Raw genomic sequence first — 115,343 nt, 5'->3', positions numbered from 1 at the left:
CGGTTTTTGAAAGAAGGAATGAATGTGATCATTGCGTTTGAAAGCGATGAGCCGATTATGGCGCAGACACCTTCTCATGTTGAATTAGAGATTACGTACTCGGAGCCTGCTGTTAAGGGCGATACATCTACAAATGCATTGAAATATGCAACTGTAGAGACCGGGGTAGAAATAAAAGTGCCGATGTTTATCAATCAGGGCGATAAAGTTAAGATTGATACGCGTACAGGCGATTACGTTGAAAGAGTAAAATAAGAATTTTCATAGTTTAGTTTTAGGTTTAGGTTGATTGAGGCTTCGGAGTGGTTCCCGAAGCCTTCTTTTTTTATGCGGTTTTTTTTGGGGGAAAATTAATTTGCTCTCGGAGACTAACGCTTCTTTGCGGCGCTGCGCGGCCTGCTTCGAAGCTGAGGTCTCCTCTGAGCAGAATTAATTTTTTGGGTGCAGAGGGTAACCGCAAAAAGAGGGAGGTTCGGGAATCGATGGGGGGACCGGGTATGGTGCAGAGATTGAGTTGATGCAGCGAGGGAGTTATGCTTGGTGCATATATTGTGTTGATTAGTTGTTAGTTATCGTTTGGTGCAGAGATTTGGTGCAGTGAGGGAGTTATGGTTGGTGCCATAGGTTTAGGGTGAGTTTAGAGTGCAGGGTTGTTGTTGGCTGGCTTAATAATTATCTTTGTTTTGATGACGAAATCTGAGATTAGAAAGATGGCGCTTCAGGAAAGGAAGATGTTGTCGAAGGAGGCCCTAAGGGTGCTGAGTATGGGTTTGCTGGAGCAGTTTGCTTTGATGGATTTTTCCAGTGTAGAGGTGGTGCATATTTTTTTGCCGATGGAGCGCAAAGCGGAGCCGGACACTTTTCTTTTTATAGATTGGCTGGCGGAAAATCATCCTGCTGTGCGCGTTATTGTGCCGCGGGCGGACTTTGGGTCGTCTTTGATGACGAACTATGTTTATAGAGATGCTGAGGGGCTTGTAGAGAATTTTTATGGGATATTGGAACCAGTTGATGGGGAGATTTATGTGGGGAAGGTGGATATGGTGCTGATTCCGCTCCTGGCTTTTGATCTCCGGGGTTATCGCGTAGGTTATGGGAAGGGCTTTTATGACCGTTTTCTGGAGGGTTTGGAGACAAAAAAAGTCGGCATCTCTCTTTTTGGACCTGTTGAGGAGATTGCCGACGTGAATGCGTTTGATGTTGGTATGGATATTTGTATAACTCCGGAGCGGATTTACAGGTTTAGCTGAGCCTTTATAAAGTCGGTGATCAGATAAACGATCGTTTTAGCGGTGTTGGGGTCTTTTCTTCCGTCACTGAGCTCTACTGCACCTTCGCAGAGGTGGAGATAATGGAATTTTTTCTTGCCGCTGAGGACCAGTCTTCTCATGTCGTTCAGGGTAAAACCTGAGGGGGTGGAGGCACTGGAAAGCACGTTCTCTATACTGTCCAGGTCTATTTCCAGGCCGAGGTTGTAATCCAGGGGTTGAACAAAATTATGGAGCAGCTGGGTCCGGTCTTTGGTTTTGATCAGTTCATCGAAATAAATGCAGTTGATGTGTGGATTTTCTTTAATTTGCTGGAGGACATGATGGTTGTTGTAGTTTTCATGGAGCCCAAAAATACTATAGTTCTTTAGGTAATTGTCTTTGATGGCGTAACTGAAGCCGTTTCCGCTGTGCCGGCCATTCGTTTCACGCAGGTCGGCGTGGGCGTCGATATTTACGGCGTCTATTTCTTTTCCTTTGGCCAGGGAAACGCCCTTAATGATGGGGTAGGCATTGTTGTGGCCGCCGCCAATGATGATCGGTGTTTTTCCGGCTTCAATGATCTTTTGGATCACGGGGAAGACCAGATCGTCTATCGATTCTACTTTTTTGCTGAGGGTTGCCGGATCGGTTTCTTTTGGGTCCTTGAACTCGAAATGACCCAGGACGAGAAGCTCTGCTCCGTTTAAAAAAGAATTGCTTTGGACATTAAGCAGAGACCTCAGACTGGCGTCCCAGGCGCTTGCAGTTCCGGCTATACCGTAGTTGGCACGCACCCCGATATCTTCGGGAATACCCAGCAGGACAAATGGGGCATTGGATTGCCCCAGGTCGTTCAGACTGGAGATGGCTTGCACTTTTTCTCCTAATTTGATTTCTCCTTCGCGCTGGCGGGTGAGTGCCAGTATATCGGCAGGGGAATACAGTTTTAGTCCTTCCATGTGCTATGATTTAGGGTTTTTATTGGTTTAAGCATTCAGTTCCAGCAAGACCGGACAATGATCAGAATGGACGGCGTCGGGCAGAATCCTGACCTGTTTCAGACGGTCCAGCATTGGTTTTGTGGCCAGGTGGTAATCGATACGCCAGCCCAGGTTCTTTGCTCTGGAGTTGGCGCGGAAACTCCACCAGGTATAATGGTGAGGATCTTTATTGAAATGCCGGAAGGTATCAATAAAGCCGTTGTTGAGGAACAGGTCCATCCACTCGCGTTCTTCTGGAAGGAAGCCGGAGGAATTGGCATTGGTTTTTGGATTGTGGATATCTATTGCGGTGTGACAGATGTTGTAATCACCAGATATGATCAGGTTGGGATAAGTGATGCGAAGGGTTTCTGTATAGGTATCGAAAAACTTCATGAATTCATACTTTTTAACTTGCCTGTCTTCTCCGCTGGATCCGGATGGCAGATAGACGCTCATCAATGAAAAAGCATCAAAATCGGCCCTTAAAATGCGCCCTTCTTTATCAATCCACTCTTCTCCACATCCGTATTCTACATGATTGGGTTTAATTTTACTGAAGATGGCTACGCCGCTGTATCCTTTTTTTTCTGCGGGGAACCAGTAGTTGTGGTAACCCAGTTGTTCCAGAACGACGATAATGTCGGGGATTTGTGCCGGCAGCGCTTTCACTTCCTGCAGGCAGACCATGTCTGGGTCTTCATTTTTTAACCAGTCCAGAAAGTTCTTGGTGGCTGCAGCGCGGATGCCGTTGATGTTGTAGGATATGATCTTCATAATGGGGCTGTATTTATGCGTTTTCCTGTGTTTTTTGCTGTTTGGCCAGCATTTTTTCCAATTTTTTTGCTGCCCGTTTTTTAAGCAGGGTCACGGTCATTTTGATATCTTTTAATGGACGGTTGTTCGAATCGGTTGGAGTGGCAGCAATCAGATCGACCAGTTCTATGCCTTGTACGACTTCGCCAAAGGCGGTATAATTACGGTCAAGATGAGGGGTGCCGCCTGTAGTTTTGTAGATTTCGCGTTGCCATTGAGGTAATTTGAAATGAAGGCGGTTCGTTTCCAGGGTATTGAGCTGTTCATCCGTGAATTTTTTGCCTTGTACGATATAAAACTGGCATCCACTGGAAGCTTTCTGCGGGTTATCGTCTCTGGCGGCAGCCAGAACACCCTTTTTATGAAACAGACTGTCCTTGAATTCCGCAGGTACGGTATAACCCACATCGCCTTCACCAAGCAATTTACCCGCCTCTGCTTTTTTAGAGTCCGGGTCACCACCCTGGATCATGAAGTCTTTGATGACCCGGTGAAACAGGGTATTGTTGTAAAAACCAGCCTTAGTGAGTTTGGTGAAATTGTCACGGTGCAACGGGGTTTCATTGTAAAGCTGTATGATGCATTCGCCCATTTCCGTGGACACCCTGATGTATTGGTGCTTAGGCTTCTTGGCCTGGGCAGAAAGGATAAAAAGGGAGAGGAAGATGGAAAACAGGTATTTCATACGAAAGTTAATTTTGTGCTAATTTAGCTAAATCCCCTTAATTTCTTACCATACATCAACTGCGCCGGAAACATAAAGGGGTAAATTTGTGTACAACAAGGAGGACGACATGTCAAACTTATCAGATTTAAAAACACTTACAGCAAGCCTTCCGGAGCAGGGGTATACGATGCCGGTTCTTTTTATTGGACATGGTTCTCCGATGAATGGAATAGAAGACAATGAGTTCAGTCGCAAATGGGTGGATGTTGCAAAGGATATACCGCAGCCTAATGCTGTTCTGGTGGTTTCTGCGCATTGGTTTACCCGGGGAACTTTTGTAACGGCGATGGATTTTCCACCGACCATACATGATTTTGGCGGCTTTCCGAAGGCCTTGTTTGATGTGGAGTACCCGGTACCCCTGAACTGGCCGCAGAAACAGCGGCAATGGTGAAAGGGACAGAGGTTCATCTGGACCATGAATGGGGATTGGATCATGGAGCATGGACCGTAGTGAAGCATATGTATCCGCAGGCACAGATTCCTGTTTTGCAGTTGAGCATAGACTATACCCGGGATGCCAGGTTCCATTATGAACTGGCAGCGGAATTATTCAAGTTAAGAAAGAAAGGGGTTTTGATTTTGGGCAGCGGGAATATGGTGCACAACCTTCGTATGATGAGCTGGGAGATGATCCATGGAGGTGGTTACGACTGGGCGCTGGAAATCAACGAGCGGTTTAAGGAGCTGATCCTGACCAATGAGCACCGGCCTTTGATGAATTATCAAAGTTTGGGAAAAGATGCCATGCTGGCCATTCCAACACCTGAACATTATCTTCCGCTGATGTATACACTGGGTTTAAAGCAAGATGATGAACCTGTACTTTTGTTCAACGATAAAGCTGTTGGAGGTTCTTTGACGATGACCTCGGTTCGGGTTGGTTAAGGTTTATATGAGTTTTTTGAGCAGCTGCAGTATCCATTGCTTTTTTTTGTAAGGTGGGTAAACCAAACTTGCTGCATTCATGTCTGATTGAAAAACAACAGCTCTTTCGTGGGAAAAGGTTTTAAAACCAAAGAAACCATGTGAGCTGCCCATTCCGCTTTGATTTACACCTCCAAAAGGGAGATTTGGGTTGGAGAGGTGAATAAGGACGTCGTTGATACAGGCGCCGCCCGAACTGGTGTTTCTCAGGATTTGACGGATATGCGATTGATCTTCGCTGAAAATATACAGTGCCAGGGGTTTATTCTTTCGGTTGATCAGTCCAATCGCTTCTTCCAGGCTGTTGTAGGGGATGATAGGGAGTATAGGGCCAAAGATCTCTTCTTCCATGATCGCACAGTTTTCAGGTAAATGTCCGATCAAGGTCGGGTGAATGGTTTGGTGCAGAAGATTGGAGGGGCCACCCCAGAGGATTTTTGCTCCCCGGTCTGTCGCTTCTTTGACCAGGTTCTGGATCCGGTCGTAATGTTTCTGGTTGATGATTTTTGCGAAAGATTTGAAATCAAGTCGTTTGTCTGTTTTATCAAAGAACATTTCCATTACTGCCGTTTTATAGGCCTCTACAAATTCCTCCATTTTGGAGGTATGGATCAGGGCATAATCCGGCGCTATACAGGTTTGTCCGGCGTTGATCAGTTTTCCCCAGGCAATTTTTTCTGCTGCTTTTGGTATGCTGGTGGTTTCATCGATAATAACCGGTGATTTGCCGCCAAGTTCCAGGGTAACGGAACTGAGGTGCCTGGATGCAGCTTCCATAATAATTTTTCCAATGGCTGTACTGCCTGTGAAGAAAATATGATCGAAGGGAAGTTTTAACAGGCTGGTAGAAACGGTTACATCTCCTTCAATACAGGCGATTTCTTGTTCTTCGAATGTTTTTTCCAGTAAGCGGAACAGGAGGCCGCTGGTGGCAGAACTGTATTCGGATGGCTTGACCATAGCACAATTTCCTGCAGCTATGGCGGAAATGAGTGGGCTCATGACAAGCTGAAAGGGATAATTCCAGGGAGCAATGATGAGGCAAACGCCTTTGGGTTCAAAGTAGATCCTGTTTTTTGCCAGCAGGTTGCTGATGTTCCTGGCCGCATGCTGTGGCTTCATCCATCCATAGAGATTCTTAATGGCAAAGTCTATTTCACTATAGATGAAAAGGACTTCAGTAACAGCAGATTCGAATTTGTTTTTTCGAAGATCCGTATGCAGGGCTTCATAGATGTCACTTTCATGTGCTTCTATGCAATTTTTAAGGGCGTTTAATTTTTGTATCCGTTCTGCGGCCGTGCTTAGGCGGACTGCATATTGGTTTTTTTGCTGAGCGTCAAAAATGGCGTTGAACCTGTGTGTCATGACTCGTATGCTAAGCGTGATGGATTTTAAATATACAAAATGGAAAGTTTATTCTGAAGAATCCCGGTGCTAAAGCAGAAGAGAAAATGAAATGAATGAATTTTCGGTCTTACAATGGCATTTGATATAGTTTTTGTCTATGGGTGTATCGAGATTTAGTATGTATAATTACATAGGGATGGTTGGTAATTCTCTGGGATAGCCGTACCTTTGCACCAAGAAAAAAAACATAAAATTATGATAAACATAGGTCAACAATTTCCATCATTTTCCAAAACAGCCGTTGTAAGTTTAGAGAAAGGTAAAGAGTTTGAAACAATCACTTCTGATTCTTTAATTAACGATAACAACGAATGGACTTGCCTGTTCTGGTGGCCAAAAGATTTTACTTTTGTTTGCCCTACAGAGATCGCTGAATTTAACAACAACTACAGCGAATTCCGCGACCGTGATACTAAACTGATCGGCGCATCAACAGATTCTGAATTTGTTCACCTGGCCTGGAGAAATAACCATGATGATTTACGTGGCTTAAAATTCCCTATGCTGGCGGATACTTCTAAATCTTTAGCTGAAGCTTTGGACATTTTAGAACCGAATGAGAAAATTGCTTACCGTGCAACTTTTATTATCGATCCTCAGGGTATCGTACGTTGGGTAAGTGTAAACGACTTAAGCGTTGGGCGTAACGTAAAAGAAGTGATCAGAGTACTGGATGCTTTGCAAACTGACGAACTTTGCCCTTGTAACTGGGAAAAAGGTCAGGAAACTTTAAGTGCATAAGCTTCCTTTTTAATCTAATTATCCCTGTAAATGCATTTTTGCAGGGATTTTTTTTACCGTAATATTTGAATGACCATGAGTGAAATCACAGAAACTATCCAGGAAATACTGGCTGTTGTAGGCCTTGAAGCAGATTACAGAAATGAGAGCCTGTATCTTTTAGAAAAAGGGAACTCCAGGTATGCCCGCGATCTTAAATTAAACTTTACAAGTACGTTTACTTCTAATCATTTAACGGAAAAAGAATGTGCTTTAGTGGCTTTAAGTATTGCTATCAATAACAATAATAAGGTTTTAACAGAATTTTATGAAAAACTGGCGCTTTCCAAAGAAGCGACGGCAGAAGAAATTGCTGAAGCAGCAGGTTGTGCTTCTTTGCTGGCCCTGAACAATGTATTCTATCGTTTCCGCCATTTTACAGGAAAAGAGAAGTATACACAGATTCCGGCCAGGGTAAGGATGCAATTGATGAGCAGTCCGGTAACGGGTAAAGAATTCTTTGAGTTGATGAGCATTGCCGTTTCTGCAGTAAATGGTTGCGAAATGTGTGTGAATGCCCATGAGAAATCTATTCTTGGATTGGGTGCTACTGAAGAAAGGATTTTTGACGCGGTGAGGATTGCATCCATTGTAACCTCTACAGGAAAGATCATTTACTAAGATCTGTATATATATATAAAAAGCGAAGCTATTGCTTCGCTTTTTTTATGGCTTTATATTGCTTTATGCAAGGTTCCGTCCGGCATTAACGATACCATAAACGGTCCTGATGGCCAGTTTTTCATAAGCTTGGCGCTTCTCTTCTGCAAGGTCTTCGTTGCCGAGATGTCCCAGAGCATAATGCTGGATCAGTACCAAGGGCAAGACAATTTTCTCTCTAACGGCAATAGAACGCCGCTCAACAGGATAATTTTCCATCAGAACACTGTGGTCTGATAATTTTAAAAGCATGGCTTTAGAAAGCTCAAATTCATCGTGCAGGGTTTTCCAGAATGCACCAAATTCCTGATCATTTGCGAAATGTGCGGTAATGGCAAAATCAGATTTGCTCATTGACATCATACAGTTGTCAATAATGGTTTTGAAATAACCAGACTGGTGATAGGTTTGGTGTACATTTTCCCAGTTGCCGTTTTCTTCCTGGCTTTTTAATGCGGTACCTATTCCGTAAAAACCAGGTATGTTTTGTTTGAGCTGGCTCCATGCGGTTACAAAGCTGATGGCCCGCAGGTCTTCGAGCTTTAGAGGCCCTCCGGAGTTTCTCTTTACCGGCCGGCTGCTGATGTTGATCTTGGACAACAGCGTAAGCGGAGAGAATTTTTCAAGATAGCGCAAAAACAATGGATGGTTGCGCAGGGCAACAAAAGCCTCGTAGCTTTCATTGGCCATCACATCCAGAATGTCTTTGTGTATAGGATCGAGCAGGATGTTGTGCTTTTCCCTAATCCCTGCGGAAATACCAGCATTGATCAGCTGAGCGATATTAAATTCTGCACTGTCTATAGAGCCATATTGTGAGCTAATGGTTTGCCCCTGTATGGTCAGCTGAATGTTTTTATTGGCAATTTCTTTACCCATGGAAGCATAGAAACGGTGGGTTTTACCTCCTCCTCTTGCCGGCGGACCGCCTCTGCCGTCAAAAAAGGCCAGTTTAATGTTGTGGTCATCTGAGGTTTTGGTCAGGGCTACCTTGGCGTTAAAAATGGACCAGTTGGCCATTAAATAGCCGCCATCCTTGGTGCTGTCTGAGAAGCCCAGCATGATGTCTTGTTTATTGCCTCTTTTTTCCAGGTGTTTTCTGTAGAATGGGTGGGTATACAGGGTCTCCATGATTTCTGAAGCTCCTTCCAGGTCATTTACTGTTTCAAATAACGGAACAAAATCTATAGTCAGGTTTTCTTCATTCCAGCCGTTCCAAAGGAACAGTTCGACCAGTTGAAGGATGTCGCTGGCTTGCTGGCAATTGCTGATGATGAAACGGTGACAGGCCAGTTCTCCATTGCTGTTCTGGATTTCCCGGATCTCGGAAATGGTTTGAAGGGTGTCGTTGATCAGTTCATCAGACTGCTGGGGATAAATCACCTTTGCGCTTTTAAAAGACAGAACTTTGATCTTTTCAGCTTCAGATAAGTCTTGATAATCTTCCGGGAACATGGAAATGATGGGTTTGCTTTGACGACAGAAAGCATGTACATCCCGCAGTACACGGCTGTCCTGACGGATATCAAGCGATGCAAAATGGCAGCCATAAAGATTTACCTTTCGGATTAGATCATCTACTAGGTCTACAAACAAGCCATCATGGTCTTTGATGAGGGTCATTTTGATGTTGTTCAGGTGAGACTGGAGTTCTGCAGCGATGTTTTTAGCTTCTATATTGTTGTCAAATGCATTCTCATATAAAACTTCCTGTACCACGGCGATGGTATCTTCGACACCCCTAAAGGTAATGCGGCGTTTCAGGTTCCTGAAATCTCTGTAATAGCAACGGAATAAGATCTGACGAAGCATTTTGGCTACTTGTATGGTATCCTGGGCATGTACATTTGGGTTTCCGTCGCGGTCACCGCCTGGCCAGAAGCCAAGTTCAATGATCTTTTTGGATTCCAGCTGAAATTCATTTAGACTCTGATCTACTTCCGACTGGATCTGCGCAGCGGCAAAATAAAAGACGTTTTCCATATACCAGGCAAGGCTTAAGGCCTCGTCAACCGGGGTAGGGGATTTTTTGTTGAAGAAAGGCGTCTTTCCCAGTTGCTGTAAAAGCTGATTGATGCTCAATACATCATTTATCTTAATGGCGGAGGTCAGGTCTGTAATGATCGACAAAACACTGCCAGGGTAAAATTGAGTAGGGTGTGCGGTTAATACCAGTCTCAGGGAAAATTCCTCAATCAGCTTCTCTATTTTATGGCTCAGAACCTCATTGTCTACACCCTTGGACAGATAAGAATGAAGAGAGCTTTGATCGTCCATGGTGTTGAGCTTGTTAAAGGAGGCATCCTCTACGGCGTCAAAAAGAACGACCTGACGTTCAATGTACTGGATAAACCGGAACAAAAGATCTATTACATCCTTTTCGCTGTTGTTTTGGGTGTACTTATCAAAAAAGCTCCTGATGATTTGTCCTGAATTTTCCCGGGCTTTTACGCCGTCTTCACAATGCTTAATAAAAAGCGGAAGAAGGGTGCCGGTGTCTTTTACTTTGTAAAATGGAAGGGTTAGGAATAAGCTATTGTACAGTTCGAACCTCGATACAACTTCGTTGTTAAAGATGGATTCTTTTTGTCCTGTAGCTTTTTGTTTCTGCATCATGATTAACGGCTATTTTTTTCGCGCTTAATCTAGCAAAAATGATTCACATACGGGGTATGCTGACAAAATATTATTTGGAAAAACTTAAAATAACTCGAAAAAACAATTTTGTACTGATGTAAAAATAAATTAACTTGCTTCTATTAAAGGTTAAATTAAATCTTTTAAACGTATGTGTCTGCTTTGATTGCATCAGATGTGACTGCAGGCTTTAATTGTTAATTTTTTGGGATAAAAAAGCCGTTAAGTTTTCTTAACGGCTTTTTATTTTAATGTACGTCTGCAGGAATCTCCACATTTTTCTTGAACTTCTGTAAGAAGACCAATGGAATGGAGCATAAAAGGATCAGTCCAACAACCCAGTACGCATCACTGTACGTGAGGAGCAAGGCTTGTTTGGTAACTGTACCATCAATAGCTTTTGCGGCCATGGATTTGGCATCCAGCAAATTATAGCCTTTGGCAATGAAATTATTGATATAGGCATTGAACCTGGCGGTAAAAGCCGGATTATAATCATTGATGTTGGCGAGCAAATTGCTGCGGTGAAAGCCCTGACGGGTATGAATAAGGGTTGTTAAGGCCGCAATCCCGAAAGATCCTCCCAATTGTCTCATCATATTATTTAATCCGGAACCTTGACCGACTTCTGCACCTTTCAAATCTTGTATAGCCAGTGTTGTTAAGGGAACAAACAGCAGGGCCATTCCAATTCCTCTGATGATTAAAGGAAGGAAGAAGTCGCTGGTTCCAGAGGCCAGTGTAGATTTGCTCAACATGCTGCAAAAAACGAAGAAGAGGAACATCCCCATGGAGGCCATAAATTGGGCGGGAATCCCTTTTTTTAGGAAAATCCCAATAAATGGCATCATAATGATGGTACACAAGCCGCCTGGAAAAAGTAATTCCCCCGTTTGCAGAGGAGAAAAACCCAGTAGGTTCTGGCAGAACACCGGGAACACGAACACAGACCCGTACAAGCCAAAGCCAAGGATAAAGGAGGTAAACATTCCTATAGAGAAGCTTCTGTGCCTCATGATCTTGAAATTCACAATCGGATGGTCTGTAGACATTTCTCTCCAGATGAACAATAAGAGCCCAAAAACGGAGGTTACAGCCAATACCGTGATATAAGGTGTTGAAAACCAATCTTCACTTTCTCCTTTTTCCAATACGGTTTGAAGACTACCTACTGCTATGGCCAGAAGTGCAATACCCCACCAGTCTACTGGTTGGCCCTGGCCATCTCTTGGCGTCTTCTTTATATAGGTGTAGGTACAGTAGGCTGCGAGAATCCCGACTGGAATATTTACGTAAAATATCCAGGGCCATGAACTGATATCTAAAATATAACCACCAATTGTTGGTCCTACAGTTGGTCCAACAACAGCGCCTAAACCAAATAATGCCGTTGCAATACCAATATCCTCTCGCGGCCAGGTCTCAATTAGAATGGCTTGTGCGGTAGAGATCAGACCCCCACCGGCGATCCCCTGAAGGATTCTGAACATGACCAATTCTCCCAGAGATGTTGCATTTCCGCAAAGGAAAGATGCGATGGTAAACAGGATGATGGAAGTCAGGAAATAATTTTTTCGGCCGAAGCGGCTACCGAGCCACCCCGACATAGGGAGGACGATAACGTTTGCTACGGCGTAACCAGTAGATAGCCAGGCTACATCCTCGAGGGTTGCGCCCAGGTTACCCTGTATCTGTGGCAGCGCTACGTTCACGATGGTGGTATCAATCAGCTCCAGAAGAGAAGCTGTGATCACCGTGAAGGTAATGATCCACTTTTTTAAACCTTGCTCGGCCATTTTTTAGTCTTTAATAGAAACAGAAACTTTGACACTCATACCAGGACGTAATTTTTCCATCATGGCTTTAGAGGCTTTAGTGATTTTAATTTTTACAGGAATACGCTGAACCACTTTAACGAAGTTACCAGTTGCGTTATCAGGAGGCAATAAAGAGCCTTTTGCGCCGGTGATCGGCGAGAAGTTATAAACTTCACCCTGAATATCTTCATCTGGATACGCATCAACATCGACTTTTACTTTAAGACCGGAGTGGATATTTTCAAGCTGAGTCTCTTTAAAGTTTGCGGTTACATACAGGCTGTTGTCATTTACAATAGAGAACAAAGACTGACCGGCTTGTACCAGCTGGCCTTTCTGTACATTCTTTTTGGAAACAATTCCTGTGGCAGGGGCCTTAATTTCGGTATAGGATAATTGCAGTTTTGCAAAGTCTACATCGCTTTGGTGCTGGGTAACGCCTGTATGGCTTACAGCAAGCTGTGATTGTGTCGTGCTGACTTGTTTAACGGCAGCGTTGTATTGATCGTTAGCAGCAGTAAAGGCAACTTGTGCAGACTCTTTTTGTGCCTTGGCCTGGTCGAACTGTTGCTGGGTGATGGAACCATCTTTTACCAGATTGGCGTAACGGTCGTAATCTTTCTGCGCTAAATTTAATTTTACCTTTGCGGCTTCAATGTTTGCTCTTGCTGTATTGGTATTGGCAGCAGTAGCGGCAATTTCTGACTGGGATACATTTACACCAGCACTGGCGCCTTTTTGTCCGGCTTCTGCCTGTTCCAGTTTAACTTTGAAGTCACTGTCATCGAGTTTCACCAGTACTTGTCCTTCTGTTACACGGGTATTCTCTTCAAACAGGATGTCTTTTACATAACCACCAACACGTGATACAACAGGGCTGATGTCACCGTCGATCTGCGCATCATCTGTATCTACGTGTTTGCTGTAATAGATATATTCCATGGTGCCAAAAACGGCACCTATAATTACAAGTACACCTAATATGATAGGAACTACTTTACTTTTCTTTTTTGTTTCAGTTGTCATCGCTGTTTGTCTTATTGTTGAGAAATTTTTCCTGTTGATTTTAATAAAGTGTAATAAGCAAGTCCGGCATCGGCTTTAGCCAGTTCCAGATTGATTTTACTTTGGTATAAAAGGGTCTCTGCGTCAATTCTGTCTATTGCAGAGGCCACATTGTTTTTATATTTAGAGGCCAATAATTTGTCGTTTTCTGTAGCCTGTTCAATAGAGGTTTGCAGAACTTTGATTTTGCTGATGGCCAGGGCATATTTCTGATAATTAGAGTTGATCTCTGTTTTTACCTGGTCTGAAAGGATGTCCTTCTGGATTAAAATTCCTTTTTGCTGTACTTTAGATTCACTTACTTTATGTTTATTGGTCCATAAGTTTCCAAAGTTCCAGGATACAGTTGCACCTACAGTAACAGGCATCAGATACTCATTTGTGGAGGGTATAAAGCCTCCGTTTGGATTGATGTAATATAGGTTGGCTCCAACTCCAACAGTAGGAAGGGTATTGGCCTTTACCGATTTGATGTTCACTCCGGCTACTTTGTCCTGGATTTCCAGCTGTTTAAGCTCCTGCCTGTTGGCCATCGCCATATCGATATAAGTGCTTACTGGATCTATGATTTTAAGATCGTTCGCCGGCTCTGTGATTTCGATCTCTGTATTTTCAGGTAAACCTAAAAGGATGTCCAGATCGTAATTGATAATTTTCCGGTTGCTTTCTGCTTCCAGATCAGTTAAAGAAACATTGGCTTGTTGCAGTTGAAAGCGAAGTACATCGTTTTTGGTCACAATACCTTGTTCAAAAAAGCGTTGTGCCTGTTTCAATTGACTGGCAATGGACTCCAGGTTCTGGGCAATTACTTTTTTGCTCTGCATCACTTTGAACAGGGCATAATAGGTATTAATCACGGCATAACTCACCTCGTCTTTATTCTTGTCTGCATCAAGTAAAGCTACCTGTGTCAGTAAACGGGTGGTTTCCTGTGCATATTTTAATTTTCCTCCACCATACACCAATTCTTCTACAGCCGCTGTTCCTACGAAAGCATCTGCACGCTTAGGTAAAGTAAGGGGATCTGCACCAGCAAGGGATAGTTTATTGGTTGGGATCTCTGCATGATTGTACATGAAGGAGGCTTTTGCGGTTGGGAGCGCATTATCTTTTACGATGCTCAGTTGTGCATTGGCTTCGTCAATTTTGTTTTGCGAGAGTTTCAGGTTCTTGCTGTTTTCTATACCAAGCTGTACAGCCTCCTGCAGGCCTAGCTTTTTTATGTTTTGAGCGTAGAGCAAACCTGGCAGCAGCAAAACCAGCCCGCTTAATTTGATTGTTTTGTGTATCATTTCTGGGGTGTTAAATACGTTGTTATAAGATCATTTAGGTAGACGATCAGTCTTTCTGTTAAAATTTTCCTGTCTTCGGGAATATTGATGTCCAGTTTTGAACCAGCGGTAATTTTTGAAGGAAATACAGCCACATTACTGATGGTTCCCGTAATGGTGGCGATCAGCATGCGTACATCTATTTTTTTGAAACTGCCATTGTTTATGCCTTCGTTAATAATGCCTTCGATCATATTTAAGTTTATGGCCATGGCGTCTTTCATCCTGCAAAAGATTTCAGGTCTTTGGGCCAATAGGAATTCACGGTGCATCATCCGGTGAAAAGGAATATTGTTCAATATCCTGTACACATAACGGTTAACAACCTTTTTTAATTTTTCCATACTGGAGACCTTATCCTCATTGATACTGATCAGCTGCATGTTAAATTCTTTAATGCTGTTGGTCATGATTTCAGTGAACACGCCGTCTTTGGATCCAAAATAATAATTGATCATAGCCATATTGGCTCCCGCTTCTCTGGCGATCTGTCGGGTGGATGTACCTTCGTAACCCTGTTCGGAAAATAATTTTTCTGCTGCGGTTAAGATACTGGTCCTGGTGTCTACTTTTTCCATTTTAATATTGTGGTACAAAATTAATCAATCGATTGATTAATTTTGTAGATTATTTATCTGGTGTAGGATAATTGACCAAAATCTGACAAGTTTCGTATTTTTAGGCTCATCACTTAATCTGATAAAGACATGAGAAGATTTTTGCTGCTATTGCTCGTTGTACCGTTATTTTCTTTCGCAATTCTTAAGCCAAAAGAAACAGAAACAAAAAGCTGGATCAGAATTAATCTTCTGGGCTATCAGACTCATTCTTTGAAGGTTGCTGTATGGGTAACCAAGGGAAGTATTGTTCCAAAAAGCTTTGAACTGGTGGATAAAGAAACAGGGAGAGTAGCCTATAGATCTTCTTTTGTTAAAGCTTTTGGCCGTTATGGTCCATTCCAAGCTGGGGCGAGGCTGGATTTTTCGGTATTTGAAAAGCCGGGAAGATACCTGATCAAGACAGGAGGGGTTTATTCTCCTGAAGTGATCATTGGAGAGCAGGTCTATAATCATATGGCTGATTTTGTTTTAAAATACATGCGTCAGCAAAGAAGTGGGTTTAATCCCTATTTGAAAGACAGCTGCCACGTAAACGATGGATATACCATGTATGGACCGATGCCCGATAGTACACATGTCGATGTCAGTGGGGGGTGGCATGATGCGTCCGACTATCTGCAATATTCAACAACGTCTGCAAATGCGACCTATCATTTACTGGCTGCTTACAGGGATTTTCCAGGAGTTTTTGGGGATCAATATGCAGATAATGGCCTGGAAGGTAAAAATGGCCGTGCCGATGTATTGGATGAGGCGAACTGGGGTTTAAAGTGGCTGCTTAAAATGCATCCTCAGAAAGACTGGCTATTTAATCAGATTGCAGATGACCGTGACCATAGTGGAATGCGGCTGCCGACAAAGGACGATGCAGATTACGGAAGGGGAAAAGAGCGGCCCGTTTATTTTGCTAATGGTAAGCCACAGGGGTTGGGGAAATTTCAGAATCGTGCTACTGGTGCTGCTTCTGTTGCCGGGAAATTTAGTAGCGCATTTGCACTTGGGAGCAAAATTTATAAGCAAAAAGAACCGGAGTATGCATCTTTGCTGGCCGATAAGGCTTTAAGTGCTTTTGCTTTTGGTCTGGCCCGTCCGGGAACACAACAGACGGCCCCCATGCGCGCGCCTTATTTTTACGAAGAAGACAATTGGACTGACGACATGGAGCTGGCAGCAGCAGAGTTATACGGAAACACCCTTGACCCGTCTTATTTAGCTGCTGCAGAGGCATATGCTGCGCAGGAGCCGGTTACTCCATGGATGGGAACAGATACGGCAAGGCATTATCAATGGTATCCTTTCCATAATTTTGGACATTATGAACTGGCTAAGGCTGCTGAAAAGGAAGAAAGGAGAAAGATGGCTCTTAATTACAGAACAGGACTTGAAAAAGTTTGGAATAAAGCGAGGCTGAATGTCTTTTATCGTGGAATTCCTTTCATCTGGTGTTCTAATAACTTAACAGCCTCGTTTACCATACAGGCCTTTTTATACCATACACTTACTGAAGACAAAACCTATGAGGAACTCAGTCAATCTAATTTTGACTGGCTTTTTGGTTGCAATCCCTGGGGGACAAGTTTCGTTTCCGGATTGCCGCAATGGGCAGATAGCCCTCAGGATCCTCATTCCGCTTTTACACATTTGAATCATTATCCGGTAGACGGGGGCTTAGTGGATGGACCTGTGTATGGTAGTTTATATAAGAATCTTATCGGTATTAAGTTATACGAGCCGGATGAGTATGAAGAATTTCAATCCGACCTGGTTGTTTATCATGATGATTACGGGGACTACAGCAGCAATGAACCGACCATGGATGGAACAGCTTCTATGGTTTACCTCCTGGCGGCTTTTGACAGCAGGGAGAATTCCGTTGTGAAACGAGTAATGGAGGAAGGAGCAGTGGTGTGGGGAGACAGATCGGCGAAAAAGATCGCCTTGGTTTTTACAGGAGATGAATTTGCAGATGGCGGCCAGACCATTGGTGAGACCCTGCAACAGCAAGGCATTAAGGCTTCTTTCTTTTTGACAGGACGTTTTTATAGAAATCCGAAGTATGAACGTTTGATTGTAAAGTTAAAAAAGAACGGGAATTTAATGGGCCCCCATTCTGATCAGCATCTTTTATATTGCGACTGGAAAAACAGGGACAGTTTATTGGTGAGCAAAGAGACTTTTACACGGGATCTGGGAGAGAATTACAAAGCAATGGCCGTGTTTGGGATAGAAAAACCAAAGTTTTTTCTCCCACCTTATGAATGGTACAATAAGAAGATTGCCAAATGGGCCGGAGACGAAGGATTGTCCCTTGTTAATTTTACTCCGGGGACCAGGTCTAATGCCGATTACACCTGGCCTGAAATGGGCTCCCGTTACAGAAGCAGTAAAGAAATATACGATTCTATTCTAAATTATGAGGCTTCAAATGACTTGAACGGATTCATTTTATTGCTGCATATAGGAACGGATCCGAGAAGAAAGGACAAATTTTACAACAAACTAGGCCAACTCATCACGGCATTGAAACACAAGGGATATCAATTTGTTACGATAAATAAATTACCGGGGCTTTCGGGTGTTCCAATTTTAAAATAAATCAATACCTTTGAGGCATAAGAATTTAATAAGATGACTAAAGAAGAAAATAAAGCAAATTTTGACTGGGTTTATTATGTTTTGGGCCTGTTTTTTGGAATTGTGACCGGTGCTATTATTTCCGGTAGTTTTGGCTATTCCCTTTTGGGTGGTCTGATCGGGTTCATTTTCTCTGCTATATTCCTGAATAAAATTGTAAAAGGACGTTCATACTAATTGATTATCATATGAAAAGATTAAGTCTTGTTCTCTGTTCGGCATTATTTGCGTTATCTGTGCATGCGCAGGATGTCAAATTTTCAGCGCCTGATGCCAGTCCGGCTGATATCGTGTATTATCCGTTGAATGCGGCAAAGGTGAAGGCGGGGGATAATTCTAGTCCGGTGATTAAGGTGGTTTATTCAAGACCAGCAAAAAAGGGCCGGGAGATCTTCGGTGCACTGGAGCCTTTTGGAAAAGTATACCGTCTGGGTGCAAACGAAAGTACGGAAATCCGTTTCTTTAAACCGGTGATGATTGGCAAAAAAGAAATCAAGGCAGGAGCGTATAGCTTGTTTGCTATTCCAAATAAAGACAACTGGACCATTATTTTGAATAAGCAGACCGACAGATGGGGTGCTTATACTTATGATGCTTCTAAAGATGAAGTAAGGGTTGATGTACCGGTAAAACCGCTGGAAAATGTAGTAGAGAACTTCTCTATTACTTTTGTTCCTCAGGCAGATGGCGCAAACCTGGTGATTGGATGGGATAAAACCTCTGTTCAGTTGCCAATTCAATTTAAATAACAACGATAAATTATTCAATAAAAAGGCCGGGATACTTCCCGGCCTTTTTCGATTTTATGCTTTTTTACGTCGCAGGAAACTGTCCAGGTAAATCAAAGCGAGGACGATATCTACAAAGAAAAAGATCCGGATGGAAGTTGGGGTAATGAATCCCTGGGTATTGACCGGAAGTTTTAAGTCAGGTACTTTAAACGATTCGTCACTTAAAGTGCTGTTGGCAATGGTATAAACCATAATAGCCATTATGGACAGAAGAAAGAAGGCAGCAATCGAATAGATAATTGTCTTGCTTACTTTTGTTTTTAAGGCGATTGGGGCGATTTCGAGGCTAACCTGGTCCATTACATTCCTGGTGAAGGACATAGATGGTTCTTCCAGTTCTGCACCTTTCATCAATTGGTGAACTTCCTGTAATTCGGTGTAGACCTGTTGATAAGCCGGATCCGAGTTGATCTTTGCCGCTATTTCCGCCTTCTGATCAGCGGCTAATCCGCCGTCCAGGTAATCCCAAATTTCTTCATCTATCGTTTTCATATCAGCTCCTTTACTTCATCTTTTAACAAATATTGTAATTTTTCTTTTAAACGGGTCCTGGCCCGGTGCAGTTTTACTTTAATGGTCTTGCTTTCCATGTGCATGGTTTGTGCAATCTCTTCCAGGCTTTGTTCTCCCATGTAAAACAAGGTAATGATCATGGCATCATCGGGCAAAAGCAGGTCAATGGCCTGACTCAGGTAGGCGTATCCTGACTTCTTTTCGATGCTATTGGCATTGTAGTCAGAAATATGATTTTCAATCTGAACCGTATTTTCATCATCATTCAGAGAGAGGGTAGAGAGTTTTTTCTTTCTGAGAAAGGTCATGGCCGTGGTATAAGTAATCGTATATAGCCAGGTGCTGAATTTAGAGGTGTACTGGAAGGTGCCCAGCGCTTTATAGGCTTTTACAAAACAATCCTGAGCAATTTCCTCTGCATCCTCTCTATTCTTTGCAAAACGCATGGCCATAGTAAATACAAAGCGCTGGTGACGTTTAACCAGATCGGCGTAAACCGCGGTATTTCCTTCCAGTACTGCTGTAATTAATGCGTAATCCGTTTGCTGCTCCTGCATATATCTGTTAAGACGCCTGTTTTCGGTAGCAGGTTACAGCAATTTAATAAAATATTTAGTGTGCTGCGCCAGCAAAGAATTTTAGGCCGAGTATGGAGGCAATCAGGGTTGCTATAAAAAAGATCCGCCAGAAATTGGCGGGTTCATTGAAATAGAGAATACCGACAATAACAGTGCCTACGGCCCCGATTCCTGTCCATACCGCATACGCTGTGCCCATTGGAAGGGTTTGGGTGGCCTTGTTTAAAAAAAAGAAACTCAGACTGATGCTAATAGCGAAAGCAATGGTCCATTTTAAATTGCTGAAGTTGTTGGACAGTTTTAGACATGTGGTAAAACCGACTTCGAAAAGCCCGGCTATGATGAGAATGATCCAGTTCATAATTGTAAATTTTCGACAAAAATACAATAAGACGGAGCGGGAGTTTTTTACATATGTTAAAAAAATACGGGGCCTGTATACACCTGGTCGTATAAAGGCCCCGTATAAGGGAGGATAAAATAGGAGTCTGTATTTTTATATTCCTATTTTTCAGGATGATTATCCAGCCATTTCCGCTCAATAATATAAGATATAATAAGCCCTATACCTCCAAAAATGCCCAGGCAACCAAAATATACAGCCGTGGCCTGTTCATCTTCCATGCGGGCTTGCATAGAGATAAAAAGAGCGAGAAGTAAACCTATACCAAGCCCGACCAGGAGCAAGCCAAATTTCAGGCTTAGAAAAGGCATAGGGGCTGATGGCCTTGATTTTGCGACACCAGGATCGATGCCGCGTTCTATCATGGCCATTTTTTCTCTGTTGGATAAGTATCGGATACCGAATGCCAGGGCAAAGGCTCCAAGGAAAACTAAGATTGGGAGTAAGTCGTGCATCTTTTTATGTTTTAATCGTTTGCGATCTGTTAATTATATGTTCTGTATATTAGGACAACATGTTTTTTAATTAGGTTACACCCTTTGTTAAAAAATCTGCTATGCTTATTTTATCTTTATCAAAAAACGCATTTTGGAGCAGATTCTGAACCATATTAAAGAGATATATCCATTGAAAGAGGCTGACCTGGGTCTTCTTACAAGGGAATTAAAGAGGATTGAGCTGCCCAAAAATCATTTGATCATTCACTCCGACAGAATTGAACGATCCCTTTATTTTATTGAAAGAGGGGTTGCGAGAGCTTATTGTGATGGTAAAGACAATCAAATCACTTTCTGGTTTGGAATGGAGGGAGATGCCATTTTTTCTTATCACAGTTATATTTATGGGAGTAAGGGCTATGAAAATATCGTGCTCCTGGAGAATAGCGTACTGTACGAGATAAAAACAGAGACCCTGCAAGATCTTTTCAGTAAGCATATAGAACTGGCCAATTGGGGGAGGAAATTTGCTGAACGGGAACTGATCAAAACGGAAGAACGCTTTATCGGCCGGCTTTTTACTCCTGCTGCCGAGCGTTACGCTGAGCTGATCAAAAATACGCCTTCTGTTGTTCAGCGGGTTCAATTGGGCTATATCGCTTCTTATCTTGGCGTTACTCAGGTGACCTTAAGCCGTATCCGTGCAGAGCTGAGATCGGGAGGCTTATAAGGGCTTAGGTAGAATGGCTACTGTTAGCCTGCTCACGCAACTCATTTTGTCTTTATCTGTATAGATCTTAATTTCCCAGACGTGTGTTTTTGCCCCGATATGCAATGGTGTACAAATACCTGTAACCAGTCCGTTTTTGACCGATCTTAAATGATTTGCATTGACTTCCAGGCCAACAGCAATATATTTCTCCGGATCTATACACATATAGGAGGCGATACTTCCAAGAGTTTCTGCCAGGACTACAGAGGCGCCGCCATGCAGGATACCTGCAGGCTGGTGGGTTCTTTCGTCAACAGGCATGGTTGCCTTTATGAAATTGCTGCCTATTTCGGTAAACTTAATGTCCAGCAAGGCTCCAATATGGTTTTTGGGGCGGTCATTTAATGCTTCTGGTGTAAATTCTGAAAACCACATTACAGGTATCGTTCTTTAATGATTTGAGTATGATGAATAAGATGCCCGGCAATAGTGAACAGCAATGCGTTGACGGTGAGCTGTCTTCCTGCAGCGGTTCCTTTACGTTCCAGTTCCTGCGCATTGAGGGAATTGTAGAGATAAAGATTTGCTTTTCTTAACAGGGAAAACTCCTCGGACAGGCTCAATAGGCTTCTGTCTTCAAAATGTGCCTGCTCTACATACGCATTTTCTTCAAAACCAGGTAAAGGGCTTTGTTCTCCGCGGGCTATACAAAGCAACCGATAGGTCAAAATTCTTTCTGTGTCTATGAGGTGTCCTGCCATTTCTTTAATGGTCCATTTTCCTGGGGCATAGGCATAATCTGCTTTCTCAATCAGATTGTTCAGGAAATCTGGAAAGTCTGTGCCTTGTTGTTTAAGGACTTCCAGTACATTGTTTCCTTCTACCAGGCTGATATAGCCGCTAACCATTTCATGATAGTCTTTCGGTTGTGGTCGGTTCATAAGTAATGCTGCTTTTAAGTATAATTCTAAAGGTAGTTCCTTTCCCGAGTTCTGAATCTTTGACAAAGATCTGCCCGCTGTGGTAGTTTTCTACGATGCGCCGGGTAAGAGAGAGCCCAAGTCCCCAGCCTCTTTTCCTGGTGGTAAAGCCGGGCTGGAATACGGCATCAAATTTTGACCTTGGAATACCTTTTCCGGTATCGGTCACGTCAATAAAGACTTCTTCTTTTGCCAGGTTTTCGATGATGTTTACGGTGATGCTTCCTTCGTTGGCGATGGCATTGGCTGCATTTTTCAACAGATTTTCGATCACCCAGTCAAACAGGGGAACATTTAACATGGCCCGGACCTGTTCGTCTCCAGTAATGTTAAAGATGATCTTATCTGAGGTCCGTAATTTAAAATAATCTATGAAATTATGGATCACAACGAAAACGACGTGGTCTTCCAAAATGGGTTTTGAACCAATCTTTGAAAAGCGGTCTGTAATCACTTCCAGACGTTTAATGTCATTTTCCATTTCAGCGATCAAAGGGTCATCTTCTGCATCAAAGCGGGATTTGATGAGTTCTACCCAGGCCATAAGGGAAGAAATCGGTGTACCCAGCTGGTGGGCGGTTTCTTTGGCCATACCGACCCACACCTGATCCTGCTCGGCTTTTCTGGCGGAACTGAAAGCAACATAGGCGGTGAGAAGAAACAGGGCGATGACCCCGAGTTGTATATAGGGGAAATAACGAAGTTGTGTGAGAATAAAAGAGTCTTTATAGTAGACGAGCATCTTTCTGCCCATGTAATTGATGGGTAAAGGAGCATGCTGCTTTTTCATCCGGCTCAGTTCGCGCTGAAAATAGCCCGGATCGTAAGTGGTCTTGGAAGTGGCATCTACGTAATTGGTCTTGGTACTGTCAAGGCGCAGGTAGGTTTCTATTTTTGTTCCGGTGGTGTCGGTTAGTATGACAGGTACGGTGCTGCTGGAAGTGATCATGTTGAGTACTTCTGCATACAGGGCATCTTCAAAGATCTGGGAGGATTTTTCGGTTCCTTTTACCCAAAGCTCAAATTGTATTCTTTCTTCCCGTTCCATTTTTTTAACGAAAAAATCGCTGTAAAAAACAGATGCTGCACCGATTACTGCTGCAAAGGCAAGTAAGAATAATTTCCAGCGACGTTTTTTTTCGTAAGGGTTCATAAAATGTGGAGGCAAATTACAAAATAGCATTCAATAACGCATCAATAGAACGGTAACAGTGTAAAAAATATATATTTGCAGGTAAGATTATGGAAAAGAAAGTTAGAGTAAGATTTGCTCCAAGTCCAACAGGAGGACTGCATTTAGGTGGTGTACGCACCGCATTGTTTAACTATTTATTTGCCAAACAGCATGGCGGAACCTTTGTTTTGCGTGTAGAAGATACAGACCAGACCCGTTTTGTGGCGGGGGCTGAAGAATATATTGTTTCCTGCCTGGAATGGTGCGGCATGTCTCCTGATGAGAGTCCTCAAAAAGGAGGTGCATTTGGTCCGTACCGCCAGAGTGAACGGAAAGCAAGCTATAAACAATATGCAGACCAGCTTATTGCAGATGGCCATGCATATTATGCTTTTGATACCCCGGAAGAACTGGATGCAAAACGGAAAGAATTTCCTAATTTTTTATATGGACAGTCTACCCGCATGCAGATGCGAAATTCATTGACCTTAACTGCAGACGAGGTAGAGTCTTTGCTGGAAAAGCAGACGCCATTCGTTGTCAGAATTAAAATGCCTGAAAACGAACAGGTTTCCTTTATTGATCTGATCCGTGGCCATGTGAGTTTTGACACCAATCTGGTGGATGATAAAGTGCTTTTAAAAGCCGATGGAATGCCAACGTATCACCTGGCTGTCGTTGCAGATGACAAGGCCATGGAGATTAGTCATATTTTTAGAGGCGAGGAATGGCTGCCATCAGCGCCGATTCATATTCTGCTCTGGAGATATCTGGGTTGGGAAGATGAAATGCCGCACTGGGTGCATCTTCCGCTCATTTTAAAGCCAGATGGAAACGGAAAACTAAGTAAGCGTGATGGCGACAGATTGGGATTCCCTGTGTATGCCCAAAATTGGACGGATCCTAAAACAGGAGATCTGACTGCGGGGTTTAAAGAACTTGGTTTTATGCCAGAGGCTTTTGTAAATCTGCTGGCGATGCTGGGATGGAATGATGGAACGGATCAGGAGATTTTTACTATGGAAGAGCTGATCGAAAAGTTTTCTGTAGAAAGGATCAGTAAGGCTGGAGCGAAGTTTGATTTCGAAAAGGCTAAATGGTATAATCATGAATGGATTAAGCATGCCGAAGCAAAAAAGATCGCTCCTGTTATAAAAAATGAGTTATTGAAAAGTGGTTTGGCCTCTGTTGAAGATGGTTATCTGGATAAAGTAATTGATCTGGTCAAAGACCGTTGTCATCTTTTAACAGATTTTATCACACAAAGCCGTTATTTTTTTGTTTCTCCTGAAACCTATGATCTGGCAGCGGTAAAACCGAAGTGGACTATAGAGAAGAGCACATTTTTTGAGGCTTTTATGGCTGTTTTAAAGGATGGGGTAAGTGCGGTAGAGCTGGAAGAAGAGTTTAAGGCTTTAACGGTAACACACAACCTCAAACCAGGGGAACTGATGCTTCCATTCCGGATTATGCTGGTTGGGGGAAAATTTGGTCCTGGTGTATTTGATATAGCGGTATTGCTTGGTGCTTCAGAAACTGAAGACAGAATAAGCAAGGCTTTATTGGCGTTTAACTAAATAAAATTAATATGCAATGGTTCGGTAAAGGTAGTGGTAATATCGAAGACAGGAGGGGCGGAAAGGGAGGTCCTGTTCTGGGCGGAGGGATTGGTCTTCTGGTCATCATTGTTGGTCTCTTTTTTGGAAAAGACCTTACGGGTTTGGTGAGTCAGATTCCTGCTGGAACTACGCAGCAGGAGGCTAAAAAGGGTGATCCAACGGATGCAGAGGGTAAATTTGTTGACGGGGTGCTGGAATCCACCAATCAGGTGTGGGAACAGCAGTTTGCTGCAATGAATAAAAGCTACGAAAAGCCCGCACTGGTTTTGTTTGATCATATGGTACAGTCTGCCTGTGGGAATGCAAGTTCAGCTGTAGGGCCTTTTTATTGTCCCGGAGATCATAAGGTTTATATCGACCTGAGTTTTTATCAGGAACTGAAAGACCGGTTTGGTGCTGCAGGTGATTTTGCCCAGGCCTATGTGATTGCTCACGAGGTTGGACATCATGTACAGAATCTTCTGGGGATCTCTGCGAAAATGGAGCGCTACCGGAGTCAGCTCAGCGAAAAAGAGTACAACAGGATGTCTGTTAAACTAGAGCTTCAGGCCGATTTTCTCGCCGGGATGTGGGCCAGGCACGCCCAGGACCTGAAGGATTTTCGCCTGGATCCGGGAGATATTGAGGAAGCGATGAATGCAGCTAATGCAATTGGAGATGACAAACTTCAGCAGCAGGGACAGGGACAGGTTGTTCCCGACGCTTTTACGCACGGAACATCTGCTCAAAGGGTATATTGGTTTAAAAAAGGATTTGATACTGGTGACATTAACCAGGGGGATACCTTTACGGCCAGGCAACTTTAAGGCATTAACCGATAGGTAATCCCGCTATACCCAAATTCAATAATATAGATTGAAAGCATACATTATCCTTTAAAGTTGTATATATTAGAAATATTTTAAACGGCTGATTCCAGAAAAAGCGAAGCTGGTAAGTCCTATCACCTTAAATAATGATCCTAATTGTAGACGATACACCAGAAAATCTTATTTCTTTAAAAAAAGTTCTCGAAGCACATAATTTTGAGGTAGATACGGCATCGTCCGGAGAAGAAGCTTTAAAAAAGGTTCTCCGGAATGAATATGTTTTGATTATTCTGGATGTTCAGATGCCGGGAATGGATGGCTTTGAAGTTGCAGAAGCGATTTCGGGTTATAGTAAGGCAAGGGAAACAGCGATTATTTTTCTCTCTGCAGCCAATACGGAACTTCGTTTTATTACCAAAGGTTATTCTTCGGGAGGGCTGGACTACATTACGAAACCGGTGGATATGGATGTGTTGTTGCTGAAGGTTAAGACATTTTATCGAATTTACGAGCAAAGCCGGAAATTGATTGAGATCCAGAAAGCATTGCTGGATGAAATTGAATTTAGAAAGAAAGCTGAAAATAAGAAAGATGAATTTATCAGTATTGCCAGCCATGAACTTAAAACCCCATTGACAAGTGTAAAGGGATATATGCAGTTGCTGGACAGAAGTATTGACAAGGGAGATGTGACGACGGTTAAGAGGCATTTGCAAAAAGCGCAGACTCAACTGGAGAAATTAAATGAACTGATTGCTGATTTGCTGGACATCTCTAAAATAGAGAGTGGAAAGCTCAAATTCAACAAGAAGAATTTTATGATGCATGAATTACTGGACGGAGTGATCGAGATCATTCAGCAATCTAATCCTGAGTTTAAGATCATAAAGAATGGATCTGCATCTGTACCGGTATACGGTGATGAGATGAGGATAGAGCAGGTGATCATTAACTTTATGACCAACGCGATAAAATATTCTCCCGGCACCAGTGAAATCCAGATTAATTTACGAAATGAAAATGGGCGGTTGTATCTTGGTGTACGGGATTTTGGTATTGGCATAGATGAAAAGCAACAGCAAAGTGTCTTTGATAAATTTTTTCGGGTAGAAGAAACTGCAATTCAATTTCAGGGATTAGGAATCGGTCTTTATATTTCTGCGGAGATCATTAGGAGGCATGGTGGGGAGGTGGGTGTAAAAAGTACTCCGGGTGAAGGCTCTGAATTCTATTTTTATATTCCATTAACATCCGAGACAGAATAATTTTATGAAGAAAACGATAAAAAATAACCTCAGAATTGGTCTAGGGCTATCTTTACTAGTACTTTTTGTCAGTTCCTCTGCGTCTTATTTCAGCATCAGGAACCTGATCAGAAATTCTGAACTTGTTGCACATAGCAACGATGTCATTTCTAACCTCGATAATATCATATCCACACTTAAGGATGCGGAAACAGGGCAAAGAGGATATTTGTTAACTGGGGAGAAAGTTTTTCTTGAACCTTACACAGGAGCGAAAACTGCTGCACTGGATCTGGTTAATGAGGTGATGAGCCAGACAAGGGACAATGATTTTCAGCAAAAAAACATTAAAAGATTACAGGATAATATTGAGCACAGGATGGACATCCTGGACAAGACCATATCGATAAAAAACAGGGGTGGAAGTGTAAGTATGATAGAGCTTTTAAATGGGAAGCTTTATATGGACAATGCGAGAGCACTGATCAAAACCATGCAGGTTGAGGAGAAAAGGCTGTTGGATGAACGCACGGCCGATCTGAATAAAATGGCTCGTTATACGCCGATATTAATTGTTATCGCGGCCTGCCTTGCCCTACTGATCACCTTTTTCTTTTATCGACGGGTTTCTTCGGATTTTAATACGAGAACGAGACTTCAGCAAGCTTTACAAGATAAAAAAGATGAAATGGATACCCGTATTCGGGTGATACAGGAATTGTCGAGTCAGATTTCCAAAGGAAATTACCACATCAGACTCGAACAGGATGGAGAAGATGGCTTGGGAAGTCTTGCTGCGCATTTGAATGCTATGGCAGAATCTCTTGAGTATTCTTTCGGTTTGCTGGCCGATAAAGAATGGCTTCAGGCAAGTATAGCCGGATTGAACGATAAAATGGTGGGAGAAAAAGGAGTGGCTGAGCTGGCCCATGAGATTCTGGACTTTACTGTAGAAAGGACAGGCAGTCAAATAGGGGCCTTTTATCTGCTGGAGAATAAGAGCCTTGCCCTGAGCGCGGGGTATGCCCTTAATCACCAGGAGGAAACTAAACTTATCCCTTTAGGGGAAGGGGCTGTTGGGCAGGCGGCACTTTCAGGAAAACAGATTTTGCTGAATGATATTCCTGAGGGGGAACTGACCATTAGCTATGCCTCAGGAAATACGCGGCCAAGGAATATTGTGGCTGTCCCTGTTATCAGGGATGCCTCTGTTGTGGGCGTTCTGGAATTTGGTTCACTGGCGACCTATAGCCCTCTTCAATTGGATTACCTGACCAGTATTGGGTCGAATATAGGGATCGCCATTCATGTTGCCCAAAACCGGAAGCGGTTGCAGGAATTCCTGGAAGAAACCCAGGCCCAGGCTGAAGAGCTTCAGGCCCAGCATAGTGAACTGGAGGGTTTGAATGCAGAATTGGAAGCGCAAACGCAAAAAATCCAAACTTCTGAAGAGGAGCTGAGGGTACAGCAGGAAGAGCTGCTCCAGAGCAATCAGGAACTGGAAGAAAGGACCAGTTTGCTCGAAGAACGGAATCAGCTGATACAGGAAAGAAACCTGGAGATTCAGCAAAAAGCGCAGCAGCTGGAACTCAGTACTAAGTATAAATCGGAGTTTCTGGCCAATATGTCGCATGAATTGAGAACGCCACTGAATTCTATTCTGTTGCTGTCTAAACTGATGTCTGAGAATAAAGAGCTGGATAAGGAGTATATTGAATATGCTGAAGTGATCCAAAGTTCCGGACAAGGCTTACTTGGGTTGATTGATGAAATCCTGGATCTTTCTAAGATAGAAGCGGGTAAAATGAAACTGGAATTTGCAACGGTAAGTGTAACTGAGGTTGCTACAGATATGCGTTCTTTATTTAATCCTATTGCGAAAAATAAGGGATTGGATCTCGTTGTCGAAGTGGAAGAGGGTATTGATCCGATTTATACAGATAAAATGAGACTGGAGCAGATTTTAAAGAATCTGCTGTCGAATGCGATAAAATTCACAGGTCAGGGAAAAGTAAGCCTGACAATTACCTCAGATAAAGAAAACAAGGCCTTGCTCCTCAAGGTTTCTGATACAGGAATAGGGGTGCCGTTAGAAAAACAACAATTAATTTTTGAAGCCTTCCAACAGGCCGATGGCTCTACTCGTAGAAAATTTGGAGGCACCGGATTGGGATTATCTATTAGCCGGGAACTGGCCAAGCTGCTTGGAGGTGAGATTGAACTGACCAGTAAAGAAAATGTGGGCAGCGAATTTACATTGTCCTTATTCTTAAATAGAGCCGAAAAAGGGGAAAACCTTGCGAAAAAAGAACCCGTTTTTGCTATGCCAAACTATGTGGATACGATTCCAGAGGCGCTTCCGGAAAGGTTTACTGTTACAGAGATCCCTCAGGAAGTGGAAGATGACAGGGATCATATCCTGACGGATGATAAGGTGATACTGATCATAGAAGATGATACGGCTTTTGCAAAAACACTATTATCATTTACCAGGAAACGGAATTATAAGGGAATTGTGGCTGTTAGGGGTGATGTCGGTATAGAAATGGCCAATCACTATCATCCCCTGGCCATTCTTCTGGATATTCAGCTTCCGGTTAAAGACGGTTGGCAGGTCATGGAAGAGCTTAAGGCAAATCCAAAAACCCGGCATATACCAGTGCATATTATGTCCTCGCTGGAAGTTAAAAAGGAAAGCCTTTTAAAAGGAGCTGTTGATTTTATCAATAAACCAGTGGCTCTGGAGCACATGAAGCAGATCTTTCAGAAGTTGGAACATGCACTAAGCAGGCACCCTAAAAAGGTATTGATTGTAGAAGAGAACAAACAACATGCGGAAGCTTTGAGTTATTTTCTCAGTAATTACAGCATCCAAACGGAAGTGGCAACGAATGTGACACAGAGTATAGATGCACTGAAAAAGCAAGAGGTGGATTGCGTAATCCTGGATATGGGCGTTCCAGATAGAAATGCCTATGAAACACTGGAAACAATTAAGAAAAGTGAAGGATTGGAGAACCTGCCAATTATTATTTTCACCGGAAAGAATTTGTCAAAGGGAGAAGAAAATCGGATCAAACAGTATGCGGACTCTATTGTGGTGAAAACAGCTCATTCTTATCAGCGGATATTGGATGAGGCAGGCCTTTTCCTGCATTTGGTGGAAGCCAAAGAAGAAGATAAGAAAAAGCCTGTTTCGGAAAAACTTGGGGGCCTTTATGAGGTGTTGAGCAATAAAACGGTGTTGATTGCGGATGATGACGTAAGGAATATTTTTTCACTCACCAAAGCCCTGGAACAACATAAGATGAAAGTGCTTGCCGCTACCGACGGAAAGGAAGCGTTACAAATCTTAAAGGAGAACCCATTTGTAGATATTGTGTTGATGGATATGATGATGCCGGAAATGGATGGTTATGAAAGTACCAAACAAATCCGGAAGATTCCAGCCTATAAAAATCTGCCTGTACTTGCGGTTACTGCAAAGGCAATGATGGGAGACCGGGAGAAATGTATTGCAGCGGGGGCATCTGATTATATTTCAAAACCTGTGGATATAGACCAGCTGGTTTCTTTGCTAAGGGTTTGGTTGTATAATAAAGTTTAAAAGACATAACCGTAGAGTTTATGGGGAACACTAAAAAAGTATTAATAGTAGATGATGATAACCGCAATATATTTGCTCTTAAAGCGGTTTTAAAGGCAAAGGGCTATACTTGTTTGTCGGCTACCGGTGCAGAGGAAGGGCTTCAGCTTTTAGCGGAAGATGAAGAAATTGGCGTGGTGCTGATGGACATGATGATGCCGGGAATGGATGGTTATCAGGCTATGGCAAAAATGCAGCAGATCCCGGATCTTAAAGACATTCCGGTAATTGCTGTAACCGCACAGGCTATGGTTGGCGATCGGGAGCGGTGTCTGGAGGCCGGGGCCAAAGGTTATGTCTCCAAACCAATTAACGTGGACAGTTTGACACAGTTACTCTCACAACATCTAAAATAAACAATTTGGAACTGCCTTTAATTAGCGATGAACAGGTTGAGATCTTGTTGTCAGACCTTTTGGAACATTACGGATATGACTTTACGGGCTATTCTAAAGCGTCCTTGAAGAGAAGGGTGATCCGACTGTATTCCCTGGATAAAATTCCGGGCTTTGCTGAGTTCAGATATAAGATTATTAACGACAACGTATATTTTAAGCGATTTGTAGAACAAATTACGGTAAATGTTACGGAGATGTTCCGGGATCCTGTTTTCTTTAAAACGCTGCGTGATATTGTGTTGCCCAGATTGGGAACTTATCCCTTTATCAGGATCTGGTTGGCGGGCTGTTCTACCGGAGAAGAGGCCTACTCTATTGCTATCCTGTTAAAAGAGTTGAATTTGCTGCATAAGTCGTTGATTTATGCTACAGATCTTAATCCTTCTGTCCTGGAAAAAGCGGGGCAGGGAATGTTTCAGCTGAGCTATATGAAACAATATTCAGAGAATTATATACTTTCCGGAGGGAAAAATGATTTCTCCAGCTACTATACTGCAAAGTATTCACTTGCAAAATTTGATGACGAGCTCCGGAGCAAAATGATTTTTTCGACACATAATCTGGTTTCTGATCATTCTTTTAACGAATTTCAGTTAATTTTATGTAGGAATGTGCTGATCTATTTTGACCGTGATTTACAACATAAGGTCCTGGAGCTTTTTGATGACAGTCTGGAAGATCTTGGCTATCTGGCCCTGGGGACAAAGGAAACGATAGACTTTTCCAGGATTTCCAGAAAATACAAAAGACTGCAGAGCGAGAAGATCTGGCGAAAAACGAATTAAAATGGAACCATCGTGAGCAAACACTCACAAACAGCAATAAACCGAGCTTTAGGGAGCTCTTGAACACAAAAATTAAATAACTGCTCGTGAAAAATATTGTTCATGATAGCTTCATTACCGTTAAAAAACAAACCGAGTTTACGAGCTCATTAATACAAATAAAAAAGGCATTAATAATTATATCCCAATGGAAAACTGTGAAGCCCTGATTATTGGAGGATCTGCCGGAAGCCTGGATGTTTTACTTCGGGTATTACCAGCGATTAAACCAGATATAAAATTTCCAGTCATTATTGTGATACACAGGAAGCACGGAGCTGATTCTTTACTGCCTGAGTTGCTTTCCGGACGAACGAGAATGGAGGTTAAGGAGGTGGAAGAGAAAGAAGGGATTGTTCCCGGAACAGTATATGTTGCCCCTTCAGATTATCATTTACTGGTGGAACTGAACAGGACATTTTCTTTGGATTACTCTGAAAAGGTGAACTATTCCAGGCCGGCGATTGATGTTACGTTTCAGACAGCGGCCGAAGTTTATAAAAAGAAACTGGTATGCCTCTTGCTTTCGGGTTCAAATTCGGATGGTGTTAATGGCTTGAAAACGGTTAAAGAATGGGGTGGAATGGCTATTATCCAGAATCCGGAAACGGCTCAGGTAGCCTTTATGCCGCAGCAGGCAAAACAGTATGTGAAAATAGATCGAATTTTAAACATTGAAGATATGGCAGAATTCATAAATTTGTTGTCCTAATAACCCCTATACATGGCTACACCTAAAAAAGTCTTCATTTTTGATGACAATGCGGAAATACTGGAATTATGTACGATTATCCTGGAGGATGCAGGTTACGAAATTAAGACCTCCTCAACCTCCAATGATATCATTGACCAGGTAACGGCATATACACCAGACCTGATCTTCATGGACAACTGGTTACCGGATGTAGGAGGAATAGATGCAACCAGAGAGCTTAAAAGGCACGAAAACCTAAAGCATATTCCTGTCATCTATTTCTCTGCCAATAACGATGTAAAGTCTCTGGCAGAACAAGCCGGAGCTGATGGATACCTCTCTAAACCTTTTGATATTGAAGATTTAGAGAAGATCGTAAGCAAACATTTATAAGTTTAGTTTTTCATTCGGCCTGTCTCTTCTTCTACACCTTTAGAAAAAATGCGTAGAGTATTTTTATGAATTTAGGTTTATAATGCTCATCCCCAATCCTCTGCATTTCGAATGATGCTTTTCCTTTTGTATCCGGGAAAAATGAAGGGGCAGCGTTTGCGTCCTTTTATAAAGAAGGAAAAAAAGAAAAGCTTACAGAAAAGTTAAAATTTCTGTTTATAGGCCATAAAAAAGCCGGAAAATTTAATTTTCCGGCTTTTAAAATTTAAAAGAAAAGGTTACTTAACGCCTAAGACGTCCACACCTTGTTCAAAAATGATGTCTACAGGAATGCCTTTTTTACTAAGTCTATCCAGATCAGATTGTAGCTCTGTAGGAATGACAGCTTTTTCCTTTTGTACTTTGGCAACAGCACTGTAATCTCCATTTCCCTGAAGGGTGATGATGACATTGCTCAGGTCGTTCATAGCGGTGGCGAATTTGTCAAAATCAACTTTATAGGTCCCTGCTTCTGTTCTTAAAAAAGCGCCTTTTTCTTTGAAAAAATTGAAACATTGCATGTTGGCCTTTCCGTGTGCGCTGGCCGCACCAAATCTGACAGAACGCAGAATTCCTGCCATAAAGGTGGTATAATAGTCTTTGATATCTCCTGTTAGCTCGCCTTTTTTATGTAAACCAGTTACCATATAAAGACCCAGGATATCCGCTTTGCCTTCTTCCAACCAGGAGTATTGCTCTTTTAAAGCTTCTTTAACAAATCCTTTGCCGGTGATGGTTTTTTTGATTCCAAGACCATGGGCAACTTCGTGGAACATCACATTGGCGAAGAAAGCATCAAATTTAATATATTGCTGCTGATCTTTATCGATCAGTTCCTTCGCGATAGGAATAAGGATTTTATCAAATTTTGCCTTCATGGCATTTTTCAGCTGAGAGCGGCGGGTACCTTTCTTTTGCTGGATAATCTCGTCATTTGGAAGGTTTACGGCAATGGTTTTTGATCCGGCATTGCAATCTCCCGCATAATAGACCACATCATAGGCATTCAGTTCGCTGTCGGTACCGGGGGTTTCTGTTTTGTATTTTTCTGCAACCGGCAGTCCTTTTTGCAATTCGGGCAACATACTCACATATTTTGCAAGGCGTTTACTCCAGACCCTGTCTTTCACGAGCACGTAAGACTCATAGGAGGTACGGGCATTGAACATTTTGTCTTCGTAATTCTCAATCGGCCCAATGATGATATCTAAACCATTGTTCTTCATGTCCAGCCAGGCATAATCGCTGGCCGTATAATTGTCAGTAACCAGGGCCTCTGATCTTAAATTCAGATATTTCTTTAGTCCGGGATCTTCTGCCAGCAGGGCTGCCTGTTTGAGCAGACTTGAGGCTTGCTGAAGCTCGGTTGCAAAGAGCACATGATAAGGAACGACACTTAATTTACCTGCATCATCTTTTCTGATGACAGAATAAGGATTGAACTTGTCTTTGAGGCTGGCTTTTTCAACCTCTTCTTTAGTCATGCCTTCCGGATAGAAGGTGGCACCATCTGGTTTAGAGCCAATTCCTGTAATAAAAGGTTTATCACCGTTTAACCTGTCCCAGGGGCCGTAATTGATTTTTATAAATGATCTTGAATTTTCGTCTTTAACGGTATTGAGAAGACTGTCTGCTTTTGGGTAGGTTTGTTTCCAGAACAGGTCGTCCATGATCTGGGCTGCCTGAATCAGCAGGGGTAGTATTTTTCTTTCGTTAATACTGAGGTCATTCAGGTTTGTGGTCAGTTTTACGGTTTCATAGATACCGATGCGGTGATTGACATAGTCTTGCAAACTGTCTTGTGCAGAGGTCGATTTTCCTGCTTTAGCCGTTTTTTTGTCCGGATTGCCCGTACACGATGCCATGCCTGCGACTACAGCACAGCCGATGAGGAGATGAGTTGCCTTTTTTATGTTCTTCATCTTGGATGTTTTTGTTTTATTGTGTTTACCGGGCATCTGTTACTTGCCTGGCCCACAATTGTTTTTCATGAATATTCTTTAACTACCCGGGAATGCGAGATTTAAATTTCTCTGCATTTAAGAGTGCAACTAAATTAGTAAAAAAATACAGGGCGCAAACAAAGTTTAAGGTATTCCAAACCATTTAGATAAATATTGGTTAATTTCACAGGGTGATTAAAAAAATGAAAATGTCAAACCAAGGCTTCCCGGCAAACATTTTGCTGATCTGCAGTACCGTTCTTTTTTTTGGTGCGTGTTCCTCAGGCAGGTATGCTGCAACGAATAAGGTTTACAAACAGCAGGCAAAATCTTTTGCCGAAACCATACAGGCTTTTCCTCCGGAAAATCAACATATAGATTCCTTGGGTGAAGGTTTGCAGTCCTTTGTCGGGACAGTGAATTTTGGCATCAGAAAACCCAATTTTGTGATCATTCATCATACCGCGCAAAGCTCACTGGATGAGACGATAAAGACATTTACGCTAACTAAAACACAAGTTAGTGCGCATTACGTGGTCAGCAGGGATGGTAAAGTGGTGCAAATGGTTAACGATTATTTAAGAGCAAACCACGCAGGTGTGGGGCGCTGGGGAAATGATACCGATCTGAATTCTTCATCTATTGGAATTGAGCTGGATAATAATGGAAATGAGCCATTTTCCGATGCACAGATCAATAGCTTATGTTACTTGCTGGCCACTCTTAAAAAAAAGTATAATATTCCAACTGCAAATTTTATTGGCCATGCGGATATTGCACCGAAACGGAAACCTGATCCGAATAAATTTCCCTGGAAGAAACTGGCAGAAAAGGGTTTTGGTTACTGGTATGATCCTGTATTGAAATTGCCTCCGACTGATTTTAATACGGATGTGGCGCTTCGTTTGATTGGTTATGATATCAGTAATATCGGAGCTGCTATAACGGCGTTTAAGCGACACTTTGTGCAAAATGATATTACGCCAAAGCTAACACCTGCCGATAAACTGATCTTGTATAATTTATACACAAAGTACCTGTAAGGGACTAAGGAAGGGTTTGATAACAAAAAAGCGACTGATCCAAAGGATCAGTCGCTTTTTTGTTATCGCTATTTATCTATTTATTCCCTTTAGCCCAGGCATCTTTAAGACCAACTGTCCGGTTAAAGATCAGTTTGTCTGATGTGGATTCTTTATCAAAACAATAATATCCTTTGCGGATGAACTGATATTTTGAATCTACATCTGCATTGGCAAGAAAAGGTTCTATATAGGCGTTTTTGATCACCTCAATACTGTTTGGATTCAGGTAATCTTTAAAATCGCCTTCTTCGCTGTCCGGAGACTCTACACTGAATAAGCGGTCATAAATACGTATCTCGGCTGTTTTAGCATGTGCTTTACTCACCCAGTGGATTGTTCCTTTAACATTAACACCACTGGTATCTTCGCCGCTTTTGGATTCTGGAATATAGCTGCAATGGATCTCGGTTACATTTCCATCTGAATCTTTTACAAAATCCTCACATTTTACAATATAGGCATGTTTAAGTCTTACCATCGCTCCGGGAGCAAGTCTGAACCATTTTTTTGCAGGTTCCTCCATAAAATCCTCACGTTCTATCCAAAGCTCATTGCTGAAAGGGATTTCCCTGTGACCACCTTTATCTTCGGCTTCAGGGTTATTTTCGCCAATGAGAATTTCTTCCTGGCCAGCCGGATAATTGGTGATGACCATTTTGATAGGGTCTGTAACGGCCATAACCCGATTGGCTGTTTTATTCAGGTGTTCGCGGATGCAAAACTCTAAAAGACTGAGCTCAATCAGATTTTCTCTTTTAGCGATCCCGATCCTTTCACAAAATTCACGAATGCTTTCCGGAGTGTATCCGCGGCGTCTCAGTCCACTGATGGTTGGCATGCGGGGATCGTCCCAGCCACTAACCACACCTTCATTAACCAGTTGCAGGAGTTTACGCTTACTCATGACGGTGTAGGTCAGATTTAAACGGGCGAATTCATACTGGTGCGAGGGAAAGATGTCCAGTTTTTCTATGAACCAGTCGTAGAGTTCACGGTGTGATACATATTCCAACGTGCAGATGGAATGGGTGATTTCCTCGATGCTGTCGCTTTGGCCATGGGCAAAGTCGTACATCGGATAAATGCACCATTTGTTGCCGGTTCTGTGATGTTCTGCGTGTTTGATCCGGTACACTATAGGGTCCCGCATCAGCATGTTAGGGCTGGACATATCTATTTTTGCCCTCAGTGTGCATGCCCCGTCTTCAAATTCTCCGTTTTTCATCCGGGTAAAAAGATCAAGATTCTCTTCAATGCTGCGGTTTCTGTATGGGCTGTCAACACCGGGTTCTGTAGGTGTTCCTTTTTGTGCTGCAATTTCTTCAGCAGTACTGTGGTCTACATAGGCCAGATTGTTTTGAATCAGTTTGACTGCAAAATCATACAGTGTGTCAAAATAGTCGGAGGTATAGAGTTCATTTTTCCATTGAAATCCGAGCCATTTGATGTCTTCCTGCTGGCTGTCTACATATTCGGTTTTCTCTGTAACCGGATTTGTATCGTCAAATCTTAAATTGGTATAGCCGCCATATTTTTGGGTCAGGCCAAAATTAAGGCAAATTGCCTTGGCATGACCAATGTGCAGGTAACCATTTGGCTCTGGGGGAAAACGAGTTACCAAGGTTTTGTATTTTCCGCTGTTTAAATCGTTTTCAATGATCTCTTCAATAAAGTTCAATGATCTTTCCTCACTCATAAAAACTGTAAATTTAGACTCCAAAGTTAACATAAAACCGCTAAATTAATTACTTTTACCTTTCACAATTCGTATAATTTATGAGCAGTACATTAAACAGGCCAGTACGTGTTTTAGTCGCTAAAGTTGGGCTGGACGGACATGACAGGGGAGCAAAAGTGATCGCAACCTCGTTACGTGATGCAGGAATGGAAGTGATCTATACCGGTCTCCGCCAGACTCCTGAAATGGTCGTAAATACGGCTCTGCAGGAAGATGTGGATGCGATCGGCATTTCGATCCTGTCTGGAGCACATATGACAGTCTTCCCGAAGATTATTGCTGTGATGAAAGAAAAAGGATTGTCTGATGTATTGTTAACAGGCGGTGGGATTATTCCTGAGGGAGATATGCAGAAGCTGAAAACCCTCGGAGTGGGTGAATTATTTGCACCAGGCACAACTATGGTTACAATTGTTGATTATATTAAAAACTGGGTAGCTGAAAATAGAAATTTCTAACTATGGATTATCAAAACATTATCTCAGAAATAAAAGAGCAGGTCCTGCACCTGACGATTAATCGGGAATCTAAATTAAACGCGTTGAACAAGGATACGCTGGCTGAGCTTGCAGACGCGATTTCTTTTGCAGAGCATCATGAAGGTATTAGGGCGGTATTACTCACAGGAGCTGGAGAAAAAGCTTTTGTGGCAGGTGCTGATATTTCAGAATTTGCCCATTACAATACCCAGCAGGGAGCAGAGCTGGCGGCTCATGGGCAGGCTACTGTCTTTAATGCCATTGAGAACTGCTCCAAAGTTGTTTTGGCAGCAATCAATGGTTTTGCTCTTGGCGGGGGGCTTGAACTTGCAATGGCCTGTCATATCCGTATTGCTTCGGAGAATGCAAAACTGGGCCTGCCAGAAGTCACACTGGGATTGATCCCTGGTTATGGAGGAACCCAAAGGTTGACCCGTCTGGTTGGAAAAGGCCGTGCAATTGAGCTGATTGCAACAGCAGATATGATTTCTGCTGCGAGGGCTGCAGAAATTGGGCTGGTTAACCACGTAGTTGCAGCATCAGATTTAAAAGCGAGATCGTTAGAGATTTTAGATAAAGTTAAACTGCGGGCCCCATTGGCTATCGCCAGTGCTATAAAAGCGATTAATGCTTCTTCAGATGCAAAGTTAAATGGCTTTGAAATTGAGATCAATGAATTTGGCAAGTGTTTTGGTACTGCGGATTTTAAAGAGGGCGTTGGAGCTTTCCTGGAAAAGAGAAAGCCATCTTTCAGTGGGCGATAAATTTCGTGGCATTAGAATTGCCAGTGAAAAAGTGTAGAAAATATTACACGATAAATTTATTTTTCTATATTTAAATATTAATAATATAGATCTTTTAGTACATATGAGAAGAATTCTTATTGTAGATGATGAGGTGAATATAGGCTTGCTTCTTTCTAAATTCCTAACCAGGAACGGTTTTGAGGTCAATACAGCAACCACCGGAAATACAGCGATGGACTGTCTTTCAAGAGAAGCATTTGATCTGGTACTCTGTGATTACAGGCTGGATGACACCGATGGAAGAGAAATGCTGATTAAAATTAAGGAAAGTTATCCAAAAACAGGAGTGATCATCATCACTGGATATTCTGACATCAAGCTTGCGGTAGAACTGATCAAGCTAGGGGCACATGACTACATCACCAAACCGCTTTATCCGGATGAAATTCTGACGACGATCAATAAGGCGATAGAAACCCAATATGCACTGAATGAAATTGGTGAAAAAGGGAACTCCGGAGAGCCGGTGAAAGAGAAACCAGCCAAATCCATACAGAGCACAGGCAATTTTATTACTGGGCAGAGTGCGGCTTCAAAAGAGCTGGTTAAACAAATATTGCTGGTTGCACCTACTTCGTATAGCGTTATTTTAACGGGCGAAAGTGGAACAGGCAAAGAATCTGTGGCACATGCAATTCATTTAAACAGTCCAAGAAAAGATCAGCCATTTGTGGCCATGGATTGTGGTTCCTTAACCAAAGAATTGGCAGGAAGTGAATTCTTTGGGCATGAAAAAGGATCATTTACAGGAGCACTATATACAAAGATCGGCCATTTTGAAATGGCCAATGGAGGTACGCTGTTCCTGGATGAAGTCGGAAATCTATCTTACGATATTCAGGCTGCCTTACTAAGAACGGTGCAGGAACGCAAAATTAAAAGGATAGGGAGTACAAAGGAAATCGACCTGGATGTCAGGATCATTGTAGCAACCAATGAAAATCTTGCTGTGGCTATACAGAATGGAAAATTCAGGGAAGATCTGTATCACAGGTTTAACGAATTTTCTATTGCTTTACCTCCGATCAGCAAAAGAGAAAAAGACATCCTAGTGTTTGCCAAATATTTTTTGGAGATGGCCAATGGGGAACTTAATAAAAATATCCAGGGATTTTCTACAGAGGTTGAAGAGTGTTTCTTAACCTATAACTGGCCAGGGAATGTAAGGGAACTCAAAAATGTGGTCCGAAGGGCTACTTTACTGACAGAAGGACAGGTCATTCAGTTAAAAGCCCTTCCGCTGGAAATTTCTACTTATGCAAAAGCGTCGGCACTGGAGTATACTGTACATAGGACGGAAAAGCCTAAAGACCTTAAAAATGCGGCACAGGAAGCCGAATATGATGCCATATTAAAGGTTTTAAGGGAGGTGAATTTTAATAAGACCAAGGCGGCAAAGCTATTAAACATTGACAGGAAAACTCTTTACAATAAGATGAAGGCCATTAATTTAGATACTTAAAACAGATGTCCCTATTTTCCTACAAACAGCGAAATAACATTAACCTGGTAATTATCATTGCGCTTGGTTGTTTAATCGCTTATTCTTTGCAGGGAATATTTGGTTCTATATTGAGTACACTGGTGATGTACACGATCCTGCGGCCAGGTTATCTTTATCTGATCAACAGAAAAAAATGGAATAAGCGTTTTACAGCAATTTTGCTTCTGTTTATTTCTGTAGTGGTGATTATTCTGCCATTTTATGGGCTGAGTAATATGGTTATTGCCAAAATTGCAGAACTGCAAAACGACCATCTGTACTATCAGAATATGCTGCTTAAGTTTAAAAATCTGGTCCATGTGAGCCGGGATTTGCAAAACTTACTGGAAGAGGGACTTAGAAAAGCCGGAACCTGGGCTACAGAACTCTTTCCTTCTTTGATATCAGGGGCATTTAATATTGTGTTTGGTCTTCTCCTGATGTACTTTTTGCTCTATTTTATGCTGATTGAACACGAGACTTTTGAGCAGGCTCTGGTTAAATATGCCCCTTTCAGGGCCCAAAATGCCTACCGCTTTGCGGAAGAAATGAGGAATACTACTTATGCAAATGTAGTTGGGCAGGGATTGATCTCTATTGTGCAGGGCTCCTTGCTTGGCTTGTCATTTCTTGTTTTGGGCTATAATGATCCCCTATTTTGGGGGGTAATCACCGCTTTTATCTGTTTTGTACCTGTGCTGGGACCGCCTATCATCTTTGTACCAGCAGCCTTGATGCAAATGGCCAACGGGCATAATTTTGAAGCCTGGGCTATGTTAATCTTTGGATTTGTTGTGATTATTAATATCGATAATGTACTTCGGTTCATGATTGCTAAGAAAGTTGGAAATATTCATCCCATAATTACCGTAATTGGCGTAGTTATTGGTATACCATTATTCGGAATACTAGGTCTTGTTTTCGGTCCGTTGTTGTTGTCTTATTTCATTTTGCTTCTAAAAATCTATGAAACAAGTGCTCTGGCAACGGAAAGATTGGAAAGAATTAAAACAATTCCTCCGGAAGAGGCGTTTTAATAAGGAACGGGCTAAGTATCCAGAGTTATTTAAGTGTTAAATAAAATTTAAAAGTTATGAACGATAATTCAAAAGTTTTAATTGGGCTATTAGCCGGTTTGGCTGCAGGTGCAGCTTTGGGTTTGTTATTTGCTCCTGAAAAAGGAACAGATACGCGTGACAGATTAAGCCAGTCTTTAAAAGATCTTGGTGATTCTATAAAAGATAAAGCTGCCGATGAGATCAATAATCTGGCTAATCTTAAAGATAAAGTGGTGAGTTCTGTAAAAAGCAAATTTAACCAGGAAGAAGAGTATGCAGATGAAACCGAGCATGCCTAAATTCAAAAATTAAAGTAATCGTTGTATAACCTTATAAGTAATGCAGGAAAATAAAGAGAAAAATATTGAAGATATCATTTCGGATGCGAAAGGCTATATAGATAACCGTATCGAGTATACAAAACTGTATATGGTAGAGAAAGTTTCCAGAACCTTTGCTGATCTGGTGACCACCACAACCGTTATTATCTGCTTTGTTCTGGCTTTCTTATTTGGAACGGTTACGCTGGCTTTGTTTCTTTCTGATGTGCTTGGGAGCTATACGCGGGGTTTTGGCTGCGTGTCGCTGATCTATATTCTTCTTGCGGTGATTGTTTATTTTACAAAGGATAAATATATTGAAAAGGCTATTGTCAATTTTTCTATCCGCAAATTTTTTAACAAACTAGCAGACAAGGACGATGAGGAAAAATAACATTCAGACCATAGAAGATCTGCAACGGGAGATCCTGGTTTTAAGAGCGGCTTATCAGATGCAGGGAGATGCTTTAAAAGAAGATACCCGATTGTATTTGAAGCAATTTACTTTTGGGGCATTGATTAGAAAATATGCTACACCTTCTGCTTTTGTAAAAATGGATGATAAATTGAACATCAGCAGTAAACTGATGTCTATGGTTCTGCCTGTTTTAATGAACAGCACGCTTTTCAGAGGTTCAGGCTTCCTGACAAAAGCACTGGTGGGGTTGGCAACAAGCAAAGTAGGGAAAACCCTGGATGCAGAACACTTATCGGCGATATTTAACACCGTCAAGGGCTGGTTCGGTAAAACAAAGAAAAAAGAAAAAGCAGTTGCTGCTATAGATTATGGTATTCCGCCAGACAGCGAGACCTACTAGAAAAAAGGGGAATCAAATTTTGATTCCCCTTTTTTATTGATTTACCCCTTCTTAAAGGGTCGATTTTATTTTAAGTTCTGTCAGTTGCTTTTCGTCTATAGTAGAAGGACTGTCAATCATCACGTCCCTTCCAGAGTTATTCTTAGGGAAGGCAATGACGTCACGGATGCTGTCCAGACCAGCAAAAATTGAGCATAAACGGTCAAAACCAAAGGCAATACCACCGTGAGGAGGTGCACCATATTCAAAGGCATCCATCAGAAAGCCAAACTGTTTTTGTGCTTCTTCTGCAGAAAAACCAAGGTGTTTAAACATTAAGGCTTGTAAAGTCCTGTCGTGGATTCGGATTGACCCCCCACCAATTTCAGTTCCGTTGACCACCATATCGTAAGCATTTGCCCTTACTTCTCCGGGTTTGGTATCTAATAAAGCGATGTCCTCTGGTTTAGGAGAAGTGAAAGGATGGTGCATGGCATGATAACGCTCCGTCTCTTCATCCCATTCCAATAAAGGGAAATCCAGAACCCACAGGGCACTGAATGTATTTTTATCACGAAGACCCAGTCTATTGCCCATTTCCAGCCTAAGCTCACTCAATTGTTTGCGTACCTTGTCCGTTGTGCCGGCCATAATCAGCATTAAATCTCCCGGTTCGCTTTGTAAGGCGGACGACCAGGTTTTCAGAATGTCTTCGCTGTAGAATTTATCAACGGAAGACTTTAAGGAGCCATCTTCATTATGACGGCAATAGATTAGCCCTGTTGCACCGATCTGGGGACGTTTAATAAAATCAGTCAGCTCATCCACTTGTTTCCGTGTATAACCTGCGCAGCCTTTGGCATTGATTCCAATAACCAGTTCCGCCTGATCAAAGACAGGGAAATTATGACCTTTAACAAAGTCATTCAGTTCCACAAACTGCATTTCAAAACGCGTATCCGGTTTATCTGAACCGTACAAGCGCATCGCATCTGCATATTGCATTCTGGGTACTTCCGGAAGGTCAATACCTCTAATGTCTTTAAATAAAGTCCGGATCAGCCCTTCAAAAGTATTCAAAATATCTTCCTGCTCAATAAAAGACATCTCGCAGTCAATCTGCGTAAATTCAGGTTGTCTGTCAGCGCGTAAATCCTCATCTCTAAAGCATTTTACAATCTGAAAGTACCTGTCAAAGCCAGAAACCATTAAAAGTTGTTTAAAGGTCTGCGGAGACTGTGGCAGAGCGTAGAACTCACCAGGATTCATACGGCTGGGTACTACAAAGTCTCTTGCACCTTCTGGTGTTGATTTAATCAATACCGGGGTTTCTACTTCAATAAAGTCCAGCCCGTCCAGGTAACGTCGAACGGCCTGTGCCATTTTATGACGAAGAACCATGTTGTTTCTTACCGGGTTTCTGCGCAGATCCAGGTAACGGTATTTCATTCGCAGGTCATCCCCACCGTCGGTTTCGTCATCGATCATAAACGGAGGCAGTTTGGCTGCGTTGAGTATTTCAAGGGCTGTAATTTTAATTTCTACGTCACCAGTTGGAATTTTAGCATTCTTGTTAGAACGTTCAACAACGGTACCGCTGGCTTTAATTACAAATTCACGACCCAGGTTACGGGCAGCTTCACATAACTCGCGGTTGTCGTCCATATTAAAAACCAGTTGAGTGATTCCGTACCGGTCACGAATGTCAATAAAAGTCATTCCACCAAGGTCCCTGGATTTCTGTACCCATCCACACAGGACCACATTTTCTCCTAGATTCTTAATCGTTAAAGCGCCGCAAGTTGTTGTTCTTAACATTATTGTAATAATTAGGCCGTAAAAATATTCATTTATTTTTCATATCCGTGCAACGTTTCTGAAGTTTGGTTGTCATATAGACGAATTAAGCAGCTATTGGAAACCTTATACATAGATAAACATCAGGCCTTGGTGCAAGAATGCAGACTTGGCAGCCGTAAAGCACAGTTTGAATTGTACAAACTGTATGCAAAGGCGATGTACAATACTGCCCAAAGGATATTGTGTCATGTTGCAGAGGCAGAGGATGTATTGCAGGAAGCATTTTTGGAAGCTTTCAGCAGAATTACAGACTTTAGGGGAGATACAACCTTTGGGCTGTGGTTAAAACAGATTGTGATCAACAAGTCGATCAATTATCTTCGTAAGAGAAAAATGGAATTTGTAAGTACAGATGCGATAGATGTGCCAGAAGAAGAAGAGGAAGAAGATGGCGAACTTCAACCTAGAGTAGAGGAAATAAAAAAAGCAATGGAGTTGCTCCCGGATGGATACCGGGTAGTGATCAGCTTGTATCTGCTGGAAGGCTATGACCATGAGGAAATTGCCCATATCCTGAAAATCTCGGAGAATACATCCCGCAGCCAGTATATGCGGGCAAAAATAAAATTACAACGCTTAATGGAAAAAGAAAGGAGTCAATGATGAGCAGAAAATTAGAGGAATTTATCAGGGAGAACAAGAAGGCATTCGATACAGAAAATCCCTCCGAAGAACTTTGGAGTAGAATAGAAAAAGGATTGGATAAAAAAAAACCTTCAAAACCAATCAATATGACCTTATGGATCGGAATTGCAGCCTCCGTGTTGCTGGTGGTGGGATTTGCTGCGGGGCTGTTTACCTACGGCCGAAGGAACACGATGATGGTTGCGGAAGTGAATCCTGATTATGCAAAGAAACAGGTCCGTTTTGCCAGTATGATTGAAGAAAAAAAGGACAGTCTGGAGGTCTTGTCTAAAGTTAATCCAGCACTTTATTCTAAGTTTAATAAAGATATAGAGCACATGGATGCAGATTACCAGAAACTGAAAAAGGAACTGGCAGACAGTCCGAATCAGAAATTAGTGGTGAGGGCGATGGTCAAAAATCTGGAGCTCCAGCTGCAGGTGATCACTCAGCAATTGATGATCATTAATCAGGTAAATCAGTATAAAAAGGAAAATCAAATATGAAAAGGACTTTAATGGGGCTAGCGGGCATTGTTCTGCTGGCCAGCCACATCAGCGCAAGAGCTGAGGGGGCTATTGCGAGTGTTCCACCTCTAATGCCTATCCATTTCGGGGTCAGCCTGCCTCAGGGTAATCCGGATGATGACGCGGCCAAATCGAAATCATTTAGTAAGAGCTTTCCATTAAGTAATGGAGAGAAGGTGAACCTGAGCAATCAGTACGGGACTATCCTGATCAAGAATTGGGACAAAAAAGAAGTTAAGGTCGATATTGACATCCGTGCATATAGCAATAGCGACACAGAAGCTCAAAAATTATTGGATGAGGTCAGCATTGATGCCGAAAAGCGTTCAGATGCAGTTTTCTTTCGCACAAGGATAAGCGAAGGAAGCAAAAACTGGGGCAGCTGGATCAGAAATGGAAAGCGGGGAAGAAAGGAAGTAAAGATCAGTTATGTAGTGTATATGCCCTCCAGCTCTGCGCTAACGATGTCTCAGCAATATGGGAACATAGATATGGCCGATCAGAGTGGTCCCCTGTCGGTAAAAGTACAATATGGTAATTTTACCGCCGGAAATCTGTCTAATGCCAATAATTATATCAATGTGCAGTACGGAAAGACCAATGTCGCGGAAATAAATAAGGGGATCGTGAAGCATCAGTATGGTTCGGGACTTAGTATTGGATCAGCTTCTGAGTTGAACCTGGATGCGCAGTATGTTGATGTCAATGTAGGTACGGTTAGGGAGAGTGCACTGATCAAGCAGCAGTATGGTTCCGGTTTAACCCTGGGAACTGTATCGAACCTTGTGCTGGATGCACAATATACCAAGGTTAATATCCAGGCAATTAAACCGGGAAATTCGGTCATTAAGCAGCAATATGGTAGTTTGGATATTGGAAGCAGCGGAGGTCTGACCGTTAAAACGCAATACACGGGGGTTACCATAGGGACGCTTTTCGGCGATGCAACCTTCAATATGGCCTACGATAAGCTCAGCATTCAAAAGGTGAATGAAAATGTGCGGTCACTGGTCGTAGATGCAGAGTATGTGAATATAGGGATCGGCTTTGCCGACAAATATAGCGGAGAGCTGGATGTAAAAACAAGTTATTCCTCTTTCAGATATGGTAGTGGCGTTACCGCCAGAGCGGCTAGCGAAGACGATCATTCTCAGGATAAAAATTATACCGGTAAGATCGGTGGAGGGGGTGGCAGCCGGGTAAGGATTAAATCTTCTTATGGGAATGTTACTTTTAAATAAGCACTAAAAACCAAACAAATGATAGCTTGCTGAGGAATCAGCAGGCTTTTTTTATATCTTAGCGAACCGTACTTACCCGCTTGTCTATGGAAATTTTAAACAACCCCGAAACCTGGATCTCTCTGATCACGTTAACCCTGCTGGAAATTGTATTAGGGATTGATAACATCATTTTTATCTCTATTTTGTCTTCAAAACTCCCGCAGGAGAAACAAAAAAAAGCCCGTCAGCTTGGGCTAGGGTTGGCCATGATCACCAGGGTATTGTTATTGCTGTCCTTAAGCTGGGTAATGACCCTCACCGCTACATTGTTCAATATAGGCGACTGGTTCAGTATAGACAGTAAGGAATGGTTGGAAAAGCTGGCCATATCCGGAAGAGACCTGATCCTGATTGTGGGGGGCTTATTCCTTATTTATAAGAGTACCCATGAGATCCACCTGAAACTGGAAGGTGAAGAGGAAGGGGGCGCAAACGCGAAAGTATATACTTTCAATGGTGTTATTGTACAGATCCTGCTGCTTGATATTGTATTCTCCCTGGATTCAGTGATTACGGCCGTGGGTATGGCAGATCACGTTGAAATCATGATTGCTGCGGTAGTGATCGCGGTGATCATTATGATGATCTCCTCAGGCGCCATCAGTAATTTTGTAAACAAGCACCCAACCGTGAAAATGCTGGCGCTGTCTTTTTTACTGCTGATTGGAGTGTCGTTGCTGGCAGAGGGTTTAGATCAGCATATCCCTAAAGGCTATATCTATTTTGCCATGGCTTTTTCTGTGTTGGTAGAGATGTTGAACCTGAGAATGAAACGGAATTCAAAAAAGCCGCTTGAACTCAGGGACACGCCCAAAGAATAGATGCCTAATTTCAGAACGGGAATTTATTCCCTGCAATTGAAAATTTTAAATCATAAAAGGTACTTTTGCCCTCGATTTAAAAGGCAAAATACATTATGATCTCATTTTTTGAAGCCTCACTGGCCGAACTTTCTATACACCGGATAGGTAATAAGTCTGAAGACGAATTTTATGTGCTTTCAGAGCAATCCCTTGTGATAGAAGATGAGCAGCTGAAGAACCTCTTGCTGCAATACTTTCTGGGGCCTTACGGCAAAGTAAATGAGATCTATAGGTTTTTTCATCCCAATGAAGATCTGAACCTGAACGAAGTTTATCATTTTGCAGAATCCATCTTTGAAAAGGGAGAAAGTTTTCATGACAACAGCCAGCAACTGGCCAAATATCTGTATGAGATCTCTAATCATCCCAAAATCAAATCCGGAGAATTGTATGTCGCTTATTTTGAGAATGTACAGATTGAAGGAGAACTGCACGATGCGATCGGAATCTTTAAGTCAGAAAATAAAGAGACCTATCTGAAAGTATATCCGGAAAATAGTGGTTTTAATGTGAGTTATGAGCAGGAAGCGATTAATATCAGCAAACTAGATAAAGGATGCCTCATCATCAATACGGAAAAGGATCAGGGCTATAAAGTTGCAGTAATAGACCAGACCAACCGCAGTGCGGAGGCGGTTTACTGGAAGGATGAATTCCTGAAACTCCGGATCAGAAATGACAACTATCATCAAACCAGTAATGTGCTTGGTGTCTATAAGAATTTTGTGACCCAGAAACTGGACGAAGATTTTGAGATCTCTAAAGCAGATAAAATAGATTTACTGAACAGGTCTATTAAGTATTTTAAAGAAAAGGACAGTTTTGATCTGGATGAATTTTCAACTGAGGTGATCGCCAATGCGGAGGGCATCGAATCCTTTAAGAACTACAAAAAGAACTACGAAGAAGAATTTGATACCGCTATTCCCGATAGCTTTGACATTTCAGACGCGGCAGTAAAGAAACAGGCCCGTGATTATAAAAGCGTATTGAAACTGGATAAGAACTTCCATATTTATATTCATGGAAATAAAGAGCTGATTGAGAAGGGCTTCGATGATGATAAGTCCATGAATTACTATAAAGTCTATTTTCGGGAAGAACAATAATTTATCTCATTTATTGCTAAAATATTTCGCTGTAATTCATAATAAATTGTAGCTTTATTTCTATAGCCAAATATTTTAGCAACTTATGGGTCTGAAAACCAAGGGGAATTCAATTTTCAAAGTGATTGGTGCGTCTTCACTCGGCACTCTTATCGAATGGTATGATTTTTATATTTTTGGAAGCCTGGCCACCATTATTGGTGCTAAGCTGTTTCCAGCTGATGCAGGGGCTTCTGCACTGATCAATACGTTGGCTATTTTTGCTGCCGGATTTATTGTCCGTCCTTTTGGAGCGCTTGTATTTGGTCGGCTTGGAGACCTGATCGGGCGGAAATATACCTTTCTGCTGACCCTTGTGCTCATGGGAGGGTCCACCTTTCTGATCGGACTGATCCCTTCCTATTCCACTATTGGATATGCCGCACCCATCCTGGTACTGATCCTGCGTCTGATCCAGGGCCTTGCACTGGGTGGGGAGTACGGAGGCGCAGCAACTTACGTAGCAGAACACGCCGCTCCCGGAAGAAGAGGTTTTTTTACCAGCTGGATACAGACTACCGCAACCGGAGGTCTTTTTCTTTCGCTCGGCATTATCGTTGTGACGAAAAACCTGATTGGTGCCGAAGACTTTGCAGCCTGGGGCTGGCGGGTACCTTTCCTGCTGTCTATCCTGCTGGTTGGTGTTTCGATTTATATCCGGATGAAGATGCACGAGTCACCTATGTTCAGCAAGCTTAAATCGGAAGGAAAAGTATCAAAGAATCCACTTAAAGAAAGCTTTAGCCATAAAACCAATTTCAAAATGGTTTTACTGGCCTTATTTGGTGCAACGATGGGACAGGGGGTGATCTGGTATACAGGCCAGTTTTACGCGCAGTCTTTTCTGGAGAATACCTGTAAGGTAGATTTTAATGACTCCAGGTATATTCTTTTATGGGGGATTGCTTTTGCTACACCTTTCTTTGTCGTTTTTGGTTCCTGGAGTGACCGCGTAGGCCGGAAATGGATCATGCTGTGTGGAATGTTGCTTGGTATTGTTTTCTACCGTCCCGTTTATCAAATTTTTCTGGACGATACGGACATGACCAAAACAGAACAAAAGGACATCCTGCAGGTGAGTGATCCGGTGGTGAGCCGGCTGGCAGTGGAGAACACAAAAGATAGCCTGGTGACCACAAGTGCAACGGTAACACTGCTGAACGGCGGATCCTATACCAAGGTACAATCTTATACCAAATATGATGAACCAGGTCGGGGTGTTGTTGCCGGGCCAGATGTGTATAAAGATAAAAAATTACCTGCCCCTGTCTTCTGGAAATTTGTGGGGCTGATCTTTTTCCAGATCCTGCTGGTCACAATGGTTTATGGTCCGATAGCGGCTTTCCTGGTGGAATTGTTCCCCACTAAGATCAGGTATACCTCTATGTCTTTGCCCTATCATGTTGGAAATGGTGTTTTTGGGGGGCTTGTACCTTTCATCGCAACACTTATTGTCAGTTTCCCGGGCTCTACGCCACTATCTGGCTTGTGGTATCCTATCGGAATTGCGGCACTCAGCTTCGTTATTGGAGCGGTCTATTTGTCTAATACCAAACCTGATCATGGGGAAGGTCATGAAGAATTAACTAAAGAAACTTTATCATGAACGGAATAAAAAGAGCCTTAGGCTTATTATGGATCATTATCGGGCCTTTAGCGATGGTGCTGATGTTTATGCAGGCCATAGAAAAAATCGGGCTTGCCGCTGAAGGGGCTGCAAAAACAAATACAGCCCTGCAGTGGGGAATAATCCTCTTTATATTCATACCTATAGCCATTGGACTGGTTATTTTTGGCTGGTATGCTTTAAAAGGAGAGTATGATCGTTTGCCCTCAGATGAGCTTTAATTTTGCGATTAAAGTACTCTGACCAATAATCCTTTGAGGTATTCGCCTTCCGGGAAGGAAATCCTGATGGGGTGATCTTCCGGCTGGGTGAATTGTTTGATGATCTGCACTTCCCTTCCTGCGTCTAAAGCAGCCCATGCAATGATCTGTTTAAAGGTTTCGATGTCAACTGCTCCGGAGCAGGAATATGTGGCTAGGAGGCCTCCCTTTTCCAGCAGGAGCATACCTAGCCTGTTCAGGTCTTTATAGGCCCGTGCAGCGCGATCCAGTGCGGATCTTGAAGGGGCATATTTTGGAGGGTCCAATACCACAACATCGAATTTTTTTCCTTCTTCTTTAAAAGCCCGGAGCTGTTTGTTCACATCAGACTGAATGCTGGTTTGCTGTGTTTCTTTAAAGCCGTTGAGTTCAATGTTATGTTTAAGGGTTTCTATGGCAAGGGCAGAGCTGTCTACACTGGTCACGTGTTCTGCACCTAAGGCGAGGCTGTTCAGGGTAAAGCCGCCGCTGTAACAGAAACAATCCAGTACATGTTTGCCCTGGGTATATTCGGCCAGGATCCGGCGGTTGTCTCGCTGGTCACAATAAAAGCCCGATTTTTGGCCATCTGCGATGTTGATATGATAGCGAATGTTGTTTTCTTTAACTTCTATAAATTCCGGCGGTGTTTCTCCCCAGAGCAATCCCTGGGTAATTTCAAGGTTTTCGTGGGTGCGGGCATTGGCGTCACTCTTGTCAAAGATTCCTTTGGGTTGTAGCTCTGTTCTCAGGATATCAATAATGTCGTTTTTGCTGTTTTCGATCCCGGCGCTCAGGATTTGAAGAGAAAGGAAGTCTGCATATTGGTCTACAATCAGTCCCGGAAGGAAATCGGCTTCACTGAAGACCAGCCTGCAGGTATTGGTGTTTTTGTCTTTTAAAACATGCTGACGTGCGGCAATCGCAGCCTGCAGTTTTTCCTGGTACCAGTTTTTATCAATGGTTTTGTTTTCGTCCCACTCAATTAGTCTGACGGCCACTCTTGATTGTGCGTTGTAATACCCATAAGCTAAAAACTCTTTGTCAGCGGCATATACTTTAACCACTTCGCCGTTTTCAGGACTTCCTTTGAGCCTGTCCAATGCGCCGGAGAAGATCCATGGATGGTGCTGGTATGCTGCTTTTTCTTTGCCTTTTTTTAGTATTACATCGATCATGGTGCAAAAGTAGGAAAATTTGGCATCTATTCGAAGACTGGACCTTTTAGGTCCTGAGGTCTTCGAATAGATGCCAAATTTTTTGGGAGGAGAGTCTGGTAAGCGAACCGAAGGAATAATAAATAACAAAGGGCCTGAAGGATGATTTCCTTCAGGCCCTTTGTTGATCACTCGTTGTCCTGAAATGGCTCAGGCGCAATAGGGAGTGATGTAATTAAGCAGTTGCTTTTTTGAAACGTTCTGCAACAGCATCCCAGTTTACTACATTCCAGAAAGCGGCAATGTAATCAGGGCGTCTGTTTTGATATTTCAGGTAGTAAGCATGTTCCCATACGTCCATTCCTAAAATAGGGAATCCTTTTACTTCTGCTACAGGCATTAATGGATTGTCCTGGTTTGGAGTAGAAGAAACAATTAGTTTTTTATCAGCGCCTACGCTTAACCAGGCCCATCCTGAACCAAAACGGGTTGCGCCTGCTTCAGCGAATTTAGTTTTGAAATCTGCGAAAGAACCGAATGCAGCATTGATTGCGTCTGCAAGGGCACCTTTAGGCTCTCCACCTTTGTTTGGACCGATAACTTCCCAGAACAAAGTATGGTTGTAGTGACCTCCACCGTTGTTTCTAACTGCTGCAGGGAATTTATCTATATTTTTGATGATGTCATCGATACTGTGTGTAGCCTCAGGTTTACCTTCCAAAGCTTTGTTCAGATTGGTTACATAAGCCTGGTGGTGTTTATCATGGTGGATTTCCATGGTTTGTTTATCGATATGCGGTTCTAATGCATCTGTTGCGTAATGTAACGCAGGTAATTCAAAAGCCATAACTATTATAATTTAAGTTTAAAATTTATTTCTTATTGTGTTGCCCGGCTTGATCTTTCGTTCATTTAGAAGTCCTGAAAGGAAGGGCTGAGCAAATATAACATTCAAAGGTTAAGTTTTGTTCAATACTTTGTCAAGTTATCCCCTTTTGGAGGCAAAAAAACTGGTCATAAGCTGTCCGCATTCTTCTGCAAGGACTCCTCCTTTTAAAATCGTTTTTGGGTGAAGGAGGTTAGCACCTTTTGTTGTAAAGCCTCTTTTTTCTTCTTTTGCCCCGAAAACGATCCTGCTGATCTGCATCCAGTAACTCGCGCCTGCGCACATTACGCAAGGTTCAATCGTAACGTATAGCGTGCAGTCTTTCAGGTACTTTCCACCCAGCGTTTGACTGGCTGCGGTAAAAGCCTGCATTTCGGCATGTGCGGTTACATCATTCAATTGTTCTGTTAAATTGTGTCCTCTGCCTATGATCTTGCCCTGGCATACGACAATTGCTCCGATAGGGACTTCTTGTAGGTCGTAAGCTCTTTGCGCTTCCTGCAAGGCCAGACGCATGTAATGTTCATCTTCCTGTACAGGGTCTTTTTCGTCGGTGAAATTGTAATAGCTCATTTAAATTAATTTACTGCCGTTGGGTACTTTTCCTCTTAAAGCGGTGAGTACAATATCTCCATTCTCATCAGCAAAGCCCGTAACCAAAAATTCTGACATGAATTTACCAATTTGTTTTTTAGGAAAATTGACTACAGCTACAATTTGCTGGCCAACCAATTCTTCTTTTATATAATGTTTTGTAATCTGGGCAGAACTCATCTTTATACCCAGTTCGCCAAAGTCAACCCGTACTTTATAGGCGGGTTTCCGGGCTTCCGGAAAATCGAAAACTTCTAGTATGGTACCGGCTCTAAGTTCTACTTTTTCAAAATCGCTCCAGTTAATCTCTTCCATTTTGTGTAAAAAATAAATAACGTTAATGGGTAAAAATACATTTTCTGGGAGAGAGGGGGTGAATTTTTTGGAAAATTCTGTACAGCTGCTTCAAGACTAACGATATCAGGCGGGCTGAAGAAGCCCGCAGATCTCTGAGGTCTTTCCGCAGCGTACGAGAATTTTCCTTAGCAAATTGCAGAGGAGGGTGGTGACCGCGTAGGGGTGCGGAAAATTTAGACCAACCTGCTGCCTGGCTATGTATGACTGTGCAAGAAATAGGCGAAAAATCTGTATCTAGTCCGCATTTTTACGGGAAAATGCGGACTATACGCGGATCCATCTGCTCCGAATCTCCTTTTTGGAATAAGTTTACTATAGACGGTAATGCGTTTGCGGTTATAATCCGATGACGTCTTTTTTCTTTTTTTGCTTCATCGATTTAGGGATTACAGCCAGGATTTCTTCTTTAAAGGCATTCAGCATTCTTTTTTTGATGAAGTTTTTATGGGTGGCCAGACTAATCTCTCTAACCGGCTCAGGTGATTTGAAAGACCTTACCTTAGTGAGTTGTTTGTTGGTCAGTTCAGCTAAGGCCAGTTCAGGTAATAAAGTAGCACCATTGTTCATGTCTACCATTCTGATCAGTGTTTCTACACTTCCGGTATTATAGGTGAGGCCTTGCAGGCGGTTCTCTTTGGTAGAACGGCAAATATTTAAAACCTGAGAACGCATGCAATGACCTTCGTTCAGCAGCCAGATGTTTTCAGACTCCAGGTCTTCTGCTTCTATGGCTTTCTTTTTGAATAATTTGCTGTTTTTGCTGATATAGGTTACAAAGTTTTCGTAATACAGTGGGTCTTCCAGGATGGCTTCATCCGCAAGAGGTGTAGCCAGTAGTCCGCAGTCTAAAACCCCTGTTTTTAAATGATGGATAATGTCTTCTGTGGTGTATTCCCAGATCAGTAGCTTTAAGCCGGGATATTTTTCCATCATCGCTGCAATCACTTGCGGGAGCAGATATGGAGCGACGGTAGGGATAATTCCAACTTTCAGTTCACCAACAACGTCCTGTTGCTGGCTGTTGATGATTTCCCGTATTTTGTGGCTTTCCTGAAGAACCACCCGGGCTTGTTCTATAATCTGAGCGCCTATTTCAGTAGGGATGACTGGTTGTTTACTTCTGTCAAATATTTTAACATTCAGCATCTCTTCCAGTTTTTGTACCTGCATGCTCAATGTAGGCTGGGTAACAAAACATTTTTCGGCTGCACCCACGAAGCTTCGGTAAGTATCTACGGCAACAATATATTCAAGCTGTACTAAGGTCATATAGTTAGAATTGATCTATTGTAACAAATATATCAATTCTAACTATAGAACAGGGAAGCCTGAAGGTTTTTGTTTTGAAATTGACTTCAGGATGTTGAGAATCAGGTTAAAGAAATTAAACGTGCTTATTTAAGAAATCCTTATAGGCAAGATGAATGCCTTCTTCCAATTCCACCTGGTGTTTCCAGCCTAAGCTGTGCAACTTGGACACATCCATTAATTTGCGGGGTGTGCCGTCCGGTTTGCTGCTGTCAAAGGTTAAAGTTCCCTCAAATCCAACCACTTTTTTGATCAGTAAAGCCAGATCTTTTATGGTCAGGTCTTTGCCTGTACCGATGTTGATCAGGTGGTTTTCATTATAGGTTTGCATCAGGAAATAACAGGCGTCAGCCAGGTCATCAGCAAAAAGGAATTCCCGCATAGGAGAGCCCGAACCCCAAACCAGAACCTCGGCAGTCCCATTTATTTTTGCTTCATGGAATTTGCGGATCAGTGCAGGAAGTACATGTGAATTTTGTGGATGGTAATTGTCGTTGTAGCCATATAAATTGGTGGGCATTACAGAGATGAAATTGCAACCATATTGTGCGCGGTAAGCATCACACATTTTAATACCTGCAATTTTGGCAATTGCATAAGGCTCATTGGTTTCTTCGAGCAAGCCGGTCAGCAGATATTCTTCTTTTAGGGGCTGAGGTGCAAGTTTAGGATAGATACAACTGGAACCCAGGAACATCAGTTTTTTGACACCTGTTTTGTAAGCCTGATGAATGACATTGTTCTGAATGCACAAGTTTTCATATAAAAAGTCGGCCCGGTAGGTATTGTTGGCTACAATGCCGCCTACTTTAGCTGCGGCAAGAAATACATATTCCGGCATTTCTTTTTCAAAAAAAGCGGTTACTGCTTGCTGGTCGCGAAGATCCAGTTCGGAAGAAGTTCTGGTGAGGAGGTTGCTGTAACCTTCTTTTTCTAATTTCCTGAGGATCGCGGAGCCCACCATTCCGCGGTGACCGGCAACATATATTTTTGAGTGCTTTTCCAATTGTACTAAATTAAGGATACAAAAGTACGAATTTGAAAGCATGCTGCACAGGGCGTGGAATTAATTGTATTTTATCTAAGTTTGTATAAAATAATTTAAGTAGTGGGTAAAGATAAATTAAGAAAGTTTGCTGAGATAGACACGTTTGATAATGTGTATCAGTTGGAAGCCGGAAAAGAGTTGAAGGGAAGATGGGCCCGTCAGCACTTTAAAAATGAAAATCCTTTGGTATTGGAGCTGGCCTGTGGTAAAGGCGAGTATTCCGTAGGTCTGGCCAGGCTTTTCCCGGAGAAAAACTTCATCGGAATTGACCTGAAAGGAAACAGGATTTGGCGTGGTGCAAGAACCGGAGTGGATGAAGGAATTAAGAATCTGGCTTTTTTAAGGATACAGATTGAGGATATCATGGAATATTTTGGTGAAAACGAAGTGGATGAGATCTGGATTACTTTCCCCGATCCGCAACCGCAGGAAAGCAGGGAAAAGAAACGACTGACCTTTCCTGGTTTTCTGAACAAATACAAGGCTTTTCTTAAACCTGGCGGTAAAGTGAACCTGAAAACAGATAACGATGGTCTATATCAATATACAGTAGAAAAGGTGGAAGAACTGGGCTTACCTTGCTTTAAAAAGACAGATCAGCTGTATCAGTCGGAGTTTTATGATGAGGTTTTATCGATCAAGACCCATTATGAACGCATTTATTTGAAACGCGATAAAAACATCAATTATATACAATTTGCATTAGTCTGATGGATCAGAATTTCTATGAACAGGTTTTTGAAGTGGTGCGGCTGATTCCTAAGGGAAGAGTAACATCTTACGGAGCGATAGCCAAAAGTCTTGGTGCAGGCGGTTCTTCTCGTATGGTAGGATATGCCATGAGGCATGCGGACCAGGCACAGCCTTCTATACCTGCGCATAGGGTGGTGAACAGTAGCGGCTTGTTGACCGGAAAATTCCATTTTAATCCGCCTGAACGTATGGTGGAGCTGCTCGAAAGAGAGGGCGTTGTTGTTAAAAAGGATAAAGTCCAGAATTTCAAAACTGTGTTCTGGAACCCGCTGACAGAAATAGATATTTTATAATTCAGAAACCCTTAAAAATGGGAAAACTAGTAGAAGAATTTAACGATTATCGTTCTAAGATGAACGATAGGATCATGGAAACCGCAAACACAAACATTAAGCGTTTCTTTGCCCTGGATACCACCACTTATGCGGAAGGTGCTCTAGATGTAAAAACGAAAGAAATGCTGGGTTTGGTGGCTTCGATGGTTTTACGTTGTGATGACTGTATTAAATATCACCTGGAGAAGTGTTACGATGAGGGTGTTTCCAATGCAGAGATCAACGAGGTTTTTATGATTGCCAATCTGGTGGGGGGATCTATTGTCATCCCTCATTACCGCAGGGCAGTAGAATATTGGGATGAACTTAGTCTTTAACAGAGGATGAAAGAAATAATCAGGTGTGGTTGGTGTGGAACCGACCCTTTATATCAAAAATATCACGATGAAGAATGGGGCAAGCCGGTATACGATGACCGGGTCTTATTTGAATTTCTGATTCTTGAAGGTGCACAGGCAGGCCTGAGCTGGATTACCATTTTGAGGCGTAGAGAAGGTTATAGGAAAGCCTTTGCCGGATTTGACGTGGTTAAGGTTGCTGCTTTTAATGAAACGGATGTGGAGCGGCTGATGCAGGATGAAGGGATCATCCGCAATCGCTTAAAGGTGAATGCTGCCATTACCAATGCGCGCTTGTTTATGGAAATCCAGAAAGAATTTGGGTCATTTTCTGATTATATATGGGGATTTTTACCCAATAGAAAACCTATCCTAAATGATGTGAAATCACTTAGTGATGTGCCAGCACGCACGGAGATCTCAGATGCCATTAGCAAAGACATGAAAAAAAGAGGGTTTAAGTTCTTTGGAACAACGATTTGCTATGCACATATGCAGGCTACGGGAATGGTCAACGACCATATTGCAGACTGTATCAGTCGTTAAGGTTATTTATGCGCTGTATTATAGGCGTTGACATATGCTTTTACGCCTTGAATGTCAAAATCCTCTGTCTGATTGATCCGTCCGGCGAGATCCTGGTCATCGCCTAGTTTCTGGATTAGAGCAGCTCTGATCTGATCGGTTTTATCGTCAGCGTTACTATTTATTGGAATGACGACCATTGGCCCGGTACCTGGTTTTTCCAGATAATAAAAATCACGGCCTACAGGTTGAACATAATCATCCTGACGGTGTTTGCTGAGGTCAATAGAGATTCCGCCTCCAAAGCCTACGCCACTTCCATAAGTGCCTGTACCCACACCAACACCCACAGAAGGTGTTATACGAGACCGTTTTCTAGGAGGCGCTGTCATCGTATTACTGCTGCTGATGGAATACAGGTTCACCGCACCAAGTTCTTCCACTTTAAAGAAACGGATTTCCATATTGTTTCGGATGAGGATTGGCCTGCTCACGTAGGTGTTTCCATTCCATAAAAATTCCTGTACGTCTTTGGCTTTGTATTCCGCTATCGATTCGTCATCCAGTTTGATCCTAACTACGGCATTGTTGGTGCCCTGGACAGTTCCTCTTACAAAATTGCCCTCTGATATGATCACAGCATCCTGCGCAGATACACTTACTGTGATCCCAAGCAGCAGGAAAAATAGTATGGATAATTTGATTGATTTCATGACTTTATTCAGCTAACGTAATTTGTGTTGTGTTTGTTATATAAACAAAAATAAATAATATAAGCTCAGTTTGCATCCCTATTGTTAACTTTGATTGACTAGATTGGAATTAAGGCAAATTTACGGTCATTATACAGCGATAAGCTCTTGATCGCTTAATCTTCATTAAACCGCTGAAAGCAGCTTGAAGACAATTAAGAGAAACAAAAACGACTGAAAAAACACTTATATAATGATGAAACCTGCAAAGCTTATATCTTTCAAAATAGAATACACAAGCTTTGCAAGCTTCATTACCGATAAAAAACAAACCGAGTTTACGAGCTCATTAATACAAAAAAGAGAACGATAAACAAAGCATTAATAATGATATAATGATGAAAAAACTTTTTCTTCTTGACGGTATGGCGCTCATCTACCGGGCACACTTCGCATTGAGTAAAAACCCAAGATTTACGTCCACTGGTGTGAACACCTCTGCAGTAATGGGCTTTGCAAATACTTTAATGGAGGTTCTAAAAAAAGAAAAACCAAGCCATATAGCTGTTGTTTTTGATACGGAGGCCCCAACGGAACGACATACGGATTTTGAGGCCTATAAAGCACACCGTCAGGCTATGCCCGAAGATCTTTCTGCCGCTTTACCCTATGTCTTTAAGCTAATTGAAGGGTTTAATATCCCTGTAATCACCAAAGATGGTTTTGAAGCAGATGACATCATCGGAACGCTGGCCAAAGAAGGAGAGAGAAGAGGATATACGGTATATTGTATGACGCCTGATAAAGACTTTGCACAACTTGTATCCGATAATATCTTCATTTATAAGCCCGCACGAATGGGAAATGAAATGGAGATCCTGGGCGTTCCGGAAGTGCTGGCCAAATGGGAGATCGAAGATGTAAAACAGGTCATTGATATCCTGGGACTATGGGGTGACGCAGTGGATAATATTCCAGGTATCCCGGGAATTGGGGAGAAAACAGCGAAATCATTGATCAGGCAATATGGCTCTATGGAGAATATTATTGCCCATTCTCATGAACTGAAAGGTAAACAGCGTGAAAATGTAGAGAACTTTGCTGAACAGGGGTTGATCTCTAAAAAGCTGGCGACGATTATCCTCGATGTTCCTGTCGAATTTGATGACCATGCACTGGAGATGGGAGAGCCAAGCAGAGAGCTGCTGGAACCTTTGTTTGCTGAACTGGAATTCAGAACCATTGGAAGACGGGTGTTCGGAGAAGATTTTACGGTTGGAAGTACAACCACAACGGTGTCGCAACAAACGGATCTGTTTGGAAATGTAGTGGAAACGGTTCGAAGGGTAGAAGTTGTGGTGTCGCCACCACCACCGGTTTTTGAACAGCCGGAAATTAAGACGATAGAAGATGTGGAACACCAATATTTGCTTGTAGAAACGGCAGAGCAGCGGAAAGAGCTGATTGAATTGCTGATGAAACAGGAAAATATTTCTTTTGATACAGAAACTACAGGGACTGATGCAAATATGGCCGATCTTGTTGGATTGTCCTTTTGTATAAAACCAGGTGTAGCTTATTATATTCCATTGTCTGAAGACAGAACGGAAGCGCAGCGGATTATTGATGAATTTAGACCAGTGCTGGAGAATGAGCAGATTGCCAAGACCGGGCAAAACTTAAAATACGATATCCTGGTGATGAAATGGTATGAGGTGCAGGTAAAAGGCCGGTTATTTGATACCATGCTGGCGCATTATCTGATTGATCCGGATACCAGACACAATATGGATATTCTTTCTGAAAATTATCTGAACTACAGGCCGGTGTCCATAACCACGCTCATTGGGGCTAAGGGGAAAAACCAGGGCAATATGAGAGATGTTCCTGTCGAAAAAGTAGTAGATTATGCTGCGGAAGATGCGGATGTGACTTTGCAGCTGGCTAACGTTTTTGAGCCCATGCTGAAAGAGCTGAATGCATCAACGCTCGCTACAGAAGTAGAAAATCCTTTGGTGTATGTATTGGCTGATATAGAGAAAGAAGGCGTCAGGATTGATATAGATACTTTACTGAATTATTCCAAAGAACTGGAAACAGACATCCGGAGGTTTGAGCAGAACGTTTATGATAAATGCGGTGTACAGTTTAACCTGGCCTCTCCAAAGCAATTGGGAGAAGTATTGTTTGATAAACTTCAGCTAGACCCTAAGGCAAAAAAAACAAAAACGGGGCAATATCAGACTGGGGAAGATGTATTGCTTGCCCTGGCACATAAAAGCGATATTGTACAGGATATCCTGGATTTTCGCCAGTTGCAGAAACTTAAATCGACCTATGTGGATGCCTTGCCTTTAATGGTAAACCCTAAAACGGGTAGGGTACATACGAGTTATAACCAGGCTGTGGCTGCCACAGGCAGGCTGAGCTCTAATAACCCCAATTTACAGAACATCCCGATTCGTACGGAGCGGGGAAGGGAAGTGCGAAAGGCTTTTATTGCCAGAGATGAAGATCACATCCTCTTATCTGCGGATTATTCTCAGATCGAACTTCGCATTATTGCGGAGATCAGCAAGGAAGAAAATATGCTGGATGCGTTTAGCAAAGGAATTGACATCCATACGGCAACAGCAGCGAAAGTATATGGTGTGCCTATTGAAGAAGTGGATTCTACGCAAAGAAGAAATGCTAAAGCCGTGAATTTCGGAATCATATATGGGCAATCTGCATTTGGTTTGTCGCAGAATCTGGGTATTCCCCGTAAAGAAGCGGCACAAATCATTGAGCAATATTTTGAGCAGTATCCTGGTATTAAAAGATATATGAGCGATACCATGAACTTTGCCAGGGAAAATGGCTTTGTAGAGACCATCCTGGGTAGGAGAAGATACCTGAGAGACATTAACTCTGCAAATCAGACGGTGCGTGGATTTGCGGAACGAAATGCGATCAATGCGCCGATACAAGGTTCTGCGGCAGATATGATCAAGGTGGCTATGATCCATATTCATAAGGATATTCAGGAGAAAGGATTAAAGTCAAAAATGACGATGCAGGTGCATGATGAGCTTGTGTTTGATGTGCTCCGTTCTGAAGTAGCGGAAATGAAAGAAATCATTGCGTACCGAATGAAAACAGCCATCAAAACAGCAGTGCCGATAGAGGTGGAAATCGGAGAAGGAAATAATTGGCTTGAAGCACACTAAAATTGAAATATTTTTATTTAACTTTCGTTAACCAATATTGGATTAAAGAAAATACTAGAAAAACATGAAAAAATTATTAAGTTTTGTTGCCGTGGCCTTACTGGGTTTAAGTACTACCTTTGCTCAGACTGCTGCGCCTGCGCAGACCGTAAAAAAGACAGCTAAAAAAGTAGAAACTAAGGCTACAACTACGGTTGCTGGTGCTAAAAAAGAAACGAAAGCAGCAGCTACGAAAACGGTGACCTCTACTAAAACTACAGCAGCTGCGGTAAAGAAAGACGGTACACCGGATATGCGCTTTAAAGAAAACAAAGCTAAAGCTGCAGCAGTAGCCGGTCCGGTGAAGAAAGACGGAACTGCTGATATGCGTTATAAAGCAAACAAGAAAACAACAGTTGTGGTGAAAAAGAACTAAGCCATAAGTGTAAATAAAAAAGGCTCGTTTCTGTTTGAAACGGGCCTTTTTTATGGCTTTTTATAATTCTATGGTCTCGCCGATTGCGGGTAAGAATAGCTTTTTGTTCTCCCGGGTAAATTTAGACAGGGCCTCTTCTGTGTCAATTTCAATGAGCGAAAAAGTATTGTAATGAACGCCGATCACCTGATCGCAATTGATGTATTTAGTGGCCACCAGAGCATCATCTACATCCATTGTGAAATTGCCCCCAATAGGCAGGATGGCATAATCGATCTTATAGAGATCCGCAAGGATCTTCATGTCTGCATTTAAAGAGGTATCTCCAGCAAAATAAATGGTCTTACCAGCAGTTTCTAATACAAAACCAGCCGGATTACCTCCATAACTACCATCTGGCATAGAGCTGGAATGTGTAGCCCAGACCATTCTCAGGTTTCCGAAGTCAAATTTCTGCTTTCCGAAATTCATGGGATGAACGTTTGTAATGCCTTGTTTCGCTACCCAATCCATTACTTCAACCATTCCAATTACCTTTGCATTGGTTTGTTTTGCCAGCTCCACCAGGTCTGCAATGTGATCTCCATGGCCATGGCTCACCAGAATGTAATCTGCCTGTATAGCTGTGGTGTCAATATGACTGGCCAAAGGATTAGGCTTAATAAAAGGATCGAAAAGAAACTTTTTTCCTTCTGCTTCCAGCAAAAAGCAGGATTGTCCGTAATAGGTATATTTCATGATTTTAGATTAACTTCCAAACATTCCGCCAAGACCGCCCAACATGCCTTGGGTTGCACTCTGCATTTCTGCTGCGCTTACCTGATCTGCCTGTGTTAAAGCTTTGTTAATAGCTGTCAGCAGAAGTTCCTCTAATTCCTCTTTGTCAGCCTCTTTAAAGAATTCTTCTTTAATCTCTACAGCTGTGATTGCTTTATTGCCTGTAGCGGTAACCTTAATTGCTCCTCCCTCTACTTCGCCATATACAGAGATGGTATCTAGTTTTTTCTTGATCTCACCCGCCATCTGCTGTGCGGCCATTAGTTTATCGAACATAGTATTTGTGTTTTATATTTTAAACGAAATTAAGGGAATTTAGTTTAAAGTTTCTGTTGTTATTTAACATTGGTCAATGTGCTTTTCTTGGTTTTGCTCTTTCATATTGCTCTGGCCACTTGATTTCGTCATCAAATTCAAAAGCGGCCTGTAATGGAAAATAAGGATTTCTAAGCAGCTCCCTGGCCATAATGATCAGGTCGGCCTGGTCATTGCCCAGAATATCTTCGGCTTGTTGTCTGTCTGTTATTAAGCCAACTGCACCGGTCAATATGCCGGTTTCTTTTTTGATCTGCCCGGCAAAACCAACCTGGTAGCCTGGGCCAACCGGAATTTGCTGATGCTCTGAAAGGCCGCCACTGGAGCAGTCAATAAGATCTACATCTTTACTTTTCAAAATACCGGATAACCTGACAGATTCTTCGGGAGTCCATCCGCCCTCTGTCCAGTCTGTTGCAGAGATCCTGACGAAAATTGGGTTTGTTTTTGGCCATACTTCACGAATGCTGTCCAGGACCTCGATGAGGAAACGGATCCGGTTCTCAAAGCTTCCTCCGTACTGGTCTGTCCTGACATTGCTTAAGGGCGAAAGGAATTGATGGATCAGGTAGCCATGGGCAGCATGTATTTCTACCACTTTATAGCCGGCTTCAATGGCGTAAATAGCTGCGGCTTTAAAATCGGACTTTATTTTTTTGATGCCTTCCAGATCCAGGGCTTCAGGCACCTCATCACCTTCGTGAAAGGGAATTGCGCTCGGGGCAAAAGACTTCCAGCCGCCTTCGCTCAATTTGATTTGTTTGCCCCCTTTCCATGGAACTTCAAAACTGGATTTACGTCCGGCATGGGCAAGCTGTATGCCTGCAACGGCGCCGTTTGAATGGATGAATCCGGTTATTCTTTTGAGCATGGGCAGGTGTTCCTCTTTCCATATGCCCAGGTCTCCGGCGGTGATGCGGCCTTCGGAAGACACTGCCGTGGCTTCCTGAAGGATCAAAGAAGAACCACCTACGGCACGGCTTCCAAGATGGACCAGGTGCCAGTCGTTTGCAAAGCCGTCTTTTGCAGAATACTGGCACATAGGTGAAGTGACGATCCTGTTTTTGAGACGGATGTTTTTGAGCTGCAGAGGAGAAAATAATAAAGACATAACTTGTTTTTTATGTAAATCTAACAACTCGTCATTACATTTGTTCAGGGGCTATTGTAAGCAGAAATTCATTTTTAAGTATTGCGGAAGTTTTGGCTTATAAATTGAGTAGTATCCGATGAAGAAGAGGAAATCTCCCTGAGCATGGGCTCTTTGGATAAATGACTGAAAATAGCAGGGGAAAAGAGGTTTTTTAAAACTTTGGGGGAGAAAGTTTTTTTTGAGCTTAAAATGATAGATAAAATGTAAAAAAATGAAAAACTTATTGCACAACTCAATATTTATTTAAACCTTTGCGCCTCAAGTAATTTAAAGCGGGAATATATACAGAAAATGATCAAGACGAATCTCCATAAACTTTCCATCTTAGAAGCAAAAAATATTGCTTCCAGAAGCTTGTTTATTGAACGTCTGCGACCCATATTTTCTGTCACAACAAACCGGCAAAATTATACACCCCGTATTTGAGTGATATCTTTACTCAATCATAGAGGATTGCCTCTCAAAAAACAATTAATCAAAATTTTTATCTTTTTTCGTTATCCTATTAATGAATATAAACGATTTTATAGTGCAGGTTGCACTTCCTGAACATCGTGTCTTTGCAGAAGAAATCTGCGAGGAAATGGCGGAGTCTGCTAAAGCCCGTGGTACGGGTATTGCAAAACGTTCGCCGGAGTATGTTGCAGGGAAAATGTCCGACGGGAAGGCTGTAATTGCATTTCATAAGGACGGCTCCTGGGCTGGCTTCTGTTACATTGAAACCTGGAGCCATGGACAGTTTGTAGCCAATTCTGGTCTCATTGTAAGTCCAAAATATAGAAAAGCCGGTTTGGCCAACGCCATTAAACACAAGATTTTTGAATTGTCCCGACAGAAATATCCTAAAGCAAAGATCTTTGGGTTGACGACAGGTCTTGCTGTAATGAAGATCAATTCAGATCTGGGTTATGAACCTGTTACCTATTCTGAGCTTACTCAGGATGAGGAGTTCTGGAAAGGTTGTCAGAGTTGTGTGAATTTTGAAATCCTGACCATGAAAGAGCGCAAGAACTGTATGTGTACGGCGATGCTTTATGATCCGGAAACAAAGAAACACGACGTGGCTAAGAAGTTTGCAGAAGAACTGCAAAAGAAACCAAAGTTGTATGAGCGTTTTATGCGTATTAAACAACGACTGGTGCTGAAACCCAAAGAATCAAATAAGGGATTTAAATCCCTGTTAATGTTAATCCCAGTTTTATTTAAATAATTGTTGCCGACGGATTTGCGTATGCAGGTCCATTACCCTTAAAACACAATAAAGACTCATGAAGAAGAAAGTAGTTTTAGCTTTTAGCGGAGGTTTAGATACTTCATTTTGCTGTATTTATTTAGCACAGGACCGTGGTTTGGAAGTACATTCTGTAATTGTAAATACAGGTGGTTTTTCTGAAAACGAATTACAGGAAATTGAGAAACGGGCTTATGCACTTGGTGTGGCCTCTCATGCTGTTGTTGATGAAACGGCTAATTATTATGAGGGATGTATTAAATATCTTGTTTTTGGAAATGTATTGAAAAATGCAACTTACCCGCTTTCTGTGAGTGCAGAACGTGTAAGCCAGGCAACTGCTATTGCAAATTACGTAAAAAAGATCGGTGCGGATTATGTGGCACACGGAAGTACTGGTGCCGGAAATGATCAGGTTCGTTTTGATATGATTTTTAACATCATTATACCTAATGTGGAGATCATCACACCGATCAGAGATTTGAAGTTATCCCGCGAAGCGGAAATTGAATATTTACAGAAACACGGTGTAGAATATAGTGCAGAAAAAGCTAGATATTCTATCAATAAAGGCCTTTGGGGTACCTCAGTTGGTGGTAAAGAGACTTTAACGTCTCATGAGACCCTGCCTGAAGAAGCATGGCCAACACAGGTTTCAGAAACTGCACCGCGCAAAGTGGAGCTGCGTTTTGAAAAAGGAGAGTTGGTTGGAATCGATGGAGAGAATTTGCCACCGGTAACAGCCATACAGAAACTACAGGCCATGGCCCAGCCTTATGGAATTGGAAGGGACATCCATGTTGGAGATACCATTATCGGAATAAAAGGTCGTGTTGGTTTTGAGGCTGCGGCCCCGTTGGTGATCATTAAAGCACACCATACTTTAGAGAAGCATACTTTGACCAAATGGCAGCTTTCCTGGAAAGACCAGTTGGGTTCATTTTATGGAAACTGGTTGCATGAAGGTCAGTTCCATGATCCAATCATGAGAAATATCGAAGCTTTTTTAGCAGATACACAGGAAACGGTAAGCGGAAAAGTATTTGTTGAACTTTTACCATATCGCTTCCAGATCATTGGAATTGAGTCTGAGCATGACTTGATGAGCAATAAATTTGGTTCTTACGGAGAAATGAACAATGCCTGGTCTGGTGAGGACGTGAAAGGCTTTTCTAAAATTTTTGGTAACCAGGTCATGATCTGGCATAAAGTGAATAAACATGAAGATTAAAGCAGGTATCATTGGTGGTGCGGGGTATACAGGTGGCGAAATGCTGCGTATCCTGGTCAACCATCCTTCGGTAGAGATTGCCTTTGTACATAGCAATAGTAATGAAGGCAACCTGATCTCAGACGTACACACCGATCTTTTTGGTGATACGGACCTTCGTTTTACAGGCACACTTTCAGCGGATATTGATGTTTTGTTCTTGTGCGTTGGCCATGGTGATGCAAAGAAATTTCTCGCGGCCAATCCTATAGCGCCTTCTATTAAGGTCATTGACCTGAGTCAGGACTTCAGGCTGAAAGCGAATGCCTCAAACCAATGGGTGTATGGTTTACCGGAACTTAACCGGGAGGCCATCAGAACAGCGAATTATGTGGCTAATCCTGGATGTTTTGCGACCTGTATACAACTGGCATTAATCCCCTTGGCTGCGAAAGGCTTGTTAAAAGGAGAGGTGCAGATCAATGCAACAACCGGTTCTACCGGGGCTGGTCAAAGTTTGGCGGCTACTTCTCATTTTAGCTGGAGAAATAATAACCTTTCGGTTTATAAGGCTTTTGAGCACCAGCATTTAAATGAGATCGGAGAAAGCCTGGTGCAGCTGGATGCTGGCTTTGACAGCGTTTTGAATTTTATTCCACAGCGTGGTGACTTTACAAGAGGGATTCTGGCTTCGGTTTATACGGAATCTCATCTTTCTGCTGAAGAACTACAGGAATTATATACTTCTTACTACGAAGGGCATGCCTTTACGCATGTAAGTGCAAGGAATATTGATCTGAAACAAGTGGTCAATACCAATAAGGGGCTGGTGCATGTAGAAAAGCATGGCAATAAGGTTTTTGTGGTCAGTATAATTGATAATCTGCTGAAAGGCGCAAGCGGACAGGCGGTTCAAAACATGAATTTAATGTTTGGACTGGAAGAACGGCAAGGCCTGGCACTTAAAGCAGCAGCATTCTAAAATCAATTTGTACACCAGTTAAAAATATTAAAATGAACTTATTTGACGTTTATCCACTAAATGATATAGAAATTGTAAAAGCTTCCGGCAGTACTGTCTGGGATGCAAGCGGACAGGAATACCTGGATTTATACGGAGGGCATGCGGTAATTTCTATTGGACATACCCATCCGCATTACGTAAAAAGAGTTACAGATCAGCTCAATAAAGTTGGTTTCTACTCCAATTCTGTTAAAATACCGTTGCAAGCGGCCCTTGCAGATAAACTGGGCCAGGTGTCGGGAAAGACAGACTTCCAGTTGTTTTTGTGCAATTCGGGAGCAGAAGCGAACGAAAATGCTTTAAAACTGGCTTCCTTTTATAATGGAAGAAAAAAGGTCATCGCTTTTAAAGGTGCCTTTCATGGAAGAACTTCGCTGGCGGTATCTGCTACAGATAACCCGAAGATCATTGCCCCGGTCAATGAAACAGATCATATTGTATTCCTGCCATATAATGATGTGGAAGCCCTGGAAGAAGCATTCAACAGCTATGGCAATGAAATCACTGCCGTAATTATAGAAGGTATACAGGGTGTTGGAGGAATTAAAGAAGCTTCGGTACCTTTTCTTCAAAAAATCCGTAGCCTTTGTGATGCCTATAATGCGGTCTATATTGCTGATAGTGTGCAATGTGGTTATGGCAGAACAGGCTTGTTTTATTCTCATGATGTAGCTGGCGTAAATGCCGATGTATATACCATGGCTAAAGGCATGGGCAATGGCTTCCCTGTTGCGGGAATTTCTATTGCGCCGAAATTCAAACCTTGGCATGGTATGCTGGGTACTACTTTTGGCGGAAATCACCTGGCTTGCGCGGCTGCTTTGGCTGTTCTTGAGGTGATGGAGCAGGATGGATTGATGAAAAATGCAGAGGAAGTAGGGGACTATCTGATCTCGGAACTTAAAAAAATTGAAGAGATCAAAGAAGTGCGCGGAAGAGGTCTGATGATCGGTATCGATTTACCGGAAGAACTGGCGCATGTGAAGAAAGAACTGTTATTCAAACACCATATTTTTACAGGAGAAGCCAAGCCAAATGTGATCAGATTATTGCCTGCATTGAATTTGACAAAAGAACAGGCTGATCAGTTTTTAGATAAATTTAAAACTATTTTAAGAGGATAGAAATGAACCAATTCACTTCAGTAAAAGACGTTGAGGATATCGGGCAGCTGGTGAAGGCCGCCCTGGATCTAAAGAGCAATCCCTATGCGGATCAGCATTTGGGAAAGAATAAAACCCTTGGACTGGTGTTTCTTAACCCAAGTTTGCGTACCCGTTTGAGTACACAAAAAGCAGCGATCAATTTAGGGATGAGTGTGATGGTGATGAATATGGATAAAGAGGGCTGGGCACTGGAAACACAGGATGGCGTCGTGATGAATGGCACTACGGTAGAGCATATTCGCGAAGCGGCCGCAGTGATGGGGCAATATTGTGACATCCTGGGCTTGCGTTCTTTTCCAAAACTGACCAACAGAGACGAAGATTACAATGAGGATTTCTTTAACAAGTTTGTAAAATACTGTGGAGTGCCTGTGGTGAGTCTGGAAAGCGCAACGCGCCATCCATTGCAGAGTCTTGCCGATCTGGTGACCATAAAAGAGACCTGGAAAGCGACGGCTAAGCCGAAAGTTGTTCTGGCCTGGGCACCACATGTGAAAGCATTGCCTCAGGCGGTTCCAAATTCATTTTCAGAATGGATGTGTAAAGCACAGGAAGAAGGAATGCTTGATTTCACCATTGTTCATCCTGAAGGATATGAACTGTGTGAGGATTTTACGCCAGGAGCGACCATCAGCCACCATCTGGAGGAGGCTTTAGATGGTGCAGATTATATCTATGTAAAAAACTGGTCGAGTTTTAAGGAGTACGGCAAGGTCTTGACTTATCCTGACGGCTGGATGATGAACAATGAGAAACTGAAGCACACCAATAATGCCAAAGTGATGCATTGTTTACCGGTAAGAAGGGATCTGGAATTGTCTTCAGAAATCCTGGATGGACCTAACTCTCTGGTGATCCATGAGGCTGGTAACCGTTTATGGGCAGCCCAGGCAGTTTTGAAAGACCTGCTGCAAAATCTAACTTAAAAAACAGAAGAGATGGAGCAGCTCACTATTGTGAAAATTGGTGGAAATGTCATTGACAATTCGGAAAACCTGCACCGGTTCTTACAGGACTTTACAGCGCTTTCCGGAAAAAAAATATTGGTTCATGGCGGCGGTAAAATCGCCACCGAGCTGGGTACTTCACTTGGTGTAGAAGCCAAGATGGTAGAGGGCCGGAGAATTACGGATATAGAAACACTCCGGGTGGTTACTATGGTCTATGCGGGGCTCATCAACAAGAACATGGTGGCTCAGCTTCAGTCTAAAGCCTGTAATGCTATAGGTTTGACAGGCGCAGACGGAAACATCATCAAAGCGGTTAAGCGGCCGGTGAAAACTATAGATTATGGCTTTGTGGGAGATCTGGATGAGGCATCAGTTTCATCAGAGACACTGACGAGTTTACTGGAGGCGGGTCTGGTGCCTGTGCTTTGTGCCATCACCCATGATGGTGAAGGACAGTTGCTGAATACCAATGCAGATACCATAGCCTCTGCCGTTGCTGTAGCGATGTCTGTTGTTTACGACACCAGGCTGGTGTATTGCTTTGAGAAAAAAGGAGTGTTAAGGGATGTGGAGGATGAATCTTCTCTGGTAACGGAAATCAAAGCAGGAGATTTTGAAGGATTAAAGGAGCAGGGCGTCGTATCGGGAGGAATGATCCCTAAATTGCACAATGCATTTGAGGCGATAAAGAGTGGGGTAAAAATGGTGTATATTGGGAAGGCGGATGAATTGCCCCAGGTGAATACAAATGATTTTGGAACCAGGTTAATATCTTAAAACATGAAACAATATACAGGCAGGATTGCTATCCTGGGCAGCGGAAATATCGGACTGTCTCTGGCTAAGGGATTGGTGAAAGCAAACTATGTAGAGGCAGGTCAGATTTGTCTGACCAGGCGGAATACCGCAAACCTTTCCACTTTTTCTGCGCAGGGATTTGAAGTGACGAATGATAACGCGGCTGCGGTTGCAGCAGCTGATATTGTCGTGCTGGCTGTTCTTCCTCAACAGCTAAATCAATTGCTGGAGCAGATCGCCGGCGCAGTCGATACCAATAAACATTTAATCATTTCTGTCGCTTCAGGTGTAAGCTGTCACGACATCAAAGCCAAATTAACCGATGGGGTACAGGTGATCAGGGCTATGCCAAATACAGCTATAGCCATTGGCCAGTCTATGACTTGTATCGCGAGCGATAATGCCACAGACGCTAATATTGCCGAGGTAACCCGGATGCTGGAAACCGTAGGCTCTGTTGTAAAGATCAACGAAGACCTGATGACTTCTGCTACTGCTTTGTGTGCCTGTGGAATCGCTTTTTTCTTAAGAGCTATCCGCGCAGCTTCGCAGGGCGGGGTAGAAATTGGTTTTCATGCGGATGAAGCCCTTAAAATGGCGGTGCAAACAGCTAAAGGTGCTGCAGATCTGTTGCTGCAGATGGAGTCGCACCCGGAACAGGAAATTGATAAGGTAACCTCACCTAAAGGCTGTACCATTGCCGGCTTAAATGAAATGGAACATAATGGTTTCAGTTCTTCCCTGATTAAAGGGATCAAATTATCTGCTTTGAAAGCAGGAAACTTATATACAAAAGAATAGATCATATGATAGAACAACTGCAAAAAGACAGTTTAGAATTGTTGAAAAGATTGATCAGTATTTCCTCCTTCAGTAAAGAAGAAGAAGGGACTGCTGACGTGATTGAGCAGTTTTTGCAGGATAAAGGGATCAAAACCCATCGTAAATTGAATAACATCTGGGCCTACAATCAATATTTTGACGCCTCCAGGCCAACTTTGCTGCTCAATTCGCACCACGATACCGTAAAGCCAAATTCAGGTTATACCAGAGATCCTTTTTCTCCGGATGTGGTTGATGGTAAATTGTATGGTCTGGGCAGTAATGATGCTGGTGGTTGCCTGGTGTCTCTGATCGCTACATTTTTATATTTCAACGATCAGCAGGACCTGAGCTACAACATTTGCCTGGCCACCACAGCTGAAGAGGAGATCTCCGGAAATAACGGGCTGGAATGTATTCTTCCAGAGCTGGGGGAACTGGAATTTGCGATTGTAGGTGAGCCAACCCTGATGAACCTGGCGATTGCAGAGCGCGGTTTGCTGGTGCTGGATTGTGCTGTTCACGGAAAGGCGGGGCATGCGGCGAGAGAAGAAGGTGATAATGCGATATACAAAGCACTTAAAGATATTGAGTGGTTCAGGAATTACCGCTTTTCAAAAGTATCGGAAGTTTTTGGACCATTGAAAATGTCTGTGACCATTATAAATGCCGGATCACAGCATAATGTTGTACCTGAACTTTGCACTTTTACGGTAGATGTAAGGGTAACCGATGCCTATACCAATGAAGAAGTACTGAAGATCATCAGAACGAATGTAGATTGTGAGGTTAAACCACGTTCTGTTCGTTTGAAACCATCCTCTATCGATAAAGCTCATCCACTGGTACAGTCGGGTATTGCTCTGGGAAGAACAACTTATGGCTCCCCGACGACCTCAGACCAGGCTTTATTGAGCATACCTTCCGTAAAGGTTGGGCCTGGTGATTCTGCACGGTCACACATGGCAGATGAGTATGTTTTTGTGGAAGAGATCGGAGAAGGTATACAATTGTATATAGAGATGCTAAAGCCTGTTATTAAGGGCAAATAAGGAGTATTAACCACCCTGTCGGTATTTATTATTACTTTTGCGCAAGAGCAGAAGAGGAAGGACGGCAGCGGAATAACTGAATATAAATGAAGATCTGGCAAAAAAATATAGAGGTTAACAAGGATATTGAAACGTTCACCGTAGGCAGAGACAGGGAACTGGACCTGGAAATGGCAGCATTCGATGTGCTGGGTTCACTGGCACATGTAGAGATGCTGGAAAGTATAGGCTTGCTGACTGCTGAAGAGCTTGCGGCCATCCAGAAAGAACTTAAAAATATTTACAAAGATATTGAAGCAGGAAACTTTGTTATTGAGCAAAGCGTAGAAGATGTGCACTCTCAGGTAGAGTGGTTACTGACACAACGCATAGGCGAAGCAGGCAAAAAAATTCATAGCGGACGCTCCCGTAACGACCAGGTTCTTGTCGATTTGAAATTGTTTTTCAGAAACAGGATCGAAGAAATGGTACATCATACAGACGTGCTTTTTAAGCAGCTGATCGTCCTGAGCAATACGCATAAAGATAAATTGTTGCCCGGCTATACCCACTTGCAGATTGCTATGCCATCTTCTTTTGGCTTGTGGTTTGGGGCTTATGCAGAAAGCCTGGTGGATGATCTGGAACTGATGCTGGCCGCCTGGAAGGTTTGCAATAAAAATCCTCTTGGATCTGCTGCAGGCTATGGTTCTTCTTTTCCGCTGAACAGAACGATGACCACTAATCTTCTTGGCTTTGAACACCTGAATTATAATGTTGTTTATGCGCAGATGGGCAGGGGGAAAACGGAGCGGATACTGGCTCAGGCAATGTCTTCCATTGCAGCGACACTGGCAAAGATGTCTATGGACGTGTGCCTGTTTATCAACCAGAATTTTGGATTTATCGGCTTTCCTGATGAACTGACCACAGGATCGAGCATCATGCCTCATAAAAAGAATCCCGATGTATTTGAACTGATCCGTTCACGTTGCAATAAGATTCAGGCCTTGCCGAATGAGATTGCGATGATGACCACTAATTTGCCATCAGGATACCACAGAGATTTGCAGCTGTTAAAAGAAAATCTTTTTCCAGCCATCACTTCTCTGAACGAATGTCTGGAAATCGCCACCTATATGTTGCAGAACATCAGTATAAAAAGTGATATTCTGGCGGATAAAAAATATGCCTATTTATTTAGTGTGGAAGTGGTGAATGACCTTGCATTGAAAGGGGTTCCTTTCAGGGAAGCCTATAAGATTGTTGGAGAAAGTATAGAAAACGGCACTTTTGTGCCAAATACCAAGGTGAACCATACACATGAAGGCAGTATAGGTAACCTTGGTAATGAAGAAATAGAAAAAATGATGGGGACTGTACTGGCCCAGTTTAAATTTGAACAGACTAAAGAGGCCATAGAGAAATTACTGGCCTGAATTTTTAATCCTAATACATAAAATAGAATGAAAGTATCTGCACTAGCAAGTTCGCTTATTGGCTCTGAGATCATTAAAATTGGTAACGAGGTGAACGAGATGAAGCGTAAGGGCGCGTCCATTGCCAATTTAACAATTGGTGATTTTGATTCTTCCATTTATCCGATTCCGACAGAACTTAAAGCCGGTATCGTGGAAGCCTATCATCAGAACCAAACGAATTATCCGCCTGCAGATGGCGTATTGTCACTCAGGGAAACTGTTTCTGATTTGCTTAAGGACCGTTTTGATCTGGAGTATGCGTCCAACAGTATTTTAGTTTCCGGTGGCTCACGCCCGTTGATCTATGCGACCTACCTGGCACTGGTTGACCCCGGAGATACAGTTGTTTTCCCTGCTCCGTCCTGGAACAACAACCACTACGGCCACCTGACCTCTGCAAACGTTATTGCGGTAGAAACTCAGGCTGAAAATAATTTCATGCCCACTGCCGCACAACTGAAACCACATTTAAAGGGAGCAACCCTACTGGCTTTATGTTCTCCTTTAAATCCTACAGGTACAATGTTTACTGCGGAGCAACTGGAAGAGATCTGCGATGTTGTTCTGGAAGAAAATAAATCAAGAAAACCAGGTGAGAAGGCATTATACATCATGTATGATCAAATGTATTCTTTACTGACTTTTGGAAAAGCACATGTAAATCCGGTTGGCCTGCGTCCGGAAATGAGAGATTATACCATTTTTGTGGATGGCAGTTCTAAATGCCTTGCGGCAACTGGTGTACGTGTAGGCTGGGGATTCGGACCTGCGGAGATCATCGATAAAATGAAAGCTATTGTTGGCCATATGGGGGCATGGGCACCCAAAGCAGAGCAGGTAGCGATGGCGGGTTATTTTAAGGATAAGGCACAGGTAGATACTTTCCTGACGAGCTTTAAGCAGAAGATACAAGACAGTTTAAACGCGCTTTACGAAGGGTTTAATGCTTTAAAAAACGAAGGATTTCAAGTGGATGCAGTGGAACCGATGGGTGCCATTTATCTGACCATTAAGATCGATTATATTGGTAAAACAACACCAGACGGACAGTTGCTGAAAGATAGTGCCGATGTGAACTTTTATCTGATCAGAGAAGCCCAGGCTGCCCTGGTACCTTTTTCTGCTTTCGGTAATGATGACGATATGCCTTGGTTCAGAGCTTCTGTTGGTGCATGCTCTTTGCAAGACATTAAAGATATGATGCCAAGGATTAAAGCCGCTTTAAGCAAACTTAAATAAGATTTAACCTTTATTAAGAAGGCCGGTTGATATTTTCAACCGGCCTTCTTTTATTTAAATTCAGACGTTTTATGGAATTCGATATCTGGATAATCCCGCATGGTCATATTGATCATAAAGTCATTATCTGCAAGATAAACCGGATTTCCGTCTTTGTCTTCGCCAATATGCTGCTGCTTACGTTTTAAAAACTCCTCCAGCTTCTTTTTGTCTTTAGAGGTTACCCAATTTGACCTGCCATAACTTAAGGTCCTGAAATAAGCTTTTGCGCCATATTCATGTTCCAGACGGAAGGCAATTACCTCAAACTGAAGCTCACCAACGGCACCGATGATCTTACGGTTTCCTGGCTGCTGGGTAAAGAGTTGTGCTACTCCTTCTTCTGTAAGCTGCTGTATGCCTTTCTCCAGCTGTTTTGTTTTTAGAGGGTCTCTGTTCTCTACTTCCTTAAATATCTCAGGAGAGAAGCTAGGAATGCCCTTAAATTGTAATTGCTCTCCTTCTGTAAGGGTGTCTCCAATTTTAAAGTTTCCGCTATCGTATAAACCGACTACGTCGCCTGGCCAGGCTTCTTCTACAATGCTCTTTTCATTGGCCATGAAATCCATAGGATTGGAAAACTTCAGTTTCTTGTTCTGACGGGTATGGAAATAGAATTTGTTGCGTTCAAATTTGCCGGAACAGATTCTCAGGAAGGCAATGCGGTCACGGTGTTTAGGGTCCAGATTGGCATGGATTTTAAATACGAAGCCGCTGAAGTTCTTTTCATTCACCAAAACTTCCCGCTGTTCTGCTTCCCGGCTTTTCGGGCTGGGAGCAATTTTGATAAAAGTGTCCAGTAGTTCTTTAATTCCAAAGTTGTTAATGGCACTCCCAAAAAACACAGGGGCCAGTAATCCTTCGGTATACATACTTTGGTCCAGGTCTCCATATACACCATGCACCAGTTCGAGGTCACCTTTAAGATTTTCGAGCTCTGCCGGTTTCAGGAAGTTTTCCAGGTTTTTATCATTCAGGTCACTCACTTCAATCACCGGGGCGCTGATTTTTGTCTTATCCGGCTCGAAAAGGTTAAGATGCTTGTTGTAAATACTGTAAACGCCTTTGAAAGTATGTCCCTGACCGATAGGCCAGGAGAGTGGACAAAGACTGATATTGAGTTTGTTTTCTATTTCATCCAGAAGGTCGAAGGCATCTTTACCCTCCCGGTCCATTTTATTGATAAAAATAATAACGGGTGTATTACGCATACGGCATACTGCCATCAGTTTTTCTGTTTGTTCTTCGACACCTTTTACACAGTCAACCACCAGAATAACACTATCTACAGCCGATAAGGTTCTGTAAGTGTCTTCTGCAAAGTCTTTGTGTCCTGGTGTATCCAGGATATTGATCCTTTTGCCACTGTATTCAAAGCCCATAACTGAAGTCGCAACGGAGATTCCGCGTTGTTTTTCAATTTCCATAAAATCGGAAGTATTGCTTTGATTGGCTTTATTGCGTTTTACCGCACCTGCGGTATTAATAGCTCCCCCAAAAAGCAGGAACTTTTCCGTTAATGTTGTTTTACCAGCATCGGGGTGACTTATAATGGCAAATGTTTTTCGTTTTTCTATTTCCGGGTGAATCATAAAGAGTTAAGCATCTTTGCTTGATGAGGCTGCAAAGATAAAGAAAAAAATAAGGTATCTGTTTTCTAAAACAGATACCTTACAAAGCCCTTTTAAAAAGGGAGTATTAATTTCTCTCCGATCTGGATCCTCTATCTCCTCTGTTTTGTTGCTCAGGAGCCTTGTTTTCTCTTGGCGGAGCACTTTGCTGAACCCTTTGAGGTCTTGGCTGCTGTGGCTGCGCCTGCTGCGGGCGTTGAGGCTGTGCCTGAGGTTGAGGTTGCCTTTCCGGCCTTTGGTATTGTGGCTGAGGCTGACGTTGTGGCTGCTGCGGCTGCTGCTGAGGTTGTTGAGGTTGCTGCGGCTGAACAGGTCTGGTCTGCCAGCGCTGTGGCTGGTACTGCCTTGAGGTACCTTCAGGACGGGTTTGACCTTCAGGTCTTTGCCATGGTTGAGTTGAAGGTGTTCTGTCCGTTCTGGACGGCGTAGCAGGATTAGCTGTTGCATTGCCTTGTTCGTTCACAGGCTGGGTGCCCAGTCTGGATGGACGACCGTTATCTGGCCTGTTGTAATCCCTGCCTTGAGTTACCCCAGGACGAGTATTGCCATCATTAGGTACAGTAGTCATTGAACCCCTGTCTCCACGGTTTCCGTTATTACTTCTATCATTACCTACGTTACCGATGCTGGTTGGACGTCCGCCACGGTCACCTCTGCTGGTGGTATAGGTGCTTTCAGAACTTACATTCCTTGGTGCAGCAGGTCTTCCATCGTTTCCTCTGGACGGTCTTGGATTGTAAATATTTACCGTATTGTTTGTCACACCGCCGCGATCCGGTCTGCTTGTTCTGCTGACATTATAAACCCTAACATCCCGGTTGGTCGCGCGTCTGATATCATCACGTCCAGGGCCGGTAAAATAGGTGTTTCTACCACCGCGGTAAACATTGTTAATGATGGTCGTATTGTTAATAATGGTGACATTATTATAGCCTCCATATCTTGGGAAACGGTCATAATAGATGTTGCTCTGAGGTACAAAACACCACCAGGAATTTGGGATACGGTAGCCTCCCCCGAAGTTAATGTTGATATTTATGCCCGGGGCTAATGGTGCCCAGCCATAATATCCGCCACCGCTTCTCCAGCTTACCCAGGCAGGTCCCCAGGTGGTATCAGGAATCCATAACCATTCATTGTAACGGTTATAGACCCAGCGGCCATAGTGGAAAGGAGCCCAGCCCCAGTTGTAATCAGAAACCCAGGTATTGCCATATTCTGTCATGACCCATCGGCCATTGGTATAATAAGGCCTGAAATCCGACTGGTCAACATCGGGTCTCCATACATAACCATATTGTGAATCCTGTATCCAGGTTCCGTAAGGGGATAATTCATCGTAAAAAGTCTGCATGGAAACATCCTCTTCTTGTGCCGCCACTTTTTGTGCGGCCCCGGTGAGCAGGAGTACGAGTCCTAACACTAATACCGGTAGTTTAAACAATCTTTTCATTTGTGTGTGTGTTTATGTTAACCTAACTTAACTGTATCAATTTGAGTTCCAAATGCTGTAATGGTTTAATTATATATGGAATATTGCACTTAAATTATGATAAAGGGCGCAATTATATTGCTTAAGTGTGCAGTATTGCAATCATAAATTTGTATTTATTAATATACAATGACCGCCATATTGAAATAAAAATTGTCCAGTCCCATCCGAACTGAAAATCAAGTATATGAAGAATATTTTGTTCCGTTGACTCTTTACCGGTAATTATTTTATTCTTTTGCAGATCGCTTTTAGCAGACAGTGCTTTTTGCGTAAAGTTAGAATGCATTAGAAAAACGATACAATTCATGAAAACCGGTACCCTTTATCTTGTTCCAGTCCCATTAGCAGAGCAGGCTGCTTCAAAATCTTTTATGCCCTTTGTGGTGGAGACCATCAATGCGATCGACACTTATATTGTCGAGAATGAAAAGACCGCCCGTAAATTTCTTAAAGAAGCAGGCTTAAAGCGGCCGCAAAGTGAACTGATCATTCATGATTATGGAAAACATAAGAGGACTTCCTCGCTGGCGCCTTTTTTTAAAGAGCTGATGAGCGGGAAAGATGTGGGTTTAATGAGTGAAGCTGGTTGTCCGGGTGTGGCTGATCCAGGGGCGGATGTGGTGGCGGAGGCGCACCGAAGAGGGATTAAAGTAGTACCTCTGGTAGGGCCAAACTCTATTCTGCTGGCTTTGATGGCTTCTGGGTTTAATGGTCAGAGTTTTACTTTCCATGGCTATTTGCCTATTGACAAAATACAAAGAGGAAAGCGGATTAAGGAACTGGAGCAGTTGGCACAGAAATATCAGCAAACACAATTGTTTATAGAAACCCCATTTAGAAACAACCAGTTGCTGGAAGATGTGCTAAAAAACGCAATGCCCCAAACCTTGCTTTGTGTGGCCTGCAATCTGACAGGTGAAGACGAATATATTAAAACACAATCTGTGGCATTTTGGAAAAAGGAAAGGATTGATCTGCATAAGAAGCCAGCGATCTTTTTATTGTACCGTCAGTTTTAACGGTACATATTTTTACCCTCAATAAAGGCAAGAACATTGTCGGGGAGAAAATATTGTACATTTTTTCCTTCCTGGATGGCCTTGCGGATAAAAGTAGATGAAATGTCCATTTGAGGCGTTTCAGTAACCTGAATAGATGGATGGTCCTTCCAGGGAGAGAGGTCTGCACCTGGTCTGGGGTAAACATAGATCTGGTGATTTTGAAGGATCACCTCGTAGTTCTTCCATTTTTTCAAAGAGACGAGGTTATCTGCGCCCATGATTAAAGCAAAAGATCTGCCTGGATACTTTTCCTGCAGGTAGGCCAGTGTATCCACCGTATAGGAAGGCTGTGGTAAACCGAATTCAATATTGCTGACCTTCAGTTTTTCTGAATTTTCTGTGGCCAGTCTCACCATCTCCAGGCGGTCATACATGTTGGACAGACCTTTTTTATTCTTTAAAGGATTGTGCGGCGATACCACCATCCATACCTCATCCAGATCCGTAAAACCAGCCATGTAACTGGCAATAATGAGGTGTCCGGTATGAATGGGGTTAAAGGAACCGAAAAAAAGGCCTGTCTTCATCGTCGTGTTATTGGCTTAAGAAATCGCCAATCAGTTTTTCTGCTTCTGCGCAGGCGGTGTCCAGGTCGAAGTTTTTCAGGACAACGTCAAACTTATCTGCATATTTAAGCTCTTTTTCTGCCTTTATAAAGCGTTCTTTTAGTTTTTCTTCACTATCTGTCCCTCTTCCACTTAAACGCTCCTTTAAAACCTCCAATGACGGCGGTTGTACAAAAATGGCCAGTGCGTGTGATTCATACTTTCTTTTCAAGCGGAGACCGCCTTCTACATCAATGTCAAAAATTACATGCTTGTCTTCATTCCAGATCCGTTGGATCTCTGACCGCAGGGTGCCGTAGAAAGTACCGTTATAGACTTCTTCAAATTCCACAAACTCCTGGTGAGCAACTTTGTGAAGGAAAGCTTCCTTAGAGATAAAATAATAATCTTTTTCATGTTGCTCATCACCTCTGGCTTCTCGGGTGGTCGCTGAAATAGAAAAACTTAAAGAGGGGAACTTTTTAAGCAGATGTTTTACGATGGTTGTTTTGCCAGCTCCTGAAGGTGCTGAAAATATAACGAGTTTACCTTGTTTCATTGATGTATTATTCAAATACTAAAGTACGTTTAGCAATTGTTCCTTGATTTTTTCTAATTCTTCCTTCATACCCACAACCAATTGCTGGATTTGAGCGTCATTCGCTTTTGCGCCCATGGTATTGATCTCTCTGCCAATCTCCTGTGAAATAAAACCTAATTTTTTGCCATTGGCATCCTTGCTTTTTAACGTTTCAATGAAATAATCACAATGACTTTTTAAGCGGATCTTCTCTTCTGTGATGTCTAGTTTATCAATGTAATAGATCAGTTCCTGTTCCAGACGGTTTTGGTCGACATTCATTTTACCCACGTTATCTTCCAGGAACTGGTTTAGCCTTGCCCGGATCTGCGGAATTCTTAAAGGTTCAAGAACTTCAACCTGTGCAAAGAAGCTCAGGATGTTTTTGATGCGGAGCTCCAGGTCTGTTTTAAGCACGCGGCCTTCGTCTTCCCTGAAACGGTTAAATTCCTGAAGAGCCTTGTTAAACGTGCTGTAGAGAATATCCCAGTCTGCTTCATTAACCTCTTCGTCGGTATAGTTCACCACATCCGGAAAATTCAGTGCAGCCTGCAATAAATTGCTGGAATTGGCACCTAAGTCCTGGTTGATGGCCTCTAACTGTTTGTAGTATCTGCTCAGCAGGGCTGCATTGATCTGTGCACCTTTCAATTGCTCATCACTGCGTTCGATATTGACAGAAACATTTACTTTTCCCCGTTCAATATCCTTACTGCAAACATTGCGTAAAAAGAGTTCCTTTTCTGAAAAAGCTCGGGGCAACTTCAGGCTGAGCTCTAAAAACTTACTGTTCAGAGATTTGATCTCTACCGCAAATTTCACATTCTGATGATCCGTAGAGGCCAGGCCATAGCCTGTCATTGATTTTATCATGTGCAAAGATATAATTTATTGTGAAATGGTTGAAAAGTAGTCCATTTAACTTTTTTAACGTTTTTTTAACGTTATGGAAGAAAAACATTGGCTAAATTTGTGTAAATTAAACCTGCCCTATGAAATTAAAGCCCCTCTGTATACCCGCTACGCTATTGTTATTCATGGCTTTTAACGTGTCTGCCCAGCAAGGATTTATCCTTAAAGGAGTCGTTATGGAGCGGGGAACAACAAATCGCATTACTTCAGGAGAGGTGGTCAATAAAAGAACAGAGGGAAGCGTAAATACCAATGACCTTGGTTTATTCCAGATAAAGGTCAATTTAGGCGATACGCTGTTTGTTTTCAAAAATGAATTTGCGAATGCAGAAGTTGTTGTACAGTCCAACAAAGATCTGGTGATCTATCTCAACCGATCAACCGATCTTAGGGAAGTGAATATTTACGGAGAGTCAAAGAAACAGGAATTGGATGGAATGCGTCAGGAATACAGAAATAAGGGTTCCTTCTATGCGGGTAAACCACCACTGTTGTCTTATCTTTTTTCGCCGTTGACAGCAGTATATGAATTATTTGGCCGTACCCCAAGAAATGCACGTCATTTTGGGAAATTCTATTCCAATGAGATGCAACAAACCGAGATTGATGGCTTTTTTAATGAATCTATTATTAAAAAGCACACCGACCTGAAGGATAAAGATCTGGAAGATTTTATGCTGAATTACAGGCCGGATTATAGTGTGGCCAGCAAATGGACTGAATACGATGCCATAAAGTACATCCGGGATTCTTATAAAAAATACACAGATACCCTGAGAAAGAAATAATTAGATGGATAAGGCCTCGCAGGTCTTTTCTGCAGCGAGTTTCTCTGCATTCTTTTTGTTATAATCCCTTCCAACACCATAACTTTCTCCATCAATCATCGCTTGTATAGTGAAAAGTTTTGCACTTTCGCCTTCTCCATTATCAATCATATCGAAAGTGATGTCCTTGCCGTGGCGCTGGCACCATTCAATCAGTTTACTTTTGAAATTGGTTTCAGTAAGCTCCAGGGTATGAATGTCAATATAAGGTTTGACAATACGTTTAAGAAGAAAATCTTTGGTGAAATTGTAGCCTTTATCCAGATAAACAGCCCCAACAAGTGCTTCAAAAGCATCTCCAAGCATCGAGTGATGTTTGGTTTGCATATTGACCATTTTCTGGTCAAAAACAATCAGCTGATCAAAGCCCATTTTTCGGGCAAGCTGGTTTAAATTGGCGCGGTTTACAATTTTCGAACGCATCTCGGTTAGAAAACCTTCCTCTTTATAAGGGTAACTTTTAAACAGCAGTTCTGCAATGACTGAGCCAAGTATAGCGTCCCCTAAAAATTCGAGACGCTCATTACTGCTTTTACTGCCATTTTTAAGTGTTTTTGCTACAGACCGATGCCTGAATGCCATTTTGTATAAAATGGCATTACCAGGCACAAAGCCTAAAATATTTTTTAGCTTTCTTATAAACTCCCTATCTGGAGATAAATGGAGTTTATATAGGTTAAATAAAGGCATTGATGGTAGCAAATATCACTATTTGGTCTTATTCCTCGTATTTTTTAAAAATTACAGATGCGTTATGTCCTCCAAAGCCGAAAGTATTACTTAATGCAGCGCGAACTTTACGTTTTTCAGCCTTATTAAATGTGAAATTCAGTTTCGAATCGAACTGTGGATCATCCGTAAAGTGATTTATAGTTGGAGGTACAACATCATTTTTTACCGCAAGTATTGCAGCGATAGCTTCAACAGCACCGGCAGCACCCAGCAGGTGTCCCGTCATAGATTTTGTTGAGCTGATATTTAATTTATAAGCATCCTCACCAAAAAGGTCTACAATAGCCTGAGTTTCAGAAATATCTCCAAGAGGGGTAGACGTTCCATGAACATTGATATAATCAATATCGCTGGTAGACAATTTGGCATCGTTCAATGCATTTGTCATTACCATTTTAGCACCCAATCCTTGCGGATGAGGAGCCGTGATATGATTGGCATCAGCACTCATTCCGCCACCAATAATCTCAGCATAAATCTTCGCTCCGCGTTTCTTTGCATGTTCAAGCTCTTCCAGAATGATCGTCCCTGCACCTTCACCTGCAACAAAGCCATCACGGTCTTTGTCAAATGGTCTGGATGCTGTTTTAGGGTCATCATTACGTGTAGAAAGGGCATGCATTGCGTTGAACCCGCCAATACCAGCTTCATTAATAATCGCTTCAGATCCGCCGCTGATGATTACATCCGACATTCCCAGACGGATATAGTTATAAGCATCGATCATGGCATTAGTAGAAGAAGCACAGGCAGATACCGTCGCGAAGTTTGGTCCTCTCAGACCATATTTTATAGAAATGTGACCAGGCACAATGTCTATGATCATTTTTGGAATGAAGAAAGGATTGATACGTGGAGTACCATCACCAGCAAAGAAATTCCTCATTTCCTCCAGAAAGGTTTTAATACCACCGATACCAGAGCCCCAGATCACACCAATACGATTGGTATCCAGCTGGGAAAAATCAAAATTACCATCCAGCACAGCCTCTGCCGTAGAAGCAATGGCATATTGAACAAATGGATCTAACTTGCGGGCCTCTTTTCTATCCATAAAATCTTCAGGATTGAAATTTTTGACCTCGCATGCAAATTTGGTTTTGAACTTTTCTGTGTCAAATCCTGTAATAGGCGCAGCGCCGCTCACACCATTTAGCAAATTATCCCAGAAATCCGGGACATTATTGCCAATTGGAGTGAGCGCACCTAAACCTGTAACTACTACTCTTTTTAATTCCATTTATACGGATTATACGGAGACCGTATGTTTTACTTTACGTTTTTCTCTAGATAAGCAACTGCTTGACCAACTGTACCAATGGTTTCAGCTTGATCATCAGGAATTGCTACATTGAATTCTTTTTCGAATTCCATGATAAGTTCCACAGTATCCAAAGAATCCGCACCCAAGTCGTTTGTGAAAGAAGCTTCCGGGGTAACCTCGCTCTCATCCACACCTAATTTTTCAACGATAATAGCCTTAACTCTTGAAGCAATATCAGACATAATGTTATAATTTAATGGTTAAATAATTCAGTGCAAAGAAAAATAAATTCTAACACATTTCAAATGTTTTTATTTCAGTACCAATTTTAATGTTTTTATTTCAAACCGGAAAGTAAAATTACTTTTATAATTTCGTAACCTAAAATAAAGCAGCTGTTTTGAACAAAACCTACCTGAAATTATCACTGGATCTGGACTTCATTCTGATTGCAATCACCGCATCCTTAAAGGATTACGTCCTTTGTCATAAGATCAATACCCAGTTGGGTTTTGACTTTGAAAGGATAGAGGAACACGAGGTTTATTTCAACGTTGATCAGGCTCCTTTATCCTTCTCAAAATATTATTTTTATGTGGAACAAGGAGAGAATGAATATTTTATCGTAAGCAACCGGCACAGCGACGGATTTTTAATTCCGGAGATGAATAAGGTCGATTATTTTCTGATTATTCATCAGTTTTTAGATAAAGACGACCTGAATTATATTTTGTCTGGATTGAACAAACTGCCTGATATTCAGGTTGCTGCACAGATAGACCCTTATAAGCTCAAGTCGAAAGAGAATTTGATAATGTAAATTTTATATTGAAGGTGTATTAAATACACTATATTTGGTGTTACAATATTTTTTTAATAACAAAATTAACCGAATATATCCTTGGATTTTTTTCATTCCACAGCATATAAGGTTGGTTATAAATAAATGTAAAATTGATGAAACCTTTTCATTCCAGAACAAAAATAGTTGCCACGCTAGGACCGGCATCAGCCAAACCAGACGTTTTATTTAGCATGTTCAATGCCGGCTTAGATGTATGCAGGCTTAACTTTTCCCATGGTTCTCAGGCAGACCACCAGGAAGTATTGGATACCATCCGCGACCTGAACAAAAAACACAAATACAACGTGGGCATTTTAGCCGACCTGCAAGGGCCTAAAATCCGGATTGGAATGGTGAAAGATGGTGGTATTCATCTGGTTAACGGAAGCAAGACCATCATTACAACTAAAGAATGTATCGGTAACGAAGAGCGCATTTATATTACTTATGAGTCCTTTCCAAAGGACGTTAAGGCTGGCGAAATCATCCTTTTGGATGATGGAAAGCTGCAAATGCGTGTTATAGAAACCAATTATGAAGACGAGGTGATCTGTGAAGTTGTTCACGGAGGCATCCTGACTTCGAGAAAAGGAGTAAACCTTCCAAATACAAAAGTATCTATTCCTTCACTTACAGTTGAAGACCGCAATAATCTTGAATTTGTTCTTCAAAATGATGTAGAATGGATCGGACTTTCATTTGTCCGTAATGCAGCAGACATCATCGAACTTAAAGAAATCATTAAGGAAAGAGGAAAATCGGCCAGGGTAATTGCTAAAATTGAAAAACCTGAAGCCATTGCAAATATTGATGAGATCATCGCTGTTTCAGACGGTATTATGGTTGCCCGCGGAGATCTTGGAGTTGAAATGCCAATGGAAGAAGTTCCTTTGCTGCAGAAAATGATCGTTAAAAAATGCCGTGCAGCTTCTAAACCAGTAATTATCGCGACACAAATGCTGGAAAGTATGATCACCACCCCAAGGCCAACACGTGCAGAGGTGAATGATGTGGCGAATTCTGTACTGGATGGCGCTGATGCGGTAATGTTGAGCGGAGAAACCTCTGTAGGAGAGTTTCCTCTGATCGTTATCGAGACCATGCAAAAGATCGTTCAGAACATTGAGCAAAATAATTATCCTTTCCACTCAGATAAATTCATCAAACAAAATTCGGATACCTTCCTGAGTGATGCTATTTGTGAAACAGCGACTGCACTTTCTAAGCAAACCAACGCTGTAGGAATTGTTTCGATGACGGTAAGCGGGTATACTGCATTTGAGATTTCAAGCCACAGGCCAAAAGCTTTGACTTATATTTTTACCAGCAATGAGAACCTTTTAAATACACTGAGCCTGGTTTGGGGCGTTCAGGGCTTTTATTATGATAAATTTGAAAGCACAGACGAAACCATTCTGGACGTCAACAGCATCCTTAAAAAGAATAAGCTGATTAAGAAAGGTGACGTGGTGATCAACACTGCTGCGATCCCGATGGAGCGTAAAGGAAAGACGAATATGGTGAAAATCACAGTTATTGATTAATTATTCGCAGGATTCAAAAATTTTTATACTTTTGCACTCCTGAAAAGGAGAGTTGTCCGAGTGGTCGAAGGAGCACGCCTGGAAAGTGTGTATACTCCAAAAGGGTATCGAGAGTTCGAATCTCTCACTCTCCGCAAGAGGAACTTCATATGAAGTTCCTCTTTTTTTTATGCCCGAACCTCATCATAGTGCCTTTTTCCAACTTAAAAAAGCTTTACGAATTCTTATGCACAGATCCGTGAATAAATCGTAAGTTTATAGGAAAGGAAAAATGGTATCCCCTTGGACCACCTATGCAAACTAACCAAAAACCTGTTGAACGTCAAGAAGAGACCCTGTTACTCCACCTGCAGCAGGGAAAAGAAACTGCATTTACCGAAATATACAATCAATACAGTAAGCCCCTGTTCCTGAAAATACTGCGGATGACCGGCGACACAGAAGTCGCCAAAGAATTACTCCAGGATCTGTTTCTTAAGCTATGGGAACACAGGCACCTGATAGATCCCAACTTGTCCTTTAAATCTTACCTGTACACCATTGGGGTCAATCTGGTCTATGATTACTTCCGGAAGGAAGCGAAAAATAAGCAGCTGAGTGCGCACTTGCTGGCCATGGCGGTAGATGCAGATGTTCAAACCGATGAGTTGCTGATCAGCAAAGAAAATATCAATATGGTTAGAAAAGCCATAGATCAGCTTTCTCCTCAACGCAAAAAAGTATATATGCTTTGTAAACTGGAGGGTAAAAGTTACCAGGAGGTCAGTGCAGAGCTTCAGATTTCTACATCGACCATTCATGACCATATTGTCAAAGCCAATTCCTCCATTAAAAAATATTTATTGAACCATCCTGATTTTGCTGTATATGCACTTATTGCCGGGGTTTTAATGAAAGGCATGTAAATTATTCGTCTTGTTTTCAGTCTGTTGTGTTTTTGTGAGTGCTTCAGTGCAATTATTTTGAAAAGCGAGCCGACCATAATTTTTTATTTCGCGTATTAGCAGAAAAACAATGTATTTTGGAAAAGAAGGAATACCTGGAAATACTGCTGAACAAATACCTGGATAAACAGTGCACCGCTGAAGAAATCCGCTATTTGCTTTCTCATTTTAATCTTCCCGATCATAAGGAGGAATTGCAGGACATGTTGCATCAGTACTTCGAGCAGGAAGTTGAGGCTGGAAATGTAGATAAGCAACTCGCTGAACAAGTAGCAGAGGAGTTAAAACCCGTACTGCTGTCAAAAATAAAGGAGAAGCAATCCCGCTATCTTCTTGGCAGGTGGATTAAGTTCGCTGCTGCTGCAGTTGTTTTCCTTTGTATTTCGGTTGCTTTGTATGTATTTATTCCGCCCACTTCCGAAACCGGTAAAGAAGTTGTCCAATCTGGAACAACGCAAAAGGACATCCAGCCGGGAAGTAACAAAGCGGTATTGTTGCTGGCCAATGGTTCTAAAATTATATTAAATGAAGTGAACGATGGAGAGCTTGCGAGACAAAACGGAGTGGCAATTGTAAAGACTAAAAACGGACAGCTGATCAACACCAGTCTTTCTTCTGCCTCTGCAAGCACAGAGATGGCGTATAACACCATTTCTACCCCGAGGGGAGGTCAATACCAGGTCATCCTTCCTGATGGCAGTAAGGTGTGGCTAAATGCGGCTTCCTCCCTCAGATACCCGGCGGCCTTTACAACACAGTCAAGATTGGTCGAATTAACGGGAGAAGCCTATTTCGAAGTCGCTAAAGATGCTTCGAAACCATTTAAAGTAAGTGCGAGGGGCCAAATGGTAGAAGTATTGGGTACCCATTTCAACATGAATACTTATGAAGACGAGCAGAGTATGAAAACGACTTTGCTGGAAGGCAGCATACAAATCGCGTATCAGCAAATGAAATCGCTTCTGAAACCGGGAGACCAGGCAAAGATTACGGCCGGACAGGCTGTTCCGCTGAAAATCAGCAGGGGGGTAGATACGGAGGAAGCGGTAGCCTGGAAAGAGGGCTATTTTCAATTTAATCATGCCAATATCCAGGAAGTGATGCGGCAATTGTCCCGTTGGTATGATATTGAAGTAAAATATGAAGGTAAACAGCCTTTAAAAGAATTTGGGGGCGCTATACAAAAAGATCTGCCCCTGTCTAAAGTGCTGAATATTTTAGAAAAAAGTAATATACATTTTAAAGTGAGCGGAAAGGAGGTGGTGGTTATGCCCTGATCTTTACATTTCGCCTCATCCTGAAAAATAAAAACCGGAAGCGTTGGCCCGCTCCCGGCAATAGCATTCAGGGTTCTAAGGAACCAATCTATTTTGCAATCAACTCATTCTTCAAACCCTAAACAAATCAAATGTAATGAATTTTATTACTTATGGTACTCGCCGGCGACCATTCCCGCTTCTTTTGAAAAGCACCAGGACGTCCCGGAACAGATACGAACAAACCTGGCGAATCATGAAATTGATTTTTATATTAACCACCCTTGCCTTCGTTCATGTGTTTGCAAGCGGATATTCACAGCAAGTGACTTATTCCGGGAAGAACGAGGCATTGGAAAAAGTACTCCAGTCCATCAAAAAACAAACCGGGTATGTCTTTTTCTACAGTTACGATCTTATGCATAAAGCAAAACCCGTTAGCGTCCAGCTGCATGAGGTTCCTCTGGAGCAGGCCCTGAAAGCTTGTTTTACAGATCAGCCCCTGGATTTTACGATAGAAAACAAAACCATTATTATTTCTGACCGGAAGGAAGCCTTTGTCAATCCGATCAAGGTCAAAGGTAAAGTAACAGATACTACAGGCCTTCCTTTGCCGGGGGCGAGTATTACTATAAAAGGCCGTCCATTCGGGGTCCAGAGTAATGTAGACGGCTCTTTTTCCATTGATGCCCAGACAGGAGATGTTTTAGTTGTTTCCTTTATCGGTTATCTGTCCAAACAAATCACCTTAAACAGCAATAGCAATGATCTTCATGTGGTTTTAAGCCAGAATGCCAGCAATTTAAATGAAGTTGAGATCCGTATAGGTTATGGTACGCAGCAGAAAAGAGAGCTCAGTACGGCCGTGGCAACAGTAGGAAGTAAAGCACTGGGCCGGCAGATTGTGAGCAGTTTCGAAAATGCCTTACAGGGACAAGCTCCAGGCGTAGAAGTAAGTAACCCTACAGGTCAGCCAGGTTCGGCCATCAACATCAGCATCAGGGGAAAAAATTCCCTGAGTTTGAGCACTTCTCCTCTGTATGTTATTGATGGGGTTCCGGTACAACCCGGATATGATGAAGAGATTGGCATTGGAAACCAGCGGCCCAACCCCCTAAGTACCATCAATACCAGTGATATTGAGTCTATTGATGTGCTTAAAGATGGTGCAGCAGCCGCCATTTATGGATCCAGGGCTTCTAATGGTGTGGTCGTGGTAACCACAAAAAGAGGTAAATCAGGTAAACCACAGGTCAACTTTAACATGTATTATGGTGTCCAGCAACTGGCCAAAAAAATCAAGCTGCTCGATGGAAAACAGTTTGCCAGTATCTATAATCAGGCCTTGATCAATGCAGATATGGATCCCGCCTATAATGTCGATACCGTAACCACCAATACCAATTGGCAGGATCTGTTGTACCATACTGCACCCATATCCAATTACCAGGTGAGTGTGCAGGGGGGAAGTGATAAAACCAAGTATTATCTTTCCGGGGCATATTTTAACCAGGACGGTATTATCCGGAACTCCGGATTTGAAAGGTATTCTGTAAAGCTTAACCTCGATCAGCAAGTCAGTGATCAGTTTAAAATAGGAACCAGCCTGAACCTGGCCAATACCAACAACAACCGCAGTACAAGGACAGAAATGGAACTGAACAATTCGGGTGTTGTACTGGGCGCATTGGAGCAGATTCCCACCATTCCTATTTACAACCCGGATGGTACTTATGCGTTGAATCCCTTTTCCAGATCAGACAATCCGTTTGGAGACAACGAAACGACGCACAACACCATCACCCTTAACCAGCTTTTTGGTAATATTTATGGAGAATATACCATCCTGCCCAATCTGGTCCTGCGTTCTTCGGCCGGGATAGACTACCGGGCACAGATCGAAAACCAGTTTATCGCCAGAGAAAACCCAGGATTTGAGAATGCTCCCTCTGCCAGCCGGGGAAGTGCAGCAACAGGAACCAATACCGGCACCATCTGGCTTTGGGAAAATACGCTGACCTACAAAACAACACTGAATAAAGACCACTACCTAACCCTGCTGGCCGGTCAATCTGTACAGAATTCCAGTTTGTTTACCTCAAGTTCTTCCGGATACGGATTCCCTTCCAACGCTGTTCCCTATCTTTTTGCAGCCAGTATTAAGCAAACAATGTCCAGTTATGAAGAACAATGGGGTCTGATGAGTTATTTCTTCAGGGCCAACTATAACTACAAAGACCTTTATTATGCTTCGGCCAGTATGCGTGCCGATGGTTCCAGCCGTTTTGCTGCCAACCATAGGTTTGGTTATTTTCCGGCAGCTTCAGTAGCCTGGAGGATGTCTAACGAGTCTTTTTTTCATAAAAGCGATTTCCTTTCGGAATTGAAAGTCCGCGCCAGTTTTGGTGCCAATGGTAATCAGAATGTTGGTGTCAATGACCGCTTCAGCACCTTTGGAACAGGATACAATTACAGCAATTACAATGGCGATGGCAGTGTGGCAGGAGGAATTGCACCTGAAAAGATTGGGAATGACCAGTTGAAATGGGAAACCACTTATCAGTATGATGCCGGTGTGGATATGGAATTATTTAATAACCGGGTAACTTTGACCGCTGATGTGTATTTAAAAAAGACAAAAGACCTGCTGACCAATGTGCCTTTGTCGCCTAGTTCTGGTTCGGAGAATCTTGTCATCGTACAGAATCTCGGACAAGTCCAGAATAAAGGATTTGAACTGGGGATCAATACCATTAATCTTCGCTCTGCAGAAGGCTTGAACTGGAATACCCAGTTCAATTTCAGCTTAAACCGGAATAAAATTCTGGATTTGGGCACCCTGATTGACGATTCGGGCAAGCAGGTAGACCGCCAGATCATTGGAGACTACTCTATAAATGAAAAAGGACAGCCTTTAGGAGCCTTTTACGGATATGTAGTTAAGGGGATCTTTCAAACCCCGGCAGAGGTGGCTGCTGCACCCGTACAGCCTAATGCTGCCCCGGGAGACCTTCGTTTCGAAGACCTGAACGGTGATGGCGTTATTGATGCCAAAGACCGTAAGATCATTGGTAATCCCAATCCAAAGTTCATTGCCGGGATCACCAATACCTTGACCTATAAAGGCTTTGACCTGAGTTTCTTTTTCCAGGGCAGTTTTGGAAACAAGATCTTTAATCAGAACCGGACACTGTTGGAAAACATGATCAATCCTTTTAACCAGTCGGTCGTTGTACTTAACAGCTGGACACATGCCGGACAAGACACCAATATCCCAAGAGAAGTTTATGGTGATCCGAATGGTAACGCCAGTTTCTCTACCCAATACCTGGAAAGTGGCACCTATGTACGCCTGAAGAACCTCAGCTTAGGATATACCTTCCCGTCGGCTTTCCTGAAAAAAATGCGGATGAGCTCTTTGAGAATCTATGTGACAGGCCAGAACCTGCTCACCTTCACCAAGTACAAAGGTTATGATCCTGAAGTCAATGCAGACCCATTGTCCAATACGGGCTTTGGGAGGGATTACGGCGTATATCCACCTGCCAGAACCTATACCGCGGGCCTAAGTGTTCAGTTCTAATTGATTATATAAAGCGAACGAGATGAAAACATATATCAACCAAATTCTTCTGGCAGCCCTTCTGATCACAGGAACCGTTTCCTGTAAGAAGGTGCTGGACAAAACACCGCTCACCAGCATTACAGCCACAAATTTCTTTAAGAACGGAGATGATGCAGAATCGGCCATCACAGGCTGTTATGATGCCTTGCAGGACGACAGTTATTATGGTTCAGTGTTAAACGTGATGGGCGAAATGCCCTCCGATAATGCCACTTCGGATAATGCCGATGTATTTGCACTGGATAAGATCCAATGGACGGCAACCACCAGCCAGCCAGGAAGGCTATATCAGCAGGCCTTTAAAGCCATCAACCGGGCCAATTCAGTCCTTAAATATGTGCCGGGCATCAGCACCAGGCTCAGCGCTCAGCGCAGGGATCAGATCCTGGGAGAAGCCTGTTTTTTAAGAGCACTGCACTATTTTAACCTGGTCAAATGCTTTGGGGGTGTTCCAATACACCTGTTGCCAACAGAAGCAGAAAGCCAGTCGGCTATGACCCGTTCAACAGCTGATCAGGTCTATGCCCAGATAGAAAGCGATCTCGGGCAGGCGGAAAACCTATTGCCCCAGACTTATGGAGGCCTCAGTATAGACCGCACAAGAGCCACTAAAGGCTCTGCCAACGCGCTGCAGGCCAGAGTTTACCTGTATGAAAGAAAATGGTCTATGTCTGCTATAGCTGCGGCTAAGGTGATCAGCAACAGCAATTACGGTACAGGCTTAACCACACCTTTTCCCGATCTTTTTCCGTTTAAAAACAAGCAGGAGTCGATTTTTGAAGTACAGTTTGCTGGTGCAGATGACGGAGGTTTTACCTTGCCAGACCTGGTGCTGCCTTCCCCACCGGCTTCTTATTCTTTTCCAAAGTACGACATCCCCACCAATGAGCTGATCAGTTATGCCGATACCCTGAACGACATCCGCTGGAAACGGATAGGTCCGGTAGAAGGTGGCATCAGCTATGCGAGCGTTGTCTATGGCGGTGCAGGTACAGGTAACGACAACGGCTGGTTTGTTTACAAATGGAGAAGTACCAATTTCTTTGCCAGTAAGGACAACTATCCGGTATTGACCCTGGATGATATCTACCTGGTCTATGCCGAAGCCTCCAATGAGCAAAGCGGCCCTACATCTGATGCCTTAGGAAAACTAAATGCCATTCGCCAGAGGGCGGGCCTTCCTGCTCTGCAACTCAGCGATCTGCCTACTAAAAATGCATTCAGAGATGAGGTAGACCGGCAAAGAAGGCTGGAACTTGCTTTTCAGGGAGACCGCTGGTTTGATCTGCTCAGGTACAGTAATCAAACCGCAGCAGACCCTTCGGCTGTTCATAAGATTTCAGCGCTTGACCTCATCAAACAGCAAAGGGGAACAGTAAATACAAACTACCTGCTCTATCCACTTCCATTACAGGAACTGAATTCTAATCCTCTGGCTAAACAGAACCCTGGATTTTAAATATTATCCATTTATGCGGAGAAGAATGGTTATTTTTCTCCGTATCATTTTAAGAACCATGAATAAAAAGACAATGAAACCTGTTAAAATTGTTTCTGCCCTGCTCTTGCTGGGGATTTTTGGCAATCGTGCTTCTGCACAAGACTGGCCGGCACTTAAATTCTATCAGGAAGCGAATCAAAGGGCAGATCAGGAACATCCTAAAGAGAAGAGAGTTGTTTTTATGGGCAATTCAATTACCCAGGTCTGGGGGGATATTGATCCTGGATTTTTTGAACGGCACAAGAATTTTATCAACCGAGGAATCAGCGGTCAGACCACACCACAGATGGTCTTAAGGTTCAGACAGGATGTAATTAACCTCAAGCCGTCCCTTGTTGTTATTTTAGGTGGAACGAATGACATTGCCGGGAATACTGGTCCGGCTACCCTGGATGAAATTTTCGGGAACCTGGTTTCTATGATGGAACTTGCCAAAGCAAACCATATTAATGTCGTTATTTCTTCCATTCTCCCTGTTTTTGATTATCCCTGGAAAAAGGGACTAGAGCCTGCCGGGAAGATCATAGAATTGAATGAGCGCTTAAAAAAGTATGCTGTGCAGCAGCATATCGTTTATCTGGATTACCATAGCGTCATGAAAGACGAGAAGAATGGATTGAAATCCAGCCTGACCGTTGATGGGGTACACCCAACATTGGCGGGTTACAAGGTGATGGAGCCCTTGCTGGAAAAAGCAATAGCCCAGGCCCTGAGTCAAAAAAAGAAATAAAATTGGGCTGTCCGGAATAAAAATTCAGACAGCCTCTTTTTTATTTACGTTTATTCAGTTCCAGAACCTTCAGGATCTTGTGGAAGATCTCGTTGTTCGGATAAGTTCCTCTAAACTCGTCCGAGCGCGGCCCGTAGGCAAATACAGGTACGCTGATATTGGTGTGGTCGTTGGTACTGAACTCTCCACTAATTGTTCCTGTTTCTGCAGAAGCATCCAGCAAAGTCAATCCGCCGGTTTCATGGTCTGCGGTAATGACCACCAGGGTTTCTCCATCCTGATCAGCAAAGCGTAAAGCCGCCTCGATCGTCTTGTCAAAATCATGCAACTCTGTAACTACGTAAGGAAGATCATTTGCATGGCCCCCATAGTCAATCTGGGCACCTTCTGCCATAATAAAAAAGCCTTTCTTATGGGAAAGCATTTTGATGCTTTGTACCAATGACTGCTTCAGCATATCGTCCCGGCCATTTTTAACGGGTCTGGTTGCCTCATCGGGCAATAGAACCAATTGCTTGCCCTTACTTTCTTTGCTGAAATCAGCCAATGAAGTACTCAGCTTAAAACCTTTAGCGGTCAGCTGATTCATCAATGAAGTATCTTTATTCTGAAGAAAACTCTTTTGGTTGGAACCCACCAGGATCTCGGTTTTACTCTCCAGCAGATCATGTGCAATTTCCTGGCTCATGGAACGGTCCAGTTGATGTGCATAAAAAACAGCCGGTGTGGCATCTGTAATATCTCCTACGCTGATGATACCACTCTTGATTCCGTAGTTCGCAAGGGTATCGACCAGGTTGGTCCTTTTTTTATTGTCGGTACCCATGCCTATATAGCGGTTGTTGGTCTTTTCACCCATAGCGAAAGCCGAGCCGCCGGCAGCAGAATCCGTATTGCCACTGTTTGCCGCGCCAGTTTGCGAAAAGCCACTGTTGCGAATCCGGGTCATGTTCAGATCACCATGATTGGCAATTGAACCCGCATGGATCTGGGCCAGTCCCATACCATCACCAATCAGTAAAATCACATTCTTTACTGGTTTTTTTAACCCATCTGATTTATAATCCGGCGTATAGACCGGATAAGCCACAGGATTGGTATAGGTCAGTTTGTCCTTATGGAGATAGAACTCCTTTAATTTTTCCGGATGATCGGTATTGATCCAGTCTACCCCCAGTTTTTCGAGCACAATCCAGGTATTTGGACTGTCCTGGGTTGCCCAGAAGCGGAAAGGCTTGTGCATTTTGTGCGCCTGATCAATCACCGCTTTGAGTTTCGCTTCATCAGGTGGAGTTGGTGTACCTTTTCCATTCCAAACCGTATAGCTTTTCAATTCATCACTGATCATCGCTATGCGTTTCAGTTGATCTGCTGTATAGCCTTTGTTTGGCCGTCCATCAAAAGAAATATACTCCGGATACCGGTTAAACTCTGAAGGTGAAGGAATATCTCCGCTGAGTACAATCCGGATGGCCTTTGGATTGGTCGTGCTGTTGAATATGTTCTGATAAGCACTCAGATCTTTGATCAGCTGCGGGATGACATGCTGATAATCCTCTTTGATGTCGATGACCAGCTGGAGTTTTAAGGCCGGATCTTTATAGGGCTGATTCCCGTTTTTGACATAAAAGCGGGAGAGAGGCTCCAGGTAAAAGTTTTTTAAAGTGGCTTCTGCACTGATCTCTGTAGAATCATGCGCGACAAACAGCTGTCCTTTTTTTAAAAATACATCGGCCTCAATAGAGCCCATGCCAGCATAATAAGCCGTCAATAGGGGGATGTTCTGATGGTAGTCATTATGGCTGTGGCCCTGATTATAACTAAGTGAGGTTTGAGCACCCGCACCGAAGCCGAAAAATAACCCGGCGGCAAGAACCGCCGGGCATATAAAGTGTTTAATTACCATCCTGCATTTTGTTTGATGACCCCATTACTGTTGTCTATTTCTTTCTGCGGAACAGCCCATACATCATTTACCTGCGGGTTGAAATTTCTGGCTGCCCAGATCACATTTCCCTGCGAATCGTGTAATGGTTTAGCGTAAGCCGCCTGTGCGTCACCCCATCTCACCAAATCGCGGTGACGGTCTGCCCATTCTCCGGCCAGTTCATTACGACGTTCTCTTTTCAGGTCTGTAAGCGTCATTCCCGTTTTTGGTGTCAAACCTGCCCGTACCCTGATGCGGTTCAGTTCTTTATCTCCGGCGCCTGCACCGCCCAGTTGAATGGCTGCCTCTGCTTTAATCAACAGCACCTCTGCAAAGCGCATCAATGGAACGTTCAGGTCAGTTGTACCATTATCTCCATTAGGGTTAACATGCAAAGGAATTGGATTTGCATAACCGAAAGGCTCCATATACTTTCTAAACTGATAGTCGGAAGTTGCACCACCATCTTTGGTAAAGCTACGCATCGCACCAAAATACATAAACTGATCGCCGGGTTTCAAAATGGTAGCCTCTCTGCGCTGGTCGCCGGTTTCATAAGAGTCATACAGCTCTTTAGTTGGCAGGTAATAGCCCCAGCCATTATACAAGGTCCAGCCTTTATTGGTCAGCATTACACCAGGTAATTTACTGCCCCAGCCAGTCCCACCGCCATTTGGTGTGCAAACCACAGACCAGATGTATTCTTTAGACCAGTTGTTGGCTGCTTTAAACACATCTGCAAAGCCTGTATTGACCAAATCGTGTTTCCCGGAATTGATCACCATGTCGGAGTACTTAACCGCATTGGCATAATCTTTTTTAAACAGGTATACTTTAGATAAATAAGACCAGGCGGCTGTTTTGTGTGCCTTTCCATAATCAGCAGGCTGCATATCCGTAAAATAAGGCAGATTGTCTGCCGCTTTCAACAGGAGCTGGATAATATAATCGTAGTTTTCATTTACATTCGCTGCCCTTGGTGTAGCAGTTGCAGGATCTGTTTCCGGACTGACGATAGGTACTCCAGCCTTTTCATTGCCATAATTTGAGGCCAGCTGGAAATAAACCAGACCAGCATTGAAATAAGCATCACCAATGATCTGTTTTTTCAACTGCTCGTCCATCTGAATGGCCGGAACATTTTTAATAATGTCATTTGCCCGTTTGATGGTGGCATAACGCATTGACCATTGTGACTCTGTGTAACCACCACCAATATAGTTCCGGTTGAAATTTTTAATATTGTCCGCTTCGGGTTTATTCCTTCCGGTAACCATATCATCGCTGGCATTGATAAACCAGAACATACCCCTTCCATAATAATCCTCGTCATTGTATTTTTCATACATACCTGCTTCCGCCTTAACCGCATCTTCTTTAGTCTTCCAGAAGTTTCCCGCAGAAGGCGCACCCTCAGGCGTAATGTTCAGTTGTTTTGAGCAGGAACTCATCAGCGCCAGGGCGCCTATTGTCATATATTTTATACTTTGTCTCATTTCTCTTCTTTTTAAAAATTATAAATTCACACTTAATCCAAGCAGGAAGCTTCTGGCTTGCGGATAACGTCCTACATCCAATCCATTGTTGTCCATTCCGATTTCCGGATCAAATCCTGAGTATTTGGTAATGGTAAACAGGTTGTTTGAAGTCGCGTAGATACGCACAGAACCTGTTCTTAATCTGTTGCTCACCGACTTAGGTAGGGTATAGCCCAGGGTGACGTTTCTTAAGCGCAGGTAGGAACCGCTTTCCACGTAGAAATCAGAAGCATTGAAGTTGCCATTGGCATCAGAAGTAGAAATGATCGGTACTTTTCCATTTGGATTTTCAGGAGACCAGGCATCCAGAATTCCAACCAGCTTGTTATAAGAAGGACCGCTGGCGCTGTAAGTGGTGCGTTTTACGGCATTAAACAATTTATTGCCATAAACACCCTGTGCAAAAATATTCAGGTCAAAGTTTTTGTAGTTGGCATTGAAGCTCAAACCATAAGTGAAGTTTGGATAAGCACTGCCCGCAAAATACCGGTCTTTGGCATCAATTGAACCGCTGTCATCCAGATCGGCGAATTTGAAATCACCTGGTTTTGCATTGGGTTGAATTTTAACCCCCTTAGAGTTTTTGTAGTTGTCTACTTCTGCCTGTGTCTGGAAAATACCCTGCGTTTTCAATACATAATAGCTGTATAAAGGCTGTCCGTCTGTGATGTATAAAGGTGCAACTTCGTTTCTGAAATTTGTAGAAGGCGTGATGCTGTTGAGTCCGGGAGCAAGCTCGATCACTTTATTCTTCAATTTCGTTAAAGTCGCATTGATGGAATAGGTAAATTCCCTGTTTTTCTGGCTGTTGTACGTCAATCCCAACTCAATACCCTTATCCTGTACCACACCGGCATTAATGGTCTGACTGTTTAGTCCCGATGTTCCAGGTAACGGTCTGGTCAGGATCATATCCGAGGTGTTTTTAATAAAGTAGTCTGCGGTAAGGGTCAGGCTGTTTTTTAAGACACCCAGGTCAATACCAATATTGGTTTGTTTAGACTTCGCCCACTTCATGTTAGGGTTGGCCAGAACGGTAGATACGTAACCATTTTGTACAGCAGGTACCTGGCCGAAATAAGCGATGGTACTTTGTAATAAGGGGCTAACATCTTGTGGTGATAAGCTGGCCAGGTTACCCAGTAAGCCATAACTTCCCCGGATTTTGAGTTCATTTAACCAGGTGCTTTCCGCTAAGAAATTTTCCTTGGTCAATACCCATCCTGCAGAAGCTGAATAATAATACTGATACTTGTTGTCTGATTTAGGGAGCAAAGAAGAGCCATCATGGCGGCCAATTACGGAAAGGAGATATTTATCAGAGTAGGTATAATTTGCTCTTAGGAAAAGAGAAGATATCGCTTCTTTAACCACATCACTTATTGCAGGTTCAAATACAGTTGCATTAACCAAATACCGTCTGGAAGGAGACTCATCATCAAAACCATGTCCAATCACAGAAAAGCCCTTGGAGCTCTTCTTCTGGAAAGAATAACCACCTGTAAAATCCAAATGGTGTAAATTGATATCTGTTTTGTAAGACAGTACCTGTTCTGCAAGGATGTCATTCAGGGTTCTTTGTTTTTCTTCCAGAGAGTTGATCAGGACAGGTTTTCCTACTTCCGGACGTTTCGGTGTAAAAATAGTAGAGTTGTAAAAACCTTTGGTTACACTTAAATTCGATCTGAAGGTCAGGCCTTTTGCCAGGTTAACGACAGCATAAGGATTCACGACCAATGTGTTTTCCGGCTTATTCACATCCAAACGCATCAAATCAGCAACCGGATTCACGATATCTCCGTAATCACCAGCGTATTGTCCGCCAGGTAAACCAGCAAAAGATCCGGCCGGATTATAAGGTGTACCGTTGGTTGGGTAATAAATGGCAGAAAGCAGAGCGCCTGTATAGTCGCTGCTGGTATTTGCGCCTTGTCCATTGGTGCTGCTGAAAGATAAATTCTCACCTACTTTTAACCAGGAGGTCAGCTGATGGTCAGAATTGATCCGGAAATTATAACGCTTTGCATTGGTATTTAAAACGATGCCTTCTGCTTTTCTATAATTGAAGCTTAGGAAGATATTGGATTTCTCCGTTCCACCAGAAATACCTAAGTTATAATCCTGTGTATTTCCTGTTTTGAAAACCTCATCCATCCAATTGGTTCTGGTGATCTGTCCGTCAGGATATTTTGCCGGATCAAAAGCAGGAAGAATGGCAGTTCCACCGTTTTTAGCTGCGGTAGCGGCTACCGTAGCACGTTGAGCAGCATTTAATGGCTGTAACTTTTTCCAGGCGCTTTGTGTTCCGTATTTACCATCAAATGTAATCTGCAATTTACCACTTTTGCCTCTTTTAGTGGTGATCAGGATCACCCCACCGGATGCTCTTGCACCATAAATGGCAGCAGCACCATCTTTCAATACAGAAATAGATTCAATATCATTTGGGTTGATAACCGGTGCACCATATCCGATAGTTCCGTCTCCTCTTGTTATAGGAGCGCCGGTAACGATAGATCCATCTATCACATATAAAGGGCTTTCTCCGTTAATCCCACCAGAACCCCTGATGTTTATCCTTGGGCCCGATGTCGGGTCTCCACCTTCATTGGTTACAATGACACCCGGTGCTTTCCCTGCCAGAACTTCTCCAACGCTGTTTACCGAGCGGGAATTCAGCTGATCCAGGGAAACGGTACTTACCGCGCCGCTTAGAGTGGCTTTTTTCTGGGTTCCATAACCCACTACAATCACCTCACTCAGCAAGGATTTGTCTTCCTGCAAAATCACCGTTATATCATCGCTTCCCGCAAATTTCACCTGTTTGGTTTTATAACCCACCATAGAAAAAACCAGGATGGCATCGTCCGGAGCGGAAATAGAGAACTTTCCGTTCGCATCGGTTGTGGTGGCTTTTGAAGTCCCCTGTACCTTTACCGATACCCCAGGCATGGTCATTCCAGTAGAATCTTTAACCACACCTTTAAGAATCCTGTCTGCCTTTTTAGGCGGCTCAGGAAGGCTTCTAAGTAAAATATAATCGCCTTTCTCTGTATAGATCAGGCCTAGTTTTTTAAGAACAGAAGCTACTTTCTCATTTTTTGAAAAATCGCTTTCTGCTTTGTGCTCTGCAAGCAAGTCTGGATTGTACACAAAATGAAGCCCGGTTGCACTTTCAATCTCTTTGATCAGGGAAATAGCAGACCGGTCTTTGGCTGCTTTCAGGCTCACCGTACTTTTTTCCATTTTTTGTGCCATGGAAGGAGAGGCCAGAAGCGCCCCGCAGAAGGTACACAGGATAGAAAAAGTTAATAAGGAGTATTTCATGGCTTTATAAAGAGCTGGTAACCTCTTCTTTGAGGATTTTTTCATATTTTTATTTGTTTTATAACATTAAATCGTGTTTTAAAATAAGCTGGGCGGTTCAATTGGCGTTAGAAGCCCGGCTCCAAAAATTACCGGTGCTGATCTGATCAGTACCGGTTTATACATTTTCTTCTATACACTCATTTTTTATACACATTAAAGGTTTTATGATCGTCTGATTGGTTAAATTTTAAGTGATGAAGGCTACACAGGATGTCCAGGATCTCTTCCGGTTTTTGTCTGGTATTAAAGGAGGCCGTACATTTCCGGTTACCCAGTACAGGGTTGTCCAGCTCTATCTGAATACTGTAAGCATAAGCGAGCTTTTCTAATACCTTTTTTAAAGGGGTTCCTTCAAAAACAAGGTTGACATACACGGGCTGAGGTGTGTAACTGATTGCAGCAAGCTGTCTCTTCTTGTCATAGGAGATTTGCTGACCTTTTTCCAGGGTACCGAATACCTGGTGCGAATTCCCAACGGCCACTTTTCCTGTGGCCACTGAAACCTCAATTTTCGGGCTCAAATGATAAGATTTGATCCGGAAAGACGTTCCCAGAACTCTGGTGTAAATATCGTTTGAAGTTTGAACGGTAAAGGGCCGCTGTTCCTCATGTGCTATTTTGAAGAAAGCTTCTCCTTCTGTCAGTTTAACCAGGCGGCTGTTGTGTTTAAACTTTGCAGGATAAACGATCCGGGAGGAGGGGTTCAATGTAATTTGTGAACCATCCGGTAAAATCAGATCCTTTTTTTCACCAGGCAGGGTAGCCACCGTTACCAATTTTTCAGGAAGAGCTTGGTGTCTGGAAAAATGCAAAAAAGCCAGTCCGGCTCCACAAACCACAGCAAGCACCGCCGCGGTGCGGAGTACAAATTGCAGCATCGGAAACCTTTTGTGGATTGTTCTTGTTTCTCTGGTCATTTCCTCCTGAATCCGGGCGGATATCCGGGCATGGATTTTTTCTTTGGCGGCAGGATTTAACTGTACCGGATGTTTATCGTATTCCGCGTACCATTCTTCCACCTGTTTGCGCTCAGTTGGAGTTGCGGTATGGTCCGTATATTTTTGGAGCAGTAGACTAGCCCTTTCTTCTTTTGTCATCTATATACATGTCAGTTCAAAAAAAGAATGGTACTACCCAATACCGTTAAGCTTGGGTTAAGTTTGTGTTAACAGGATCAGAATGCTTAAGATGAGCAAATAAGACAATCTTTTCTTTACGACTTTTAATGCTGCGGAAATTTGATTCTTAACCGTTTGAGCAGACAGGTTCAACTCCTGGGAAATCTCTTGAATGGTTTTTTCCTGCTTCCTGCTCATGGAAAATATAAGTCGCATCTTATCAGGTAGTTCCATCAGTGCTTCATCAATTTCTTTATGGAGGTCTTTTAACAGGAGCTGGCTTTCTGCCGAAGCAGCATTTTGTTCTCCAACCAGCATCGTCAAATCGTCCTGGTGTTTTTCTTTAACAATCGCCGATTTAAAATAATTGATGACCTTATATTTTACCGCACCCTGCAGATAGGCCCCCAGGCTCCCCTCAATCACCAAACGTTCGCGGTTTTCCCAAAGGGAAATAAAAATTTCCTGTGTAATGTCTTGTGCAACCTCTTCATCACGTACCCTTTTGTACACACTGTCTAAAACAGTCTCCCAATAATTACGGTAGATGTTTTCCATAGCAAGTGTATCTCCTTGTTTTAAGGAAGTCACCAGGTCAGGGATAGAAAGGGTAGCTGTTGTTTCGATGTTAAAATTTTTAACAAATCTACATCGGCAATATTCCCTTAATGTTAAGAAATCCTTAAAGAGCGTAAGAATTACGGGGAGAAAAAAAAATCATAAAAAGTATACTTAATTAGTAGACTATTATTACCTTTGTTTTAAGAATTCGTTCTTAAACGTATTTACTTATCCAGAAAGACTGAGGGAAAGGCCCTGTGACGTCTTAGCAACCTGTTATCGTATAAGGTGCTAACTCCTTCCGCATGTTGCGGAAAGATAAGATTGATGATTCCATCTGAATTTCTGAATAAGTAGCTTTTATCAAATTTTAAATTAAAAAGATGAAAATTTACTTAGACAATGCCGCCACAACTCCATTAAGCAGAGAAGTTTTTCAAGCAATGGAACCCTATCTTTTCGAGAATTTTGGAAATCCATCTTCCGCCCATCAGCATGGCAAAGCCGCAAGAACGGCTATTGAACAATCCAGAGGTATTATTGCTGACCTGCTGGAAGCGAGCCCGGACCAGATCGTATTTACCTCGGGTGGAACGGAAGCCGATAATACTGCAATTGTTTCAGCCATCCGGTCCAATGGAATCCGGCTGGCCATCACCACACCTTTTGAACATCATGCGGTTTTGAGCACGCTGAGAAATTTACAGCACAACGGGGAAATCAGGGTGATCTATTTAAAACACGATGAAAAAGGAAACTTATCCCTTTCCCACCTGGACCAGTTCTTGTCTGCTCATGAAAAAGCTTTTGTTTCTGTAATGCACGGAAACAATGAAATTGGAAATCTGAATGATATTTATGAAATCGGAGAAGTCTGTAAAAGCTACGGCGCAATATTTCACACCGATACTGTTCAGACCATGGGGCAGTACAGGTATAATACCTCAACATTAAAAACAGATTTTTTAGTAGGCTCTGCCCATAAATTTCATGGGCCTAAGGGAACCGGCTTTCTATATAAACGTTCCTTAACACCATTACAGCCATTGATCAATGGCGGATCACAGGAAAAAGGACAGCGTAGCGGCACTGAAAATGTGACCGGTATTGTAGGCCTGGCCAAAGCCCTGGAACTGGCTTACAGGAATTCATCAGTTTATCAACCGCACATTCGTCATCTTAAAGAAAAAATGATTTACAATCTGATCCGTAAAATCCCGGGAATTAAATTTAACGGTAATTCTGCTGTAGATCAACTGAGTCTGGCTACTGTATTGAGTGTATCTCTCCCAACTCCTGCCGGAGGACAGTCTCCTTTGGTTTATCTGGACCAAAATAACATTTGTGCTTCTGGCGGAAGTGCCTGCAGTAGCCATTCTAATGCAGGATCTCATGTACTCAGTGCTCTAGGTGGTGATTTTGACCGCACAACCATTCGCTTTTCCTTTAGCCGTTACAATACTGAAGAAGAGATCGATTATGTGGTAGACAAGCTGGCAAGCTTATATGTAAAAGACGCCCTCAGAGAGTTGAGTACGGTTTGCTAGATGGATCAGTAGTCGTTCCATACGATTGCAGTTTAACTACAAAATGAGTGCGCCATGAGTGCGCCTTTTAATTGAAAAAAGGCGCACTCATGGCGCACTCATAGCGCATTCAAGGCGCAGTCATTCAGAACGATGTCTTAACAAAAAGACAAGGATTTAGAATTTATAACCAAAGCCAACAGAAAACACCTGGTTTTTATATTCCGGGGTTTGGGTACTGCCATTTTGGTTGTTCTTTTGGAAATCGAGTGCATAACGGCCATGAATGTCGACGTTGCTATTGATGTCATAACGGAAACCGATAACGCCACCAAACAGACTTTTCTTGAAACGATCTGCATCATCTTCAACAATTTTCTCTTCTGCCGAACCAAAACCATTTTTGAATTTATTTTTGGTAGAGAGCAGGAAGGAGACCTCAGGACCTACAACCAGATGTAATGGGCTTGCACCAAGCTTAATCGTTGCCAGAACAGGAATGTCAATAAAATTGGTCGTCTGTGTAAATTCTCCAACATCAGAGGTGAGTTTATAGCCTTTTTGAGAATACAAGAGTTCCGGTGTAATCGCCAGACCCTCTATCAGATTAACATCCAGTGTTAAACCGGCATTAAAGCCAGGGTTTATTTTGGTGCTGAAATTATTGTTCCCATTATCTTTGATGATGTTGGGAAGGTTAAGCCCGGCTTTGATACCGATTCTTATTGGACTTTGAGCGTGTACAGCACCTGCAACGAACAGGCTTGCTGCCAGAAAAATGAGCTTCTTCATGTTAAGGGATTTTTAGGGTTCTTAATTGTTTCATTTATTTGTCGGGTATAGAACTGAAATAAATGTGCCAGTAAATCGAAGACTTTAATGTCGAAAAGGAATAATCCACCTTGGAAGGGTTGCTATCTGTTTTTTATAGGGTAGATAAAAAAAATGAAACCTAAATAAGAACAGGTTAAAGAGCTTTGTAAAACTGTATCAATTTTGATACATAAAAATTCAGACCCGGAAAATAAATTAAACTTTTTTCCCTGTTAAGTGTCTCATAGATAGTAATCAGTTCTCAATAAAGGACAAAAGGTTAGTCATCCCGGTAGAAATGATTGCAATATGTAATTATAGAAAGGATTAAAAAATATGAAAAGACTAATTTTTATGCTGTTCACCATAAGTGTAATGGCTTCAGCATGTTCTTCTTACAGCTATTATGCAGTGAGTAACAAACCACTCAGTACCCAGCATTATAAGACCTATGCCTGGATACCTGAGGGTTATTCCAAATCATCCAGTTTTTACAACAATGACGTGGCAACAGACAGGATTGTTGATGCGGCAAGTAAAGAGATAGAGAAAAAAGGTCTGGTACTCGATAACCAGAAGCCCGATATCCTGATCAGGTATACAGCCGTGGTCAATAAAGAAACCCGGGAGTACAACGACCCTGTATATTACAATCCTCCAGCAAGGTTAAGTCCAAGGATTGCTTATTACCGGGGAAGGGCGTACAGATATTTTTCTTATTATGACCCTATGCCAGTATATGCGGGTAGTGAAGCCAGAAGGGAAAATGTAAAAGCTGGAAGTATTATGATTGACCTGATTGACAGGAAAACTAAAAAAATAATCTGGAGAGGCTGGGCAGAGGGGGATCTGGACAATCCTCAAAAAGCAGTGGATGATATTCCACAGGTAGTGACCAACATATTTAAAAAATTACCTTAATCATGAGGTGGATAAAAAATCCTGAATTGGTTGAACTGGTTCAGGATTTTTTATGGCTTTATTTTTTCGAAAGTCGGCGGTGTTCTATTTTGTGTTTATCTTTGGGCTCCTAACCATTCGTTAAAATAATGAAGTTTAAGCATTTTTCGGCTTGGGCATTTGTTGCCCTCGCTTCCATATCTACAGTTAATGCCCAAAAAAAGTCGTACATAGAAACACTTTCCGAGCCGAATCAATGGGTAGATTCTGTTTTTAATAAATTGAGCAGGCGTCAGAAGATCGCACAAATGTTCTTTGTCAGAGCTTTAACCAATTCTACAAAGGCCTATGAGGATTCAATCGGAAATGTAATTAAGAAAGAACGAATAGGAGGTCTGGTGTTTTTTCAAGGTGGCCCGGGCAGGCAGGTGATCCTCACCAATAAATACCAGGAACTGGCACGTGTACCGCTGCTGGTTACTTCTGATGGAGAATGGGGTTTGGGTATGCGCCTGGACAGTACCATTTCTTATCCGTACCAAATGGCACTGGGGGCAGTTCAAAATAAAGAGCTGATCTATAAAATGGGACTGGAGGTTGCAAAAGATTACCGGAGAGTGGGGATGCATATGAACCTGGCACCCGATGTTGACGTGAACAATAACGCAAAGAACCCGGTCATCAATTACCGTTCTTTTGGCGAAAATAAATATAACGTGGCTACCTCTGGTGCGGCCTATATGAAGGGGATGCAGGATGGCGGTCTGATGGTGAGCCTGAAACATTTCCCGGGGCATGGGGATACTGATGTGGATTCTCATTTTGACCTGCCTCAGCTGAATTTTACTAAAGCCCGCCTGGACAGCCTGGAGATCTATCCTTTCTGGGAACTGATCCGGCAAAATGCCTCGGGTGTGATGATTGCTCATATGAATATTCCGGCGCTGGACAATACCCCACATATGCCTTCAACCTTGTCAAAACCTATTGTAACAGGGATCTTAAAGGAAGAGCTTGGTTTTAAAGGCATCATTATTTCCGATGCGATGGAAATGAAGGGGGTGGTGAAATATTTTAAAGATGGTGAAGCCGATGTGATGGCGGTGATTGCCGGTAATGATATCCTGGAACTTTCGGAAAATAGTGACCGGGCCATTAAACTCGTTCGAAAAGCTGTGCGCTCGGGAAGGATCAGCATGGAACGGATTGACGAAAGTGTGAAAAAGATTCTCATGGCCAAATATTGGGCAGGTTTAAACAAGAAGGACAGCCTGGATGAACATCATGTGCATGCCGATGTGAACCGTCCGGAGAGTCTGGCGTTACGTCAGGAACTGGCCAATGCTGCGATGACTTTACTGAAAGGGCGTGAACTGCTCCCTCAGCTTGATAAAGAAAAAAGAACAGTAATTATTAGCCTTGGAACACCAGAGGTAACCGTATTCCAAAAAGAACTGGGGGCTTATTATCAGAATGCTGTTTTTTATACTTTAGATAAGAATGCAAATGCCAATCAGATTGCGGTGGTGGCGAGAGAACTCGCTGGTTTTGACCAGGTGATCATTGGTATACATGATACCCGTACCCGCCCGGGAAATGGAATGGTGCTGAGTGCAGACCTGAAGATGTTCCTGAAAGACCAGAGCCAGAAAAATGCCTGCTTTGCCGTTTTTGCAAACCCTTATAACCTGTCTCAATGGAGTGGGTTGGAGAATAGTAAATTCTTGCTGGTGGCTTATCAGAAAGAAGATTTTATGCAAAAGGCGGCAGCATCCGTATTTAAAAACGAAGTTAACCCCAGCGGAAGATTGCCGGTTACGGTCAATATGTTCTTTAAATACGGAGACGGCCGGTAGTTAATTTAGATCGTTGGCGCATGCAGCGCTTTGTAAGTCCAGTTGTTTAAAAAGCCCTGGACTTTTTTTATGCTGTGGCCTTTGCCTTCTGTTTTGCTTTCTTCTGCATCTCTTTCCAGGTATCCGGAATCCTGAATGTGAAGAACTTTTCCTTCTCCGTCGAGGACAACGAATACAGGAAAGCCAAAACGTCCGGGATTGCCTAGTTTGCTTAAAACAGCGGTGTTTTTATTTTCCGGGCTCCAGTTGACCAGTACCCATTCAAAATTGTCGCCAATCAGCTTTTTCAATTCCGGGGTTTTGTCTACCAGTTCATGAAAGCGGATGCACCAGATGCACCAGTTGCCACCTACCTGTACCAGGACATTCTTTTTTTCTTTCTTTGCTTTGGAAATCGCTGTATTTAAATCTGCCTGTGCGTTGGCGTTAGGATTATAAATGTGTACGGCTTCTTTTTTTTCGCCTTCTTTTTTATCCTGGGCCTGGCCTGCTGCGGCAACAGAGATCAATGCAAGGAATAATAATGCTTTTAGTTTCATCTGTGTTTTTATTTTAATGGTGAGGTGGAGCCTTTGATGATTATGTTATTCATGTCGGGTTCGTATGGTAAATTTACAAATAAGTTCTAGCTTTACCTGATGCCTCAACAGCCACTTAAAATATTACAAGCTTCTGCCGGCTCTGGTAAAACCTTTAGCCTGACGGCACATTATTTAACTCTTTTGCTTTCTTCAGAAACCAAATACAGGGAAATTCTGGCGGTAACCTTTACCAACAAAGCAACCGAAGAGATGAAAACCAGGATCATGGAAGTGCTGAAGGGTTTTGCGCAGGGGGATACATCTAAAAAGATTGCTGATTACCGGGATATCGTATTGAAGGCCCATCCGGATTTGGATGCCGGAGGTTTAAAACGAAAATCAGATGTCATCTACAGGAAAATCCTGCACGATTACAGCCGTTTTTCGGTGAGTACCATTGATGGTTTTGTTCAGAAAGTGATCAGGGGCTTTGCTTTTGAGCTTGGGTTGGACGCCGGTTATGGTTTGGAAATGAATTACGATAAGGTAAAGAACGAACTGGCAGAGCGTTTGGATAAGGCTTTGGACAAGAACCCGGTACTGCTGCAATGGATCATTGACCTGGCCCTGGACCGGATCAATAACAATTTGAGCTGGAACTACAGGAGGGAACTGATTGAGCTGACGAATGAGATCTTTAAGGAGCGTTATCAGCCTTTTGAACAGGCCGTGAAAGAACTGGGAGAAATTGCAGACCTGGATACCTTGTTCAAAGACTATAACAAGATCACCCGGTTGAGCATAGAAGCGTTTGAAGGTACTGTAAAGGATTTGGCAGAACAGGCTTTGCAGATCTTTCAGGTAGAAGATATTGACGTTGGCGATTTGAAAGGAAAGTCCCGCTCGCCTTTGAATAATCTTCAGAAGATTGCGGACGGAGATTTGTCTAAGATCAGCAGTTTGGCTAAACTGGTGGATCAGCCGGAAGAATGGTTTCAGAAAGCTGCGGTAAATACGGCCTATGATGAACTTAACCCGGTGATTGCTAAACTGGTCTCTGCTTACCAGGAGGGATTGTCTGCTTATCTTTTGGCCCAGGCCTTCAATAAAAATTTATATTACCTGAGGCTGATGCAGGAAATGGCAGTTTTACTGAAGGAATACCGGAATGAAAGTCCGAACCTGCTGATCAGTGACGCACAAACCCTGTTGAAAGGGATTACGGATGATGCGGACGACAATCCTTCCTTCATTTGGGAAAAAATGGGAAACCGGTACCGGAATTTTCTGTTTGATGAATTCCAGGATACCTCAGCGAATCAATGGGGAAGTTTTAAGTCTTTGCTGACCAACGCCATGGCTTCGCCCAGCGGGAAATTAATAGACCACCTGATTGTGGGGGATACCAAACAATCCATTTACCGCTGGAGGAACGGAGACTGGAATATTTTGCACCAGCAGGCTAAACAGGATGTTCAGATCCATAATGTAGTAGAAGATAGTCTGGAAGAAAATTACCGGAGTACGAAGAATATCATCCATTTTAACAATACACTTTTTAAGCAGCTGCCTCAATTGATGCAATCGGGCTTAAATGGTGCTATTGCAGAACAGGAAAGCCTTCCTGATCTGTTGAAATGGTGGCAGCAACAGGGCTTTGACCAGATTGTTACCGATGTGTATGCAGAAGCAGAGCAGAAGACAACACCTTATACCCTGGAAGGCGGGACCATCAGTTTTAATGTATTTAAAACGGATCCTGAAGGAAATGCACTCACCAAGACAACCTTCCGGGACCTGGCTTTAAGTAAAATGATTGCAGAGCTTGATGTTCTGTTTACCGTAAAAAAATATAAACCCCGCGATATTTGTATCCTGGTCCGGTCGAATTCTGAAGCGATTGCCGCGGTAGAAACCCTCATGGAGCAGGGGATAGATGTGATTTCGGGAGAGGCACTGTTGCTGAGCAATAATACCGCGGTGAAGTTGATCATCAATACTTTGCAGGTGATGGGTGGCCTGGCGGAGAACACCGCTTTGTATAAGGCCAATTGTATTAGCCTATATGCCAGGCTGCAGCAAAAATCCGTTGAACCTCATCACTTTTTCTCTCTGAAGTTTAAGAGTCTGGCCCAGCTGGGTGATTTGCTTCCGGAGAAGCTTTGTGCGGAATGGCAGACCTGGATGCAGCAGCCACTTCCTGCTTTACTGGAGAAAATTATAGAGGCTTACGGTCTGAATAAAAAAAGGAATGCGATGATGCTGCCTTATTTATTTGCATTGAGGGATCTGGCCGGAAGCTTTGCGCTGCACGGTGAAAAAGGAATCGCTGCCTTCCTGAATTATTGGGAGGAAGAAGGGGCGAGAAGAACATTGCCTTCTTCTGAAAATACAGATGCGGTACAAGTGATTACCATCCATAAATCTAAAGGTTTGGCTTTTCGTGCGGTCATGCTGCCATTTTGCAACTGGGATATTAATGGTAAAACCAATGGGATATTCTGGGTTTCTGCAGCGAATACCCCTTATCACCATTTGCACAGCATCCCGTTGAAGTATACCAAAGAACTGGGGCGGTCAACGGTGGCGAGGCCTTATTTTGAAGAATTGCTGTACAATAATATGGACGCTTTGAATATGCTTTATGTAGCTACAACAAGGTCAAAGGAATATTTGTACATCAGTGTTATGGGTAAAAAGACCGATACGGTGAGTAATATCGGCGATTTGCTTTCTAAGGTTTTTGCAGACCAGTTGTCTGAAGAAGGAAATTACCTGATCGATGATCCGGTACCTTCCCTGCCGGAAAAGGAAGTTTTAAAAATGGAGATTGAACTGGAACTTTATCCGGTATCGGACAGATTGAGCCAGGTTTTTGATGCAAGACTGAAACGCAGGGAAATTGATTTGCTTACCGGAGAAAGTGCCGGGAGGACGGGGACTATACTTCATGAGATCCTGGCTTCGGCAAGTGATCCGCAGGAAGTGGAGGAGGTGCTGCAGACCCTGCTGCTGGATGGTATTTTTAAAGCGGAGGAACTGCCTTTTCTGCGCAATCAGGCCTTATCTGTTTTGCAGCACAGCGGGCTTCAGGAGATTCTGACGGGCAGTGAGGAAAGTTTAAATGAGCGGAGTATTATTGATGCCGAAGGAAAAAGCTACCGTCCGGATAAAGTGCTGATGAAAGGTAAAGAGGTTACCATTATTGATTACAAATTTACCCAGCAGGAAAGTAATAAACACATAGAGCAGGTAGACCACTACAGAAGTTTACTGCAGGCGATGGGTTATACGACGGTGAATACGTATTTGTTCTATGCCTTAACCGGAGTTTTGAAAAAAGTATAAAAATGAAGAAGAAAAATAAAGGCTGGTTATGAAGGCGTTTTTAAAGGAAGTAGCAGAAGATTTGGTAGAGCGGCTGGGAGATGATCTGCAGTACGCAGCCATTGTCTTTAACAATAAGAGACCGGTCGCTTATTTACAGCATCATCTGGCAGCTGTGATACAGAAGCCTTTCTGGAGCCCTGCTTTTTATACCATACAGGAATTTTTTGCTTTATCCAGCCCCTTAAAAACGGCAGATGCCTTTACGCAGTTCTTTACACTCTATAAGAAGTATAATGAGCTGGCCCTGCAATATGGAGATCAGCCGATAGAACCCGCTAAATTTTATCCGGTTGCCCGGATCATTTTAAGTGATTTTGCCCAGATTGATAATGATCTGGTTGATGCAGGGAAGTTATTTGAGCAACTGGAGGATTTTGCAGAAGTGGATTACCAGTTTGATTACCTGAGTGAAGAACAGCAGGTCTTTTTAAAAGGCTTCTGGAGTTCTTATTCTGAAGGAAAACATAAAAAACAGCAGGAACAGTTTATCAAAATGTGGCAGCGGATGCCAGAACTTTACCTGGGCTTCCATGAGGCACTCCGGGAAAAGGGACTGACCACGATGGGGCATGTTTACCGGCAGCTGGCGGAAGGGAAATCTGATGATTTTGTCCGGTCTTTTGAGCAGGGGAAATTGATCTTTGTTGGGTTTAATGCGTTGAGCCGGGCAGAGGCGAAGGTTTTTAGTCGCTGGCAGGAAGCCGGTAAAGCCCTGTTCTATTTTGATACAGATACTTATTATTTAAATGACCCTATACAGGAGGCCGGACTGTTTTTAAGAAGAAATTTACAGCAGACAGGTCTGGTCAATGCATTGGGTGGCCCCCGCGACCTGATCCGTTTGCCCGCGAAAGTGGTAGACGTATACAAGACACAGGGGCAGGTTGCGCAGGCAAAGATTTTGAACACTGCGTTGCAGCGGGATTATCCTTTATTGGGAGAAACAGATGCGGGTAAGATTGCCCTGATCCTGGCCGACGAAAGTTTACTTCTGCCGGTTTTGCAGACCATTCCCACGCATTTTGAGGTGGGGGAAGTGCACAAGGCGATTGACGTGAATGTCACGATGGGTTATCCACTGGTGGCTTCTTCCATTTTTGGCCTGGCCGATCTCTGGTTGAGCGTACAGGCTCAATTGATCCAGGGTGCAAAGGATACGGTGTATTACCGGGAAGTGGAAGCTTTTTTATCGCATCCGCTCACTGGAATCACGGAGCAAATGCGGGCAAAAATACAGCAAAAGTTATTGCTGGAACAACTTGCAGAAGTCCCTTTGGTCCGCCTGCAAAGCCAGAAGGGTTTGCTGGCCTTGTTTTTTACCAGGATCAATTCTGCGGCCGAGGCTACGCTCTCGTTACAAGCTGTTTTCAAACGGATATTGGAACAGCAGCTGGCAGATAAAAGTTTGAAGCAAACGGAGGCAGATCTGTTTGTGGCAACGATTAAAGAGTTGAACCGTTTGCATGATGCGCTTGAAGAGCATTTGCCTCAATTGACGCAAATCAGGGAAGTTTCTTTTGTCTTGTCGCTGATGCAGAAGGCTATTCAGGGCATTTCCGTGCCTTTGACTGGCGAGCCGCTTCAGGGGATACAGGTCATGGGTTTACTGGAAAGCCGGAGCCTGGATTTTGAACGGATCTATATCCTCGGGGTGAACGAAGGTTTGTTGCCACAGACGAGTGTTTCTCCAAGTTTTATTCCTGATAGCATCCGAAGGGCATATGGTTTGCCGGTTCTGGAAAATCAGGATGCCATTTCTGCTTATATGTTTTACCGGTTGATGCAGCGTTCTGAAAAAGTGAGCCTGGTGTATAATGCGCAGGCTGATGATACCAATACAGGCGAACCGACGCGTTTTTTAAGGCAACTGGAATATGAAAGCGGTTATACTTTCAATTACCTGGAACATAAACAAAGCATCCGCACAGAAAAAAGATTGCATGTAGAGGTGAAGAAGGATGAAAAGGTGATGACTGTGCTGAATAAATACCTGAATGGAGAGCTTGGCCTTTCGGCTTCTGCTTTAACCTCTTATATCAATTGTCCGCTGCAGTTCTTTTACAAGTATATCGCAAGGATTGAAGAGCCAAAGGAGATTTCGGAAAATCTGGAAGCCAACTACATTGGCTCCATACTCCACTTTGTTATGGAAACCTTTTATCAGGACCTGATGGAGGAGGGTGGCCCGGTTACACAGGAGCGTATTGCTCAGAAACGGAAAGACGTACCTGCCCTGGCGGTAAGGGGATTTGCGCAGGTGATGTATGAGAACCAGCACCACCAGGTCGTGCACAACGGCATGCAGAAGGTCGTACTCGCCATAGTAGAAGAGTATGCTGCACTGATCCTGGACTATGATGAACAGCAGGCACCCTTTGAAGTGCTGGCTATGGAGAAGAAAGACCAGATTGAATTTAAATTCAGCCTTAAGGGACAGGAAAAAAAGATTATTCTGCATGGGATTATAGACCGCATAGACCGCAGAAACGGAATTACCCGTATTGTGGATTATAAAACCGGCAGCGATAACCTGAGGTTCAGCAGCCTGGAGGAGGTATTCGATACCAATGGGAATAAGCAGAATAAAGCCCTCGTGCAAACGCTTTTTTATACGTATGTTTTTGAGCGGGCCAATGGTTTGACGGGTGTAGAGCCGAATCTGTACAGTACCCGTAATATGCGAAAAGAGGGC

Annotated in this window: 107 protein-coding genes, 1 tRNA gene and 1 riboswitch (2 of these 109 only partly in view); of the genes, 64 read left to right on the top strand and 44 right to left on the bottom strand. The window is 42.8% G+C overall.

What is annotated here, in order from left to right:
- Together efp and R2S08_RS04755 are read left to right on the top strand one after the other, a co-directional pair.
- A protein-coding gene (efp, locus tag R2S08_RS04760; protein WP_316834061.1) for an elongation factor P crosses the window boundary here: on the top strand, positions 1-255 show its end. 306 nt of this gene lie to the left of the window's left edge; the window shows 255 of its 561 coding nt (coding positions 307-561); the start codon falls outside the window, past its left edge; the stop codon is at positions 253-255.
- 431 nt (positions 256-686) lie between these two features.
- On the top strand, positions 687-1,250 hold the full coding sequence (locus R2S08_RS04755) for a 5-formyltetrahydrofolate cyclo-ligase (RefSeq protein WP_316834060.1): 564 nt from the start codon (positions 687-689) through the stop codon (positions 1,248-1,250).
- Here the strand turns inward: R2S08_RS04755 and R2S08_RS04750 are convergent.
- From R2S08_RS04750 to R2S08_RS04740, 3 genes are read right to left on the bottom strand one after another with little or no spacing between them, the layout of a single operon-like run.
- Positions 1,235-2,209, bottom strand: a complete 975-nt coding sequence (locus R2S08_RS04750; RefSeq protein ID WP_316834059.1) for a formimidoylglutamase — start codon at positions 2,207-2,209, stop codon at positions 1,235-1,237. The genes R2S08_RS04755 and R2S08_RS04750 overlap by 16 nt on opposite strands.
- Positions 2,210-2,236: 27 nt before the next feature.
- Positions 2,237-3,007 (bottom strand): exodeoxyribonuclease III, encoded by a 771-nt coding sequence (locus tag R2S08_RS04745; RefSeq protein ID WP_316834058.1) that lies wholly within the window; start codon positions 3,005-3,007, stop codon positions 2,237-2,239.
- 13 nt (positions 3,008-3,020) lie between these two features.
- The gene (locus R2S08_RS04740) at positions 3,021-3,731 is read right to left on the bottom strand and encodes a peptidylprolyl isomerase (RefSeq protein ID WP_316834057.1); all 711 of its coding nucleotides are present in this window, start codon (positions 3,729-3,731) and stop codon (positions 3,021-3,023) included.
- A 109-nt stretch (positions 3,732-3,840) separates the two neighbouring features.
- On the opposite strand from R2S08_RS04740, the gene R2S08_RS04735 reads away from it, so the two are divergent.
- The gene (locus R2S08_RS04735; protein ID WP_316834056.1) at positions 3,841-4,167 is read left to right on the top strand and encodes a class III extradiol ring-cleavage dioxygenase; all 327 of its coding nucleotides are present in this window, start codon (positions 3,841-3,843) and stop codon (positions 4,165-4,167) included.
- Positions 4,161-4,661 (top strand): class III extradiol ring-cleavage dioxygenase, encoded by a 501-nt coding sequence (locus R2S08_RS04730; RefSeq protein ID WP_316834055.1) that lies wholly within the window; start codon positions 4,161-4,163, stop codon positions 4,659-4,661. Before R2S08_RS04735 ends, R2S08_RS04730 begins: the two co-directional genes overlap by 7 nt.
- Positions 4,662-4,664: 3 nt before the next feature.
- On the opposite strand, the gene R2S08_RS04725 is transcribed toward R2S08_RS04730, so the two are convergent.
- The gene (locus tag R2S08_RS04725; protein ID WP_316834054.1) at positions 4,665-6,068 is read right to left on the bottom strand and encodes an aldehyde dehydrogenase family protein; all 1,404 of its coding nucleotides are present in this window, start codon (positions 6,066-6,068) and stop codon (positions 4,665-4,667) included.
- A gap of 237 nt (positions 6,069-6,305) precedes the next feature.
- Between R2S08_RS04725 and R2S08_RS04720 the strand changes: the two genes are divergently transcribed.
- Both R2S08_RS04720 and R2S08_RS04715 read left to right on the top strand, forming a co-directional pair.
- Positions 6,306-6,851, top strand: coding sequence for a peroxiredoxin (locus tag R2S08_RS04720; RefSeq protein WP_133779089.1), 546 nt, complete (start codon positions 6,306-6,308; stop codon positions 6,849-6,851).
- 75 nt (positions 6,852-6,926) lie between these two features.
- Positions 6,927-7,511, top strand: coding sequence for a carboxymuconolactone decarboxylase family protein (locus tag R2S08_RS04715; RefSeq protein WP_133779090.1), 585 nt, complete (start codon positions 6,927-6,929; stop codon positions 7,509-7,511).
- A gap of 63 nt (positions 7,512-7,574) precedes the next feature.
- Here R2S08_RS04715 and R2S08_RS04710 read toward each other — a convergent pair whose 3' ends face one another.
- From R2S08_RS04710 to R2S08_RS04690, 5 genes are all read right to left on the bottom strand, one after another.
- Entirely contained in the window at positions 7,575-10,166 is a 2,592-nt protein-coding gene (locus tag R2S08_RS04710) for a phosphoenolpyruvate carboxylase (RefSeq protein WP_133779091.1), read from the bottom strand.
- Between the two features lie 269 nt (positions 10,167-10,435).
- Complete coding sequence (locus R2S08_RS04705) at positions 10,436-11,983, bottom strand: DHA2 family efflux MFS transporter permease subunit (RefSeq protein WP_316834053.1); 1,548 nt, start codon at positions 11,981-11,983, stop codon at positions 10,436-10,438.
- Positions 11,984-11,986: 3 nt separating this feature from the next.
- Positions 11,987-13,030 (bottom strand): HlyD family secretion protein, encoded by a 1,044-nt coding sequence (locus R2S08_RS04700; protein WP_316834052.1) that lies wholly within the window; start codon positions 13,028-13,030, stop codon positions 11,987-11,989.
- Between the two features lie 11 nt (positions 13,031-13,041).
- Positions 13,042-14,361 carry a TolC family protein gene (locus R2S08_RS04695; RefSeq protein ID WP_316834051.1) on the bottom strand — a complete coding sequence of 440 codons (1,320 nt, stop codon included), beginning with the start codon at positions 14,359-14,361 and terminating at the stop codon, positions 13,042-13,044.
- Positions 14,358-14,978: a TetR/AcrR family transcriptional regulator gene (locus R2S08_RS04690; RefSeq protein WP_316834050.1), complete on the bottom strand. Its 621-nt coding sequence runs from the start codon at positions 14,976-14,978 to the stop codon at positions 14,358-14,360. Before R2S08_RS04690 ends, R2S08_RS04695 begins: the two co-directional genes overlap by 4 nt.
- Before the next feature lie 129 nt (positions 14,979-15,107).
- On the opposite strand from R2S08_RS04690, the gene R2S08_RS04685 reads away from it, so the two are divergent.
- From R2S08_RS04685 to R2S08_RS04675, 3 genes are read left to right on the top strand one after another with little or no spacing between them, the layout of a single operon-like run.
- A complete protein-coding gene (locus tag R2S08_RS04685) occupies positions 15,108-17,615 on the top strand; it encodes a glycoside hydrolase family 9 protein (protein WP_316834049.1) in 2,508 nt (835 codons plus the stop codon).
- Positions 17,616-17,648: 33 nt separating this feature from the next.
- A complete protein-coding gene (locus R2S08_RS04680) occupies positions 17,649-17,831 on the top strand; it encodes a hypothetical protein (RefSeq protein WP_133779097.1) in 183 nt (60 codons plus the stop codon).
- 11 nt (positions 17,832-17,842) lie between these two features.
- Positions 17,843-18,403: a DUF2911 domain-containing protein gene (locus R2S08_RS04675; protein WP_316834048.1), complete on the top strand. Its 561-nt coding sequence runs from the start codon at positions 17,843-17,845 to the stop codon at positions 18,401-18,403.
- A gap of 54 nt (positions 18,404-18,457) precedes the next feature.
- On the opposite strand, the gene R2S08_RS04670 is transcribed toward R2S08_RS04675, so the two are convergent.
- The 4 genes from R2S08_RS04670 to R2S08_RS04655 all read right to left on the bottom strand — a co-directional run bounded on the left by R2S08_RS04670 (position 18,458) and on the right by R2S08_RS04655 (position 20,394).
- Complete coding sequence (locus tag R2S08_RS04670) at positions 18,458-18,937, bottom strand: anti-sigma factor family protein (RefSeq protein WP_133779099.1); 480 nt, start codon at positions 18,935-18,937, stop codon at positions 18,458-18,460.
- Positions 18,934-19,515: an RNA polymerase sigma factor gene (locus tag R2S08_RS04665; protein WP_316834047.1), complete on the bottom strand. Its 582-nt coding sequence runs from the start codon at positions 19,513-19,515 to the stop codon at positions 18,934-18,936. The genes R2S08_RS04670 and R2S08_RS04665 overlap by 4 nt, the downstream gene beginning before the upstream one ends.
- Before the next feature lie 55 nt (positions 19,516-19,570).
- Complete coding sequence (locus R2S08_RS04660) at positions 19,571-19,897, bottom strand: DMT family transporter (protein ID WP_108550090.1); 327 nt, start codon at positions 19,895-19,897, stop codon at positions 19,571-19,573.
- Between the two features lie 143 nt (positions 19,898-20,040).
- Positions 20,041-20,394, bottom strand: a complete 354-nt coding sequence (locus R2S08_RS04655; RefSeq protein ID WP_133779102.1) for a DUF6249 domain-containing protein — start codon at positions 20,392-20,394, stop codon at positions 20,041-20,043.
- Positions 20,395-20,527: 133 nt separating this feature from the next.
- Between R2S08_RS04655 and R2S08_RS04650 the strand changes: the two genes are divergently transcribed.
- On the top strand, positions 20,528-21,106 hold the full coding sequence (locus tag R2S08_RS04650; RefSeq protein WP_316834046.1) for a Crp/Fnr family transcriptional regulator: 579 nt from the start codon (positions 20,528-20,530) through the stop codon (positions 21,104-21,106).
- Here the strand turns inward: R2S08_RS04650 and R2S08_RS04645 are convergent.
- The 3 genes from R2S08_RS04645 to R2S08_RS04635 are packed head-to-tail and all read right to left on the bottom strand — an operon-like array spanning position 21,101 to position 23,221.
- The gene (locus R2S08_RS04645; RefSeq protein ID WP_316834045.1) at positions 21,101-21,523 is read right to left on the bottom strand and encodes a hotdog fold thioesterase; all 423 of its coding nucleotides are present in this window, start codon (positions 21,521-21,523) and stop codon (positions 21,101-21,103) included. The two genes, R2S08_RS04650 and R2S08_RS04645, sit on opposite strands and share 6 nt — an antisense overlap.
- Positions 21,523-22,029 (bottom strand): DinB family protein, encoded by a 507-nt coding sequence (locus R2S08_RS04640; RefSeq protein WP_316834044.1) that lies wholly within the window; start codon positions 22,027-22,029, stop codon positions 21,523-21,525. Before R2S08_RS04640 ends, R2S08_RS04645 begins: the two co-directional genes overlap by 1 nt.
- Complete coding sequence (locus tag R2S08_RS04635; RefSeq protein WP_316834043.1) at positions 21,998-23,221, bottom strand: HAMP domain-containing sensor histidine kinase; 1,224 nt, start codon at positions 23,219-23,221, stop codon at positions 21,998-22,000. Before R2S08_RS04635 ends, R2S08_RS04640 begins: the two co-directional genes overlap by 32 nt.
- Positions 23,222-23,310: 89 nt before the next feature.
- Between R2S08_RS04635 and gltX the strand changes: the two genes are divergently transcribed.
- The 8 genes from gltX to R2S08_RS04595 all read left to right on the top strand — a co-directional run bounded on the left by gltX (position 23,311) and on the right by R2S08_RS04595 (position 32,869).
- Positions 23,311-24,819 carry a glutamate--tRNA ligase gene (gene gltX, locus R2S08_RS04630; protein ID WP_316834042.1) on the top strand — a complete coding sequence of 503 codons (1,509 nt, stop codon included), beginning with the start codon at positions 23,311-23,313 and terminating at the stop codon, positions 24,817-24,819.
- A gap of 11 nt (positions 24,820-24,830) precedes the next feature.
- Complete coding sequence (locus R2S08_RS04625; RefSeq protein ID WP_316834041.1) at positions 24,831-25,667, top strand: neutral zinc metallopeptidase; 837 nt, start codon at positions 24,831-24,833, stop codon at positions 25,665-25,667.
- A gap of 149 nt (positions 25,668-25,816) precedes the next feature.
- Positions 25,817-26,935 carry an ATP-binding protein gene (locus R2S08_RS04620; RefSeq protein ID WP_133779109.1) on the top strand — a complete coding sequence of 373 codons (1,119 nt, stop codon included), beginning with the start codon at positions 25,817-25,819 and terminating at the stop codon, positions 26,933-26,935.
- 4 nt (positions 26,936-26,939) lie between these two features.
- Entirely contained in the window at positions 26,940-30,521 is a 3,582-nt protein-coding gene (locus R2S08_RS04615; RefSeq protein ID WP_316834040.1) for a response regulator, read from the top strand.
- Between the two features lie 20 nt (positions 30,522-30,541).
- Positions 30,542-30,916, top strand: a complete 375-nt coding sequence (locus tag R2S08_RS04610; protein WP_133779111.1) for a response regulator — start codon at positions 30,542-30,544, stop codon at positions 30,914-30,916.
- Between the two features lie 5 nt (positions 30,917-30,921).
- The gene (locus R2S08_RS04605; RefSeq protein WP_316834039.1) at positions 30,922-31,743 is read left to right on the top strand and encodes a protein-glutamate O-methyltransferase CheR; all 822 of its coding nucleotides are present in this window, start codon (positions 30,922-30,924) and stop codon (positions 31,741-31,743) included.
- A gap of 187 nt (positions 31,744-31,930) precedes the next feature.
- Positions 31,931-32,494, top strand: coding sequence for a chemotaxis protein CheB (locus R2S08_RS04600; protein ID WP_316834038.1), 564 nt, complete (start codon positions 31,931-31,933; stop codon positions 32,492-32,494).
- 12 nt (positions 32,495-32,506) lie between these two features.
- Positions 32,507-32,869 carry a response regulator gene (locus R2S08_RS04595; protein WP_199077389.1) on the top strand — a complete coding sequence of 121 codons (363 nt, stop codon included), beginning with the start codon at positions 32,507-32,509 and terminating at the stop codon, positions 32,867-32,869.
- 278 nt (positions 32,870-33,147) lie between these two features.
- Here the strand turns inward: R2S08_RS04595 and R2S08_RS04590 are convergent, their stop codons facing one another.
- Positions 33,148-34,830, bottom strand: coding sequence for a dipeptidyl-peptidase 3 family protein (locus R2S08_RS04590; RefSeq protein WP_316834037.1), 1,683 nt, complete (start codon positions 34,828-34,830; stop codon positions 33,148-33,150).
- A 230-nt stretch (positions 34,831-35,060) separates the two neighbouring features.
- On the opposite strand from R2S08_RS04590, the gene R2S08_RS04585 reads away from it, so the two are divergent.
- Positions 35,061-35,894, top strand: coding sequence for an N-acetylmuramoyl-L-alanine amidase (locus R2S08_RS04585; RefSeq protein ID WP_410479509.1), 834 nt, complete (start codon positions 35,061-35,063; stop codon positions 35,892-35,894).
- 76 nt (positions 35,895-35,970) lie between these two features.
- Here the strand turns inward: R2S08_RS04585 and R2S08_RS04580 are convergent, their stop codons facing one another.
- Positions 35,971-37,632, bottom strand: a complete 1,662-nt coding sequence (locus R2S08_RS04580) for a glutamine--tRNA ligase/YqeY domain fusion protein (RefSeq protein ID WP_316834035.1) — start codon at positions 37,630-37,632, stop codon at positions 35,971-35,973.
- 80 nt (positions 37,633-37,712) lie between these two features.
- On the opposite strand from R2S08_RS04580, the gene R2S08_RS04575 reads away from it, so the two are divergent.
- The 7 genes from R2S08_RS04575 to R2S08_RS04545 all read left to right on the top strand — a co-directional run bounded on the left by R2S08_RS04575 (position 37,713) and on the right by R2S08_RS04545 (position 42,638).
- Positions 37,713-38,132, top strand: coding sequence for a cobalamin B12-binding domain-containing protein (locus R2S08_RS04575; RefSeq protein WP_316834034.1), 420 nt, complete (start codon positions 37,713-37,715; stop codon positions 38,130-38,132).
- Positions 38,133-38,134: 2 nt separating this feature from the next.
- Positions 38,135-38,917, top strand: a complete 783-nt coding sequence (locus tag R2S08_RS04570; RefSeq protein ID WP_133779118.1) for an enoyl-CoA hydratase/isomerase family protein — start codon at positions 38,135-38,137, stop codon at positions 38,915-38,917.
- A gap of 103 nt (positions 38,918-39,020) precedes the next feature.
- A complete protein-coding gene (locus R2S08_RS04565) occupies positions 39,021-40,421 on the top strand; it encodes a sigma-54-dependent transcriptional regulator (RefSeq protein ID WP_133779119.1) in 1,401 nt (466 codons plus the stop codon).
- 5 nt (positions 40,422-40,426) lie between these two features.
- The gene (locus R2S08_RS04560; RefSeq protein WP_133779120.1) at positions 40,427-41,479 is read left to right on the top strand and encodes an AI-2E family transporter; all 1,053 of its coding nucleotides are present in this window, start codon (positions 40,427-40,429) and stop codon (positions 41,477-41,479) included.
- A gap of 56 nt (positions 41,480-41,535) precedes the next feature.
- Positions 41,536-41,799: a YtxH domain-containing protein gene (locus R2S08_RS04555; protein ID WP_133779121.1), complete on the top strand. Its 264-nt coding sequence runs from the start codon at positions 41,536-41,538 to the stop codon at positions 41,797-41,799.
- Between the two features lie 40 nt (positions 41,800-41,839).
- Positions 41,840-42,214: a phage holin family protein gene (locus R2S08_RS04550; RefSeq protein WP_133779122.1), complete on the top strand. Its 375-nt coding sequence runs from the start codon at positions 41,840-41,842 to the stop codon at positions 42,212-42,214.
- The gene (locus R2S08_RS04545; protein ID WP_133779123.1) at positions 42,201-42,638 is read left to right on the top strand and encodes a hypothetical protein; all 438 of its coding nucleotides are present in this window, start codon (positions 42,201-42,203) and stop codon (positions 42,636-42,638) included. The genes R2S08_RS04550 and R2S08_RS04545 overlap by 14 nt, the downstream gene beginning before the upstream one ends.
- Positions 42,639-42,689: 51 nt before the next feature.
- Here R2S08_RS04545 and aspS read toward each other — a convergent pair whose 3' ends face one another.
- Positions 42,690-44,435: an aspartate--tRNA ligase gene (gene aspS / locus R2S08_RS04540; RefSeq protein ID WP_316834033.1), complete on the bottom strand. Its 1,746-nt coding sequence runs from the start codon at positions 44,433-44,435 to the stop codon at positions 42,690-42,692.
- Positions 44,436-44,531: 96 nt separating this feature from the next.
- Here aspS and R2S08_RS04535 point away from each other — a divergent pair, with 96 nt between their 5' ends.
- The 7 genes from R2S08_RS04535 (at position 44,532) to R2S08_RS04505 (ending at position 50,770) form a co-directional block, all read left to right on the top strand.
- Positions 44,532-45,080: an RNA polymerase sigma factor gene (locus R2S08_RS04535; protein WP_316834032.1), complete on the top strand. Its 549-nt coding sequence runs from the start codon at positions 44,532-44,534 to the stop codon at positions 45,078-45,080.
- Positions 45,077-45,607, top strand: coding sequence for a hypothetical protein (locus R2S08_RS04530; protein ID WP_133779126.1), 531 nt, complete (start codon positions 45,077-45,079; stop codon positions 45,605-45,607). Before R2S08_RS04535 ends, R2S08_RS04530 begins: the two co-directional genes overlap by 4 nt.
- On the top strand, positions 45,604-46,869 hold the full coding sequence (locus tag R2S08_RS04525) for a hypothetical protein (RefSeq protein ID WP_316834031.1): 1,266 nt from the start codon (positions 45,604-45,606) through the stop codon (positions 46,867-46,869). Before R2S08_RS04530 ends, R2S08_RS04525 begins: the two co-directional genes overlap by 4 nt.
- Positions 46,870-46,955: 86 nt before the next feature.
- Complete coding sequence (locus tag R2S08_RS04520; RefSeq protein ID WP_133779128.1) at positions 46,956-47,732, top strand: TerC family protein; 777 nt, start codon at positions 46,956-46,958, stop codon at positions 47,730-47,732.
- Between the two features lie 95 nt (positions 47,733-47,827).
- Entirely contained in the window at positions 47,828-48,883 is a 1,056-nt protein-coding gene (locus R2S08_RS04515) for a nucleoid-associated protein (protein WP_316834030.1), read from the top strand.
- 85 nt (positions 48,884-48,968) lie between these two features.
- Positions 48,969-50,528, top strand: a complete 1,560-nt coding sequence (locus R2S08_RS04510; RefSeq protein ID WP_133779130.1) for an MFS transporter — start codon at positions 48,969-48,971, stop codon at positions 50,526-50,528.
- Complete coding sequence (locus R2S08_RS04505) at positions 50,525-50,770, top strand: DUF6814 family protein (RefSeq protein WP_108555357.1); 246 nt, start codon at positions 50,525-50,527, stop codon at positions 50,768-50,770. The genes R2S08_RS04510 and R2S08_RS04505 overlap by 4 nt, the downstream gene beginning before the upstream one ends.
- 8 nt (positions 50,771-50,778) lie before the next feature.
- On the opposite strand, the gene R2S08_RS04500 is transcribed toward R2S08_RS04505, so the two are convergent.
- From R2S08_RS04500 to R2S08_RS04475, 6 genes are all read right to left on the bottom strand, one after another.
- Positions 50,779-51,966 (bottom strand): class I SAM-dependent rRNA methyltransferase, encoded by a 1,188-nt coding sequence (locus tag R2S08_RS04500; protein ID WP_316834029.1) that lies wholly within the window; start codon positions 51,964-51,966, stop codon positions 50,779-50,781.
- 214 nt (positions 51,967-52,180) lie between these two features.
- Positions 52,181-52,792: a superoxide dismutase gene (locus R2S08_RS04495; protein WP_133779133.1), complete on the bottom strand. Its 612-nt coding sequence runs from the start codon at positions 52,790-52,792 to the stop codon at positions 52,181-52,183.
- 138 nt (positions 52,793-52,930) lie between these two features.
- Complete coding sequence (locus tag R2S08_RS04490; protein WP_316834028.1) at positions 52,931-53,404, bottom strand: nucleoside deaminase; 474 nt, start codon at positions 53,402-53,404, stop codon at positions 52,931-52,933.
- A complete protein-coding gene (locus R2S08_RS04485) occupies positions 53,405-53,740 on the bottom strand; it encodes a tRNA-binding protein (protein WP_316834027.1) in 336 nt (111 codons plus the stop codon).
- Positions 53,741-54,118: 378 nt separating this feature from the next.
- Positions 54,119-55,051 carry a hydrogen peroxide-inducible genes activator gene (locus R2S08_RS04480; protein ID WP_316834026.1) on the bottom strand — a complete coding sequence of 311 codons (933 nt, stop codon included), beginning with the start codon at positions 55,049-55,051 and terminating at the stop codon, positions 54,119-54,121.
- A 115-nt stretch (positions 55,052-55,166) separates the two neighbouring features.
- Positions 55,167-56,096, bottom strand: coding sequence for a GDP-L-fucose synthase (locus tag R2S08_RS04475; protein WP_316834025.1), 930 nt, complete (start codon positions 56,094-56,096; stop codon positions 55,167-55,169).
- Between the two features lie 102 nt (positions 56,097-56,198).
- On the opposite strand from R2S08_RS04475, the gene trmB reads away from it, so the two are divergent.
- The 4 genes from trmB to R2S08_RS04455 are packed head-to-tail and all read left to right on the top strand — an operon-like array spanning position 56,199 to position 58,110.
- The gene (trmB, locus tag R2S08_RS04470) at positions 56,199-56,849 is read left to right on the top strand and encodes a tRNA (guanosine(46)-N7)-methyltransferase TrmB (RefSeq protein ID WP_316834024.1); all 651 of its coding nucleotides are present in this window, start codon (positions 56,199-56,201) and stop codon (positions 56,847-56,849) included.
- Positions 56,849-57,184: an MGMT family protein gene (locus R2S08_RS04465; RefSeq protein WP_316834023.1), complete on the top strand. Its 336-nt coding sequence runs from the start codon at positions 56,849-56,851 to the stop codon at positions 57,182-57,184. The genes trmB and R2S08_RS04465 overlap by 1 nt, the downstream gene beginning before the upstream one ends.
- 17 nt (positions 57,185-57,201) lie before the next feature.
- Positions 57,202-57,543, top strand: a complete 342-nt coding sequence (locus tag R2S08_RS04460) for a carboxymuconolactone decarboxylase family protein (protein ID WP_108555602.1) — start codon at positions 57,202-57,204, stop codon at positions 57,541-57,543.
- A 6-nt stretch (positions 57,544-57,549) separates the two neighbouring features.
- Positions 57,550-58,110, top strand: a complete 561-nt coding sequence (locus R2S08_RS04455) for a DNA-3-methyladenine glycosylase I (RefSeq protein ID WP_316834022.1) — start codon at positions 57,550-57,552, stop codon at positions 58,108-58,110.
- Positions 58,111-58,112: 2 nt separating this feature from the next.
- On the opposite strand, the gene R2S08_RS04450 is transcribed toward R2S08_RS04455, so the two are convergent.
- The gene (locus tag R2S08_RS04450; RefSeq protein WP_316834021.1) at positions 58,113-58,802 is read right to left on the bottom strand and encodes a hypothetical protein; all 690 of its coding nucleotides are present in this window, start codon (positions 58,800-58,802) and stop codon (positions 58,113-58,115) included.
- A 377-nt stretch (positions 58,803-59,179) separates the two neighbouring features.
- Here R2S08_RS04450 and polA point away from each other — a divergent pair, with 377 nt between their 5' ends.
- Both polA and R2S08_RS04440 read left to right on the top strand, forming a co-directional pair.
- A complete protein-coding gene (gene polA / locus R2S08_RS04445; protein ID WP_316834154.1) occupies positions 59,180-61,990 on the top strand; it encodes a DNA polymerase I in 2,811 nt (936 codons plus the stop codon).
- 64 nt (positions 61,991-62,054) lie between these two features.
- On the top strand, positions 62,055-62,405 hold the full coding sequence (locus R2S08_RS04440; protein WP_316834020.1) for a hypothetical protein: 351 nt from the start codon (positions 62,055-62,057) through the stop codon (positions 62,403-62,405).
- Between the two features lie 60 nt (positions 62,406-62,465).
- Here the strand turns inward: R2S08_RS04440 and R2S08_RS04435 are convergent, their stop codons facing one another.
- The 3 genes from R2S08_RS04435 to R2S08_RS04425 form a co-directional block, all read right to left on the bottom strand.
- Complete coding sequence (locus tag R2S08_RS04435) at positions 62,466-63,143, bottom strand: metal-dependent hydrolase (RefSeq protein WP_316834019.1); 678 nt, start codon at positions 63,141-63,143, stop codon at positions 62,466-62,468.
- Positions 63,144-63,152: 9 nt separating this feature from the next.
- Positions 63,153-63,458, bottom strand: a complete 306-nt coding sequence (locus R2S08_RS04430; protein WP_316834018.1) for a YbaB/EbfC family nucleoid-associated protein — start codon at positions 63,456-63,458, stop codon at positions 63,153-63,155.
- Between the two features lie 73 nt (positions 63,459-63,531).
- Positions 63,532-64,608, bottom strand: coding sequence for an NADH:flavin oxidoreductase/NADH oxidase (locus tag R2S08_RS04425; protein ID WP_316834017.1), 1,077 nt, complete (start codon positions 64,606-64,608; stop codon positions 63,532-63,534).
- A 550-nt stretch (positions 64,609-65,158) separates the two neighbouring features.
- On the opposite strand from R2S08_RS04425, the gene R2S08_RS04420 reads away from it, so the two are divergent.
- The 10 genes from R2S08_RS04420 to R2S08_RS04375 all read left to right on the top strand — a co-directional run bounded on the left by R2S08_RS04420 (position 65,159) and on the right by R2S08_RS04375 (position 75,602).
- Positions 65,159-65,860 carry an N-acetyltransferase gene (locus R2S08_RS04420; RefSeq protein WP_108554755.1) on the top strand — a complete coding sequence of 234 codons (702 nt, stop codon included), beginning with the start codon at positions 65,159-65,161 and terminating at the stop codon, positions 65,858-65,860.
- A gap of 58 nt (positions 65,861-65,918) precedes the next feature.
- Positions 65,919-67,112, top strand: coding sequence for an argininosuccinate synthase (gene argG / locus R2S08_RS04415; RefSeq protein ID WP_133779150.1), 1,194 nt, complete (start codon positions 65,919-65,921; stop codon positions 67,110-67,112).
- Positions 67,102-68,073, top strand: a complete 972-nt coding sequence (gene argC / locus R2S08_RS04410; RefSeq protein WP_316834016.1) for an N-acetyl-gamma-glutamyl-phosphate reductase — start codon at positions 67,102-67,104, stop codon at positions 68,071-68,073. The genes argG and argC overlap by 11 nt, the downstream gene beginning before the upstream one ends.
- Before the next feature lie 32 nt (positions 68,074-68,105).
- The gene (locus R2S08_RS04405) at positions 68,106-69,239 is read left to right on the top strand and encodes an aspartate aminotransferase family protein (protein ID WP_316834015.1); all 1,134 of its coding nucleotides are present in this window, start codon (positions 68,106-68,108) and stop codon (positions 69,237-69,239) included.
- A gap of 2 nt (positions 69,240-69,241) precedes the next feature.
- Positions 69,242-70,207 (top strand): acetylornithine carbamoyltransferase, encoded by a 966-nt coding sequence (locus R2S08_RS04400; RefSeq protein ID WP_316834014.1) that lies wholly within the window; start codon positions 69,242-69,244, stop codon positions 70,205-70,207.
- Positions 70,208-70,219: 12 nt separating this feature from the next.
- Entirely contained in the window at positions 70,220-71,008 is a 789-nt protein-coding gene (gene argB, locus R2S08_RS04395) for an acetylglutamate kinase (RefSeq protein WP_316834013.1), read from the top strand.
- A gap of 3 nt (positions 71,009-71,011) precedes the next feature.
- Complete coding sequence (gene proC, locus R2S08_RS04390) at positions 71,012-71,830, top strand: pyrroline-5-carboxylate reductase (protein WP_316834012.1); 819 nt, start codon at positions 71,012-71,014, stop codon at positions 71,828-71,830.
- Between the two features lie 5 nt (positions 71,831-71,835).
- Positions 71,836-72,903: a M20 family metallo-hydrolase gene (locus R2S08_RS04385; RefSeq protein ID WP_316834011.1), complete on the top strand. Its 1,068-nt coding sequence runs from the start codon at positions 71,836-71,838 to the stop codon at positions 72,901-72,903.
- A gap of 86 nt (positions 72,904-72,989) precedes the next feature.
- Complete coding sequence (gene argH, locus R2S08_RS04380; RefSeq protein WP_316834010.1) at positions 72,990-74,321, top strand: argininosuccinate lyase; 1,332 nt, start codon at positions 72,990-72,992, stop codon at positions 74,319-74,321.
- Positions 74,322-74,348: 27 nt separating this feature from the next.
- Complete coding sequence (locus tag R2S08_RS04375; RefSeq protein ID WP_133779158.1) at positions 74,349-75,602, top strand: pyridoxal phosphate-dependent aminotransferase; 1,254 nt, start codon at positions 74,349-74,351, stop codon at positions 75,600-75,602.
- Between the two features lie 50 nt (positions 75,603-75,652).
- Here R2S08_RS04375 and R2S08_RS04370 read toward each other — a convergent pair whose 3' ends face one another.
- Both R2S08_RS04370 and R2S08_RS04365 read right to left on the bottom strand, forming a co-directional pair.
- Positions 75,653-77,233 carry a peptide chain release factor 3 gene (locus R2S08_RS04370; protein WP_133779159.1) on the bottom strand — a complete coding sequence of 527 codons (1,581 nt, stop codon included), beginning with the start codon at positions 77,231-77,233 and terminating at the stop codon, positions 75,653-75,655.
- 106 nt (positions 77,234-77,339) lie between these two features.
- Entirely contained in the window at positions 77,340-78,725 is a 1,386-nt protein-coding gene (locus R2S08_RS04365) for a DUF6600 domain-containing protein (protein WP_316834009.1), read from the bottom strand.
- A gap of 347 nt (positions 78,726-79,072) precedes the next feature.
- Between R2S08_RS04365 and R2S08_RS04360 the strand changes: the two genes are divergently transcribed.
- Positions 79,073-79,786, top strand: a complete 714-nt coding sequence (locus tag R2S08_RS04360; RefSeq protein WP_316834008.1) for an SAM-dependent methyltransferase — start codon at positions 79,073-79,075, stop codon at positions 79,784-79,786.
- Here R2S08_RS04360 and nadD read toward each other — a convergent pair.
- Genes nadD through R2S08_RS04345 form a run of 3 tightly spaced genes read right to left on the bottom strand, consistent with a single transcriptional unit; the run spans position 79,783 to position 81,814 of the window.
- Positions 79,783-80,355, bottom strand: a complete 573-nt coding sequence (nadD, locus tag R2S08_RS04355) for a nicotinate (nicotinamide) nucleotide adenylyltransferase (protein WP_316834007.1) — start codon at positions 80,353-80,355, stop codon at positions 79,783-79,785. The two genes, R2S08_RS04360 and nadD, sit on opposite strands and share 4 nt — an antisense overlap.
- 7 nt (positions 80,356-80,362) lie before the next feature.
- Positions 80,363-80,932, bottom strand: a complete 570-nt coding sequence (gene gmk, locus R2S08_RS04350) for a guanylate kinase (protein ID WP_316834006.1) — start codon at positions 80,930-80,932, stop codon at positions 80,363-80,365.
- A gap of 18 nt (positions 80,933-80,950) precedes the next feature.
- Positions 80,951-81,814, bottom strand: a complete 864-nt coding sequence (locus R2S08_RS04345; protein WP_316834153.1) for a YicC/YloC family endoribonuclease — start codon at positions 81,812-81,814, stop codon at positions 80,951-80,953.
- A gap of 131 nt (positions 81,815-81,945) precedes the next feature.
- On the opposite strand from R2S08_RS04345, the gene R2S08_RS04340 reads away from it, so the two are divergent.
- Complete coding sequence (locus tag R2S08_RS04340; protein WP_316834005.1) at positions 81,946-82,653, top strand: hypothetical protein; 708 nt, start codon at positions 81,946-81,948, stop codon at positions 82,651-82,653.
- Here R2S08_RS04340 and rnc read toward each other — a convergent pair whose 3' ends face one another.
- Genes rnc through R2S08_RS04325 form a run of 3 tightly spaced genes read right to left on the bottom strand, consistent with a single transcriptional unit; the run spans position 82,654 to position 84,930 of the window.
- Positions 82,654-83,382 carry a ribonuclease III gene (gene rnc / locus R2S08_RS04335; protein WP_316834004.1) on the bottom strand — a complete coding sequence of 243 codons (729 nt, stop codon included), beginning with the start codon at positions 83,380-83,382 and terminating at the stop codon, positions 82,654-82,656.
- Between the two features lie 28 nt (positions 83,383-83,410).
- A complete protein-coding gene (gene fabF, locus R2S08_RS04330; protein ID WP_108554738.1) occupies positions 83,411-84,664 on the bottom strand; it encodes a beta-ketoacyl-ACP synthase II in 1,254 nt (417 codons plus the stop codon).
- A 29-nt stretch (positions 84,665-84,693) separates the two neighbouring features.
- Positions 84,694-84,930, bottom strand: a complete 237-nt coding sequence (locus R2S08_RS04325) for an acyl carrier protein (RefSeq protein WP_031266521.1) — start codon at positions 84,928-84,930, stop codon at positions 84,694-84,696.
- Positions 84,931-85,088: 158 nt separating this feature from the next.
- Between R2S08_RS04325 and R2S08_RS04320 the strand changes: the two genes are divergently transcribed.
- The 8 genes from R2S08_RS04320 (at position 85,089) to R2S08_RS04285 (ending at position 95,132) form a co-directional block, all read left to right on the top strand.
- On the top strand, positions 85,089-85,508 hold the full coding sequence (locus tag R2S08_RS04320; protein ID WP_316834003.1) for an IPExxxVDY family protein: 420 nt from the start codon (positions 85,089-85,091) through the stop codon (positions 85,506-85,508).
- Between the two features lie 137 nt (positions 85,509-85,645).
- Entirely contained in the window at positions 85,646-87,076 is a 1,431-nt protein-coding gene (gene pyk / locus R2S08_RS04315) for a pyruvate kinase (protein ID WP_133779167.1), read from the top strand.
- A 46-nt stretch (positions 87,077-87,122) separates the two neighbouring features.
- Positions 87,123-87,210 (top strand) — tRNA-Ser (locus R2S08_RS04310).
- Positions 87,211-87,369: 159 nt separating this feature from the next.
- Positions 87,370-87,981, top strand: a complete 612-nt coding sequence (locus tag R2S08_RS04305; protein WP_316834002.1) for an RNA polymerase sigma factor — start codon at positions 87,370-87,372, stop codon at positions 87,979-87,981.
- Between the two features lie 116 nt (positions 87,982-88,097).
- Positions 88,098-89,297 carry a FecR family protein gene (locus R2S08_RS04300; protein WP_316834001.1) on the top strand — a complete coding sequence of 400 codons (1,200 nt, stop codon included), beginning with the start codon at positions 88,098-88,100 and terminating at the stop codon, positions 89,295-89,297.
- 235 nt (positions 89,298-89,532) lie between these two features.
- Positions 89,533-92,859 (top strand): TonB-dependent receptor, encoded by a 3,327-nt coding sequence (locus tag R2S08_RS04295; protein WP_316834000.1) that lies wholly within the window; start codon positions 89,533-89,535, stop codon positions 92,857-92,859.
- A gap of 22 nt (positions 92,860-92,881) precedes the next feature.
- Positions 92,882-94,360 (top strand): RagB/SusD family nutrient uptake outer membrane protein, encoded by a 1,479-nt coding sequence (locus R2S08_RS04290; RefSeq protein ID WP_316833998.1) that lies wholly within the window; start codon positions 92,882-92,884, stop codon positions 94,358-94,360.
- Positions 94,361-94,418: 58 nt separating this feature from the next.
- Positions 94,419-95,132 (top strand): SGNH/GDSL hydrolase family protein, encoded by a 714-nt coding sequence (locus R2S08_RS04285; protein ID WP_316833997.1) that lies wholly within the window; start codon positions 94,419-94,421, stop codon positions 95,130-95,132.
- Between the two features lie 40 nt (positions 95,133-95,172).
- Here the strand turns inward: R2S08_RS04285 and R2S08_RS04280 are convergent, their stop codons facing one another.
- The 5 genes from R2S08_RS04280 to R2S08_RS04260 all read right to left on the bottom strand — a co-directional run bounded on the left by R2S08_RS04280 (position 95,173) and on the right by R2S08_RS04260 (position 103,675).
- On the bottom strand, positions 95,173-97,038 hold the full coding sequence (locus R2S08_RS04280; RefSeq protein ID WP_316833996.1) for an alkaline phosphatase: 1,866 nt from the start codon (positions 97,036-97,038) through the stop codon (positions 95,173-95,175).
- Positions 97,032-98,555, bottom strand: a complete 1,524-nt coding sequence (locus R2S08_RS04275) for a RagB/SusD family nutrient uptake outer membrane protein (protein WP_316833995.1) — start codon at positions 98,553-98,555, stop codon at positions 97,032-97,034. Before R2S08_RS04275 ends, R2S08_RS04280 begins: the two co-directional genes overlap by 7 nt.
- 18 nt (positions 98,556-98,573) lie before the next feature.
- The gene (locus R2S08_RS04270) at positions 98,574-101,969 is read right to left on the bottom strand and encodes a TonB-dependent receptor (RefSeq protein ID WP_316833994.1); all 3,396 of its coding nucleotides are present in this window, start codon (positions 101,967-101,969) and stop codon (positions 98,574-98,576) included.
- Positions 101,970-102,103: 134 nt separating this feature from the next.
- Positions 102,104-103,063 carry a FecR family protein gene (locus R2S08_RS04265; RefSeq protein WP_316833993.1) on the bottom strand — a complete coding sequence of 320 codons (960 nt, stop codon included), beginning with the start codon at positions 103,061-103,063 and terminating at the stop codon, positions 102,104-102,106.
- Positions 103,064-103,120: 57 nt separating this feature from the next.
- Entirely contained in the window at positions 103,121-103,675 is a 555-nt protein-coding gene (locus R2S08_RS04260; RefSeq protein WP_316833992.1) for an RNA polymerase sigma-70 factor, read from the bottom strand.
- Positions 103,676-103,870: 195 nt separating this feature from the next.
- Positions 103,871-103,970: riboswitch (SAM riboswitch) on the top strand.
- A gap of 58 nt (positions 103,971-104,028) precedes the next feature.
- Here R2S08_RS04260 and R2S08_RS04255 point away from each other — a divergent pair.
- Positions 104,029-105,192 (top strand): cysteine desulfurase family protein, encoded by a 1,164-nt coding sequence (locus R2S08_RS04255; protein WP_316833991.1) that lies wholly within the window; start codon positions 104,029-104,031, stop codon positions 105,190-105,192.
- A gap of 156 nt (positions 105,193-105,348) precedes the next feature.
- On the opposite strand, the gene R2S08_RS04250 is transcribed toward R2S08_RS04255, so the two are convergent.
- Positions 105,349-105,963 carry a porin family protein gene (locus R2S08_RS04250; RefSeq protein WP_133779177.1) on the bottom strand — a complete coding sequence of 205 codons (615 nt, stop codon included), beginning with the start codon at positions 105,961-105,963 and terminating at the stop codon, positions 105,349-105,351.
- Between the two features lie 357 nt (positions 105,964-106,320).
- Between R2S08_RS04250 and R2S08_RS04245 the strand changes: the two genes are divergently transcribed.
- Both R2S08_RS04245 and R2S08_RS04240 read left to right on the top strand, forming a co-directional pair.
- Positions 106,321-106,905 (top strand): DUF4136 domain-containing protein, encoded by a 585-nt coding sequence (locus R2S08_RS04245; protein WP_316833990.1) that lies wholly within the window; start codon positions 106,321-106,323, stop codon positions 106,903-106,905.
- Between the two features lie 128 nt (positions 106,906-107,033).
- On the top strand, positions 107,034-108,740 hold the full coding sequence (locus tag R2S08_RS04240; RefSeq protein WP_316833989.1) for a glycoside hydrolase family 3 protein: 1,707 nt from the start codon (positions 107,034-107,036) through the stop codon (positions 108,738-108,740).
- Positions 108,741-108,745: 5 nt separating this feature from the next.
- Here R2S08_RS04240 and R2S08_RS04235 read toward each other — a convergent pair whose 3' ends face one another.
- Positions 108,746-109,279, bottom strand: a complete 534-nt coding sequence (locus R2S08_RS04235; protein WP_316833988.1) for a thioredoxin family protein — start codon at positions 109,277-109,279, stop codon at positions 108,746-108,748.
- A 99-nt stretch (positions 109,280-109,378) separates the two neighbouring features.
- Between R2S08_RS04235 and R2S08_RS04230 the strand changes: the two genes are divergently transcribed.
- Complete coding sequence (locus R2S08_RS04230) at positions 109,379-112,609, top strand: UvrD-helicase domain-containing protein (protein ID WP_316833987.1); 3,231 nt, start codon at positions 109,379-109,381, stop codon at positions 112,607-112,609.
- Positions 112,610-112,637: 28 nt separating this feature from the next.
- Positions 112,638-115,343, top strand: the 5' portion of a protein-coding gene (locus tag R2S08_RS04225; RefSeq protein WP_316833986.1) for a PD-(D/E)XK nuclease family protein. 189 nt of this gene lie beyond the right edge of the window; the window shows 2,706 of its 2,895 coding nt (coding positions 1-2,706); its start codon is at positions 112,638-112,640; its stop codon lies off the right edge, out of view.

Source organism: Pedobacter nutrimenti (assembly GCF_032678445.1).
Lineage (GTDB): Bacteria > Bacteroidota > Bacteroidia > Sphingobacteriales > Sphingobacteriaceae > Pedobacter > Pedobacter nutrimenti_A.
Note: the sequence above shows the minus strand (reverse complement) of the source record. Positions and strands in the feature narration are given on the sequence as shown.

Bases quoted from the DNA above. Each gene is read 5' to 3' on its own strand.
- R2S08_RS04755 (WP_316834060.1), top strand. From the start codon at position 687: ATGACGAAATCTGAGATTAGAAAGATGGCGCTTCAGGAAAGGAAGATG.
- R2S08_RS04750 (WP_316834059.1), bottom strand. From the start codon at position 2,209: ATGGAAGGACTAAAACTGTATTCCCCTGCCGATATACTGGCACTCACC.
- R2S08_RS04745 (WP_316834058.1), bottom strand. From the start codon at position 3,007: ATGAAGATCATATCCTACAACATCAACGGCATCCGCGCTGCAGCCACC.
- R2S08_RS04740 (WP_316834057.1), bottom strand. From the start codon at position 3,731: ATGAAATACCTGTTTTCCATCTTCCTCTCCCTTTTTATCCTTTCTGCC.
- R2S08_RS04735 (WP_316834056.1), top strand. From the start codon at position 3,841: ATGTCAAACTTATCAGATTTAAAAACACTTACAGCAAGCCTTCCGGAG.
- R2S08_RS04730 (WP_316834055.1), top strand. From the start codon at position 4,161: ATGGTGAAAGGGACAGAGGTTCATCTGGACCATGAATGGGGATTGGAT.
- R2S08_RS04725 (WP_316834054.1), bottom strand. From the start codon at position 6,068: ATGACACACAGGTTCAACGCCATTTTTGACGCTCAGCAAAAAAACCAA.
- R2S08_RS04720 (WP_133779089.1), top strand. From the start codon at position 6,306: ATGATAAACATAGGTCAACAATTTCCATCATTTTCCAAAACAGCCGTT.
- R2S08_RS04715 (WP_133779090.1), top strand. From the start codon at position 6,927: ATGAGTGAAATCACAGAAACTATCCAGGAAATACTGGCTGTTGTAGGC.
- R2S08_RS04710 (WP_133779091.1), bottom strand. From the start codon at position 10,166: ATGATGCAGAAACAAAAAGCTACAGGACAAAAAGAATCCATCTTTAAC.
- R2S08_RS04705 (WP_316834053.1), bottom strand. From the start codon at position 11,983: ATGGCCGAGCAAGGTTTAAAAAAGTGGATCATTACCTTCACGGTGATC.
- R2S08_RS04700 (WP_316834052.1), bottom strand. From the start codon at position 13,030: ATGACAACTGAAACAAAAAAGAAAAGTAAAGTAGTTCCTATCATATTA.
- R2S08_RS04695 (WP_316834051.1), bottom strand. From the start codon at position 14,361: ATGATACACAAAACAATCAAATTAAGCGGGCTGGTTTTGCTGCTGCCA.
- R2S08_RS04690 (WP_316834050.1), bottom strand. From the start codon at position 14,978: ATGGAAAAAGTAGACACCAGGACCAGTATCTTAACCGCAGCAGAAAAA.
- R2S08_RS04685 (WP_316834049.1), top strand. From the start codon at position 15,108: ATGAGAAGATTTTTGCTGCTATTGCTCGTTGTACCGTTATTTTCTTTC.
- R2S08_RS04680 (WP_133779097.1), top strand. From the start codon at position 17,649: ATGACTAAAGAAGAAAATAAAGCAAATTTTGACTGGGTTTATTATGTT.
- R2S08_RS04675 (WP_316834048.1), top strand. From the start codon at position 17,843: ATGAAAAGATTAAGTCTTGTTCTCTGTTCGGCATTATTTGCGTTATCT.
- R2S08_RS04670 (WP_133779099.1), bottom strand. From the start codon at position 18,937: ATGAAAACGATAGATGAAGAAATTTGGGATTACCTGGACGGCGGATTA.
- R2S08_RS04665 (WP_316834047.1), bottom strand. From the start codon at position 19,515: ATGCAGGAGCAGCAAACGGATTACGCATTAATTACAGCAGTACTGGAA.
- R2S08_RS04660 (WP_108550090.1), bottom strand. From the start codon at position 19,897: ATGAACTGGATCATTCTCATCATAGCCGGGCTTTTCGAAGTCGGTTTT.
- R2S08_RS04655 (WP_133779102.1), bottom strand. From the start codon at position 20,394: ATGCACGACTTACTCCCAATCTTAGTTTTCCTTGGAGCCTTTGCCCTG.
- R2S08_RS04645 (WP_316834045.1), bottom strand. From the start codon at position 21,523: ATGTGGTTTTCAGAATTTACACCAGAAGCATTAAATGACCGCCCCAAA.
- R2S08_RS04640 (WP_316834044.1), bottom strand. From the start codon at position 22,029: ATGAACCGACCACAACCGAAAGACTATCATGAAATGGTTAGCGGCTAT.
- R2S08_RS04635 (WP_316834043.1), bottom strand. From the start codon at position 23,221: ATGAACCCTTACGAAAAAAAACGTCGCTGGAAATTATTCTTACTTGCC.
- gltX (WP_316834042.1), top strand. From the start codon at position 23,311: ATGGAAAAGAAAGTTAGAGTAAGATTTGCTCCAAGTCCAACAGGAGGA.
- R2S08_RS04625 (WP_316834041.1), top strand. From the start codon at position 24,831: ATGCAATGGTTCGGTAAAGGTAGTGGTAATATCGAAGACAGGAGGGGC.
- R2S08_RS04620 (WP_133779109.1), top strand. From the start codon at position 25,817: ATGATCCTAATTGTAGACGATACACCAGAAAATCTTATTTCTTTAAAA.
- R2S08_RS04615 (WP_316834040.1), top strand. From the start codon at position 26,940: ATGAAGAAAACGATAAAAAATAACCTCAGAATTGGTCTAGGGCTATCT.
- R2S08_RS04610 (WP_133779111.1), top strand. From the start codon at position 30,542: ATGGGGAACACTAAAAAAGTATTAATAGTAGATGATGATAACCGCAAT.
- R2S08_RS04600 (WP_316834038.1), top strand. From the start codon at position 31,931: ATGGAAAACTGTGAAGCCCTGATTATTGGAGGATCTGCCGGAAGCCTG.
- R2S08_RS04595 (WP_199077389.1), top strand. From the start codon at position 32,507: ATGGCTACACCTAAAAAAGTCTTCATTTTTGATGACAATGCGGAAATA.
- R2S08_RS04590 (WP_316834037.1), bottom strand. From the start codon at position 34,830: ATGAAGAACATAAAAAAGGCAACTCATCTCCTCATCGGCTGTGCTGTA.
- R2S08_RS04585 (WP_410479509.1), top strand. From the start codon at position 35,061: ATGTCAAACCAAGGCTTCCCGGCAAACATTTTGCTGATCTGCAGTACC.
- R2S08_RS04580 (WP_316834035.1), bottom strand. From the start codon at position 37,632: ATGAGTGAGGAAAGATCATTGAACTTTATTGAAGAGATCATTGAAAAC.
- R2S08_RS04575 (WP_316834034.1), top strand. From the start codon at position 37,713: ATGAGCAGTACATTAAACAGGCCAGTACGTGTTTTAGTCGCTAAAGTT.
- R2S08_RS04570 (WP_133779118.1), top strand. From the start codon at position 38,135: ATGGATTATCAAAACATTATCTCAGAAATAAAAGAGCAGGTCCTGCAC.
- R2S08_RS04565 (WP_133779119.1), top strand. From the start codon at position 39,021: ATGAGAAGAATTCTTATTGTAGATGATGAGGTGAATATAGGCTTGCTT.
- R2S08_RS04560 (WP_133779120.1), top strand. From the start codon at position 40,427: ATGTCCCTATTTTCCTACAAACAGCGAAATAACATTAACCTGGTAATT.
- R2S08_RS04555 (WP_133779121.1), top strand. From the start codon at position 41,536: ATGAACGATAATTCAAAAGTTTTAATTGGGCTATTAGCCGGTTTGGCT.
- R2S08_RS04550 (WP_133779122.1), top strand. From the start codon at position 41,840: ATGCAGGAAAATAAAGAGAAAAATATTGAAGATATCATTTCGGATGCG.
- R2S08_RS04545 (WP_133779123.1), top strand. From the start codon at position 42,201: ATGAGGAAAAATAACATTCAGACCATAGAAGATCTGCAACGGGAGATC.
- aspS (WP_316834033.1), bottom strand. From the start codon at position 44,435: ATGTTAAGAACAACAACTTGCGGCGCTTTAACGATTAAGAATCTAGGA.
- R2S08_RS04530 (WP_133779126.1), top strand. From the start codon at position 45,077: ATGATGAGCAGAAAATTAGAGGAATTTATCAGGGAGAACAAGAAGGCA.
- R2S08_RS04525 (WP_316834031.1), top strand. From the start codon at position 45,604: ATGAAAAGGACTTTAATGGGGCTAGCGGGCATTGTTCTGCTGGCCAGC.
- R2S08_RS04520 (WP_133779128.1), top strand. From the start codon at position 46,956: ATGGAAATTTTAAACAACCCCGAAACCTGGATCTCTCTGATCACGTTA.
- R2S08_RS04515 (WP_316834030.1), top strand. From the start codon at position 47,828: ATGATCTCATTTTTTGAAGCCTCACTGGCCGAACTTTCTATACACCGG.
- R2S08_RS04510 (WP_133779130.1), top strand. From the start codon at position 48,969: ATGGGTCTGAAAACCAAGGGGAATTCAATTTTCAAAGTGATTGGTGCG.
- R2S08_RS04505 (WP_108555357.1), top strand. From the start codon at position 50,525: ATGAACGGAATAAAAAGAGCCTTAGGCTTATTATGGATCATTATCGGG.
- R2S08_RS04500 (WP_316834029.1), bottom strand. From the start codon at position 51,966: ATGATCGATGTAATACTAAAAAAAGGCAAAGAAAAAGCAGCATACCAG.
- R2S08_RS04495 (WP_133779133.1), bottom strand. From the start codon at position 52,792: ATGGCTTTTGAATTACCTGCGTTACATTACGCAACAGATGCATTAGAA.
- R2S08_RS04490 (WP_316834028.1), bottom strand. From the start codon at position 53,404: ATGAGCTATTACAATTTCACCGACGAAAAAGACCCTGTACAGGAAGAT.
- R2S08_RS04485 (WP_316834027.1), bottom strand. From the start codon at position 53,740: ATGGAAGAGATTAACTGGAGCGATTTTGAAAAAGTAGAACTTAGAGCC.
- R2S08_RS04480 (WP_316834026.1), bottom strand. From the start codon at position 55,051: ATGACCTTAGTACAGCTTGAATATATTGTTGCCGTAGATACTTACCGA.
- R2S08_RS04465 (WP_316834023.1), top strand. From the start codon at position 56,849: ATGGATCAGAATTTCTATGAACAGGTTTTTGAAGTGGTGCGGCTGATT.
- R2S08_RS04460 (WP_108555602.1), top strand. From the start codon at position 57,202: ATGGGAAAACTAGTAGAAGAATTTAACGATTATCGTTCTAAGATGAAC.
- R2S08_RS04455 (WP_316834022.1), top strand. From the start codon at position 57,550: ATGAAAGAAATAATCAGGTGTGGTTGGTGTGGAACCGACCCTTTATAT.
- R2S08_RS04450 (WP_316834021.1), bottom strand. From the start codon at position 58,802: ATGAAATCAATCAAATTATCCATACTATTTTTCCTGCTGCTTGGGATC.
- polA (WP_316834154.1), top strand. From the start codon at position 59,180: ATGAAAAAACTTTTTCTTCTTGACGGTATGGCGCTCATCTACCGGGCA.
- R2S08_RS04440 (WP_316834020.1), top strand. From the start codon at position 62,055: ATGAAAAAATTATTAAGTTTTGTTGCCGTGGCCTTACTGGGTTTAAGT.
- R2S08_RS04435 (WP_316834019.1), bottom strand. From the start codon at position 63,143: ATGAAATATACCTATTACGGACAATCCTGCTTTTTGCTGGAAGCAGAA.
- R2S08_RS04430 (WP_316834018.1), bottom strand. From the start codon at position 63,458: ATGTTCGATAAACTAATGGCCGCACAGCAGATGGCGGGTGAGATCAAG.
- R2S08_RS04425 (WP_316834017.1), bottom strand. From the start codon at position 64,608: ATGTCTTTATTATTTTCTCCTCTGCAGCTCAAAAACATCCGTCTCAAA.
- R2S08_RS04420 (WP_108554755.1), top strand. From the start codon at position 65,159: ATGAATATAAACGATTTTATAGTGCAGGTTGCACTTCCTGAACATCGT.
- argG (WP_133779150.1), top strand. From the start codon at position 65,919: ATGAAGAAGAAAGTAGTTTTAGCTTTTAGCGGAGGTTTAGATACTTCA.
- argC (WP_316834016.1), top strand. From the start codon at position 67,102: ATGAAGATTAAAGCAGGTATCATTGGTGGTGCGGGGTATACAGGTGGC.
- R2S08_RS04405 (WP_316834015.1), top strand. From the start codon at position 68,106: ATGAACTTATTTGACGTTTATCCACTAAATGATATAGAAATTGTAAAA.
- R2S08_RS04400 (WP_316834014.1), top strand. From the start codon at position 69,242: ATGAACCAATTCACTTCAGTAAAAGACGTTGAGGATATCGGGCAGCTG.
- argB (WP_316834013.1), top strand. From the start codon at position 70,220: ATGGAGCAGCTCACTATTGTGAAAATTGGTGGAAATGTCATTGACAAT.
- proC (WP_316834012.1), top strand. From the start codon at position 71,012: ATGAAACAATATACAGGCAGGATTGCTATCCTGGGCAGCGGAAATATC.
- R2S08_RS04385 (WP_316834011.1), top strand. From the start codon at position 71,836: ATGATAGAACAACTGCAAAAAGACAGTTTAGAATTGTTGAAAAGATTG.
- argH (WP_316834010.1), top strand. From the start codon at position 72,990: ATGAAGATCTGGCAAAAAAATATAGAGGTTAACAAGGATATTGAAACG.
- R2S08_RS04375 (WP_133779158.1), top strand. From the start codon at position 74,349: ATGAAAGTATCTGCACTAGCAAGTTCGCTTATTGGCTCTGAGATCATT.
- R2S08_RS04370 (WP_133779159.1), bottom strand. From the start codon at position 77,233: ATGATTCACCCGGAAATAGAAAAACGAAAAACATTTGCCATTATAAGT.
- R2S08_RS04365 (WP_316834009.1), bottom strand. From the start codon at position 78,725: ATGAAAAGATTGTTTAAACTACCGGTATTAGTGTTAGGACTCGTACTC.
- R2S08_RS04360 (WP_316834008.1), top strand. From the start codon at position 79,073: ATGAAAACCGGTACCCTTTATCTTGTTCCAGTCCCATTAGCAGAGCAG.
- nadD (WP_316834007.1), bottom strand. From the start codon at position 80,355: ATGAAGACAGGCCTTTTTTTCGGTTCCTTTAACCCCATTCATACCGGA.
- gmk (WP_316834006.1), bottom strand. From the start codon at position 80,932: ATGAAACAAGGTAAACTCGTTATATTTTCAGCACCTTCAGGAGCTGGC.
- R2S08_RS04345 (WP_316834153.1), bottom strand. From the start codon at position 81,814: ATGACAGGCTATGGCCTGGCCTCTACGGATCATCAGAATGTGAAATTT.
- R2S08_RS04340 (WP_316834005.1), top strand. From the start codon at position 81,946: ATGAAATTAAAGCCCCTCTGTATACCCGCTACGCTATTGTTATTCATG.
- rnc (WP_316834004.1), bottom strand. From the start codon at position 83,382: ATGCCTTTATTTAACCTATATAAACTCCATTTATCTCCAGATAGGGAG.
- fabF (WP_108554738.1), bottom strand. From the start codon at position 84,664: ATGGAATTAAAAAGAGTAGTAGTTACAGGTTTAGGTGCGCTCACTCCA.
- R2S08_RS04325 (WP_031266521.1), bottom strand. From the start codon at position 84,930: ATGTCTGATATTGCTTCAAGAGTTAAGGCTATTATCGTTGAAAAATTA.
- pyk (WP_133779167.1), top strand. From the start codon at position 85,646: ATGAAACCTTTTCATTCCAGAACAAAAATAGTTGCCACGCTAGGACCG.
- R2S08_RS04305 (WP_316834002.1), top strand. From the start codon at position 87,370: ATGCAAACTAACCAAAAACCTGTTGAACGTCAAGAAGAGACCCTGTTA.
- R2S08_RS04295 (WP_316834000.1), top strand. From the start codon at position 89,533: ATGAAATTGATTTTTATATTAACCACCCTTGCCTTCGTTCATGTGTTT.
- R2S08_RS04290 (WP_316833998.1), top strand. From the start codon at position 92,882: ATGAAAACATATATCAACCAAATTCTTCTGGCAGCCCTTCTGATCACA.
- R2S08_RS04285 (WP_316833997.1), top strand. From the start codon at position 94,419: ATGAATAAAAAGACAATGAAACCTGTTAAAATTGTTTCTGCCCTGCTC.
- R2S08_RS04280 (WP_316833996.1), bottom strand. From the start codon at position 97,038: ATGGTAATTAAACACTTTATATGCCCGGCGGTTCTTGCCGCCGGGTTA.
- R2S08_RS04275 (WP_316833995.1), bottom strand. From the start codon at position 98,555: ATGAGACAAAGTATAAAATATATGACAATAGGCGCCCTGGCGCTGATG.
- R2S08_RS04270 (WP_316833994.1), bottom strand. From the start codon at position 101,969: ATGAAAAAATCCTCAAAGAAGAGGTTACCAGCTCTTTATAAAGCCATG.
- R2S08_RS04265 (WP_316833993.1), bottom strand. From the start codon at position 103,063: ATGACAAAAGAAGAAAGGGCTAGTCTACTGCTCCAAAAATATACGGAC.
- R2S08_RS04255 (WP_316833991.1), top strand. From the start codon at position 104,029: ATGAAAATTTACTTAGACAATGCCGCCACAACTCCATTAAGCAGAGAA.
- R2S08_RS04250 (WP_133779177.1), bottom strand. From the start codon at position 105,963: ATGAAGAAGCTCATTTTTCTGGCAGCAAGCCTGTTCGTTGCAGGTGCT.
- R2S08_RS04245 (WP_316833990.1), top strand. From the start codon at position 106,321: ATGAAAAGACTAATTTTTATGCTGTTCACCATAAGTGTAATGGCTTCA.
- R2S08_RS04240 (WP_316833989.1), top strand. From the start codon at position 107,034: ATGAAGTTTAAGCATTTTTCGGCTTGGGCATTTGTTGCCCTCGCTTCC.
- R2S08_RS04235 (WP_316833988.1), bottom strand. From the start codon at position 109,279: ATGAAACTAAAAGCATTATTATTCCTTGCATTGATCTCTGTTGCCGCA.
- R2S08_RS04230 (WP_316833987.1), top strand. From the start codon at position 109,379: ATGCCTCAACAGCCACTTAAAATATTACAAGCTTCTGCCGGCTCTGGT.